The organism is Pseudoalteromonas agarivorans (assembly GCF_024518735.1).
Taxonomy (GTDB): domain Bacteria; phylum Pseudomonadota; class Gammaproteobacteria; order Enterobacterales; family Alteromonadaceae; genus Pseudoalteromonas; species Pseudoalteromonas atlantica.
This window is the reverse complement of the sequence record NZ_JANIGJ010000002.1, coordinates 1-115,343: the sequence shown is the minus strand read 5'-3', so window position 1 is coordinate 115,343 and position 115,343 is coordinate 1. Positions and strand designations below refer to the sequence as shown.

Annotated in this window: 98 protein-coding genes, 15 tRNA genes and 1 pseudogene (1 of these 114 running past the window's edge); 65 read left to right on the top strand and 49 right to left on the bottom strand. The window is 40.9% G+C overall.

Annotated elements, in window-relative coordinates; translation table 11 throughout:
- The 4 genes from NQT65_RS04865 to NQT65_RS04850 all read left to right on the top strand — a co-directional run.
- On the top strand, positions 1-643 hold the 3' portion of the coding sequence (locus NQT65_RS04865; RefSeq protein ID WP_256850630.1) for an anti-sigma factor family protein. 98 nt of this gene lie to the left of the window's left edge; 643 of the gene's 741 nt are visible here — the last part of the coding sequence; its start codon lies beyond the left edge, outside the window; the stop codon is at positions 641-643.
- A gap of 25 nt (positions 644-668) precedes the next feature.
- Positions 669-1,181, top strand: coding sequence for a CC0125/CC1285 family lipoprotein (locus NQT65_RS04860; RefSeq protein ID WP_138684581.1), 513 nt, complete (start codon positions 669-671; stop codon positions 1,179-1,181).
- 502 nt (positions 1,182-1,683) lie between these two features.
- Positions 1,684-4,038 carry a TonB-dependent receptor gene (locus tag NQT65_RS04855; protein ID WP_164521611.1) on the top strand — a complete coding sequence of 785 codons (2,355 nt, stop codon included), beginning with the start codon at positions 1,684-1,686 and terminating at the stop codon, positions 4,036-4,038.
- A 350-nt stretch (positions 4,039-4,388) separates the two neighbouring features.
- Complete coding sequence (locus NQT65_RS04850) at positions 4,389-6,791, top strand: TonB-dependent receptor (protein WP_096041992.1); 2,403 nt, start codon at positions 4,389-4,391, stop codon at positions 6,789-6,791.
- 523 nt (positions 6,792-7,314) lie between these two features.
- Here NQT65_RS04850 and NQT65_RS04845 read toward each other — a convergent pair.
- From NQT65_RS04845 to NQT65_RS04830, 4 genes are read right to left on the bottom strand one after another with little or no spacing between them, the layout of a single operon-like run.
- Positions 7,315-8,169, bottom strand: coding sequence for a nuclear transport factor 2 family protein (locus tag NQT65_RS04845; RefSeq protein WP_256850629.1), 855 nt, complete (start codon positions 8,167-8,169; stop codon positions 7,315-7,317).
- Positions 8,166-9,269, bottom strand: a complete 1,104-nt coding sequence (locus NQT65_RS04840) for an ester cyclase (protein WP_256850628.1) — start codon at positions 9,267-9,269, stop codon at positions 8,166-8,168. The genes NQT65_RS04845 and NQT65_RS04840 overlap by 4 nt, the downstream gene beginning before the upstream one ends.
- Positions 9,270-9,278: 9 nt before the next feature.
- On the bottom strand, positions 9,279-10,244 hold the full coding sequence (locus NQT65_RS04835) for a nuclear transport factor 2 family protein (RefSeq protein WP_054982244.1): 966 nt from the start codon (positions 10,242-10,244) through the stop codon (positions 9,279-9,281).
- Between the two features lie 10 nt (positions 10,245-10,254).
- Positions 10,255-11,865 (bottom strand): sodium:solute symporter family transporter, encoded by a 1,611-nt coding sequence (locus NQT65_RS04830; protein ID WP_024033725.1) that lies wholly within the window; start codon positions 11,863-11,865, stop codon positions 10,255-10,257.
- Between the two features lie 238 nt (positions 11,866-12,103).
- On the opposite strand from NQT65_RS04830, the gene NQT65_RS04825 reads away from it, so the two are divergent.
- Complete coding sequence (locus tag NQT65_RS04825) at positions 12,104-13,117, top strand: nuclear transport factor 2 family protein (RefSeq protein WP_055255210.1); 1,014 nt, start codon at positions 12,104-12,106, stop codon at positions 13,115-13,117.
- Between the two features lie 55 nt (positions 13,118-13,172).
- On the opposite strand, the gene NQT65_RS04820 is transcribed toward NQT65_RS04825, so the two are convergent.
- Genes NQT65_RS04820 through hisD form a run of 5 tightly spaced genes read right to left on the bottom strand, consistent with a single transcriptional unit; the run spans position 13,173 to position 17,956 of the window.
- Positions 13,173-14,195 carry an ester cyclase gene (locus NQT65_RS04820; protein WP_138684582.1) on the bottom strand — a complete coding sequence of 341 codons (1,023 nt, stop codon included), beginning with the start codon at positions 14,193-14,195 and terminating at the stop codon, positions 13,173-13,175.
- Positions 14,182-14,961: an HpcH/HpaI aldolase family protein gene (locus NQT65_RS04815; RefSeq protein WP_256850627.1), complete on the bottom strand. Its 780-nt coding sequence runs from the start codon at positions 14,959-14,961 to the stop codon at positions 14,182-14,184. The genes NQT65_RS04820 and NQT65_RS04815 overlap by 14 nt, the downstream gene beginning before the upstream one ends.
- Positions 14,958-15,659: an alpha/beta fold hydrolase gene (locus NQT65_RS04810; protein WP_256850626.1), complete on the bottom strand. Its 702-nt coding sequence runs from the start codon at positions 15,657-15,659 to the stop codon at positions 14,958-14,960. The genes NQT65_RS04815 and NQT65_RS04810 overlap by 4 nt, the downstream gene beginning before the upstream one ends.
- A gap of 14 nt (positions 15,660-15,673) precedes the next feature.
- Entirely contained in the window at positions 15,674-16,681 is a 1,008-nt protein-coding gene (locus tag NQT65_RS04805) for a LacI family DNA-binding transcriptional regulator (protein ID WP_029772146.1), read from the bottom strand.
- Positions 16,682-17,956 carry a histidinol dehydrogenase gene (gene hisD / locus NQT65_RS04800; protein ID WP_024033719.1) on the bottom strand — a complete coding sequence of 425 codons (1,275 nt, stop codon included), beginning with the start codon at positions 17,954-17,956 and terminating at the stop codon, positions 16,682-16,684. It abuts the gene before it with no gap.
- Between the two features lie 129 nt (positions 17,957-18,085).
- Here hisD and NQT65_RS04795 point away from each other — a divergent pair, with 129 nt between their 5' ends.
- Complete coding sequence (locus tag NQT65_RS04795) at positions 18,086-18,826, top strand: SDR family NAD(P)-dependent oxidoreductase (RefSeq protein ID WP_054982250.1); 741 nt, start codon at positions 18,086-18,088, stop codon at positions 18,824-18,826.
- Between the two features lie 18 nt (positions 18,827-18,844).
- Entirely contained in the window at positions 18,845-19,843 is a 999-nt protein-coding gene (locus NQT65_RS04790; protein ID WP_256850625.1) for a cupin domain-containing protein, read from the top strand.
- 29 nt (positions 19,844-19,872) lie between these two features.
- Here the strand turns inward: NQT65_RS04790 and NQT65_RS04785 are convergent, their stop codons facing one another.
- Positions 19,873-20,757, bottom strand: coding sequence for a DMT family transporter (locus NQT65_RS04785; RefSeq protein WP_256850624.1), 885 nt, complete (start codon positions 20,755-20,757; stop codon positions 19,873-19,875).
- 105 nt (positions 20,758-20,862) lie between these two features.
- Between NQT65_RS04785 and NQT65_RS04780 the strand changes: the two genes are divergently transcribed.
- Positions 20,863-21,387, top strand: a complete 525-nt coding sequence (locus NQT65_RS04780) for a sel1 repeat family protein (RefSeq protein ID WP_256850623.1) — start codon at positions 20,863-20,865, stop codon at positions 21,385-21,387.
- A 2-nt stretch (positions 21,388-21,389) separates the two neighbouring features.
- Here the strand turns inward: NQT65_RS04780 and rsmS are convergent, their stop codons facing one another.
- From rsmS to dinG, 6 genes are read right to left on the bottom strand one after another with little or no spacing between them, the layout of a single operon-like run.
- Positions 21,390-21,542, bottom strand: a complete 153-nt coding sequence (rsmS, locus tag NQT65_RS04775; protein ID WP_024033713.1) for a pleiotropic regulatory protein RsmS — start codon at positions 21,540-21,542, stop codon at positions 21,390-21,392.
- The gene (locus NQT65_RS04770; RefSeq protein WP_004585951.1) at positions 21,526-21,807 is read right to left on the bottom strand and encodes a late competence development ComFB family protein; all 282 of its coding nucleotides are present in this window, start codon (positions 21,805-21,807) and stop codon (positions 21,526-21,528) included. Before NQT65_RS04770 ends, rsmS begins: the two co-directional genes overlap by 17 nt.
- A gap of 49 nt (positions 21,808-21,856) precedes the next feature.
- A complete protein-coding gene (locus NQT65_RS04765) occupies positions 21,857-22,753 on the bottom strand; it encodes a histone deacetylase family protein (RefSeq protein ID WP_256850622.1) in 897 nt (298 codons plus the stop codon).
- Complete coding sequence (locus tag NQT65_RS04760; protein ID WP_024033711.1) at positions 22,753-23,361, bottom strand: primosomal replication protein; 609 nt, start codon at positions 23,359-23,361, stop codon at positions 22,753-22,755. Before NQT65_RS04760 ends, NQT65_RS04765 begins: the two co-directional genes overlap by 1 nt.
- A complete protein-coding gene (locus NQT65_RS04755; protein WP_138684588.1) occupies positions 23,362-24,138 on the bottom strand; it encodes a TSUP family transporter in 777 nt (258 codons plus the stop codon).
- Positions 24,138-26,213 (bottom strand): ATP-dependent DNA helicase DinG, encoded by a 2,076-nt coding sequence (gene dinG, locus NQT65_RS04750; RefSeq protein ID WP_256850621.1) that lies wholly within the window; start codon positions 26,211-26,213, stop codon positions 24,138-24,140. Before dinG ends, NQT65_RS04755 begins: the two co-directional genes overlap by 1 nt.
- A gap of 232 nt (positions 26,214-26,445) precedes the next feature.
- Between dinG and NQT65_RS04745 the strand changes: the two genes are divergently transcribed.
- The 8 genes from NQT65_RS04745 to radD all read left to right on the top strand — a co-directional run bounded on the left by NQT65_RS04745 (position 26,446) and on the right by radD (position 40,478).
- Complete coding sequence (locus NQT65_RS04745) at positions 26,446-28,788, top strand: DNA polymerase II (protein ID WP_256850620.1); 2,343 nt, start codon at positions 26,446-26,448, stop codon at positions 28,786-28,788.
- Between the two features lie 245 nt (positions 28,789-29,033).
- Positions 29,034-31,655 carry a TonB-dependent receptor domain-containing protein gene (locus NQT65_RS04740; RefSeq protein WP_256850619.1) on the top strand — a complete coding sequence of 874 codons (2,622 nt, stop codon included), beginning with the start codon at positions 29,034-29,036 and terminating at the stop codon, positions 31,653-31,655.
- Between the two features lie 67 nt (positions 31,656-31,722).
- Entirely contained in the window at positions 31,723-32,592 is an 870-nt protein-coding gene (locus NQT65_RS04735) for a class I SAM-dependent methyltransferase (protein WP_256850618.1), read from the top strand.
- Between the two features lie 454 nt (positions 32,593-33,046).
- Positions 33,047-35,884 (top strand): TonB-dependent receptor, encoded by a 2,838-nt coding sequence (locus tag NQT65_RS04730; protein ID WP_138684593.1) that lies wholly within the window; start codon positions 33,047-33,049, stop codon positions 35,882-35,884.
- A gap of 60 nt (positions 35,885-35,944) precedes the next feature.
- A complete protein-coding gene (locus NQT65_RS04725) occupies positions 35,945-37,768 on the top strand; it encodes a putative 2OG-Fe(II) oxygenase (protein WP_256850617.1) in 1,824 nt (607 codons plus the stop codon).
- A 14-nt stretch (positions 37,769-37,782) separates the two neighbouring features.
- Positions 37,783-38,013: a hypothetical protein gene (locus tag NQT65_RS04720; RefSeq protein ID WP_256850616.1), complete on the top strand. Its 231-nt coding sequence runs from the start codon at positions 37,783-37,785 to the stop codon at positions 38,011-38,013.
- 233 nt (positions 38,014-38,246) lie between these two features.
- Complete coding sequence (locus tag NQT65_RS04715; protein WP_138684596.1) at positions 38,247-38,549, top strand: H-NS histone family protein; 303 nt, start codon at positions 38,247-38,249, stop codon at positions 38,547-38,549.
- A gap of 177 nt (positions 38,550-38,726) precedes the next feature.
- Positions 38,727-40,478 (top strand): DNA repair helicase RadD, encoded by a 1,752-nt coding sequence (gene radD, locus NQT65_RS04710; protein WP_256850615.1) that lies wholly within the window; start codon positions 38,727-38,729, stop codon positions 40,476-40,478.
- 16 nt (positions 40,479-40,494) lie between these two features.
- Here radD and NQT65_RS04705 read toward each other — a convergent pair whose 3' ends face one another.
- Positions 40,495-40,830: a ribonuclease E inhibitor RraB gene (locus NQT65_RS04705; protein ID WP_024033700.1), complete on the bottom strand. Its 336-nt coding sequence runs from the start codon at positions 40,828-40,830 to the stop codon at positions 40,495-40,497.
- A 237-nt stretch (positions 40,831-41,067) separates the two neighbouring features.
- On the opposite strand from NQT65_RS04705, the gene NQT65_RS04700 reads away from it, so the two are divergent.
- The 3 genes and pseudogenes from NQT65_RS04700 (at position 41,068) to NQT65_RS04690 (ending at position 47,356) form a co-directional block, all read left to right on the top strand.
- On the top strand, positions 41,068-42,771 hold the full coding sequence (locus NQT65_RS04700) for an autotransporter assembly complex protein TamA (RefSeq protein ID WP_408003090.1): 1,704 nt from the start codon (positions 41,068-41,070) through the stop codon (positions 42,769-42,771).
- Complete coding sequence (gene tamB, locus NQT65_RS04695) at positions 42,771-46,454, top strand: autotransporter assembly complex protein TamB (RefSeq protein ID WP_256850614.1); 3,684 nt, start codon at positions 42,771-42,773, stop codon at positions 46,452-46,454. Before NQT65_RS04700 ends, tamB begins: the two co-directional genes overlap by 1 nt.
- 20 nt (positions 46,455-46,474) lie before the next feature.
- Positions 46,475-47,356 (top strand): annotated as a pseudogene (locus NQT65_RS04690) (peptidylprolyl isomerase).
- Positions 47,357-47,421: 65 nt separating this feature from the next.
- Here NQT65_RS04690 and queF read toward each other — a convergent pair.
- A complete protein-coding gene (gene queF, locus NQT65_RS04685; protein WP_054982267.1) occupies positions 47,422-48,267 on the bottom strand; it encodes an NADPH-dependent 7-cyano-7-deazaguanine reductase QueF in 846 nt (281 codons plus the stop codon).
- A gap of 59 nt (positions 48,268-48,326) precedes the next feature.
- Between queF and syd the strand changes: the two genes are divergently transcribed.
- A complete protein-coding gene (gene syd / locus NQT65_RS04680) occupies positions 48,327-48,866 on the top strand; it encodes a SecY-interacting protein (RefSeq protein WP_138684600.1) in 540 nt (179 codons plus the stop codon).
- A gap of 226 nt (positions 48,867-49,092) precedes the next feature.
- Here the strand turns inward: syd and NQT65_RS04675 are convergent, their stop codons facing one another.
- The 3 genes from NQT65_RS04675 to NQT65_RS04665 all read right to left on the bottom strand — a co-directional run bounded on the left by NQT65_RS04675 (position 49,093) and on the right by NQT65_RS04665 (position 50,652).
- Positions 49,093-49,866 (bottom strand): Zn-ribbon-containing protein, encoded by a 774-nt coding sequence (locus tag NQT65_RS04675; protein WP_256850613.1) that lies wholly within the window; start codon positions 49,864-49,866, stop codon positions 49,093-49,095.
- A 13-nt stretch (positions 49,867-49,879) separates the two neighbouring features.
- Complete coding sequence (locus NQT65_RS04670; RefSeq protein ID WP_004585969.1) at positions 49,880-50,143, bottom strand: hypothetical protein; 264 nt, start codon at positions 50,141-50,143, stop codon at positions 49,880-49,882.
- Between the two features lie 269 nt (positions 50,144-50,412).
- Positions 50,413-50,652, bottom strand: coding sequence for a DUF2789 domain-containing protein (locus NQT65_RS04665; protein WP_004585970.1), 240 nt, complete (start codon positions 50,650-50,652; stop codon positions 50,413-50,415).
- Between the two features lie 204 nt (positions 50,653-50,856).
- On the opposite strand from NQT65_RS04665, the gene NQT65_RS04660 reads away from it, so the two are divergent.
- A complete protein-coding gene (locus NQT65_RS04660; protein ID WP_024033694.1) occupies positions 50,857-51,501 on the top strand; it encodes a GNAT family N-acetyltransferase in 645 nt (214 codons plus the stop codon).
- Between the two features lie 741 nt (positions 51,502-52,242).
- Here the strand turns inward: NQT65_RS04660 and NQT65_RS04655 are convergent.
- Together NQT65_RS04655 and NQT65_RS04650 are read right to left on the bottom strand one after the other, a co-directional pair.
- Positions 52,243-52,542, bottom strand: coding sequence for a DUF3301 domain-containing protein (locus NQT65_RS04655; RefSeq protein ID WP_004585972.1), 300 nt, complete (start codon positions 52,540-52,542; stop codon positions 52,243-52,245).
- Positions 52,542-53,570, bottom strand: coding sequence for a DUF3549 family protein (locus NQT65_RS04650; RefSeq protein ID WP_256850612.1), 1,029 nt, complete (start codon positions 53,568-53,570; stop codon positions 52,542-52,544). The genes NQT65_RS04655 and NQT65_RS04650 overlap by 1 nt, the downstream gene beginning before the upstream one ends.
- A gap of 105 nt (positions 53,571-53,675) precedes the next feature.
- On the opposite strand from NQT65_RS04650, the gene NQT65_RS04645 reads away from it, so the two are divergent.
- The 3 genes from NQT65_RS04645 to NQT65_RS04635 are packed head-to-tail and all read left to right on the top strand — an operon-like array spanning position 53,676 to position 55,202.
- Complete coding sequence (locus tag NQT65_RS04645) at positions 53,676-53,996, top strand: YqcC family protein (protein WP_256845504.1); 321 nt, start codon at positions 53,676-53,678, stop codon at positions 53,994-53,996.
- Positions 53,989-54,753, top strand: coding sequence for a tRNA pseudouridine(65) synthase TruC (gene truC, locus NQT65_RS04640; RefSeq protein ID WP_064386733.1), 765 nt, complete (start codon positions 53,989-53,991; stop codon positions 54,751-54,753). The genes NQT65_RS04645 and truC overlap by 8 nt, the downstream gene beginning before the upstream one ends.
- Positions 54,753-55,202: a flavodoxin gene (locus tag NQT65_RS04635; RefSeq protein ID WP_024033689.1), complete on the top strand. Its 450-nt coding sequence runs from the start codon at positions 54,753-54,755 to the stop codon at positions 55,200-55,202. The genes truC and NQT65_RS04635 overlap by 1 nt, the downstream gene beginning before the upstream one ends.
- A gap of 274 nt (positions 55,203-55,476) precedes the next feature.
- On the opposite strand, the gene NQT65_RS04630 is transcribed toward NQT65_RS04635, so the two are convergent.
- Together NQT65_RS04630 and gloB are read right to left on the bottom strand one after the other, a co-directional pair.
- Complete coding sequence (locus NQT65_RS04630) at positions 55,477-57,054, bottom strand: LysM peptidoglycan-binding domain-containing protein (RefSeq protein WP_256850611.1); 1,578 nt, start codon at positions 57,052-57,054, stop codon at positions 55,477-55,479.
- 185 nt (positions 57,055-57,239) lie between these two features.
- Positions 57,240-58,013, bottom strand: coding sequence for a hydroxyacylglutathione hydrolase (gloB, locus tag NQT65_RS04625; RefSeq protein ID WP_256850610.1), 774 nt, complete (start codon positions 58,011-58,013; stop codon positions 57,240-57,242).
- 53 nt (positions 58,014-58,066) lie between these two features.
- On the opposite strand from gloB, the gene NQT65_RS04620 reads away from it, so the two are divergent.
- Positions 58,067-58,843, top strand: coding sequence for a class I SAM-dependent methyltransferase (locus NQT65_RS04620; protein WP_138685595.1), 777 nt, complete (start codon positions 58,067-58,069; stop codon positions 58,841-58,843).
- Between the two features lie 78 nt (positions 58,844-58,921).
- Here NQT65_RS04620 and rnhA read toward each other — a convergent pair whose 3' ends face one another.
- On the bottom strand, positions 58,922-59,386 hold the full coding sequence (rnhA, locus tag NQT65_RS04615; RefSeq protein WP_004585980.1) for a ribonuclease HI: 465 nt from the start codon (positions 59,384-59,386) through the stop codon (positions 58,922-58,924).
- A 68-nt stretch (positions 59,387-59,454) separates the two neighbouring features.
- Between rnhA and dnaQ the strand changes: the two genes are divergently transcribed.
- The 11 genes from dnaQ to NQT65_RS04560 all read left to right on the top strand — a co-directional run bounded on the left by dnaQ (position 59,455) and on the right by NQT65_RS04560 (position 64,587).
- Positions 59,455-60,168, top strand: a complete 714-nt coding sequence (gene dnaQ, locus NQT65_RS04610) for a DNA polymerase III subunit epsilon (protein WP_138685594.1) — start codon at positions 59,455-59,457, stop codon at positions 60,166-60,168.
- Positions 60,169-60,176: 8 nt separating this feature from the next.
- Positions 60,177-61,547 (top strand): TIGR03503 family protein, encoded by a 1,371-nt coding sequence (locus tag NQT65_RS04605; RefSeq protein WP_004585982.1) that lies wholly within the window; start codon positions 60,177-60,179, stop codon positions 61,545-61,547.
- 98 nt (positions 61,548-61,645) lie between these two features.
- Positions 61,646-61,722 (top strand) — tRNA-Asp (locus NQT65_RS04600).
- Positions 61,723-61,749: 27 nt separating this feature from the next.
- Positions 61,750-61,826, top strand: a tRNA-Asp gene (locus tag NQT65_RS04595).
- A gap of 41 nt (positions 61,827-61,867) precedes the next feature.
- A tRNA-Asp gene (locus NQT65_RS04590) sits at positions 61,868-61,944 on the top strand.
- 31 nt (positions 61,945-61,975) lie between these two features.
- A tRNA-Asp gene (locus NQT65_RS04585) sits at positions 61,976-62,052 on the top strand.
- Positions 62,053-62,089: 37 nt separating this feature from the next.
- Positions 62,090-62,166: transfer RNA gene (locus tag NQT65_RS04580), tRNA-Asp, on the top strand.
- A 37-nt stretch (positions 62,167-62,203) separates the two neighbouring features.
- Positions 62,204-62,280 (top strand) — tRNA-Asp (locus tag NQT65_RS04575).
- 53 nt (positions 62,281-62,333) lie between these two features.
- Positions 62,334-62,410: transfer RNA gene (locus NQT65_RS04570), tRNA-Asp, on the top strand.
- A gap of 477 nt (positions 62,411-62,887) precedes the next feature.
- A complete protein-coding gene (locus NQT65_RS04565) occupies positions 62,888-63,478 on the top strand; it encodes an ABC transporter ATP-binding protein (RefSeq protein WP_138686112.1) in 591 nt (196 codons plus the stop codon).
- Positions 63,475-64,587, top strand: coding sequence for a DUF6136 family protein (locus NQT65_RS04560; RefSeq protein WP_154945932.1), 1,113 nt, complete (start codon positions 63,475-63,477; stop codon positions 64,585-64,587). The genes NQT65_RS04565 and NQT65_RS04560 overlap by 4 nt, the downstream gene beginning before the upstream one ends.
- Before the next feature lie 4 nt (positions 64,588-64,591).
- Here the strand turns inward: NQT65_RS04560 and fadE are convergent, their stop codons facing one another.
- A complete protein-coding gene (gene fadE, locus NQT65_RS04555; protein ID WP_004589028.1) occupies positions 64,592-67,048 on the bottom strand; it encodes an acyl-CoA dehydrogenase FadE in 2,457 nt (818 codons plus the stop codon).
- A 297-nt stretch (positions 67,049-67,345) separates the two neighbouring features.
- Here fadE and NQT65_RS04550 point away from each other — a divergent pair, with 297 nt between their 5' ends.
- On the top strand, positions 67,346-68,110 hold the full coding sequence (locus NQT65_RS04550; RefSeq protein ID WP_004587229.1) for a class II glutamine amidotransferase: 765 nt from the start codon (positions 67,346-67,348) through the stop codon (positions 68,108-68,110).
- 71 nt (positions 68,111-68,181) lie between these two features.
- Here NQT65_RS04550 and NQT65_RS04545 read toward each other — a convergent pair whose 3' ends face one another.
- The 5 genes from NQT65_RS04545 to cmoA form a co-directional block, all read right to left on the bottom strand.
- The gene (locus NQT65_RS04545) at positions 68,182-68,919 is read right to left on the bottom strand and encodes a DUF3108 domain-containing protein (protein WP_029772580.1); all 738 of its coding nucleotides are present in this window, start codon (positions 68,917-68,919) and stop codon (positions 68,182-68,184) included.
- A 16-nt stretch (positions 68,920-68,935) separates the two neighbouring features.
- A complete protein-coding gene (purN, locus tag NQT65_RS04540) occupies positions 68,936-69,583 on the bottom strand; it encodes a phosphoribosylglycinamide formyltransferase (protein WP_004588939.1) in 648 nt (215 codons plus the stop codon).
- On the bottom strand, positions 69,583-70,635 hold the full coding sequence (gene purM / locus NQT65_RS04535; RefSeq protein ID WP_029772582.1) for a phosphoribosylformylglycinamidine cyclo-ligase: 1,053 nt from the start codon (positions 70,633-70,635) through the stop codon (positions 69,583-69,585). The genes purN and purM overlap by 1 nt, the downstream gene beginning before the upstream one ends.
- A gap of 180 nt (positions 70,636-70,815) precedes the next feature.
- Positions 70,816-71,784: a tRNA 5-methoxyuridine(34)/uridine 5-oxyacetic acid(34) synthase CmoB gene (gene cmoB / locus NQT65_RS04530; RefSeq protein ID WP_054982276.1), complete on the bottom strand. Its 969-nt coding sequence runs from the start codon at positions 71,782-71,784 to the stop codon at positions 70,816-70,818.
- Positions 71,785-71,796: 12 nt separating this feature from the next.
- Entirely contained in the window at positions 71,797-72,522 is a 726-nt protein-coding gene (gene cmoA / locus NQT65_RS04525) for a carboxy-S-adenosyl-L-methionine synthase CmoA (protein ID WP_004588942.1), read from the bottom strand.
- A gap of 116 nt (positions 72,523-72,638) precedes the next feature.
- On the opposite strand from cmoA, the gene NQT65_RS04520 reads away from it, so the two are divergent.
- Positions 72,639-73,328 carry a DUF3334 family protein gene (locus NQT65_RS04520; RefSeq protein ID WP_004588943.1) on the top strand — a complete coding sequence of 230 codons (690 nt, stop codon included), beginning with the start codon at positions 72,639-72,641 and terminating at the stop codon, positions 73,326-73,328.
- Positions 73,329-73,463: 135 nt separating this feature from the next.
- Here NQT65_RS04520 and NQT65_RS04515 read toward each other — a convergent pair whose 3' ends face one another.
- The 6 genes from NQT65_RS04515 to NQT65_RS04490 form a co-directional block, all read right to left on the bottom strand.
- Positions 73,464-74,141, bottom strand: a complete 678-nt coding sequence (locus NQT65_RS04515) for a response regulator (RefSeq protein WP_256850609.1) — start codon at positions 74,139-74,141, stop codon at positions 73,464-73,466.
- 4 nt (positions 74,142-74,145) lie between these two features.
- Positions 74,146-75,504, bottom strand: a complete 1,359-nt coding sequence (locus NQT65_RS04510; RefSeq protein WP_256850608.1) for an ATP-binding protein — start codon at positions 75,502-75,504, stop codon at positions 74,146-74,148.
- Positions 75,505-75,727: 223 nt separating this feature from the next.
- Positions 75,728-76,234, bottom strand: coding sequence for a hypothetical protein (locus NQT65_RS04505; RefSeq protein ID WP_256850607.1), 507 nt, complete (start codon positions 76,232-76,234; stop codon positions 75,728-75,730).
- A 37-nt stretch (positions 76,235-76,271) separates the two neighbouring features.
- On the bottom strand, positions 76,272-78,455 hold the full coding sequence (locus NQT65_RS04500) for a YbhB/YbcL family Raf kinase inhibitor-like protein (RefSeq protein WP_256850606.1): 2,184 nt from the start codon (positions 78,453-78,455) through the stop codon (positions 76,272-76,274).
- A 218-nt stretch (positions 78,456-78,673) separates the two neighbouring features.
- Entirely contained in the window at positions 78,674-79,174 is a 501-nt protein-coding gene (locus tag NQT65_RS04495) for a M48 metallopeptidase family protein (RefSeq protein ID WP_256850605.1), read from the bottom strand.
- Between the two features lie 13 nt (positions 79,175-79,187).
- Positions 79,188-80,036, bottom strand: a complete 849-nt coding sequence (locus tag NQT65_RS04490) for a DUF72 domain-containing protein (RefSeq protein WP_256850604.1) — start codon at positions 80,034-80,036, stop codon at positions 79,188-79,190.
- Between the two features lie 562 nt (positions 80,037-80,598).
- Here NQT65_RS04490 and aspS point away from each other — a divergent pair.
- The 3 genes from aspS to NQT65_RS04475 all read left to right on the top strand — a co-directional run bounded on the left by aspS (position 80,599) and on the right by NQT65_RS04475 (position 83,422).
- Complete coding sequence (gene aspS, locus NQT65_RS04485) at positions 80,599-82,377, top strand: aspartate--tRNA ligase (protein WP_029772588.1); 1,779 nt, start codon at positions 80,599-80,601, stop codon at positions 82,375-82,377.
- 188 nt (positions 82,378-82,565) lie between these two features.
- Positions 82,566-82,796, top strand: coding sequence for a hypothetical protein (locus NQT65_RS04480; RefSeq protein WP_024033669.1), 231 nt, complete (start codon positions 82,566-82,568; stop codon positions 82,794-82,796).
- Between the two features lie 29 nt (positions 82,797-82,825).
- Positions 82,826-83,422: a pentapeptide repeat-containing protein gene (locus tag NQT65_RS04475; protein WP_256850603.1), complete on the top strand. Its 597-nt coding sequence runs from the start codon at positions 82,826-82,828 to the stop codon at positions 83,420-83,422.
- Between the two features lie 90 nt (positions 83,423-83,512).
- Here the strand turns inward: NQT65_RS04475 and NQT65_RS04470 are convergent, their stop codons facing one another.
- A complete protein-coding gene (locus NQT65_RS04470) occupies positions 83,513-83,836 on the bottom strand; it encodes a hypothetical protein (RefSeq protein ID WP_004588950.1) in 324 nt (107 codons plus the stop codon).
- A 125-nt stretch (positions 83,837-83,961) separates the two neighbouring features.
- On the opposite strand from NQT65_RS04470, the gene NQT65_RS04465 reads away from it, so the two are divergent.
- Complete coding sequence (locus NQT65_RS04465; RefSeq protein WP_256850602.1) at positions 83,962-84,705, top strand: alpha/beta hydrolase; 744 nt, start codon at positions 83,962-83,964, stop codon at positions 84,703-84,705.
- A gap of 105 nt (positions 84,706-84,810) precedes the next feature.
- Here NQT65_RS04465 and NQT65_RS04460 read toward each other — a convergent pair whose 3' ends face one another.
- Both NQT65_RS04460 and NQT65_RS04455 read right to left on the bottom strand, forming a co-directional pair.
- Complete coding sequence (locus NQT65_RS04460) at positions 84,811-85,383, bottom strand: hypothetical protein (RefSeq protein ID WP_256850601.1); 573 nt, start codon at positions 85,381-85,383, stop codon at positions 84,811-84,813.
- A gap of 216 nt (positions 85,384-85,599) precedes the next feature.
- Positions 85,600-86,802 carry a bifunctional alpha/beta hydrolase/OsmC family protein gene (locus tag NQT65_RS04455; RefSeq protein WP_064386443.1) on the bottom strand — a complete coding sequence of 401 codons (1,203 nt, stop codon included), beginning with the start codon at positions 86,800-86,802 and terminating at the stop codon, positions 85,600-85,602.
- Between the two features lie 267 nt (positions 86,803-87,069).
- On the opposite strand from NQT65_RS04455, the gene NQT65_RS04450 reads away from it, so the two are divergent.
- Positions 87,070-87,909, top strand: a complete 840-nt coding sequence (locus NQT65_RS04450) for an isopenicillin N synthase family dioxygenase (protein ID WP_004589526.1) — start codon at positions 87,070-87,072, stop codon at positions 87,907-87,909.
- 278 nt (positions 87,910-88,187) lie between these two features.
- Here NQT65_RS04450 and NQT65_RS04445 read toward each other — a convergent pair whose 3' ends face one another.
- Positions 88,188-88,610 (bottom strand): DUF1801 domain-containing protein, encoded by a 423-nt coding sequence (locus NQT65_RS04445; protein WP_024033661.1) that lies wholly within the window; start codon positions 88,608-88,610, stop codon positions 88,188-88,190.
- A gap of 136 nt (positions 88,611-88,746) precedes the next feature.
- Between NQT65_RS04445 and NQT65_RS04440 the strand changes: the two genes are divergently transcribed.
- Complete coding sequence (locus NQT65_RS04440; protein WP_004589525.1) at positions 88,747-90,138, top strand: DEAD/DEAH box helicase; 1,392 nt, start codon at positions 88,747-88,749, stop codon at positions 90,136-90,138.
- Between the two features lie 102 nt (positions 90,139-90,240).
- Here the strand turns inward: NQT65_RS04440 and NQT65_RS04435 are convergent, their stop codons facing one another.
- A complete protein-coding gene (locus NQT65_RS04435; protein ID WP_248534349.1) occupies positions 90,241-90,984 on the bottom strand; it encodes a DUF3307 domain-containing protein in 744 nt (247 codons plus the stop codon).
- Entirely contained in the window at positions 90,984-91,607 is a 624-nt protein-coding gene (locus tag NQT65_RS04430) for a hypothetical protein (RefSeq protein ID WP_064386445.1), read from the bottom strand. The genes NQT65_RS04435 and NQT65_RS04430 overlap by 1 nt, the downstream gene beginning before the upstream one ends.
- 166 nt (positions 91,608-91,773) lie before the next feature.
- On the opposite strand from NQT65_RS04430, the gene NQT65_RS04425 reads away from it, so the two are divergent.
- The 8 genes from NQT65_RS04425 to NQT65_RS04390 all read left to right on the top strand — a co-directional run bounded on the left by NQT65_RS04425 (position 91,774) and on the right by NQT65_RS04390 (position 99,090).
- Positions 91,774-92,277: a LabA-like NYN domain-containing protein gene (locus tag NQT65_RS04425; protein WP_004589523.1), complete on the top strand. Its 504-nt coding sequence runs from the start codon at positions 91,774-91,776 to the stop codon at positions 92,275-92,277.
- A gap of 152 nt (positions 92,278-92,429) precedes the next feature.
- Positions 92,430-93,353: an NAD(+) diphosphatase gene (gene nudC, locus NQT65_RS04420; protein WP_029771750.1), complete on the top strand. Its 924-nt coding sequence runs from the start codon at positions 92,430-92,432 to the stop codon at positions 93,351-93,353.
- 9 nt (positions 93,354-93,362) lie between these two features.
- Positions 93,363-94,544 carry a cystathionine beta-lyase gene (locus NQT65_RS04415; RefSeq protein WP_054983889.1) on the top strand — a complete coding sequence of 394 codons (1,182 nt, stop codon included), beginning with the start codon at positions 93,363-93,365 and terminating at the stop codon, positions 94,542-94,544.
- A 164-nt stretch (positions 94,545-94,708) separates the two neighbouring features.
- Positions 94,709-95,536, top strand: coding sequence for an ABC transporter permease (locus NQT65_RS04410; protein WP_256850600.1), 828 nt, complete (start codon positions 94,709-94,711; stop codon positions 95,534-95,536).
- Complete coding sequence (locus NQT65_RS04405; protein ID WP_024033654.1) at positions 95,533-96,441, top strand: ABC transporter ATP-binding protein; 909 nt, start codon at positions 95,533-95,535, stop codon at positions 96,439-96,441. The genes NQT65_RS04410 and NQT65_RS04405 overlap by 4 nt, the downstream gene beginning before the upstream one ends.
- On the top strand, positions 96,441-96,815 hold the full coding sequence (locus tag NQT65_RS04400) for a PH domain-containing protein (protein ID WP_256845482.1): 375 nt from the start codon (positions 96,441-96,443) through the stop codon (positions 96,813-96,815). The genes NQT65_RS04405 and NQT65_RS04400 overlap by 1 nt, the downstream gene beginning before the upstream one ends.
- A gap of 199 nt (positions 96,816-97,014) precedes the next feature.
- Positions 97,015-97,809, top strand: a complete 795-nt coding sequence (locus NQT65_RS04395; RefSeq protein ID WP_004589517.1) for a putative porin — start codon at positions 97,015-97,017, stop codon at positions 97,807-97,809.
- Positions 97,810-98,286: 477 nt separating this feature from the next.
- Positions 98,287-99,090 carry a putative porin gene (locus tag NQT65_RS04390; protein WP_256850599.1) on the top strand — a complete coding sequence of 268 codons (804 nt, stop codon included), beginning with the start codon at positions 98,287-98,289 and terminating at the stop codon, positions 99,088-99,090.
- 87 nt (positions 99,091-99,177) lie between these two features.
- Here the strand turns inward: NQT65_RS04390 and NQT65_RS04385 are convergent, their stop codons facing one another.
- Positions 99,178-101,025 carry a M2 family metallopeptidase gene (locus NQT65_RS04385; protein WP_256850598.1) on the bottom strand — a complete coding sequence of 616 codons (1,848 nt, stop codon included), beginning with the start codon at positions 101,023-101,025 and terminating at the stop codon, positions 99,178-99,180.
- A 167-nt stretch (positions 101,026-101,192) separates the two neighbouring features.
- Between NQT65_RS04385 and NQT65_RS04380 the strand changes: the two genes are divergently transcribed.
- Entirely contained in the window at positions 101,193-103,469 is a 2,277-nt protein-coding gene (locus tag NQT65_RS04380) for an acyl-CoA dehydrogenase (protein WP_256850597.1), read from the top strand.
- Between the two features lie 66 nt (positions 103,470-103,535).
- Here NQT65_RS04380 and NQT65_RS04375 read toward each other — a convergent pair whose 3' ends face one another.
- Both NQT65_RS04375 and cysK read right to left on the bottom strand, forming a co-directional pair.
- Positions 103,536-103,970 (bottom strand): hypothetical protein, encoded by a 435-nt coding sequence (locus NQT65_RS04375; protein ID WP_138684423.1) that lies wholly within the window; start codon positions 103,968-103,970, stop codon positions 103,536-103,538.
- Positions 103,971-104,116: 146 nt separating this feature from the next.
- Positions 104,117-105,085, bottom strand: a complete 969-nt coding sequence (gene cysK / locus NQT65_RS04370; protein WP_138684424.1) for a cysteine synthase A — start codon at positions 105,083-105,085, stop codon at positions 104,117-104,119.
- 366 nt (positions 105,086-105,451) lie between these two features.
- Here cysK and NQT65_RS04365 point away from each other — a divergent pair, with 366 nt between their 5' ends.
- From NQT65_RS04365 to NQT65_RS04310, 12 genes are all read left to right on the top strand, one after another.
- Positions 105,452-106,603 (top strand): dicarboxylate/amino acid:cation symporter, encoded by a 1,152-nt coding sequence (locus tag NQT65_RS04365; RefSeq protein WP_024033649.1) that lies wholly within the window; start codon positions 105,452-105,454, stop codon positions 106,601-106,603.
- Positions 106,604-106,761: 158 nt separating this feature from the next.
- The gene (gene uvrY, locus NQT65_RS04360; protein ID WP_256850596.1) at positions 106,762-107,412 is read left to right on the top strand and encodes a UvrY/SirA/GacA family response regulator transcription factor; all 651 of its coding nucleotides are present in this window, start codon (positions 106,762-106,764) and stop codon (positions 107,410-107,412) included.
- 11 nt (positions 107,413-107,423) lie between these two features.
- Positions 107,424-109,247, top strand: a complete 1,824-nt coding sequence (uvrC, locus tag NQT65_RS04355) for an excinuclease ABC subunit UvrC (protein ID WP_256850595.1) — start codon at positions 107,424-107,426, stop codon at positions 109,245-109,247.
- A 42-nt stretch (positions 109,248-109,289) separates the two neighbouring features.
- Complete coding sequence (pgsA, locus tag NQT65_RS04350; protein ID WP_024033647.1) at positions 109,290-109,835, top strand: CDP-diacylglycerol--glycerol-3-phosphate 3-phosphatidyltransferase; 546 nt, start codon at positions 109,290-109,292, stop codon at positions 109,833-109,835.
- A gap of 208 nt (positions 109,836-110,043) precedes the next feature.
- Positions 110,044-110,119, top strand: a tRNA-Gly gene (locus tag NQT65_RS04345).
- A 27-nt stretch (positions 110,120-110,146) separates the two neighbouring features.
- A tRNA-Cys gene (locus tag NQT65_RS04340) sits at positions 110,147-110,220 on the top strand.
- 36 nt (positions 110,221-110,256) lie between these two features.
- Positions 110,257-110,343: transfer RNA gene (locus NQT65_RS04335), tRNA-Leu, on the top strand.
- Between the two features lie 90 nt (positions 110,344-110,433).
- Positions 110,434-110,509 (top strand) — tRNA-Gly (locus NQT65_RS04330).
- Between the two features lie 39 nt (positions 110,510-110,548).
- Positions 110,549-110,635 (top strand) — tRNA-Leu (locus tag NQT65_RS04325).
- Between the two features lie 60 nt (positions 110,636-110,695).
- Positions 110,696-110,771: transfer RNA gene (locus NQT65_RS04320), tRNA-Gly, on the top strand.
- Positions 110,772-110,790: 19 nt separating this feature from the next.
- Positions 110,791-110,864 (top strand) — tRNA-Cys (locus NQT65_RS04315).
- A gap of 37 nt (positions 110,865-110,901) precedes the next feature.
- Positions 110,902-110,988, top strand: a tRNA-Leu gene (locus NQT65_RS04310).
- A gap of 504 nt (positions 110,989-111,492) precedes the next feature.
- Here NQT65_RS04310 and NQT65_RS04305 read toward each other — a convergent pair.
- On the bottom strand, positions 111,493-113,088 hold the full coding sequence (locus tag NQT65_RS04305) for a BCCT family transporter (RefSeq protein ID WP_029773123.1): 1,596 nt from the start codon (positions 113,086-113,088) through the stop codon (positions 111,493-111,495).
- Positions 113,089-113,271: 183 nt separating this feature from the next.
- The gene (locus tag NQT65_RS04300) at positions 113,272-114,687 is read right to left on the bottom strand and encodes an alanine/glycine:cation symporter family protein (protein ID WP_256850594.1); all 1,416 of its coding nucleotides are present in this window, start codon (positions 114,685-114,687) and stop codon (positions 113,272-113,274) included.
- Positions 114,688-115,343: the final 656 nt, after the last annotated feature.

The window sequence follows — 115,343 nt, the reverse complement described above, 5'->3', positions numbered from 1 at the left end:
GCTAGTAATGCGACTTGCAGAGCTAAGCGAAGTAGACATGTTAGTAAAAGAGCACGCAGCAAGTATTGACGACGCACCACTTAGTGACTCATTAGCTAAAACGGTTGCAAAGCTTGATACAACAACGACAAAAAACACGTTAAATAGCAATGTAGTGGCGTTAACGCCTTGGCAAAGGGTTAAGCAGTCGGCTAATAAAAGCTTAGCAATCGCTGCAAGCATTGCCGTGGTATTTGGTATTGCAATGACTAGTTATTTACAACCCAATGAGTCGCAAAATTTAGTAGCTAGTAACATAGCATCAGCACTTAATACACAGCTAAGTAGTGGTGAGTATAAGCAAAGTGATGGCTCAGTATTTAGCGCGCAGCTTAGCTTTAAAAATCAGCAAGGTGAGCTTTGTAGGCAGTATGCGCTAAGCTCAAACAATACCACGCAAACAAGCATTGCTTGTAAAACGCAAAGCGGCTGGCAAATAAAAGCGCAAACAGCCGCGCAGCAAAGTGATTATGGCGCGCAATATCAAACGGCGTCTAATAACAGTGAGTTAGATGCTGTTATAGATAGCATGATCAGCGGCGCACCACTAGATAGAGCGCAAGAGCAGCAAGCAATTAGTGCAAAGTGGCAGTTAAACCAATAATAGTTTTTATAAAACGAGGTGAATAATGAAAACATTTATTTTAATTATCAGTATTTTACTTATGGCGGGTTGCGCATCTAAACCCGACTACCGCCCAGCTAATAATGGCTCACAAGGTTATAGCGAGCAAAAAATTAGTGACGATCAATACCGCGTCGAGTTTAAAAGTGTGTCAAACAACGTAGCCGATGCCGGTGACTATGCATTGTTACGCGCGGCTGAACTTACCCAAGCGCAGGGCTACGACTGGTTTGTTGTAACAAATAAAGAAACCTTTGTTGAGTCTAAATCGCAAGCGCCCGCGTCATCTATTAGTGCATCACACAGCCAGCAATATGAGCGAAACTGCGGTTTATTAACCTGCGAAACACGCGTACGCCCGAGCAATAGCGTAGGCGTACAAGTGAGCAACAATGATAAACGAAAAGAAGTACACACCCTGATTGACATTAAAATGGGCAAAGGTATTAAACCCAGCGACAACAGCTATAGCGCACAAGACTTAATTGAAAACTTAAGCAAAAAGACACAAAACTAATTATGAGAATAGTTATTAGCTGTTGTTATTCTACATGTGATTATATGTCAGCTACACACTTACGGTCTAACCTTTAGAGACAGTGGGCACTTAATTATTAGTCGGTTAGGTGCCTACTTTAAATGTGATTACACACCCCCTTGGACTTCGGAGTCTTTTAATCTGTATTTTCTCTACCATACTTCTTTCTTTGGTTGTTATTGTTAAATTAAACAGATCAAACCAGTGCTTTAAAGAATAAACTTGTAAATTAACTTTATAATTTTAAAGGGATTATTTTTATTTAAATACGCTGCTTCGTTTTTAGTGTTATGAACATGTAAAACTTTTACATAATCTTTATTGCATTCGAATGCAAAAAGCGATAGTTTTTATAAGTCGAAAAAATAGGCATTTAAATCGCGCTTTAAATCATTATAAATACTTAAAATTCGGTTACGGGTTATTTAGCCCTTAAATGCTTAATAAAATAACTTATATCAACAGGTGGAGAATTAATCTCATGGCCGCACATATTTTACGTAAAACACTTATTTTTGCTGCAGTAAACACGGCGATATTGGGCTCAGCCTCGGTATACTCGCAAGAGGCAAAGTTAAACCCTAACAAAGAGTTGGAGGTTATTTCGGTTACCTCTACTAAGCGTGTTAAAAGTATTCAATCAGTGCCGTTGGCTGTGACCGCTGTATCTGCTAAAGATTTACTAGAAAATGGCGTTACTGATATCTTAAACCTTGATAGCTTAGCGCCAGGGTTAAAGTCGGGTGTGTCGGGCAGTGATGCTCGCCCAGCTATGCGCGGTGCTAGAACAGAGCAAGTAGAGGCTAACGATGTTGCCATCGCGTTTTATTCTAACGGTGTTTATCGTCCTCGTCACGGGCAGGCGCTTGCTGGGTTTGTTGATTTAGAGCGTGTTGAAGTATTGCGCGGGCCACAAGGTACATTGTTTGGTCGTAACTCATTTGGTGGTGCGATTGATGTTATAGCTAAAAAACCAGAGCTAGATATTACCGAAGGCGGTATGGCCGTTACATTTGGTAATTATGGTCATTTACGTGGTGAGGGCTTTTTTAATGCAGCGCTTACTGATGATACCGCGGTGCGATTTACTGGCGTTCGAGAAATAAGAGATCCCTACGTTGAAAATACATTTAATGAAGATGCAGGCTTAAAAGATGCTGATATGTATTTTTTACGTGGCCAAGTTTTTACTGAAATTAACGACGATATAAATTTAAATGTAAAAGTAGAAACGTGGCAGGATGAATCAAATGGCGGCGGTGCTTTTGGCTACCATATTTTAGGCGTTCCTATAAATCCTGCAACGGGTAAAACAAGTTTGTCGGCACCATTAACTGAGCGAATTGGTCGTGACGATGTGTGTGGCAGTAATTGTGGCCGCTTTGGCGCAGGTTTAGATAACGCTGCAACACCTGGGCTTGATACCGCACAGGCGGTATCGTCAGACCCATTTACTCAGCAGTTTGACTATAAACCATCGCGTGATGTAAGTGATGTAAGCATTAGTGCAGAGCTTAACTGGTCATTAGAGTCGGTAGATTTGAAAGTGATTGCAGCCTCAATGGATTACGAAGAAACGCGCCTTACTGATGGTGATTTTTCGACTTATGCAACCACGGTTGATGGCAATGCGATTGAATCAAAAACAAACTCGTTAGAAGTGCAGGTTAGCTCAACGTATGAAAGCGACTTTGAATGGGTAGCGGGTATTTATTTGCTCTCAGAAGATTTAGACAACGCATTTTTAAATGGCAGCTATGGGGCTGTGGTTGATAATGTGCCAGATACAACGCAACCCCAAGAATTTCAGTACGCGTCGTGGTTAAATCAAATTCAGTTAGAAACAAGATCAGCTGCCGCCTACTTTCAAGGTAATTACACATTTAATGATGATACACGCGGTATAGCCGGCATTAGGTATACAAATGACAGCCGTGAGTGGGATATTTACGGCCAAAACCCAGATAACTTAAGCACGCTCGATTTTTCTGTACTTGAGGTTGATAACGCAGACGATGATTGGAGTAAAGTAACCTGGAAGCTAGGTCTTGAGCACGATTTAGCAAGTTCTCAACTGCTTTATGCTACAGTTTCTACAGGCTTTTTAGCGGGTAACGCACAGGGCGCTTTTAATGGCGAAGATAGCTACGATGAGCAAACAGTAACAGCTTACGAGCTTGGCTTTAAAAGCATGCTGCTTGATAATTCATTAAGATTTAACGCTTCTTTATATTACAACCAGTACGAGGACCTACTTTCTACTCGTTTTCAAAACGTGGGTGGTACGGCGGTGTCGTTTTTTGGTAATGCCGGGGAAATTGATGCTGCAGGTCTTGAGTTAGAAATTGATTGGCAGGCAAGTGATGCATTGCGCCTAGGGGCACGCGCCGCGTTTACAGACTCAACGTATGGCGACTTTGTTACGCCAAATGTATTTGAAGAGGGTGGAGAGACCATTAATGGCGTGGATAACTTACTGCAACTAGATGGTAATGACGTGCAGCTAAGCCCTAAATACAATATTACACTATTGGCCAGTTATGAGTTTGATTTAGGTGATAAAGGCCGCGTTGTGCCTGCTACCAGTATTCAATTATCGGATTCGTATACAACCAACGATTTGCCTTTTTCATTTGGTACTCAAGAAAGTTACCAAAAGTACGATGCTAGCCTTGCATGGTATTCGGCAGATAATGAGTGGTCTGTACGTGCGTATGTTCAAAACGCAGGAGATGAGCTTATACTACTTAGGACAGTCCGCTTTGGTGGTAATGTGGCTGCGGCCGATTATGCTAATCCTCGCACTTATGGTGTAAGGGTAGGCTATAACTTTTAGGCATTTTTCAATAATGTATTTTAAGGTTTAAGTAAAAGTGTAAGTTTGTGCATTTTGCTAAAATATAGCATTGAAATTTTAAATTAAACAATCGCTTACATAGAGCCAGTAATAAATTATTACTGGCTTTTTTGTGTTTCGAAATCACTTTATTTTCATTTTAATATATTGTTTTATTTAGGTTAATTTCTATAAGGTTATTATTCGAGCAAAAAGTTGTTGATCTTTTTGACTTCGAAGTCTATTTTAGAACCATGCATTTTCAATTGATACAACTTGTTTACTGTAATAATTGAAAATGTAGGTTTGGGGAGAACTAAATACGTTTTATACTGGGGAGAATAACTATAATGAAAGCTAAATTTACACGGACTCTCGTTCACTTTGCTGTAACCACCGCTATTGCAGCAACCACAATGAACGCACATGCTGCGCAAGAGCCAGAACAAGCACAAGCACAAGAACAAACCGCAGAGCCCGCGATAGAGCGTATAGCGGTAACGGCAAACCGTCGCTCACAAGACCTACAGGAAGTATCATCATCAATAACAGCATTAGGGGAAGGGGACATTGCCCGCGCTGGTATTATTGATGTTACGGGTCTTGAACAAGTGGTACCAGGCTTACGTATGGGGTCGTCGGGTGGTGAAGTTAGACCCGCTATGCGTGGCGCTCGCACCAACGAAGTAGGTGTAGCAGGCACCGGTATTGCTGAGCAAATTGTAGGTATATTTCAAGATGGTATTTATGTGCCGACTACCTCATCGGGCTTAGGCGCGCTGGTGGATGTTCAACGCATTGAGGTATTACGCGGGCCGCAAGGTACGTTATATGGCCGAAACACGTTTGCGGGCAGTATTAATATTATTACTAATCAACCTGTTTTTGACGATTTACTGGGGAGTATAAAAGTTGAAACAGGCAGTTATAACCGCAGCGCTTACGAAGGAATTATAAATATTCCAGTAAGCGACACCGTGGCAACCCGTTTTGTAGTGGCCTCTGATCGTCACGATGGTTATATCAATAATTTAGTTGTTCCAGGCCCTTCAGATGACTTGCGCGAGAAAAACCAGTTTTATATGCGTAACGTTACTAAGTGGGAGCCAAACGAAAAGTTTAATGCCACAGTGCGCTTTGATTACTCTCGTAAAGACTCAAACTCAGAAGCTATTTGGGGTTACCAACAAATAGCTGGCTACCAAATTGAAGAAACCTCGCCGGGGTCGGGTGTATTTAACACCACGCCTACAATAACCGAGGGGCATATTTATCAGCCAAGTGATGCACAGCACGAAGACCTTGGCCCGTATGATGTATACCGCAATGGTTTTTCACTTGATAAGCAAGAAAGCTTTTCGACCACATTAGCACTTGAATGGTATACCGACTTTGCTGATATTAAATGGACCACCAACTACTCAACGCTTAGTGGTAAGCAATATTACGATAACGACTACAGCGACGGTGGCATTGATTTTGTAGGTGGTTTTGGTCGTGAGGATGACCAAAAAACACTTTCATCTGAGCTACAATTTTCATCTAACGATGAGGGTGATTTTTCGTGGATTGGTGGTCTTTACTACTTTGACCAAGAAGCAGATTGGAGCTGGTTATCGCATGCAGATACCACAGGCGATGGTGTATCAGACTCTGTTGTAGTGCCTTCGTGGGGGAACCCAGATTACGACCCGCATACGGCTAAATCTATTGCGGCGTATGGGCAATTACGCTACCAAGTAACAGAAGATTTGCGCGTAGTAGGTGGGTTGCGTGTAAACCAAGACGACAAAACATTTACCGGCGATACAATACCAGATTGGGATGACTCAGCACTGCTTTATAAAGCGGCTGCCGAGTACGACATTAATAACGATATTATGGTGTATGCAAGTGTAGCGACAGGCTACAGAACCGGTGGCGCAAACGATTCGCGCGTTGTAGCTCGCGGTGCTGACCCACTTTACGATAACGAAGATGTTATCTCTTACGAAATGGGTATGAAAAGCTATTTGCTTGATGGCGCAATGCGTTTAAATCTTTCGGTATTTATGAACGAATACGAAGATGTAAAAGCACAGTTATTTGCAACCTCATGTAACGATACGACCACTGGCGATACTGTTTTAGAGTGTGTTGCAGCAGGTACTGCTACCACCTTTGAATACTACGAAAACGGCGGCGATGTAGAAACTGTGGGCCTAGAAGCTGATATTCAATGGGTGCCAATTGATAACCTAACACTAACCGGTACTTTATCTCTGCTTGATAGCGAATTTGCTGATGGCTATGCAGTAGGTAATGAGCAACTACGCCCATTATTAGCATTAGGTAACTTAGAAGGTCGCCAAGATATAAACGACAGCTCTAGTCAGTTTAGTTTTGAAGGCTGGAGCCCAGCTATGGCACCTGAGTACAGTGTAGGTTTTTCAGCTCGTTATGAGTTTAGCTTAGGGGGGGATTCGTACTTAGTACCGTACATTCAACTAAATTACTTAGACGATTACTACGCGTTTGATACGAACATCCCAGAGGTGCAAGTAGATGCACACTTAATGGCTGATGCACGTTTAACTTGGTACATTAACGACAGTGTGCAAGTAGAAGCGTACGTTAAAAACATTGGTGATAAAGCGATTTTAACCCGTGGTGTAGTGCACTCACAAATCGTTGATGGCTTACCTGCAAACTCAGTACAAGCTAACTGGAACAACCCACGTACGTGGGGCGCAAGCTTAAAATATCAGTTTTAGAATTTCCTAAAATGGCCGCTACGGTCATTACTTTCAGCCAGCTATTTATTAGCTGGCTTTTTTTATTTTAAGCTTGTTAGTTAGCTTCAGTTAGCTTCAGTTAGCTACTATTTAACTTTACTATTGTATTTCCCCCACCTTAGCTGGCATTTATTAAGTGCGCTTTTATTGGCTTTAGATTGTAAGCTTAACCCCTCTTACCTGACCTTAATTTAAGTTTGCTAAATGCATACGTGTATTTAAGCCATAAGTGCGTAACTTACAATGGGGGGCTTGGCTGTTGGTTGGATACTCGGGCTTTAGTAAGGCGAGGCTGATACTTTATTTACTGCCTTTAACTATTTTAAAGCGTTATTTTTTAAATAAGTAATACCCAATCGCTTAATTAAGTGAGCTATTTTGAGTTATAAAAGCGAGTCATTAACAAGGTAAAAATTGCTTAAGTATGATTACAGGTTGCTACAAAGGCCATCTATAAAAAAAGCGCTCAGTGAGCGCTTGAAGGGAAGTGGAAAAGGTGACCTTATAATGCAAACTGCTGGTTAAGTGCCAGCGTGTCGAATTGCATTACTTCGTGGGTTATTTGATTATCGCTGATGCTAATAACGCTAATTATTTGCTGACGTACACGTACGTTTTTAGCATTAAAGCTGCCATCGAGAGTCCAGCATAGGGTGGCTTGGTTTTGCGTACTGTCATACTCAACGGTTTCTAGCTGGGCATAGCGTCTGCTTAGCGATTGCGTAAAATCTAAGTGGCAATCAAGCAGCGCGCTAATAGGTTGTGGCTGTGTGTTACCTGCAAGTACAGCCGTAGCGCTTGGAGTATAAAGGGTTTCAAACTGAGCCAGGTTGTTAGTTTGCCAAATTTGCCACCAGTTATCTAAAGTACGAGCAGTGTGAGAGGGCAGCTCGCAAATAGCGCTGGGGGTTGCATGAAAAGTAGTAGGGTGCAGCTGGTTATCTAAATCGCTAACAATAATCGGGTCACTTTTTGGTAGTTTAGGAATAACCGAGCTGTTATTTACCGTTGTATTTACATACTCGTTATTCGCTAGCGACAACGTATCAACCACACATTTTACTGACTTAATAAAAGTCCCGTTGTGTTTTATTACAAACGTTAAACGCACTGGGTTTTTAAGCTTTTTAGGCTGTAAAACCAGCTGTAGGGTTTCACGTTCTGCGCCTACACTATGAGTGTGCGATACACACTCAGACAGACCATATTGAGCTAAAAAGCTAAGCCACAAAGGCTGCGCCTGCAAAGCACCCATGGCGGTAAAGTGGTGCTGCTGCCAACGGCTACTGCGAAGCAACTTGCTGCTTAGGCCTTCAATGTCGGCTTTAGTGTATAAATCGATAATAGCGTTGATCATGCATTTTCCTCCCACAGTGATTTGTTGACTAATGCATGTGCTTTAAATAAGTTTGCATAAAGTGCTACTTCATCAAAAACGGTGATCTCTTCGATGATTTTTTTGTTTTTAATACGCAAATGCGATGCGCCTAAAATAAAGTAAGGCTGCTGTTTAAGCTCACTTAGCTCGCTATTTTGCGGATTAAAGTGGCCGGCTAGCGACCAGCGTATCGCTACATCTGTTGTGGTTTCGTCAAATGGGGTAATAGCTATATGATCAATCGTTAATTTGGCGTCGGGGCAGGTTGCAAAAAATTGTATAAATATGCCGTTAATTTGTGCAAGTCCGGTGGCCATTCTGCCGCTAGGCCATTGCTGTGTGGCCGTTAAACTGTAAAATTCGTGCACTTTAGCAAACTGTTTTTGATTAAATAGCGTGTCTAACCAAGTATGGGCAAATGCCGCAAGCTCACCCTCTACAATGGGCGTACTTGCAACGCGGTGATCTATGGCAATTACACGGTTAAATTCATCGTTTAGCCACTGCGTGTGTTTTTCTTTACTCGGAATGTTTGCCATGTGTTTGGCTACATTAATAATGTTTAAGCCAAGCTGCTTAACTAAAAAACCGTTGTCGCGCACTAGCCACTCTTTAACTATTTTGTTTTCAAAGCATACGCAGTCGGCAATGGTTGTAACACGCCCTGTTTTATGTGTTGCTGGGCCAAACTCAGAGTTACCTGTGTTGGTCATTACACTACTAATTAAATGTGATGAGTAATAGTGCTCGTTGGCTTCTTCTGAAAACACCACGTTTTCGCCAATTAGGCTTCTGTCGGGGAAGGCGGCAATAGTTTTAAGGGTGCCTTGAATAACATCTTCTATGTTTTCGCCATAGGCGCCAAGGGTAAAAACAGGGCATACATCGGCGTAATAGCGATAGCATAAGCCAATGTTTTTTTGTTCCCAAATACGGTGCGTTATGCGTAAAATGTAATCAACGATATCAACAAATTCGTCATCAAAACCGATTAAAGGCTGTTGTTTGTTACCTTGCGGGTTTAACACGCTCGATAACGGCAGCCAGTAAGGTTGGGTCATATTATTGTGCTTGTTCATGCTCACCTCTTAATTAGCTGCGGCTATTTTGCGTTGCATTTGCTCAAAAATATCAATGCCCATTCCATCTAATAAATGAGGGATATCAATAGCGACCCAGTTTTCTTTTAATATGCCGTTTTCGCAGCGCCAAAAGTCCATGACACGCGGGAACAGCTTATTGCCAGAAGGCGGTAAACCTAACCAGTCTTCACCGGTATGGGTGCCATACATGTGAGGCCAGCCGCCGGTAGCAACAAAGTTATCGTGACTTACTAAACACAGTGTTTTATTAATACCGCGATCAGGAAAGCCTTTTAAAAACGGCCCTTGATGGTGCTCTCTAAAGCCGCTAATTCCGCGGGTTGTACCAATGCCTGCTGGGCCATACCAAATAAAGTCTGGGTGCCAGTATTTTTCTAAATTAATGCTGTATAAGTCTTTACCGTCATAGCGGCCAAGCTCTGTGAGCATATCAACTACAAGTTGCTCGTTGGTTTTGCTAAGCGTTTCGTTTTTATCACCTGTTGGTACGCCATCAAGTGTGGTGGGGGGCATAACTAAACCTGGGTAACCTAAGCTTGGGCGTAATGGGTTTACGCCTACTTGGTTCATTACATCAATTAAATCTAAAAATGTGTAAACATTAACCACTTGGTTGTTTTCTATTTGCGCCATTTCGCTGTAGCGAATAAACACACTTTTGCCGCTGGCAGGAATACCCAATAAAGGCTGTGTAAATGTGCCGGTAAAATACCCTGTTGCACACACCCATTGCTCACCTTTGTAGTCGCCCTGGATAGAGATAAACGGTTTGCGCTCTATGTCAGGTAACGAATGTTTAAGTACGCCAAAGTAGTCATTAATCACATTTTGCTTTGTGCTAATAGGCTCAAAAGGGTGGCTTACCTGCCATTGAACGGAGTCTGCAAGCAATGCTTGATTTGGCAATTCTGCAGCGCTGAAGTTTTCGAAAAGCTGTTCTAAAATATTCATTTATTTCACCTTACACAAAATATTCAAATAACATAAGAGAGGCAAAGCTCAGTACAAAAAAGCCAAGTAACCAGTAATTGATTGAGTCAAACTTACCCGGAATTAAGTACCAGCCGTTTTCTTTTTCTGGACGTTTTTCATCTTTAAATGCTTTTAACTGACCTTTAATGGTGTATTCGTTGTAATCCTCTTGATAGCCATCAAATGCAATACTTAACGCAATGCTAAATACAAGGCAGGTTATTGCCCCTATGGCGCAGTACCATGGCCATGCAATGTCGGTAAACAGTGCGCACACCGCAACGGTAATAAACGACACTAAAGTGCCTATTAATAAGCCTTTTTCGGTGGTGTGCTTAGAGAAAAACCCAAGGGCAAACATGCCAAGCTGAGCACCTACAAAGTACGAGCCTACTTTAGTGAGTATTTCTAAAATTGAGCCTTCGCTGTATAGGTGATACATAATGGCCGGAATAATAATGATCACCGCCCAACCTAGCGTAAATAAGCGAGTAACATTTAAATAGTGAGCGTCGTTTTTTTCAGGCGCAAAGTACTTTTTATAAAAATCGATAGTACTTATGGTTGAAAGTGAGTTAAGTGCTGAGTCGAGGCTCGACATAGATGCTGCCATTACCGCAGCGGCAATAATACCCATTAACCCTGGTAAGCCATAATCAGCTGCAAACTGTAAAATAATTAAGTTGTCGTTTTCAAAAGTGCGCCCGCCGTAGTAGCTATAAAACAGCACGCCCATAAATATAAAAAACAAGTAAATAAAGAACGCGATAAAGCCCATTAGTAAGTAGGATTTTTTAGCATCGCCAATATTTTTAGCGGCAAGGGTGCGTTGCACCATCATTTGGTTAGTGCCATACACCGTAATGTGATACAGCGACATAGCCAGCACGCCAGACCACACGGTAGTTACTTGGGTAAAGTCGAGCGAGAAATTAAGTGGGTCTAATTTACCTTGGCTTTTTAGCTCGCTCAGAGTTGAGCTAAATGAACCATCCATAGAGGTAATAAGGGCATACATAATAATACCAGCCCCTATAAATAAGATGGCTGACTGAATTACATCGGTCCATATAACGGCGGTTATGCCACCTAGCATGGTATAAATAAGGGCGATTATGGTAACTAAAAATATCGCAGTTATAACATTTATATCGATAATAAAGGCCAACACTAAGGAGGTTGCATACAGCACTGCGGCTGAACCCATAGTTTGCGATATTAACCAAATAGTAGAGATAAGTAAGCGGGCCTTTTTACCAAAGCGGCGCTCTTGGTATTCGTAAATAGAGGCCACACCCGCGTTGTAAAAAAACGGAAAAAACAAACACACCACCGCCACAATAACCAGTGGGTAGTTAAGGTGTATGGCAATAACCGAGAGTCCCTCTTTGTAAGACCACGCTGGCGCACCTAAAAAGGTGAGCGCACTTACATAAGTAGCAACAACCGATATACCAATAGCCCACCAAGGTGTTGTTTTTCGACCTATGTAAAAGTCGTTAGCACTACTGATCTTTTTACTAATTACAAACCCAAGTATTAGGTTGGCAATTATGTACCCGATGAGAATGCTCCAATTCAACAATCCAAAATCATTCATAATTAATCCTGTTAGATTAGGTTTTACGGGCTTGAGAGCCTATTTGTATTTTTTATTTTGAATCATCATGAATCACTTTGACTTCGAAGTCAATTCTCATTAGTATTATTTTAAAGCAATTTATAACTTACTATTCACAGGCTTTTAATTACTCTTTAAATGCAATACATTTTGTTAAAGTGTGTTTAACGGCGGTTTGAAGACATTAATTTGACTGCGCAAACAATGAGGAATAATCATGGCAGATATACTTAAAGATAAACAACTAGTTCGTCAATTCCATACTGCACTAGAAAAAGCACAAGGCAATGATTTACAAGCCGTATTTAATGAGTTTATGGCCAGTGAATACAGCTTTAAAGGGGTGCATCCGTTTAATGAGCTTGAGTGCGCTAATGATGTAATTGCCCAAGTTTGGCAGCCATTATTTAGCTCGTTTAGTGCGCTGCAGCGCCGTGAGGATATTTTTATTGCAGGGCAAAGCGAAGCCGACGGTGGCCAGTGGGTGATGAGCATGGGCCATTTTATGGGCTTATTTGATAAAGATTGGCTAGGTATTGCGCCAACCCATAAACTGGCCACTTTGCGCTATGCCGAATTTAACTGTGTTAAAGACGGAAAAATAATTCAGACCGGTTTTTTTGTCGATATTATTGGCCTTATGATGCAAGTAGGTTTAAATCCGCTGCCGCTCTCAACCGGGCAATATTTTACGTATCCTGGGCCGCGTACGCACGATGGTATTCGTTTAGGTAAAAGTAGCGACGAGCAAAGCGAAAAAACAATGGCGCTGGTAAATCAAATGATTGATAACCTAACCGCGCTTAATAAAAGTGGCGTTGATACGTGCCCGCCCGAAGTGCTTGGTAAAACCTGGGATGAAAACATGGTGTGGTATGGCCCAGCAGGCATTGGCGCTACTTACACTATTAAGCGTTATCAGCAGCAGCACATGTATCCGTTTAGAGAAGGGCTAACGGGTAAAGTATTTAACGGCCATATTTGCCGGTTTGCTGAAGATGAGTTTGCCTGCTTTTTTGGCTGGCCTAACTTAACTAACACGGCCATTGGGGGCTTTTTAGGCCTACCGGGTGCTAATACCCCAGCAGATATGCGCGTGGTGGATGTGTATCACCGTGAGGGCGATAAACTGGTAGAAAACTGGGTCATTATTGATATTCCTTATTGGTTAAAACAACAAGGCCTAGATATTTTAAAGCGCACGCAAAGTATTGCGAACCCTGGCGCATAGTCTATTTAAGTAATAAAAAAGCTCTGTTTTACAGAGCTTTTTTTGTTTATACGCCCTAGGGCGCAAAGTTTAAATAGCGCGCTTTGGTAAGCTCTTTCATGCGTGCGAATACATCTACCCCAATTTGATGGTAGACATCAAGAATATCTATTAATACCCAGTTTTCGCGAATTAAGTTATTCTCGGCGCGCCAAAAGTCGAGACTACGCATGGTTATTTGCTGATTTGCGGGCGCAATACCTAACCAACCATCATTACTAATAGTCATGCTCATACCCGGCCATGCGGTAAAGCCAACATAGTTTTCATCGGCAAATAAATAGCCTTTACTTGCATCACCTACTCGGTTTGGGAGGGCATTTAAAAACGGAATTTGATGCCAGTTTCTAAACCCTTTTATACCTCGTGCAGTGCCTATGGTACTTGGCCCATACCAGCTACAGTGCGGGTGCCAAAATTGCTCAAGCTTCATGGCCTCTATACCGCCTTTGGCATAAAAACCAAGGTGCTCACACATGTCGCCCACAAGTTTTAAGCTTTGTGCTGCGTGCTCTTCATTGTATGCGTTTGTGATTAATCCATCTTGCGTTGCAGGGCCTGGTACATGCCACTCTTTCCCTAAGCTTACCGAAAGCGGCCATACTTTAGCTTGCATCATTACTTCGGGAATATCCCAAATAGCTTGTACTTCTACCACTTTGTTATTTTTAATACGGTAAAATTCATGAAAACGCATGCTAACTTGGTGCCCAGTAGGGGGGATATCAAGCCATGGCTTTTCAAACGAACCGGTATAATAACCGCAACAACCTACCCAGTCTGAGTCGTTAATTGAGCTACCTGCCATAACGATTGTATCGCGGCGCTCTAAGCCTACAAATGCCTCGCTAAGCGGTAAATAAACTTGCTCAATAAGTGCATTAGGGTTGGCAAGTGTTTCAAACGGGTAACACAGCTGAATGAGCGCGTCATCGCTAAACACGGTATTAATTTGTGTATGCAAGGCGTTTATATCAAAGTTATACAGAGCCTGTCTAAAGTCGTGTATTAACGCTTTATTTTTATTATGAATGTTCATTGTTTTGGGCTCCTGTTGCTGTTTCAAATTGGTCTCGCAATTGCTTAGCGCCACTTAATAAAAAGCTGTGATCTGAGCCTAATAAATAAAAGCTCACGCCTAATGATTGCCAATGGCTCAGCTCGCTCAAATTACCTACAAACATGCCACAGCATTTATTATATTTAGCCGCTGCCTTGGCTATTTTAGTAACTGCCTCAAGTACAATAGGGGCACTTGGGTTGGTTTCGCCAAGGGAAATCGTTAAATCCATACGGCCTATAAAAATGCAGTCTATTTCATCTATTTGGCACAGTTGCTCTATGTTATCCAGTGCATCGGCATCTTCTATTTGCGCAATAATACAGGTTGATGACTTATTGCTTGCTAGGTTATCGGTTAGGGCATGGGTTGTGTAACCAGCAAAGCGGCTTGAACCGGCATAGCCTCGGCCGTTATTGCCATAAAAGCAGTTTTTAATAATTGCTTTTGCTTGTTCGGGGGTTTTTATATGCGGCAGCACAAGGCCATCTGCGGCTATATCTAAGCTACTTAATAAAGTGGCGTGGTCTGCATTACTAACACGTATAAGCGTGGGCATATTTTTAGTACGTGCTGCCATTATGCAGCTATCTAAATCGCCTCTATCAAATGGCGCATGCTCTGCATCAAGGCACAGAACATCAAGGTTAGTGTGAGCCAATACTTCTGTATTATGATAATGCGTGCTTTTAATAAAAGTACCTAGCAGTAGTTGTTTTGCATTTAACTTTTGCTTTAAATTCATGATAAAGACTCCAACCAGTCTAATAAAATTGCGTTTACCGTATTACTTCGTTCAAGCGGGGCAAAGTGAGCGCAATGACCAAGCAGTACAAGGTCACTATTAGGCGCTGCTTCATGCATACTTTGCTGAACACTTGCCGGGCATAACGGGTCATGCTCGCCCCCAATAATGAGTAGTTTTTTTGTACTTTGCTTTATTACGCTTAACGTATCTTCGCGGGTGGCAAGTGCACTCAGCTGGGCGCTAAAGGCGTTAATACCCAGATCGTTTGCCATGATAAGTACGGTCTCTTCATAGGCTTTACTTGGTTGGTAAAAGTAGTGCGGCAAAAAGTCACGTTTAAGCAGGGCTTCTAAACTGGTGCTTTTGGCGTGTTCAATTTGTTTGAGCCTAATTGCAGGGCGCTCAGGTTTATCGGCTAAATAATTGCTCGACATTAAACACAAGGAGGTAACAAGCTCAGGGTTTGATTTTAACAGGGCAAGCGCAACAATTCCGCCCATGGAAAAACCTATAAATGGGCCCGGCTCTTGTACAATTTTTTTGCAAAGTTCTACCATTTGCAAAATGCTAGATTGCTCGGTGAAGGGTATTACGCTCGGTGTATAACCTGCATTTTGCAGTGCGTTAATTTGCGCTGCAAACATGCGGTGATTACATAGTGTACCAGGTAAAATATAAACAGGATTTTTGGCCACAAAAATTCCTTAATTTAACGTTTTTTAATAGAGTTCCCTTCAATTAATGAACCAGTAAATACCCGAACTTCTGCAGCCGCTTGAGGGTTTTCAATGCGCTCCATTAAAATATCAACAGCGGCTTTAGTAAGCTGTTTCATTGGCTGTTGTACTGTGGTTATTTGATAGTTGTACCACGAAGAGGCATTAATACCATCAAATCCTACAACCGACATGTCGTCGGGCACTTTAATGCAAAAGTTTTCTTTTAGTTCATCAATTACGCCAATTGCCATAGCGTCATTACTGCATATTATGGCATCGGGCTTGGGGTGTTTTTTTAACCATTTTTTAAGTGCGTCGCGTGCCGATTTATACCCATAATCACCATAAATAACCGGCGTGTCTTTAACGCCTAGGGTTTGTAAATAATTTTCGGCTATTTCTCTGCGCTCGTTTGCAACATCTGAGTCGGTAGGGCCGGAGATAATTAAATACGATTTATGGTTAGCTTCGTGTAATAAATCAATTAACTGTTTAATGCCTTTGTCGTGGTTACAGCAAACGGTGTTTGCATTCGACTCAGGCACATGGCGGTTATAAAGCACAATAGGCGTACTGTGTTTAGCAAATAAGTTTAAGCTTTTACTATCAAAGTGAGCAGCTAGGGCAATTACACCATCAACCTGAAAGGTCCATATGTTTTCGAGTAATTCATCTAGCTCTTCTGCGTTATCAAGTGTAAAGAGCAGCACACGTTTATTGTGCAGTGCCAGCTCTCTGTTTAGCTCAGAAAGCACCTCTGGGTAATTCAGGTTTGCTTGCGATGACAATATAACCGCAACCATCCCCGATTGTTTGGTGATCAACATACGGGCAATAGCATTTGGGCGATAGCCCATTTCATTGGCCGTTGCGATTACTTTTTCACGGGTTTTTTTAGACACACTAAAACCGGGTCTAAAAACACGTGATACCGCCGATTGCGATACGCCCGCTACACGGGCAACATCGTATGAGGTGACTCTTTTTTGCTTCAAGATTTACTTCCTATATCGTCTTACACGAATGTCTGCTTGTTCTTTGTGGCCTGCGAACCCTTCTGCAGCACATAATCGTGAACAATACTCACCAACAACCACCGAGGCTTGCTCTGTTACTTGCTGAAAAGTACATGTTTTTATGAATTTACCTACCCATAGTCCGCCAGTATAACGCGCAGCTTTACCTGTGGGTAGTGTATGATTTGTACCAATGCATTTATCACCATACGAAACATTAGTTTGCGGACCTAAAAATAAAGCGCCAAAGTTTTGCATGTTCTCTTTAAAGTAATCGGTATTGCTGGTCATCACTTGCACGTGTTCAAACGCTAAGTCGTTGGCAACTTGCAGCATTTCTTCGTAGGTGTCACATACAATTACCTCACCGTGATCCTCCCATGCTACGCCTGCAATATCGGCGGTAGGTAAAATAGTAAGCTGCCTTTGCACCTCAGCGATTGTATCTTTAGCTAGTTGTTCTGAGTTGGTGAGTAAAATAGCCGGTGAAGTCGGGCCGTGCTCTGCTTGGCCGAGTAAATCTGCCGCACATAGCTCGCCATCTACACTGTCATCGGCAATAACGAGGGTTTCGGTAGGCCCGGCAAATAAATCAATACCAACACGGCCAAATAGCTGACGTTTTGCTTCTGCCACAAACGCGTTACCTGGGCCAACTATCATATCTACCGGCGCAATAGTTTGTGTACCAATTGCCATTGCAGCTACCGCTTGCACGCCGCCTAAACAATAAATTTCATCTGCTCCGGCCATATCCATCGCGACTACAATTTCAGGTGATGGCTTGCCATTAAACGGTGGAGCCATGGCTATTACGCGTTTAACACCCGCTACTTTAGCGGTTAATACGCTCATGTGCGCAGAGGCTAATAGCGGGTATTTACCACCTGGCACATAGCAGCCTACGCTATCCATAGCGATATGTTTATGACCAAGGGTTACGCCCGGAAGAGTTTCTACCTCTACGTCTTTCATTGAGTCACGTTGTATTTGTGCAAAATTACGTACTTGGCTTTGCGCCCACTTAATATCGTTAATTAATTGCTCATCAAGTTGTGTATAGCAGGCTTTAATTTCGTCTTCTGAAAGTTTGAAAGACTCCGGAGTCCAGTTGTCGAACTTTTCAGAGTACTCACGAATGGCTGCGTCACCTTCGGTTTCAACATGCGCTAAAATATTCTCTACAATATCTCTTACTGATTGATTTTGTTTTTGTTTTGAGTCAATTGGTTGACCCTTTTTTAAATGCTTTATCATTGCTAGTGTCCTTAGTGAGTCGTTGTTATATACACATTTGATGAGACGTATTGGTTAAATAATGTCTTGCATCTAACTGCACTCTAATTAATAATGACTTCGAATGCAATATAGAATTTAGGTGAACAAATGGGATTTGATAAAACGCTTTTAGTGGGTAAAACCATTTTAGTGACAGGTGCAGGCAAAGGTATTGGTAAAGCATGCGTAGAAAAATGCGTAGATGCAGGGGCTCAAGTTATTGCAGTAGCACGTACCCTCAGTGATTTACAAACACTGCAGCAATACGCGCCTGAGCAAATAGAAATTTGGCCGCTAGATATAAATAGCGATGCTTTTTTTGAGCGTTTAAAGGCGCTAAAAACACTTGATGGGCTGTTAAATAACGCTGGTATAAATCGGGTTGCGCCCATGCTTGAGCAAACAGATGAAAATATTGATGACGTAATTGCGATGAATATTCGCAGCGTTTACAAAATTAGCCAAGCGGCACTGCCAGCGCTAATAAATTCTGGCGCTGGGGCGGTGGTTAATATGTCGTCGCAAATGGGGTTTGTAGGTTCACCTAAACGTACTTTGTATTGCATGAGCAAACATGCGGTAGAGGGGTTGAGCAAAGCAATGGCGGTTGAACTTGCCGATAAAAATGTGCGCGTGAACACCGTAGCCCCCACCTTTGTAGAAACCCCAATGACCAAACCCATGCTAGAAGATGCGACGTTTAAGCAGTTTGTTTACGACATGATCCCACTGAAAAAAATTGCCCAAACCGATGATATTGCCAATGCTTGTGTGTTTTTACTAAGCGGCCTTTCAGCAATGATCACCGGTACAAGTATTAAAATTGATGGCGGTTGGACCGCACAGTAACCAATTTAGGAGAGAGTAATGAGTGTATTTGCAGATAGGTTAGTACGATACGATGATTTAATTGCGTGTAAAAATGCCTTTATTGATACACGCTCGCCGGGGAGCGATCAAAAAGAAAACTTTACAATTATTGGCCCAGGCGTTGCCGAAAACCCAAATCAACATGTACATATTTCTATTCCTCATGGGTTTAATATTGGTGGTGCGCGCCAACCTGCAGGGTGTTTAAATTCGCAGCATAGCCATTTAACTGAAGAAATTTTTGTAGTACACAGTGGTACGTGGGCTTTTTACACTGGTGTTGACGGTAAAGATGCCAAGGTAATTTTAAATGAAGGCGATATTATTTCGATCCCGATGGATATATTTAGAGGGTTTGAAAATGTTGGCGACGGCGTAGGCTATTTATATGCGGTACTTGGAAGTGATAACCCTGGTAGAGTACTTTGGGCTCCGCAAGTATTTGACATGGCAAAAGAATACGGACTAATTTTGCTAGAAAATGGCAGCTTAGTAGATACCACGTTAAATGAAACCATTCCCGATGGCGTAAAGCCAATGGCAGTGACCAGCCAAGAGCAAATAGCGCAGCACAGAGTAATAACCGATGAAGAGCTGGCACAAACAGTGGTTAAAGCCAGCAACTTTAACTGGAATAAACGCTCGTACCTTAGCCAGTTTGATGGCGTATATGAAGCGCCGTTAGTCGGTAATTTAAACGCCAAAACATGTATTCAAACACAGCTAAACTGGGCTCATGGCTTTAATATTTCTGCGTTAAAGTTACAACCAGATGCACAGGTTGCGCCTCATATTCGTTTTGAAGAAGAGGTTATATTTGTTCATCAAGGAAGCGTAACAATCGACTTAGGTGATGAAGTATTAACGCTTAACCAAGGTGATACTTTTTCAGTGCCTATTGAGCACGTAAGAGCCTATAGCAATAATAGCCAAACCGACTGTGTGCTTTATATAACGCGCCGCCACGACGCGCCAAAAGACCCACAATTTGTTTAAACTTTAATGCTATATAAAATTTAAGGCACTTAGCTTGTTTTAGCTAAGTGCTTTTTTCGTGGTAAAAAACCAGTAACCAGCATAGTACCCACAATAACAAATAATGCGCCGAGTAACGTATTTGGCCCTATTTGCTCATCTAAAATTAAATGCCCCCAAAAAATGCCAAATAGCGGAATTAAAAACGTGACCGTTAAAGCTGAGGTTGGGCCTATATCGTCAATAAGTTTAAAAAATAAAATATAAGCAAGTGCGGTACACACCACGCCAAGTGCTAATACGCTAAGCATAACGTTGGTACTAGGTACTTCGCGCATTGGCATAAAAAGTATAAGGGGCAGTACTATAAAACTGGCTGCCCACATAGAGCCGTGTGCGTTATCGAACGGGGCAAGCTTAGGGGCATTTTTTGTATAATGGGATGCAATGGCATAACACAGGGAGGCGCTTAGCGCTGCTGCAATCGCAATAAGTGACTGACTATTCAATACAAAATGATTTTGCCCAACTAAAATTGCCACGCCTATTAAACCCAACAGCAAACCTAACACCATGCTTTTAGTCGGTTTGGTTTTGCTCCAAATAATGCCCACCACCGCGCCCCATATGGGCGTTGTAGAATTTAAAATAGATAAAGTAGAGGCGCTAATCGTTTGCGCGGCATAAGCAAACAGTAAAAAAGGTAGGGCGGAGTTAAGTGCACCAATTATAAAAAAGTGCTTTGTGTGCGTAGTAAACGCCAAGCGGCGTTTTAAGTACAGCGCCACAATAAAGAGGGTGAGTGCGGCAAAGCCAACTCTAAACTCTATTAACACCGCTGGGCCTAAGCTGTTTGCTGCCATTCGCATAAATAAAAATGACGCGCCCCAAATTGCAGCCAGAAAAAATAACCGAAGTAAACTTGCTAAGCTCATGATAGTATTTTAATTATACAAATTAATTTACAGAGTAACAGGCTTTGCATTAACTGTAAGCCAGATTCGGTACTCGCATATAAAAATAATAAAAAAGGAATAGTCATGAGCCGATATTTACTGATCACAACAATTATGGGAGTGGGTTTATTAAGTGGTTGTGGGTCTACGCCTATTAATTTATACGATGACATAACCATGAAAAAACATGAGTACAATGGCATAAAAGCGTATAAAAAAGGTGATTATAAACAAGCTTTTATGTACCTAAAAGACCCTGCAGCACTTGGCTATAAAAGCGCGCAATACACATTGTCGTTTATGTTTTTAAAAGGGCAGTACTTAACACAATCTACTAACATGGGTATGGGGTGGCTAGGCGTTGCAAAAGAGGCTGGAGTTGAAAGTTGGCAGGCGCAATACAATACCTTTTATAACGCGGCCACTTCGGCGCAACAGCTTAAAATAGACGAAACCGTTGCGTTGTACATAAGCCAATATGGTAGTAAAGCTCAAAAAATGACGTGCCGTCGATCAACAACCCCAAGACGCACGTTTGGCGAGATTAAAATTGATTGTAACAAACACGAGGGCACTGTGACTAAATACGAAGTGCAAACAAAAGAGTAATGCTAAGCGGTGGCTTGTTTTTGTTCAAAGTCACTTTTTACAATTTCGAGCGCTTTTAGTACATCCTCTGGAGCAACCTCGTGCTGCTCCAAAAGCATAATTAAATCCACTGCCAGTTTTACATGTGTAGGGGCGTTATCAAGTGGGCTGGTCATCTAAATCTTTCTTTTTTGAAATTTGGCTAATAGCAACATCAATAGCGGTTTGTACGCGCTCTTCCATGTGAATACGTTCACTTTGTGGTAAATAAAAGGCCATATCTACATCGTATCTAATATAACGTGGCGGCAATTGATTAAGTACCGTGCAACAAAAATCGGCCATTACATCTTCACTGTAAACTTTATCTAGTTTACGTTTAATGATTTCTTCAACTACAATTTTTTCGTAAAAGTTATGTATGTCGTCGTGCAGTCGCATCGTGCTAGCGCCTTTTATAGAGTCCGTTTATTTGAGTGTATACTAAGCACTAAAATAAATCGATAGCAGCTTTAAATAGTTGTTTATGAACATTAATTAACGCATTTAAATTACGTTGATAACCGCCACCTAAAGCGCACATAAGTGGGATGTTATGGGCTTTGCAGTAGTTAACAATAAAATGATCGCGCGCATAAACCCCTTCATGCGATACGTTAAATAACCCTAGCTCGTCTTTTTCGTAAATATCAGCCCCTGCGTTATATAAAATAATGTCGGGGTTATGAAGACGCACGCAAAATTCGAGGGCTTGTTTTAACGTTGTTAAGTACTCGGTATCTGATGTGTTTGCAGGTAGGGCGAAGTCGTAATCGGAGTGTTGCTTTAAGCGCGGAAAATTTTGCTCGCAATGGATAGAGCAAGTAATTATAGCGTTATTATGTTGCGTAATTTGTGCCGTGCCATCGCCTTGGTGTACATCACAATCAAATATTAATACGGTATCGGCTTGGTTTGTATTGATTAAATGCGCGCCAGCCACAGCCAAATCGTTAAAAATACAAAAGCCACTGCCGTAATCGCTATATGCATGATGATAGCCACCACTTAAATTAGCGCAAAAACCATGTTTTAGTGCGTATTCGCTGCCTTGAATACTGGCCCCAACCGAAAGTAGCGTACGCTCTACTAATTTGCGTGAATACGGGAAACCCATTTTTTTAATTGCTTTATTACTGAGCGTGGCGTTTAAAAAATCATTTATGTAGCCTGGGCTATGGCACAGTGCAAGCTGCTCGGGCGTAGCTTTGGTTGGTGTATTAAACTGTGTAGTCCCAAAGCCTAAGCGTTCTATTTCTGCTTTTAGCATTTGGTATTTTTGAATAGGAAAACGGTGGCGCTCAGGAAGCGTTAAATCACTGTAAAGCGGGTGGTAAAAAAGCTGCATTAGCGTAATTGTTGTTTTTCGACTTGTTGAATTTTATCTTCGGTGGCCGAAATAGCTTTACGACAACGGCCTAAACGCGCATGCGTGGTTAAAATTTCCATATTAAGTTTTTGCGCTTGCGCTGGGCTGGCTTTTTCCATTTGTAGTTTACGCTCTTCAATCATTAACACTAAGCGTCGTTCAAACTCATGGTTTTGTTTAAGCTCGTCGTATAGCTCGTGCGACGATTGCATTATTTTTTTTACGGCTTGCTTATAAACCGTATTTTTGGGTCTAGGTTTGTACTGGCTTTTGTTTTCTTTTGCCCAGATGGGGGTCGATTTAATAACACTAAATACAGCTTGTACTTGATTACCTATGCGCTCGAGTGCATAAGCATAAGCATGGCGATGATCACTTGGTGGTAAGCTGGTAATTTCGTCTTCAATTTCTGTTACGTAGTCAGTTAGGTTCATGCTTTTAGTACTAAATACGCCGCGGTCAAATAAACTAGGCTGCGCCTGCATATAGCGGTTTTTAGAAAACAACTTTGCGCTATCAAATTGCTCAGCTTGTTGTTTAAGCGTAGCAACTTGTTGGCGTAATTTATCTAACGCGTGGGTTTGCATTTACAAATAAGCCTCGTAAATCAGTTTTAATGCTAGCAGTATAACCATAGTGTTAAAAACAGGGCGAATAAACTTACCGCCAAAGCGAATGGCTGAGTGAGCGCCAATCCAAGCACCTAACATAATAAAAAAGCCCATGATAAGGCCTAATAAAAAGTTTACATGACCAAGTGCCACAAAGGTAATAAGCGATATAAAATTAGATACAAAGTTCATTGAACGGGCTAAACCACAGTTAAGCAGTAAGCTCATTTTATAAAATAAACTATTAGATGCGGTCCAAAAAGTACCGGCGCCTGGGCCTGCTACGCCATCAAAAAAACCTAACGCTAAGCCCTGTAACCACTGCTTTAGTTTAAGTATTGCTGTTACTTTTGGTAAATCATCGCCCTGTGTGGTGCTTAAACTACCAAACAAGCTATAACAGGCCACCATAATAATAATGATAGGCAAAAGCTTATTTAAAAATTCAATACTTAAGTGATCGACTATTAACGTACCAATCACAGCGCCTATGGCTGTAGCAAAAATGGAATTTGCCCAAAATTTAGGACTAAATAGATTTTTTTTATAATACGTGTAGCTGGCCGTTAATGAGCCAAAGCTTGCCGCAAGCTTGTTGGTGCCAAGCGTTACATGCGGTGGCAAGCCTGCGGTGAGTAGTGCAGGGACTGTTAATAAGCCACCGCCGCCGGCAATTGCGTCAATAAAGCCAGCAGCAAGGGCTGCGGCACATAAAACTGCCAGTGTTGTGGGATCTAAAGCAAGTTCAAACATTAATAATCTATTTGTCTTTTAAAAGGTGGTAAGGTGTCGAGCATGGCTTTGCCGTAGCGCTTGGTAATTAAGCGTCTATCGAGAATGGTTATACGGCCTTCATCGCTCTCTTTTCGCAGCAGTCTACCACAGCTTTGTACCAATTTCTTTGCTGCATCGGGCACCGTAATAGACAAAAATGGATTACCGCCTTTACTTTGTACAAATTCGGCTTGGGCTTCTTCTATTGGTGATGTAGGTACTGCAAACGGTATTTTTGTAATTATTAAGTTTTCTAAATATTTACCAGGTAAATCAAACCCTTCTGAGAGGCTTTGCGTACCAAATAAAATACTACCTTTACCGATATCAATATTTTGGGTGTGTTTTTTTAATAATGCCTCGCGCGACATTTCGCCTTGCACTAATAAGTTAAAACCTTTTGTTCTAAGAAACTTAGCCACATGGTCCATTTGCCAGTACGAGGCAAACAACACCAAATTAGCTTTTTTTGTGTTTAAGTACTCTGGCAATGTTTGCGCTATATGGTCACTAAATGCTTTGTCGGTTGGCTCAATTTTACTTACCGGGATACGCAAAGTGGCTTGTTTAGGGTAATCAAACGGAGAGGGCACTTTAATAAACTTAACGCCTTCTTCTTTTGCTAAGCCGCTTTCATAAGCAAAGTGGTCAAACGAACCGAGGGCACTTAAAGTTGCCGAGCATAGTACCGCCCCTGCGCATTCATTCCATAGCTTGTCTTTTAAGTAGTAGCCAACTTCGATAGGGCAATCACTTAATAGGTGATCGTGATGGTTTTTATATTCTAAACGTTTGATCCACCTTGCGTGAGGTGTGCCTTCGCCTTTATTTGCATAGCTATACCACAGCTTATTTAATTGCTCTAAGCGGTTTATATAGTGCCCGCTTTCGGCCAAAACAGGGTCGGCAACGTAGGGTTTTATATCGCCATCGCTTACATCTTGAGTGAGGGTATCGTGCATTTTATTTAAACAGCGCAGTGCATCTAGTGTGGCGTCACTTATATCTTTAGCTTTGTTGTGCAATGATTTTGGTATTTCGCCATGCTCAAAACGATATGTATCGTCTTTTGAGTATTCAAAGTCGGCATTATCAAGAATATCACGTACCACTTTTAAGTCTTTATTAGCATCGTTAATGCTATCGCACAATTTGAAATTTTGACCAATGGCCTTTTGACCTACTAATACTTTAGACATTTTGCCACTAAATTTAGTGAGCTTATCGAGCCAATCAATGGTGCCTTTAATAGTGGCCGCTGCCGATGAAAAGTCGCGGGTAATATGCGCAAGGTGGTGAGCTTCATCTATGACATAAATGGTGTTATCGGGCTCGGGTAAAATTTTACCGCCCCCTAAATCCAAATCTGCCAGTAGCAGTGAATGGTTAATAACAAGCACATCCATTTGCATAAGCTGATTACGAGCAAGCTGAAACGGGCAGGTTTGATGGGCTTTCATTTGGCGTTGGCAAGCGTGTTTATCGCATGCGATTAAGTTCCACACTCTATCGGGTATGGTGTCGGCCCAACTATCTCTGTCGCCTTGCCATTTTTTATTTACATAGGCATCGTAAAGGCCTTTTAAACATTTAGTTTCCATATCACTTAGCGGCGAGGTAAGTGTGGGCATAAACTCCATTTGCGTTTGGCTATCGCCATTAACAGCGTTATGTAATTTATGGGCACATATATAGCGTTGCCTACCTTTTACTAGGTCAAACTTAAAGTCGAGCCCAGAGTGTTTTTTAAAAAAAGGCAGCTCTTTTGCTATTAATTGTTCTTGTAGGGCCACGGTAGCAGTAGATATAACCAGCTTCTTTTTTTGAGCAAGGGCAAGCGGTAACGCGCCTAAACAATAAGCAAGCGATTTACCAGTCCCTGTGCCAGCCTCAATAACACATATTCGCTGCTTTTTATGGTATTCGCCAGCCAGTGTTTTTGCTATTTCGGCAACAAGGTAGTTTTGGCTACTGCGGGGGCGGTAATCACTAAGGTTACTAGCCACATGCTGGTGTACTTGCCTAATTGTTTTTTTTAGTTGGTCAGAAAGCATGGGGAGATAAACCTAAAATATGTATATAATTACAGTGTATGGATTTTAGAGTTATAACCGTGTAACTACAAGCAAGGATGAAATTAATTTAGTAAATTAATGCGGCAATTTTTTAAGTTTATAAATTACTCCCTATTATGGCCTGTTTATATTTTGAGGTTGAACAATTTTCAATCCTTAACGTTCATGGCTCTAAAGTAGAAAAACAAAATATAAGTAAGGTTTATTGATAGTGTATTTAACATCTGGTTTTGTACTTTCTGCACAAGCGCACGATAGCGCTCAGGGTTTACAATATGAAATTTGGTTTGCTACCGATAATGGACCAATAAAGACAATTTCTGAGAATGAAACTGCACTATTTTTTATAAAAAACGCAGATGAAAAAGCAGCTAAAGCTATTTTATCTGCCGAATCACTAAACTTTTTAATTAAACCTCTTTCACTTAAAAATTTTCAGCAGCAAGATATGTGTGGCTGTTACTTTTACTCACTCAAACACTTTTATAGCGCGAGCAAAGCGTTAAAAAGTCGCGGTATTACACTCTATGAAGATGATATAAGGCCCATTGAGCGCTATTTAATGGAGCGCTTTATTAAAGGCGGGGCGTGGGTCACGGGTAAACGAGTGGATCATGCACATTACACTGAAATTTTAGATGCTAAATTAAAAACCAATGCCGAATATACGCCTGTGCTTTCTAAGTTGTCACTTGATATAGAGTGCAATGAAAGTGGGGTGTTGTTTTCTATTGGCTTGGTAGGCTGTGGTTTAGATTGCGTAATCATGATCGGAGAGCCTGAGCATCACGACCCAGTGATTGGTTATACTATTATATGGTGCGCAGACGAGGTTGCACTATTACAGCAACTTGTAACACTTATTAAGCAGTGCGACCCAGATATTATTATTGGGTGGAATGTTATTGAGTTTGATTTTGCAGTTATTTATGAGCGCTCTGTGGCACTTGGGGTAAAACTATTACTAGGAAGAGGAAACCTTCCTTTATATGTTCGAAAAGGCCATTTTACACGGGTTTCTATTCCCGGGCGCTGTGTAATTGATGGCATTGATACTCTAAAAAATGCCACTTATAGTTTTGAAACTTTTTCACTTGCTAATGTAGCTAAAGAAATTTTAGGCGAGTCTAAATTAATTGAATCTAGTAATAGCTTACAAGAAATTATTCGTCAATTTAATGAAGATAAACTCTCGCTCGCTAACTACAATCGCCAAGACTGCATTCTCGTTAATAAAATATTCGATAAGCTAAAACTTCTCGATTTTGCTGTTATTCGCACACAATTAACAGGCCTTGAGCTGGAAAAGCGCGGCGGCTCAGTGGCGGCTTTTGTAAACATGTATTTGCCTTTATTACATCGCAGCGGTTATGTAGCACCTAATATGGGCGACCATGGGCTGACGTTTGAAAGCCCAGGTGGTTATGTTATGGAGTCGGTACCGGGGCTGTATAAAAATGTCATCGTGCTTGATTTTAAAAGCCTGTACCCCAGTATTATGCAAACCTTTTATATAGACCCGCTTGGACTAATAGAAGGGATTGAAAACCCTGAAAACAGTATTGAAGGGTTTAATAACGCATTGTTTTCAAGAGAGCAGCACCATTTACCAGCGCTTATAAAAAGCCTAGCGCTACAGCGCCAACGGGCAAAAGATAATCACGATTTAATGCTATCTCAAGCGATTAAAATAATAATGAACAGTTTATATGGTGTATTAGGCTCACAAGGCTGTCGTTTTTATGACCCTCGACTCTCAAGCTCTATTACTTTGCGTGGTCATGAGATAATGCTGCAAACTAAAAAGTGGATTGAAGAGCAAGGTTATAGTGTTATTTACGGAGATACAGATTCGACCTTTGTAAAATTAACGGATGATTTAAGTGTTGAGGCGTGTAATAAAATAGGTAAACAGTTAGCTAAACACATAAACACATTGTGGCAGCAAAACATACACGCTAAACATAATTTAACTAGCCATTTAGAAATAGAGTTTGAATCGCTTTACAGCCCATTCTTTTTACCCACCATAAGAGGTAAAAGTGTGGGGTCTAAAAAACGCTATGTAGGGCAGTTAATAAAGCCGGATGAATCAAAATTGGTTTTTAAAGGCTTAGAAACCGTAAGAAGTGACTGGACTAAACTGGCTCAACAGTTTCAATTTGATTTATTTACCCTCCTTTTTGAGAAACCAGAGCAAATAAATGACCTTGTAAACGATTACATTAGTAAACTTTTACACGGTGAGTTTGATCATTTGCTGGTTTTTAAAAAACGTTTAGGTCAAAACTTAACCGACTATCAAAAAAATATCCCTCCACATGTGCAAGCAGTAAAAAAGTTTCAGAAACAAAATAGTGAATTTACGCTAAAAAGAGGTGAATTTGTTACATTTGTTTACACAACCCACGGTGTTGAGCTGTATCAAGGGCTGCATAGCTACGACTACCCATTGTATATAGACAAACAAATTGTACCTCTATTAGAAATGGTTACGCAATTTGTTAACGTTAACGTAAACAGTTTCGAGCTAAAACAGTTCGAATTATTCTAACTTGTACCTATTAATGCAATTTTTGATTACATAATCCACGCTATAGCTTTATTTTTGTACAGCTATTCCTCATCTAAGCTAAAAAACAATAAAAAACCCTTTTTTAATTAATATTTGGTTAACAGTAGTTGGCTTTTAGATATTTTTTGTTTAGTATTTGGTTTAGTCGCTGTTAATAAACTGTGACAACAAAAAATAATTAAATAATAGTCGCTTCTAACAAGTGGTGACCCAGGGAGAATCAAATGTTAAATAATAAAGTTTCAAAGGCAGTTCGCTTAGCGATTGCATTTGGTGCAGTATCAACAGCTGCATTTTCGTCAAGTTCATTTGCTGCAGAAGAAGAGTCTGCAGAGAAAGTAGAACGCATCCAAGTAACTGGTTCACGTATCAAACGTACAGATTTAGAGGGTGCTTCTCCGGTAGTATCTATTACTTCTGCTGATATCAAGCTAGAAGGTGACTACACAGTTGCAGATGCACTACGTTCTAGTTCATTAAACTCATTCGGTTCGTTCTCAGAGCGTTCTGGTAGCTCAGCACAATCTCAAGCAACTATCAATTTACGTGGTGCTGGCTCACGCCGTACTTTAGTACTTTTAAATGGCCGCCGTTTCCCAGGTTCACCAACACTAGGTGGCGCTTCTGCTAACCTTAATGCTATACCAATGGCAGCTGTTGAGCGTATCGATATCATGACTGAAGGTGCATCTTCTATCTATGGTTCTGATGCAATGGCAGGTGTTGTTAACGTAATTATGAAAGAGAATTTTGAAGGTTTAACTTTCAACATTGGCGCGGGTCACCGTGACCAAGATGAAGGCACTACTTCAACTGAATTTTCTGTAGTTGGTGGTGTTTCAAACGATAAAGGTAACATTACATTCTCTTTCGATCACCAATCTCGTAAAGGTATTTCAGATGCTGACCGTGACTACACTAAAGCTCAGCTTGGTGATTTAGACGGTGATGGCGACATTGAAGCTTACACTGCAGATACTGTAGGTTGGTCTTACTACGGCGCTACTGTACTTTCACCTGATTTTGCTACAGCGTCAGCTTCACTTTTATGTGATGATTTAATCTCTGAATACGGTGAAGATACTTTCCGCCGCGTTGATGCAAACGAAAGCTGGGGTCCAGGCTCTGAGTACTGTATGTATGCGTTCGCTAACGTATCTTACAACACAGCTTCAATTGACCGTAACACATTATATGTTAGTGCTAACTACGAGCTAACAGACGACATTGAGTTCTTTGCTCAAACAATGTTTGTACAAAACTCTTCATTTGGTCGTTACGCTCCACCGGCTGCACCATGGGAAAACATGGCAGCTGATAACCCGCACAACCCATACGGTGAAGACGGTGCATATGGTTTATTCCGCTGGGTAGGTATAGGTACACGTGATGGTAACGTAGACGATTACAACCAAGATTTAACAGCTGGTTTACGTGGTGATTTAGATTGGAACAACGCTTCTTGGGAAGTTTACTACCACCACAATAAAGCAGATAACAAATCTGTGGGCGAGTACTACCTTTCTTACAGCGGTTTAGCATACAACGAAGCTAACGATATCGATTTAGGCTCTGATGAAGGCATTGCCAACATGAAATCGACTACGTTACAAAGCTCTGCTTCTACTTTTGACCAATACTTTGCTGGTTTAGGTTTTGACTTATTTGAACTACCAGGGGGCGCTGTTGCTCACTACGTAGGTGTTGAGTACTTTGAACAAACTTACGAAGATATTTACGATGGTCAATCTGAAGCTGGCCTAATCGGTGGCTCTGCTGGTAACTCTTCAATGGGTGACCGTGATGTGACAGCTGTTTTCTTCGAATCAGTACTACCAGTTTCTGATACAGTAGAAGTAAACTTAAAAGCGCGTTACGATGATTACTCTGACTTCGGTGATAACCTTGCTCCTGCAGTATCTGCTCGTTGGCAGGTTGCTGATAACGTAGTGATTCGTGGTTCATACTCTGAGTCGTTCCGCGCGCCAGGCCTAGATTTACTTAACGCAGCACGTACATTCTCAGCTGAATCTGCAATCGATTACTCTGCAGGCTCTACTACATCACGTCAGTACGATACGTACTACACAGCAAACTCAGAGCTTGAAGCGGAAGAGTCAGATTACATCAACTTAGGTGTGGCGTGGGATGTAAACGACAACTTAAGCTTTAAGTTAGATTACTTCCAACTTTCTATTGATAATGTTATTCAGTCTAAATCTCTACAGGGCTTATTATCTGATGAGGCAGCTGGCCTAATCACTGCAGTAAGTGCTGATACAGATACGTCTAACGAAACTTTCTACCTTAAGCGTTCTGCTTCAGGTACGCTACTTGAAGCGGGTACTTCTTACTTTAACGGTGCTGGTTTTGAAATTGAAGGTTTTGATTTCACTATTAATGCAAACATAGAGACTGATTTTGGTGACTTCCGCTTTAACAATGTTAATAGTGTAACACTTTCATACGATTCTGAAGTAGGTGGTGTTGTACAAGATACTGCTGGTTGGTCTGGCCAACCTGATCTTAAGTCAGTAGCAACAATTTCTTGGTCACTTGATGATCATACAGTATCTTGGAACTCTACTTACACAGCAAGCACGTCTGAAACTGAAGTTGATGAAGATGGCGATGGTTTCTACGAGCAATCAGGTGATTTAGATAGCTGGTTAATCCATAACTTAACTTACAGCTACAATGCAGGTCCTTACGGCGCTGTAACATTTACTGTAAGTAACTTAACTGACGAAGACCCGGTTCTTTCTTCAGCTGGTACATGGGATAACCAAGACCTTTACAACAACTTTGGTCGTGATTACCGTGTAAACTACTCAATTAGCTTCTAATATTAATTAGAAACAGGTTGATATATAGGGCTGAATTTATTCAGCCCTTTTTTTATGGGGATTTTTTATGGAAAATTATTGGAGTGAGTATTGGTCTCAAGGGTATTTAACTTCATTTGGGCAGGATATTAAGAAAAACTATACAGGCAAGCTCAAGCAGAGCTGGACAGGTTTTGCTAGTGAGCTTAGTCCACAGTGTAAGATACTAGACATAGGCACAGGCAATGGCGCACTGGTACAGCTTATACACGATAGTAGTAAAGATCAGCTGAGCTTTATTGGTATTGATAAAGCAACAGTGGCAAAGAGCGTTACAGGCGTGCCCGACTCTAGTATTTTATCAAATATAAGTGCAGAGTCCTTACCTTTTGAAAATAATGAATTTGATGCGATAGTGGCTCAATTTGCAATTGAATACAGTGAGCTTTCGAGGAGCATTCCTGAATTATTTAGGGTATTAAAACCGGGTGGGTTATATCAAATTGTTTGCCACGAAATAGATTCAGATATAGTTAAACCAAATGTGCTTATATTGGAGTCTGCTGTACGTGTACGTAGTGACTTGTTAACTCCTTTAAAGCAGCTAATTGATGAGCTGAAAAAAGATGATAATGCTCAGGTCAATAGCTTGATAAAAACAATAAATAACCTTATCCAGCTTGAAAGGCAAGTACACCCTCACGCAGTTAATGGAACACGGTATCCCGACTTTTTTCAGTTTATTTTGAATAATAGAAAAATTGATTTGCAACGCGCTTATCAATTATTTACTCAAGAGCTCGAAGGGCTGATCTTTAGGTTAAGTGACTTAAAGCAAGCGGCGTTAAACTCTCAGGATATTAGCCAGTTGTTATTGTTAGGCGATAAAACATTTAAAGAGGCTTTAGTTGGCTCTAATAATGAATATATCGGAACGCTTTACAAAGGACGCAAATAGCTAGCCCCATCACTCAATTTTGTTCTGTTCTGCGCATTAATAATCTAGCAGCTTTGATGGTATTCCAAAGGTCATACGAGCTGCAGCTCCCGATTCCTCTACTTTTTGGCGACTTGTTAAACATTGTTCTTGGTTACCTTGTCATTTATAAATTTTAAATTACCTTGTTAACACCTTTAAAAATGTAAATAAGTAGAAGTATTTTACGTTTTATTTTCAAAAATGCATTGTGCCGATTATTGGTATATTCATATTTTATTTTTTGTCCCTTTTATCGAAATAAACTAATATTAATTATATTTAAAATGATGTGAATTATTGGTTTTAATATGTTGACTATGTTTATATATTGATACTAACATTCACAAAAGAAGCGATACTTTCACTTCTTAAGCTATTTATTTAATGGCTAAAATAATAAATATATAAATAAAATTATTTCAGGGAGAATCCAATGTTAAATAACCAAGTTTCAAAAGCGGTGCGCTTAGCGATTGCTTTTGGTACGGCATCTACAGCTGTATTTTCAGCAAGTTCAATTGCTGCTGAAGAGGGAGTTGAAAAGGTAGAGCGTATAGAGGTTACCGGTTCACGAATTAAACGTGCAGATCTTGAAAGCGCTTCTCCAGTGAGCATTATTACTACTGAAGATATGAAAGTTCAGGGTATTTCAAATATTTCCGATGCGTTACAAAACCTTACCGCTCAGTCGGGTGGATTAACTGCTGCTGTAAATAATGGCGGTAATGGTAATGCAACTGTTAACTTAAGAGGTATGGGTTCATCACGTACATTGGTACTTGTTAATGGGCGCCGTATGATTGCCTCAGGTACTGGTGCATCTTCTACCGTGGATCTGAATGCCATTCCTTTTAGCGCTGTAAAACGCATAGAAGTTTTAAAAGACGGTGCATCGGCTGTTTACGGCTCTGATGCTCTTGCTGGTGTGGTTAATATTATCATGCGCGATGACTTTGAAGGCTTTGAGCTAGATGCCAGCTATGCAGAGACAGGTGAAGGTGACGGTGAAGAAGCTAGCTTAAGCAGCACCTTTGGTGTGAGCAGTGATAAAGGTAATGTTGTTGTAAACGTTGGTTTTTACGACCGTGGTACTGTACGTGCCAGCGACCGAGATTATTCAGCATGTCCATACGCTGAAAGTGGCGGTGAGCGTTTTTGTGCCGGTTCTGGTAACTCTTTAGGTATGAATGCAATCTTAGATGATGGTAGAAGAGTTCAGTTTGAGCCTGGCGGTAACGGTTCATCAACTGATACTGGCTATCACACATATGTGGGTAGTGGCGAAGGCAACGATACCTATAACTACTCTTCTGCTTCATACTTATCTACGCCTGCAACTCGTTATAATGTGAGCGTGTTAGGTAATTATGAATTAGCAGATAACTTAAACTTTTTTGCAGAAGCGTACTATACAAACCGTACCTCAACGCAACAAATGGCACCAGCACCTATCAACTACACATACAGTGTTGATGGTCGTAGTTGGGTATTAAGTCAAAACCCAGAAGTTTACCCATTCTCAGGCTTGTATGATTTTGCAACTCCTGGCGACAATGTAGACATGTTACCACTGCGTCGTATGTCAGAAATGGGTGGCCGTGTATTTGAGCAAGAAGTAAATACAGCACAATTTACAACTGGTTTAGAGGGCTTTATCGCTGATCAATACGCTTGGAATGTGTTCTATACATATGGTCGAAATAGCGCTATTGACCGTTCTAAAAACTACATCAACGTAGACAAAATGATAGCGTCAGTAAATGAAAACTGTGAAGGTGTCTCGGTTACAGGTTCGCCTAGTGACTACACGGTTACAGGCAACGATGCATCTGCTCCATGTATTAACTACTTCGGTGAAGGCGCGCTTTCACAGTCAGATGCCGATTACTTGCGTTACACCGATCAGGGTACTTCAGGTACAGAAATGCACCACTTAGGCGCTTCAATTTCGGGTGATTTATTTGAAATGCCTTCTGGTGTTGTTGGCTTTGCATTTGGTCTAGAGCACCGTGAAGAATCAGCATTTAATCAACCAGATGCATTCTCTTCATCAGGTATCGGTTCAGGTAATGCTGTACAGCCAACTTCTGGTGGCTATAAAGTTGATGAAGCATATGTAGAGCTTGTTGTTCCACTATTGAATGATTTACCACTGGTTCAGTCTTTAGATTTAGAAGCTGCGCTTCGCTACTTTGACTACGATACATTTGGATCAGATACTACTTATAAGTTAGGTCTAACTTGGCGTATGACAGATGAAGTTATGCTTCGCTCTGTATTATCAACAGCATTTCGCGCACCAAGTGTAAGTGAGCTTTACGGTGGTCAGTCAGATAGCTTCACCAATTATACAGACCCTTGTACTGGTTTTGGTGGTGCTGGCTTTGATTCTAGATACCAAACAGCCTGTGCTTCTGATGCAGCAGCCGGCCTAATTCCTTCAGATGGTACGTTTGCACAAAACAGTGGTCAACTTCGTGCTGTTGTTGGCGGTAACCCAGACCTAGGTCCTGAAACTGCTGATACATTTACAGTTGGTCTTGTTGTTGAGCCTATTGAAGGGCTAAGCTTTACTGTTGATTACTACGATATTGAAGTAGATAACGTAATAAGCTCTGTTGGTATTACGACTAAGCTAGATAAGTGTTATAGCGCGGGTGAAGAAGGTGGACAAGGTGGTTCTTTTGCACTTTGTGAAGGTGTTGTACGTGATGCAACGGGTAACTTTGATGGTACTCCATCACTTGATCAAAACCTTTCTACTTGGAACCTATCGGGCGTAGATTTCAACGCTCAATATAGCTTTGACGCTGCTGGCTTAGCGTGGAGAGCTGATTGGGAAGCTTCTTACATCTCTAAGTGGGAAGTACAAGAGTTTGCTGGTGAGCCTATTCAAGATTACGTAGGTGTTGCATCAAGTGGTTCTGGCTCAATTCCTGAGTGGAAACATAATGTAAGCTTACGTGCAGCCGGTGATGATTGGACTGTTTCATACAAAGTGATGTATGTAGATTCGCTTGTTACAGAATCAGTTGCATTATTTGATGGAGACCCTGCGGATTACTATTCACCAGAAGCTGACTCGTTTGTATCACATACACTAAGTGGTACTTACCAACTTAACGAGCATGTTTCGTTACGTGGTGGTATAGATAACCTAACAGATGAAGAGCCTCCATATTACAGCGATTATGATGATGCCAATACAGATACTACGTTGTATAAGTACATCGGTCGTAACTTCTTTGTAGGTACAACTATTTCATTCTAAGCATAAGCTTTAATGCTAAGGCCGGTATATTATCGGCCTTTTTATTATTTAAGAGAACATATGCAAAGCCAAGGCATGTCATTTCAAGATGTAAGCAACTTAATCCTTAAGGAAATTAATAATAATAATTTCCTTAAGGCATTAAAAATTGCTAATTCGATTAAAAGTAATGAATCGAGTATTGTAGCGCACCTTCATCACTTAAAATCTATAGCATACCAAAAGAAAAAAGATTATATATTATGTTTAGCCGAGATTGAAAAAGGTATTAAACTAAGTCCACGTCATTTTCATTTAAATGTAAATAAAGCAAAATTATATAACTTGTTGGGTGAACCTGATAAGTCAATAAAACAATATTTAAATGTATTGGCTATATATAGTGACGATATAGAAACACTTTATAATATCTCTGTTTTGTACTTTAAAAAGAATGAATTTACTAAAGCAAAAGAATACATTGATAAAGCATTTACACTATCCCCTAAAAATGCAGTTATTCTCAGTGCAAAAATAAAAACAGACTTAAAGCTTGAGAAGTTTACTGAGGTCGATAGGCTCACAGATGATTATATTCGCAATTTTGGTGCTGATGCTAGTATTCTCAATAGTAAAGGGTTGGCTTTAAAAGCTTTATGCTTTTGGGATAAAGCAATTATAACTTTTGAGCAAGGCTTAAAATTAAGCCCAGGTTTAGTTGAAGCTAAAAAAAATATAGCCAGTTGCTATCACTTAGCCGGTAAGTTTAAAAAAGCCAAAGCAATATATACAGAACTAACAACTATCAACCCGCTAGATTTAGACAGTCATCATTGGCTGAACCAAATGCTATGGGAAACTGCAGACTCTGGTTTTTTATCCTCATATAACCATGCTTTAAAAATAACAGGAAAAAATACCGCACTGGAAGCTGAGCTTGCACAAAAGCTTTATACATCGGGTAAGCAAACTGAGGCTTACAAAATAGCAAAGCAAATACTCTCTCAAAGCAATTGCCCACAAAAAGCGTTTTCTATAGTGGGTGATTACGAACGTGAAAACAGCTTATTTGATGAATCTTTAAAGACCCATTTAGCTGCCAGTAATAGGTTTAAGAATAATCACGCGTACATAGAATTAGCCAAAAGCTATATTGCGATAGATAAACCAGATCACGCATTGAACATTATAAATAAGTTATTAAATCAAGACGAATATAACCAAGAGTACTTGTGTATTAAAAATACAGCACTGAGATTACTAAAAAGCGAGCTGTACTCATATTACTGCAATTATGATTTATTTGTTATGCAGGAGAAAATAGCAACACCTTCTGGCTTTGCTTCTATAGATGATTTTTTAACTGAGCTTAAAGATACGTTAAAACAGTATCATTATTATCAAAACCATCCTTTAGAGCAATCTTTAGTGAATGGTTCTCAAACCGCAGAAAAGTTATTTGATTATCAACTGCCGATACTAAAAATGCTTAAGCAGGAGCTATACGAGTTAACGTCATGCTTTTTATCAAGGCTTCCAAAAGATAATCAACACCCTTTTTTAAAAAGAAATGTTGGTGATTTTAAAGTAACTGATTCATGGTCGGTAATTCTGAAAGGTAAAGGTTTTCATAAAAATCATTATCACAGCCAAGGTTGGATGAGTTCACCATTTTATGTATCTATACCCACGCTGATATCTGAATCAACCAACCAAGAAGGGTGGTTAAAGCTAGGTGAGCCAGGATTTAATATGCACACTAAGCTTTTACCTGAGACAACATTAAAACCAGAGGAAGGCAAACTTATTCAATTTCCATCCTATTTTTGGCATGGGACTAATACCCTAAATAGTGAAATGGAACGAGTAACAATTGCTTATGACATACTCCCTCAACACACTTAAATTAAGGATAAACAATGAAACATCTTTGTACCATATTATTAGTAATTTTAGCTTCAGGTTGCACTAGTGCAGCAGCACTTAACGCCAGTGAAAGCGATGGCAAAATATGTAAACTCGAAAAAACCACAGGTAGCAACATTGCAACAAGAGTGTGTAGAACACCTGAACAAATTGCTTACCAAGAAGAATTAAGCCAAGAGGCAATGAGAGAGATGACCCGTGGTAGTGTAAAAATTGATAAATAGACTTTAACTTTATAAGTTTATTAACCTCTATTAAAAAATTAATAGAGGTTAAATATTTTTTATTTGATATTAAAGTCCATTACTATACTTATTCTATGCTGATTTCTCATGCTAAAGTATTTGCTTTTATACCTTTTGCTATGGAGTAAAATTGCTCATGGTAAAAATATATTGTTGGGTTTATACTTGCTTTGAAACTAAAAAGTTAACTCCAACAAGCAAGAGAGATATAAATGAAAGAAGTTCGATCTTTTATTAAAACAGCATCATTAACTGAGCTAGAAAAAGCACAACAATTAATCACTGATGCGATTGCAAAATATACTGAGCAGCTACAAGCTAAACAGGAAGTGTTGGATCTTTTAAAAGAAAAAGGACTTACGTTAGAAGATTTACAAGACGGTACTGCAGATAAACGTACTAAAGTAAGAGCTAAGTATCGTATTGAAGTAGATGGCGAAGTGATTGAATGGACCGGTCGTGGTCGTCGCCCTAAAGCGTTTGAAGGTGTTGATTTACAAAAGCACCTAGCTTAATAAAGTAACAGAGAAGCTACGGCTTCTCTTTTTAATGGCGTATAACTTAATAACTAAACTTAGGCTAAGGCTTACGCTTTGTACGCTAGATTTAATTGGCCAAAACTTACCTTAAACTCCCCGCAGTCGCTTAGTATTTGTTAAACTGCATTTCTGGTTATTCTATTTACTATTTTCATGAGCTATAAATTAAGGCCGTATCAGCAAGAGGCCGTAGAGCGCACCGTTTTACATTTTCGAAAAACAAATGATCCTGCCGTGATTGTACTGCCTACCGGTGCGGGTAAAAGCCTGGTTATTGCAGAGCTTGCGCGAATTGCTAAGCAAAAAATTTTGGTGCTTGCACATGTTAAAGAGTTGGTAGAGCAAAACGCACAAAAATATAAAAGTTTTGGTTTAGAAGCGAGTATATTTTCAGCAGGGTTAAAAGAAAAATCACTCAGCCACCAAGTTACTTTTGCCAGTGTTCAGTCTTTATCGCGTAATTTAAATAAATTAAATGAGCATTATTCTTTGCTTATTATTGATGAGTGCCACAGAGTAAATGGTGATAAAAAAAGTCAATATGGAAAGGTTATAAATACGCTCAAAGAATATAATCCTCAGTTAAAAGTATTGGGTCTAACGGCCACACCTTATAGATTAGGAATGGGGTGGATATACCATCATCATTACCATGGTTTTGTAAAAGGTAATAAAGAAAGTCCATTTAAAAACTGTATATTTGAATTACCGCTCAGGTATATGATCAAACATAATTACTTAACGCCGCCAAATGAAGTGGACGCGGCAATTAGTCATTATGATTTTTCGTCCTTGGCTACTAATGCGTTTGGTCAATATACGACTGATGACATGAATGCGCTTGTAAAAAATAGTGAGCGCGCAACGCAAGCTATACTGAAGCAGGTAATACAATACAGTGAAACCCGCCAAGGCGTGATGATATTTGCGGCAACGGTGATGCACGCGCAAGAAATTTTAACTTATTTACCCGCAGAGCAAAGTGCCCTTATAACTGGCGATACCCCAAATGTAGAGCGCGATAAATTAATAAATCAATTTAAACAAAAAAACATAAAATACCTCGTTAATATTTCTGTTTTAACCACCGGATTTGATGCGCCGCATGTCGATTTTATCGCTATTTTACGTCCCACCGAATCGGTTAGCTTATACCAACAAATTGTTGGCCGTGGGCTTAGGCTAAATGAAGGAAAAACAGACTGCTTAGTTATAGATTACGCAGGCAACGGCTTTGATTTATTTCACCCTGAGGTGGGCGATAAAAAAGGTGATAGCGATAATGAGCCCGTTCAAGTGCTTTGCCCTGGGTGTGGGTTTGCAAATATTTTTTGGGGAAAAACCGATGCTGATGGCAAAGTAGTTGAGCATTTTGGCAGGCGCTGCCAAGGTTTATTAAAAGATGACGAAGGCCATAAAGAGCAATGCGATTATCGGTTTAGGTTTAAAGAGTGCGAACAATGTGGCGCTCAAAACGATATAGCAGCTCGTAAATGCCATGATTGTGGCGCAGTAATGGCCGACCCCGACGACAAGCTACGTAACGCCCTTAATTTGAAAGATGCGTTAGTACTGCGCTGTAGTGGGTTATCAGTGGTAAAACTTAAAGATGATTTAATTAAAATAACCTACTTTGATGAAGATGGTGCAAGTTGCGATGAGGTATATAACCTTGCCAGTAAAGGCGGGCAGTATATTTTTAATAAACAGTTTGGTAAACGTCTAGGGCAGGGGCAAGCGCCTGTCGAATTTAAAAGTGCTGAGCAGGTAATTAAGGCACAGTTCGATTTAGTGCACCCCGATTTTGTTATCGCGCGTAAAAGTAAAAAGTATGGCTGGAAGGTATCTGATAAATTATTTGATTACACTGGCAACTTTAGAAAAGCTAATCAGTTAAGCGGTTAAGCTTAACTGATTTTTGTTAAGCGGCGTCTTCGTCCATTAAACCCCAGCCATCGCCATAGCCATTGTAACTGTTAGCAATACTTTCAAGGTATTGCTCTGCTTGGCCAAGCAATGTGTGCTCTGGCACCATTTGTACATGAGTAATCACTTCCCACACGCCAGTGTCTTTACATTTTTCAACGTTTGCGCTTTGTACTAATGCATCAGAGATTATTTCTTTGGCAAATTTTTCAGCATCAGCTTGTTGTTCAAATAAAATGAAAAAATCGATTTGGTGCATTTTGCTTAAATCAACGCCAGCAGCGGCTATTTCGGCTAAAAGTTGGCCGTTATCATCATCAGGGAATTGCATTAAAAACTCATTTAAAATTAATTTTGTATTCGTAGCCACTATTGTAACCAAAATATTGCTTTAAAGCGTATTAATTTTGACTTTATAGGCATTAAAGGGGAGTGAAATTTGGTGCAAGATTACCATTAAGTTAATGTGTTGCTCATTATGGCTATGGTAGTATGTAACTCATTGGTGGTTAAATTTTAAAGAATAAAAAGTAAGGATATTTACTTGTTCAAACAGTTATTACGTTTTGTGTTTTTTTTAGCTTTTTTTATAAGCACTCAAGCCAGCGCTGAGCAAAGGGTAATTGAAGATTACGAAATTAAAGGGATTAGTGGCGAGTTAGAAAGTAACGTTGAGCTATATTTAAAACAACTGGTTGGCGAAAAACCCACCAGAACCTTGCGTCGCTATGCTAAAAAGCAAGTGCAAAGCAGTATTAAAGCGCTGGGGTATTACAACCCAACGGTAGACATTGAGTTTGATAAAGACGACAAAGAGCTTATCGTTAAAGTAGAGCGCGGCCCTGCAACGCGCATAGAAGCTATCAATATAACGCTTAATGGTGAGGGTAAAAACGACTCGCAATTACAAAACGTTATTAAAAACTTAAATTTAACCCAGGGCGATGTTCTTAATCATGGCAGGTACGACTCAGCTCATAAAAAAATAGAGTCAATGCTATTAGAGCTAGGCTATTTTGATGCTAAATGGCCAGCCCGAAAGCTTGCGGTATCAGTGCAAAAAAACAGTGCCGTTATTACATTTAATATAGATACCGGCGTGCGCTACACGTATGGCAATATAATCATTGCCAGCGAAACCCCCGCAGAAAAATACATTCGTTCACTTGCACCTTTTACCCAAGGGCAAGCTTATAAAGCCACACAAATTGCCGATTATAACCTTGAGCTCTCAAGCACACCGTATTTTGCAAGCGTGCGTATTTATGCCGATATACCAGCCAGAGCTAACGGACAAGTGCCTATAAATATTGATGTGCTACACAAACCTGCTAATAGCTACGAAGTAGGCGGTGGCTTTAATACCGAGCTGGGCCCGAAAGTGCGTTTTAAATGGAGTAAACCCTGGATCACAGAAGATGGGCATTATCTGGAAAGCAATTTAAATGTAGCTGAGAAACAGCAAGATATTTCTATGGCATACACCATTCCGGTAGATGACCCTAACGACGATTTATGGCGTTTATCAGTGGGTTACAAGTTAGAAGATGAACTTGCCGATGACATATACAGTGAAATACTGACCGGCCAACTGCAACGCCAATGGTTAACTGAAGATAAATGGGTACGCACGGCCTTTTTACGTCGTGACCAAGAAACATACCGCATTGGTGATGAACCAGAAGAAAGCACCGAAATGCTTATGCCCGGTATTAGCTATGCCCGCAAAAAGTCAAAAGGAGGCACAACGCCTTATTGGGGTGAGCAGTGGCTAATTTCGGCCGAGTTTGGTTTAGATGATGTACTTTCAACCACAAACTTAGTGCGGGTGCAGCTGCAGCATGCGTGGCTGCGAACCTATTTAGATAAACACTTAGTTTTTTTAAAAGCAAACGTGGGCGCCATGCTGGTCGATAATATTGAAAACGTCCCTTACTCGCTGCGCTTTTATGCCGGTGGTGACCAAAGTGTACGTGGCTTTGCTTATCAGTCTATTTCACCTGAAGATGAAGACGGTGATTTAATTGGTGGTAAATACTTACTAACCAGTACTATTGAATACAATTACCAATTTGCACAAAATTGGCGCGCCGCTTTATTTGTTGATGGCGGTACCGCCACAAATGATTTTTCGGACGACTTTGAAGTGGGCGCAGGCTTTGGCTTTCGTTATTTAACACCCATTGGCCCCGTAAAAGTAGACCATGCATGGGGGCTTACTAAAGAAAGTAAAAGCACACGTTTAAGCATTACCATAGGGCCAGAAATTTAATGTCAGTATTTAAAAAAATATCCGCCGCCGTCATCGGCGTTTTAATCACGCTTGCCGTTATTATATTTTGCTTGTTATTTACTGCGCCCGGTAATCAATTTATTGCTTATAGTGCCAATAAAATGGTGGACGGCTTACATATTGAGATTAAAAAAGGGCGCTTTTTATATAACAACCCGTTTAATGTGAGTTTTAAAAACCAAAGTACAGATTTTAAAGCGCAGCAGCTTAAAATAGATTTATTTTGGTGGCAGTGCGATGGCCTATGTATTGAAAATGTAAGCGCGCGGTCAATAAAACTAGCCCTTGGCAATGCACCCGAAGCCACACAACAGAGCACCTCAGAGCCATTAGCTAAAATTACGTTTCCCTTTAATATTGCCGTTAAAAATGTAGCAATAAACGAATTTGTATTAAATCATCCCAGTGCTGATGTAACCGTAAATAACTTTACCCTTGCAGCGAAAGCTGAAGATGCAACCTTAGCACTAAAAAGCCTAACTATTAGTGATGTATTGGTAAAGCTTAAAGAGCAACCCGCCTCATCTAATCAAGCAACGGCTAATCAAGGCCAAGCGCTAACAGCGCTACCTGCGTTACCAGATATAGAATTTACATCGCCCCTTAATTTACGGGTAGAGCAGTTTGACGTTAAAAAGGTGGATATTGAGCAAGGTGAGCAAACTCACACAATCGAAAATATAGCGCTTGTATTAAATGTAGAAGATGAAAAAGTTAACTTACAAACGCTTAGCGCGCAGTATCAACAATGGCAATTAAATACAGAGTTAACGAGTGAGCTTGCAGGTAACTTACCATTAAACGCTAAAGTAGCGCTAAACAGCGACTTGCACCAAGCGAATTTAGCGTTAAGTGGTGATCTATCTGATTTAAATATAAATTTACAAACGACTGGTCAGTACCCATTAAATTTAACGGCAACGGCTAATTTAAAACAAAAAAATTATCCGTTTGAACTTACTGGTAAAGTTGAGCAATGGTTGATTGACGCTCAAAGTAACGAGCTAAAAGTAAATAATGTTGATTTATCAGCTTCGGGTAATGCGGATGATTACACACTAAGTTTAAAAGCGCATAGCCAATTAGGTGCCTATCCAGCTGTAGTATTAAACACGCAATTAAACGGCTCGCTTAGCCAAGCGCAGTTAAGTACCTTAAGCCTAAAAGCAAACGACAGTAGTGCAATATTTAAAGGTAATGTTAATTGGCAAAAGGGCATACAAGCCGATTTCACCGGTTCGTTAAATAGCTTAAAAGTACAATACTTAACAGATGCGCTTACAAGTAATATTTCTGGCCAGCTAGAAGGGCGCTTTAACAGCGAAGGGCAAAACTGGCACTTGCAAATGGATAATACACAACTTGCAGGTACACTGAACCAAACACCGCTTGAATTTGCCTCAAACTTTACACTTAACAATACGCTAAAAGCCAACATAGACAGCCTGTATTTAAGTAGCGGTGCCAATAAATTAACCTTGAGCGGGCAAGTTGACGACACCTGGCAGGTTGACGGAAAAGTAACACTGACAGGAAATGAGCAAACTAATCTGCCATTCGTTGCAAACGGTAAGGCCGATTTAAAAGTTAGAGGGCCCCGTTTAACCCCCGCCGTTGATTTATCGTTATTACTCGATAACTTTATGTATAACGACATAAACGTTAACAAACTCGCCCTTAACGGTCAGCTCGATACAGCCGCAGATTGGCAAACCGATGTGAGCTTAAACGTAGGCTCAGCAATGGTTGCTGATCAGGTAATTAATAGTGTTGAGCTAACTGCCACTGGCGATAAAACCGACCATCAGCTGGTTGCCGCCATAGATGCAGAGCAAGGCGCTGCTGAACTTGAAGTAACCGGTAAGCTCAATAATGACGTATGGAATGGCTCGCTGAGTAACATAACGCTAAGTGACAAAAAGCTCAGCTTTAGTAATAGTAAAAAAATTGCGGTGATGTTTAATACCCAAACCAGCGATTTTGATGTGAGTGCGCATTGCTGGCGCTCAAACAATAGTGAGCTATGTATTAACACCCTAGCGCAAACTAAAAACTTGGGTCAATTTAATGCTACGTTGAGCAATTTAGCGCTTGAAGAGCTTAAACACTTTTTACCAGATAACATGCGTACGCGTGGCGATATAAGCGGCGACTTTGCTGCAAATTGGAACGAGGGCGCATTAAAAACACTTCGCGCTAATTTAAATGCGGATGACCTTGTTGCTGTTCTTACCTCAGAGGAAGACCGGTTTAAATTGCCCATCGAGACGCTAAAAGTTAGTGCCTACACTGACTCTCAAACGGGTAAGCTAGAGGCCGATTTACGCTCAAGTGTGCTTGGTAAAATAGCCACCGAAATTAATATTGATGATATTCAAAATCAGCAAACATTAAACGGTCACCTTAATATAGATAAAATATTGCTATCAGACTTACATCCATTTCTCGAAACCCTTGAGCAATTAAAAGGCGATATAACAGGTAACGTGGCAGTTGCCGGCACTTTGCAAGACCCTTTATTAAATGGTGAGCTAAATGTCAGTGATATCAATTTAGAAGGTGAGCAGTTGCCGGTGGTGTTGCAAAAATCTAATGTAAACATTTTATTTGATAAAACCACCGCCACAATTAAAGGTAATTTAAACGACACCCAAGGCGGTAAAATCAACCTAACCGGCGACGTAGATTGGCAAGGTGCACAGCCTGAGGTAAATGTAAGCGTTAACGGCGAGCAGTTTTTTGTTCGCGCGCAGCAAGGCGTGACGTTTAAAGTCTCGCCTGATTTAACCATTGGACTTGCAAATAATGCATTAAAGCTGACTGGCGAAGTGATTGTGCCTTATGGCAGGGTAATGATTGAAGAGCTGCCAGAGGGCGCCGTTCAAGTGAGTGACGATGAGATTATTGTTGATCAACAAACTGAAACGGCAGAAAACGTGCCGTTTGATTACGATGTAAATTTAAAAGTGATTGTTAAAAACGATGTAAAAATAGAATCGTTTGGTCTTGAGTCGAAAATAGCGGGCGATTTAGCCATCAAAATGAGCCAGGGCGCCCCTATAATTGCCACCGGCGAGCTAAATTTAATCGATGGTACGTATTTAGCTTTTGGCCAAGATTTAATTATTAGTACTGGGCAAATAGGGTTTAGTGGCTCGATTGAGCAACCGTTTTTAAATATTAAAGCCATACGTAATCCAGACACCACAGCAAACGATGTTGTGGCAGGTGTTACGCTTACTGGTAACGTTGAGCAACCTACCTTAAAAGTATTTTCTGAGCCGGCAATGGATCAAGCACAAGCGCTGGCCTATTTACTCAATGGGCAGCCGCTAGGCGAGGGCGACAGTTCAAGCGATGCCATGCTTACTCAGTTATTGCTCTCACAAGGGGTGAGCCGCAGTGAAGGCGTTGTATCTAAAGTTGGCGAAACCATTGGTTTATCTGATGTAAGCTTAAGTTCAACGGGCTCTGGCGATAACACTAAGCTTGAAATATCGGGCTATGTAGCGCCTAGCTTACAAGTTAAATACAGCGTTGGGGTATTTGACTCGCTCAGCGAGGTCGCTATTCGCTATCAGCTGCTTTCGCAATTTTATGTAGAGATCACCAGTGGTTTAAATCAAAATGTTGATTTACTCTATAAGTTTGATTGGGACTAAATAGGCAGTATAAGGATTATATGAAAGGACTATATTTAGCAGCACTAATAACAGGATTAACTGGGTGCGCCCAATACACAAAGCAACACGCGGGCACTTAACAAACCCCAATCCGTAGCGCAAGCGAGGTAATAAAGCACGCTAAAGCGCACGAATGGCGAAATGTAGACAGGCAAAATGTTTTAAAAATTACGCTGCCTACAGGGGAGGCTTATGTTGAGCTTAACCCACAGCTTGCAGCTAAACATACTGCGCACATAAAACAACTTGCACGAGAAGGCTTTTATAAAAATACCCGTGTTTATCGTTTTGTTGAAGGGTTTGTAGCACAAGGTGGCGACAGCTCAGGCAATAAAGCAATTAAAACGGCTAATAAAACTGTGCCTGCAGAGTTTTACCATAGCACCGCACAGCCGCTTAAAATTACAGAGCTACAAGGCGATGGTTACGCGCCTGTAACGGGGTTTTTAAACGGTTTTGCTGTCGCACAAAACGCCTCTAATACACAAACTTGGCAGGTACATTGCCACGGTGTGTTTGCCATGGCGCGTGGCAATGAGATAAACAGTGCAAGCACTGAATTTTTTGTCACCATTGGCCAAGGTCCGCGCTACCTTGATAAAAATATTACCGTATTTGGAAGAGTGCTTGAAGGTATGCAGCACTTTAATCGTTTACAGCGTAAGCCTGTTGCTAATACGCCATTTAACCCAATTACAAACATTGAGGTGTTAGCCGATATTAAGCGTGATAAAAGTACCTTTAATGTTATGAAAACAGACTCGCAATCATTTAGAGAATTGATTGAGGCGCGAAAAAATCGTACCGAACCTTGGTTTGTATACGCCCATAATTATGTTGATGTGTGCGCAATGCCTATTCCGACTAAGCGCATTGACTAGCTTATAGCGGGTATAAAAAAGGAGCTTAAGCTCCTTTTTTATGGTGATATTTAAGTCGATTGGTATTACTGGCGATTAATTTTTACCGCAAAAGGCGTATCGTTATAGTGCGTTGAACGATAAGGATTTATATCCAGCCCACCGCGGCGTGTATAACGCGCATAGACTTCAAGCTCTTTAATGTTTAGCTGCGTGGTCAAATCACTATAAATACGCTCTACACATTGCTCATGAAACTCATTGTGGGTTCTAAATGAAATTAAATAACGCAAGAGTGCCTCATGGCATATTTGCTCACCAGTGTAACGAATAATTATACTGGCCCAATCTGGTTGCGAGGTAATTAAGCAGTTAGATTTAAGCAAATGGCTATGCAGGGTCTCAGTAACCAGGGTGTCACTTTTTGATTTAAGTGAGTAGGCGTCAATATCGTAGTTATCTATTTCAATATCTAAATCGTCAATACATTGCCCAGGTAATGGCGTGCAAGGTAAGCAGTTATAGTCATCAGGTGCGTATAACGTTACCGCTACATCGCTATTTACCGCATTTGATAAGTCTTCAATTAAATGCTGTCTTACCACCTCAGTACTTTCAAAGCGGGTTTGATTAAAGCTATTTAAGTAAAGTTTAAACGACTTAGACTCAATAATATGGCTGCTTTGGCACGCAAAAGTAAACAGCGCCACGGCAACCTGCGGTTTACCTTTAGCGTTTAACCACGAAAGCTCATAACCTGTCCAAATATCTTGGCCTTTAAAGGGCAACTCGGCTTCGTCAATATTTAAAGCATCACGATTTAACTTGCGGGCAATAGGAAAAAGCAAGCTAGGCGAATATACATCTACATATTCAGTAGATTGTCCTAACACACTACCTTTAAGGTCTGGAGAATTGCTGTAATCTGTCATGTTTGCTCTTAAATAGTTACAATAGGGACATTATATCTAATTTAAATGAGTTTCGCAGTATGTCTGTTGCAATGCAAATGGCCCAACTTCACACGCAATTTTGTGAAAAAACCGTTAAAAACACCGCTAAATATCCGCTTATGGCACACGATGAACAATGGCCTAGCCCTTGCGAGTTTGGCGAGGTAGACGCACAAGGCAATATTCAATGGAAAAGTGCTTTGCAAACCCCCGCAGGTTCATTATCAGATTTAGCTAGCGCGCTTGAGCTGAGCTTCCCAGCAGGGGTTGATGAGTTTTATGGGCACATGTATGGCGGTAGCATTTTAGCCAGCATAGATGGTCACCGTGTGGAGTTATTACAAGCTTGGAATAAAGATGATTTTGAGCTGCTGCAACAAAATATTACCGGTCATGTATTAATGAAACGAAAATTAAAACAGCCAGAAACCCTATTTATAGGTTTAACTGAGCAAGATGACTTACTGGTTACCGTGCAGGTAAATACCGGTGAGGTATGTTTAGAGTACGTAGGTAAAAAGCCGCATCATGTACTTGCACCCAATATAGAATCTTTTTTAAAAGCGCTTGAGGTTTAGATTAATTAAACTAATGTGCAGTAATCGTTAATTTTTGTGCAGGATAACCCCTGTGCAAGACGCGTTAAAGGTTGCTTAGTTATTACAGAAAAAAGTAACGATATTGTAGCCTTACTCGCGGCCTTTACTTAATTTAATTGAGCATTAAAAAATCAGCTTAGTGCAATGCATTAAGCTGATTTTTTATAAGGTGTGTAACTTTATTTTGCAAAGTGCAGGCTTTTAGTTACTGAAAATCCCACGAAACATTAGATACTAACCCACATGGCTCACACCTAAAATCAAATAACCCAAACCACGGCTCTGGCAATTTCCACTCACTATTGCAGCTAGGGCATTTACGCTCAAGTTCTGAGGCTTTATCTACACCGCCTACACGGTATAAATAATAATAAACCGGTTTTTGAGTTAAAAAGCGGATACGTTTAGCAATGTCTTTACCGCGGCGATATAAGTCACTTTGTGTGCTTGATATTTCTTCAAGGGCTGGAAATTCACACCGAATAGCGCCGTTAATTTGTATTTGATCGCAGGCTTGCCAATCTTCTTGCCATTTTATGAGTGTTTTATAATCACCATTTGCAATGGCCGGAATAGTAAATAATGGCACGGGTAAAAAGTCATCACCACAATACAGTGGGCTACAGGTATGCACATAGGTTGTGTATAAAATATAGCTTGAAGGCGATTTACAAGTATCGGCACCGTTTGAGTGAATGTCTTGGCCAATAACTTTTATTTTAGGAGCAAGTAAACCTGCACTGTGCAGCTTCTCAATACTGTGTTTTACAAAAGGGCTATTATTTAATGGGTGCATGGCGTCTTCGGTTGGGCACATTACACGGGTAATAAAATAGCCATCTTTTAGTACAGTTGGGAATTCTTCACCCATAATTTGGCCATTAAAACGCAGTGCATTAACTAATCGGTTAATGGCTTGCTCAGCGTGCTCTAGGGTGGTGTCTTGGTAGCAGTCAAACGTTAAATCAACAACGAACATTTATAGTCTCAAATTATTTTTGCTCTAACAGGGCTAGCAACCTATCGAGTTTTTTCTCAATGCGATCGAGTTGAGATGTTTTAGGCTCAACGATGCTCTGCTCAGGGTTTTTCATTAAATTATGGATTGAATCAGGGTTATTTTTATATTGGCTTACTGCGGCAATAATAACCGGCATAGGCACAGGTTGTGCTAAACGGCTTTTAGTTAGGGCAACAGTAGGGGTTTTGCCTTCATCAAGAAGGACTTTAATTGCATCAAATACAACTGCATTCATTAGATTTGTAACTCTTTAATATATAAGCGCAGCAAGTGTTTGCTGCGCGGGTGCTATAGTAGCAACAATACCAAGGCGCATAAAGCCTTGGTATAAGCAGAGGGGGGATTATACCAATTCCCAATAATACTTAATCATTTTGCGGGGCTAAACGTGTCGCTACTTGCGTTAAAAATTTTTCATTTAGAACAGCAAATAGTGAGTTCTTGCTTAGCTATAAACACGTTTATCGAACCTCAAAATAGGTCGCATAATTAAGCAAACTAGTATTACTTACCTTCTTGGCGAAGCCTCACATCAAGTTCATCAATTACTTCGCTCCACGCGCCATCTTCTGCTAGCGATTCTGCTAAAAAATGCTGCTGTGATTCATCCCAAAAAGGAGCTTGTTGTAAAAGCGTTGTGTCTTCTAGTGAGTGAGAAGCAATAAAATCGTCAATCTGTTGTTCTGAGCTAGGTAAACCCAATTGTGCAAACAACGTTTTCATATCGTGTTTTGTCGTATCCATATTATTACTCCATCTGATTAAATTAAACCAAGCTTAGAGCCAGACTATAGGCTTTGCTAGTTAAACTCTCGCTGAATTGACGGTATTTTTGCTTTAGGTATATAGTTAACTTGCAGTATAGATAAAAATTTTCGCCATACAATTACTTTATATACGGTAAATAGTTTGGCAACGTTGAGGGTAGTAAAGCAAAAAGGATACACAATGACAGTCACCTCTAATGAGCACACATTAAGCGTACAATACCTTGCCCCTGAAGATATAAGCACTGCAGGGAGTTTAATCTATCAGGCCTATCATGATGATCCGCTACTTCAAAATTTATTAGGTTATGATCAACATAATATGGCTGCCTACGAGAAAAAATTACGCTCAGTGATACGCGAAGAACTCAGTGCTTTTTGGCAAGAAAAACTGCCATTAATAGGGTTGTACCGCGATGATAAATTAAAAGCGGTGGCGTGTGTATTTGAGTCAAGCAGCCAATTACAACCAGAGCGTTATTGGCATTGGCGCTTAAAGCTAATGCTCAGCGCAGGGTATTTGCAAACCAACCAACTAATAGAAAAAGAGCAAACAATACGCACTGCGCTTAATGAGATTGGCGATTACTACTATTTAGCGTTTATTGCGGTAGACCCGCACGTGCAAGGCCACGGGCTTGGGCGCTACCTGTTACGAGGCTTAGATGATTTAGCAACTAAAAATACAGGGGCTAAAGGGCTTGCCGTTTTTGTTACACGCCAAGAGCATAATACGTTTTTTAAATCAGAAGGATTTAGCACTTATAAAGCACTTGCCTTTAATAAAGTATCCGGAGAGCTTCTTTTTAAACCATATGCAAAGTAAGTCTGTAAGGGATAAGCGCCATTACGGACATATGCCCGTGAGATATATCTTACATTGACGTGCGCATTATCAGTTACGTTCGTTCATAAATGCAGCTTTAAAAGGGTAAGTTTTTGTTTAATATAGGGTTTTATATTTTTTCATATATATTACGAAAAATTAATTTTGTTTACCTAGTAGGATGAAACCTAAACTCGCGTAGTATTTAACTTGTCAAGACGACATAGCTTAATGACTAAGCTACTGCCAAGGATACGGAATAGGCAACATAGCAGATGCTAGCAGGAAGCATAAAGGACAAGTTAAAAAGGACGCAAGGACGAACTAGGAAGTGCATGAAGCGCTTAGTAGTTGGAACTACTTAAGGATATTTACGGATGAGGCTACAGGAAGTAGCAGGAGCGTTAGTTTACGCAGGATGGCCAAGGCGGCAAGTGGAAAATGCAGGATGCATTTAAAGTGGCAGGAGCTACTTAAAAGGATGACCAAGGATGATGCTACAGCAAGTAGCCAAGCGTTAGTTTACGTGGGTTAGCCAGGGTGGTTATGGATTTTGCAGGATGCAATGTTGAGGGTAAATAGGGTTGTTTACTCGTTCAGGGGATGATAATACGGATTTTGGGTCAAGGATAACAAGCAGGATGCTGTAAGAGTGGGGCGTAACTTTTGTTACGCCTTAGTTTTATGTATTAACTTATTTTAGTGGTTTCACTTTAACCCCACCGGTTTTAACGATTAGAGTTAAATTTTGTGTGGCGGCACAACAACGCTTTTTAGCATTTCATTTTCCATAATTAAAATACCTTGATAGGCATTTTCGCCATCACTTGAAAACTCAAACATAAATTCGCTTTTGATCCCCGGTTTGCCATTTTTTAAAATGCCAAAGCGGCGTTTTGTGCACGCTACGCTCATTAACTGAACCTGTAATTGCTCAGCTTGGCGCGCGGCATGACTGTTAGCAGCTTCTGCTACTTTTCGGTTTAGCCAAAACAAGTAAATTACAGCGCCAATGGCGATAAACGTCCACAAAGTAGCCATTAAGAGAACAACCTTCCAATTGCGCGAGCGAGCGTTTCGCTGCGATTTTCTTTACGTAATAAGCCTAGTAAGTGTGGGCGTATAGTGGGTATTGCAACTAAATCAGCAAAGATACTGGGAAATAGCTCGGCAATTTGCTGGTGGTGCGCACAATTATCCATAAAAATATGTAAGCGCTCAGGCTCTTCTAGTTGAGAAAAGCATCGCCCTGCAATCGTTAAAAGTACATCTGAATCAGTGCCAACAGATGAGCTTAATACAGCATCTACTAGTTGTGTACACAGTCCTTGCGCTTGGCCTTTTGAAAGTGAGCGCAGTGCGGCAGTTAGTGCAATTGTATCGTTATTTTCAATGGCAGTGTGGCCATAGGCGACTAAAAGCTCACTGAGTGATGGCGGTATTTCTACATGTTCAAGCATGGCGCTCAAAGGCTGCAATACCTCTAGTGGTAAATGCGGCCAAGCTTTTTGCAAGTTTGCTAAGTTGTTGTCGTTATTTAGGCGCAGTGCAAAATCAGCAATCCCTTGTAGCGCAACGTTTTGCCAATCATCAAAACCTAAAGTGCCACTAAAGTACAGCTGCGTGTGCTCGTAATATTTAGAGGCTGGTTGCTTTAACAATACTTTAAGTTGGGCGTTAAAAGCCGCTAATTTATTTGCATTAGGGGTAAACACATAAGGGTTATTATCTAGCTTACCATCGGCTTGCTCACCGGTAATTTCGCTGCCTAGAGCCTCAATTACCATATTAGCGAAATGATCGCGGCTCGCGCTCACTAATTTACTTTGCTCATCAAGTGGAAACTTTAAAAACCATACATAAGGTTCTTTACTTGCTTTGCTATCCCAAAATTGAATAGCCAGCCATGCATGCCCCGCAAGCGGATAAGGATAAGGAACTTGCGCTTGCTCAATAGCTAAAAACTGTTTTTTATCAAGCTTAGTAATATGCCTGCCAATATCAAAAGCACGCCATTGTGTACCGGCGCCATCTAAAAGTTGGCCAAGTGTCGCTATGTGTTCGCTCATCGTTATCTCAATTGTTTTTACTGCAAAATTACCTTAATTATACGCCATAGCAGGCATTGAGGGAACAGGGTATAATTGCCCTATAACGTAAAAAGAAGAGTGGTTATGTATCAGCAAACTCAGGCTTATTTAAACCAATTAAGCACACTTTTAAAAAAACATAAGCTGTGGCAAAGCACGCCAATAGAGGCGCATAAATTACAATCTCAAGTGCCTTTTTGTCACGATACCATGGCATTTGAGCAATGGTTACAGTTTGTATTTATTGAAAAAATGCAGCAATTAATAACGCTCAGCCAACCATTGCCGCAAAATTTTGCCATTGCGCCAATGGCAGAAATGGCGTTAGTGGGTAAAACCGGCAGCGGCGAAATTATAACGCTACTTAGTGAACTTGATGCTTTTTTAGGTAAACCCCATGACTGAAAAGGGAGAACCTGTAGAGTACGGCGAGCTTAATATTCTTTACCAAGACGAATACTTTGTTGCCATAGATAAGCCCGCAGGCTTATTGGTTCATCGCTCTTTTTTAGATAAACACGAAACTCAGTTTGCAATGCAGATGCTGCGCGACCAATTAGGGCAACATGTATTTCCGGTGCATAGGCTAGATAGACCAACATCAGGTGTGCTGCTATTTGCTTTAAGTTCAGAATCTGCCCGAGACATGAACAAGCTATTTATTGAAGGCACTATTACAAAACGTTATTTAGCGCTTGTACGTGGTTTTGCGCCTGAATCGGTGTTTTTAGATAAACCGTTAAAAGAAGAGCTTGATAAAATAGCTGACAAATTTGCCACGCAAGATAAAGCGCCACAAGCGGCGCAAACACAATTTAATTGTCTGCATCAAGCCACGCTACCAATTCCTATTGGTAAATACCCCACGGTGCGTTACTCGCTCGTAGAGTGTTTTCCAAAAACAGGGCGAAAGCATCAAATTAGGCGCCACCTTAATCATTTATCAATACCTATTATTGGTGATGTAAATCATGGTGATAATCAGCATAATCAATTTTTTAGGGAGCATTTTGCACTGCGGCGGTTAATGCTATTTGCAACACAGCTTAGTTTTGTGCACCCTTACACGCATAAACCCATCGTAATTAAAGCGCCACTAGGTGAAGACATGCTTAGTATATGTAAGCAACTAGGTTGGCCACAGCAAGAAAAGGATTATTAATGGCACATATTAGTATTTTTGTAGGCAGCGTTAACGGCGGAGCAGAACGTTTAAGCTACGACGTTGCAAATACAATTGAAAAAGCGGGGCACACTGCGAGCGTTATTAGTGAAGCCTCACTTGATGATATTAAAAACGCCTCACATATATTAGTTGTTACCTCTACCACAGGACAAGGCGATGTACCTAGCAATTTAGCAGGGCTCTACTTTGCTATGAACAGCACATTTCCGATGCTAACTGATAAGCCATTTGGTGTTATAGCCATGGGCGATAGATGCTACGGCGATACGTTTTGCGGTGCAGGGCGCAGCTTTGATGAGCTACTACGTGACTTGCAAGCTAAGCCTGTAGGAAACCGTTTAGAAATAGATGCCTGCGAAGACTTTGAGCCATGGCCTGTAGCAGAGCCGTGGTTAAAAGCATGGCTTGAAAAATTACCAGCTTAGTAACACTAATGCGCAATAATACTTAATCATTTTGCGGGGTTAAATGTGTCGCTACCTTCGTTAAAAAATGCTCATTTACGACCGCATGGATGCAGAAGGCAGAGCCATGCAGGAGCAATTGGCGAGAACAACTAAATAGCGAATTTATTGCCTAGCTATTAACACGTTTTTCCGGCCTCAAAATAGAGCATTTAATTAAGCGAATTGGTATTAACTGCTTATATGTACAAAAAAAGGAGCGCATGCGCTCCTTTTTTAATTATTAAACCGTTGGTTAACTACTTCTTACATCAACCTTAAGCTTTAACTTTTGGCCAGGCTGTAAATACTTTTGGCCGGCTAAGTTATTCCACTTAATAATTTCGTTTACGGTTAAATTAAATTTAGACGCAATACGAGCAAGCGAGTCACCACGGCGTACTTTGTACGTAATGGTGCGATTAGTACTTGCAGTTGCTTGTGGTTTACTCGCTGATTTATAAACAGTGAGCTTTTGATTTAAGCGCAATACTGAGTTTTTCTTCAGTTTATTCCACGAGGCCAGCTCATCCATGGTGACATCGTATTCGCGACTAATGTCCCACAGGGTGTCGCCACTTTTAACCGTGTGCGACAGCTTAGTACGGGTGGCTTTATTAGCAGCTAAACGCATTTGCTTAGGTAAATGTTCGCTATTAATTGCGCCATCGGTTAAGGGTACTAATAACTGTTGGCCAATACGTATGGTGTTTGACTTTAATTTATTAAGCGAGCGAATAGCACTGGTGCTGGTGGTAAACTTTTTAGCAATAACCGATAGGCTATCTCCGCGCGCCACAGTGTATTGCTGCCAGCGTAAGCGGTCTTTAACATCGGTTTGCGCCAGCTTTTGGCTGAATTTTTCCGCTTTATCGGTGGGTAATAGTAAAAAATGCGGACCGTTAGGGTCGGTCGCCCAGCGGTTAAAGCCTGGGTTTAACCTGTATAGCTCAGTAAGAGTCATATCGGCCATATCTGCCGCCAGTGCTAAGTCAATCTGCGTGCCTACATCAACCACTTCTACAACTTGCGCGTTGATAACCGGTTTCCACTTTACATTAAACTCATCAGCGCGTTTTAATAAATCGGCAAGGGCTAAAAGCTTTGGTACATACGCGGTGGTTTCGCTTGGTAAGTCGAGAGACCAAAAGTCTGTTGGTAAATGCTTTTTACGATTTTTCTTAATCGCACGCATTAGACGCCCTTCGCCTGAATTATAAGCGGCAATGGCGTTTAACCAATCGCCTTCAAGGGTTTTGTGTAAATACGATAAGTAATCAAGGGCAGCACGCGTAGATTGCACTATGTCGCGTCGGCCGTCGTACCACCAGTTTTGTTTTAAATCAAAACGCTCGCCAGTGGCTGGCATAAATTGCCAAATACCCGAAGCACTGCGATTAGAGTAGCCAAATGGGTCAAACGCGCTTTCTACAATAGGTAAAAGGGCAATTTCGATAGGCATTTCGCGCTTTTCTACTTCTTCAACAATAAAGTGTAAGTAAGGTTCTGCGCGTTTTGAAATGCGGTCCAAATAAGCTTGATGACGCGCATAGTAATTACGCTCGGTAACAACAGGGCGGTTTTGCGGTACATCAATAGACAGTTGGTAGCGAATGCGCTCCCACACATCATCAAAAACGGGGGCGTCTTCGCTCTGCTCAACGTGTTGATATTGGGCGTTTACCATCAATGCATTGTTAATATCGTTAGGGCTTGCGCCTTCTAAGCGCTTATTTGCTTGGGTCGCAGCTTGTGCGTCTGAATCTACGGTTGTTAATGTTTGACAACCACTTAGCGCAAGCGCCAAGGCAATTAATAGAGGAGATTTATTCATATATACCAATACATCAGGTAAAAAAACTCGGCGAATACTACCCGTTATGAGTCAACATTGCCACTTAACGACCAACTTTAACATGTTGATAAAACCATTCGCTATTTTTTAAACCAATGGTTTTACCTAGGATATTCCTAACCACGATGCTGCAAAATTAATTACAACAGGTCAACATATCTTAACTAAAAGTTGTCTTTGAATCGTCTCAGACTTGCAAAGTTTTCCCATGGTTCATTGTTTTTTGTAACCAACACAAATTCTTTTGGAATTAACTCTGTAATAGTAGGTAGGTCGCTGCGCATAAACGGATTAACTTTAAGCTCTTGGCCTATTGTACTTGGCAGTGTAATTTCGCCCTTAGCACGCTGTGCATCAACTTTATCGCTGTATTGGAGTAGCTCAGGGTTACGCGGCTCTACGGCTTTTGCAAATGCTAAATTGGCTTGTGTATATTCATGCGTGCAATACACTTTGCAGCTTTTAGGTAGCTCACGCAGCTTATTAAACGACTCCCACATTTGCTCAGGCGTCCCTTCAAATAATCGCCCACAGCCCCCACTAAAAAGGGTATCGCCTGTAAAAGCCAACTCTTCATGAATATAACAAATGTGATCAAGGGTATGGCCAGGGGTGGTAATAATGTTAAAACGCGTACCCAATACCTCAATACTATCGCCATCAACCAGTGTATTGGTGATCCCCGCAAACGGACTGTTTATAGGACCGTACACTGCAATGTTTGAAAACTGTTTTACAAGCTCGGCTACGCCACCGGTATGATCGCTGTGATGATGGGTAATTAAAATGCCACCAAGCTGTAAGTTATGCTCTGCTAAATGCGCCATAACGGGCTGTGCGTCGCCTGGGTCAACCACCCACGCTAGGTTGCTATTATGGGTAGTTAAACACCAAATATAATTGTCTGAAAATGCTTTAATTGCTTTAACTTGCACCATATTAATTTGCTCTATAAAGTGACGGGTAACACCTAGTATAACGAGCTATAAAAATGAAACCAGCCCTTAGTTTTCAAGAAGGACCCAAACCGCTGTCATGGCAGCAGTTCCCTCATGGGGATTATTTACGTGCTGACATTGAACAAAAAATGGATCAATGGCTGCCGCGTATGTTTGGTTACCATATGCTTAAATTAGGTAATTTAAGTGGCGAGCTTAATACCAGCGTAAGCACTATAAAACACCAAGTATGTGTTGCCGAAGAGGGGCCTTACACAGGTGTAATAGCCGATATAGACGAACTGCCTTTTTATGAGCACAGTGTTGATGCGTGTATTTTAAGCCACTGCTTAGAGTATCACTCAGACCCACATCACATATTACGCGAGGCGCATCGCACACTTATACCCGGTGGTTACATTGTTATTACCGGATTTAATCCGTTTAGTTTATGTGGATTGGCGCAAATGTTGCCTTTTAGCGGCCAAAAGCTGCCATGGACGGGGCGTTTTTTTACGCCTGCGCGGGTAAAAGATTGGCTTAATTTATTGGGGTTTGAAATTATTAGTGATGAGCGCTTTATTTACTCCTCTCTTGCGCGTGGTAACAGGCTTTCACGGTTTGTATTTTGGCGCAGTTTTGCCAAACAGTATTTAAAACCTATGGGGAGTGTGTATATGCTGGTGGCGCGAAAACGCGTGGCTCCGCTTACGCCTATAAAACCTAAGTGGCATGCAAGGCCGCAGTTTTCACCTGTAAAAGGGGCAGGGCTTAGACAAACATCAAAGCAGCACTTTAAACAGTGTGAGCAAAAAAATAATAATAGTTAAATAATGTAAGTACGCACTTTTTAACCCAGCCATGAGCTTTACATTCATGGCATTAAAAAGTGCGAAAGCTTTAACGGGTTAAGGCTGATACCCTACATCATCAAGTAGGTTGCTACTGCCTGCAGCGTCACGTGCCAAATCGTCAACTATTTCGTTATATTTATGCCCGCTATGTCCCTTTACCCATTTCCATGTAACCGTGTGCTCGCTACAAGCGCTATCAAGTCGCTTCCATAAATCAACATTTTTAACCGGCTTTTTTGCCGATGTTTGCCAGCCCCGTTTTTTCCAATTTGCAATCCACGACTCAATACCCTGCTTAACATACTGGCTATCTGTGGTGAGGTTAACGGTGCAAGGGCGGGTAAGTGATTCAAGGGCAACAATGGCAGCGAGCATTTCCATACGGTTGTTTGTGGTGAGCTTATACCCTTGGCTTAATTTTTTTTCGTGGCCGTTATAAATCATAAAAATACCATAACCACCAGGGCCCGGATTACCTAAACATGAGCCATCGGTGTAAATCTCTACGGTTTTTTGCACTGTTTTACCTTGATATTATGTACAATAAAGTGATTATAGAAAGATACCAGAGTCAGGCTAAATTCGATATGGCACGTAGACAAATAGTTTTAGATACAGAAACCACCGGCATCGACCCCAAACAGGGGCACCGGATTATAGAAATTGGGTGTGTAGAATTAATAAACCGACGTTTAACCGGTAATAATTTTCATGTTTACATTAACCCACAACGCAGCATTGAAGAAGAAGCAATAGATGTTCACGGTATTACCAACGAGTTTTTACGTGATAAACCACTTTATCGCGATATAGCGCAAGAGTTTTTTGACTACATTAAAGGTGCAGAGCTTGTAATACATAACGCCCCGTTCGATGTGGGCCATATGGATAACGAGTTTGCGCTGCTTAACCAAGGCTACCCAAATACGCACGAGTACTGCCAAGTTCTCGACACCCTTAAAATGGCGCGTGACTTGCATCCTGGTCAAAAGAACAACCTAGATGCTTTGTGCCGCCGTTACGATATAGACAACGCAAAACGAACATTACACGGCGCATTACTGGATTCTGAAATTTTAGCCGATGTTTACCTTGCCATGACGGGCGGGCAAACCAAGCTAAACTTAAACCAAAATAAAGATGACGGCAGTGAGCAACAGACTGGTGGCATAAGACGCTTAAGTAGTGACCGAGCACCTTTAGTTGTATTGCGGGCAAGCGACGCTGAGCAAAGCGCACATGAAGCACGACTCGATCTTGTAGACAAAGAAGGCGGCCACTGTTTATGGCGCGCTGAATAAGGCCAACTATGAAAACGATGTATTTTATAACTGTACTGTGCGCCACCTCGCTGTTTAGCGCCAGTGCGTTTGCCGTTAAGCAAGTAGAGCTACTTAAACGCGACGGCGAACAAAATGAAATACCGCTGCTAGATAACCGTTTTCGTATAGACAGCCAATTAGACGAAATAACCTTACTATTTTTTAGAAAGCCAGGTTCGCCCGCGGTTATTTTAGTCAGGCCCGATGGCAGTAAGTACTTTGCCACTAACGCCGTTAAAGATCCCAACCTCGATTGGTTTGATGAGCTTAGTTACGACTTAATCACCATAAAAAAACCGATGGCTGGCCCATGGCAAGTTATTGGCCGCATTTTGCCCGACAGCCGCATTGTGGTGTTAGGGGAAGTGTCTTTAAAAGCACAGCCACTACCTCCTATGTTGTTTAGAGGCGAGACAATAAAAATAACGGGCGAAATTTTAAATGATGATGAGCCTATCGATGCTAACTTATTCACAGATGTAGTAAGCCTAAACGTTGACTTTGTAAGTACCAACGATGAAAGCTATGCAAACTTTGGTGCAGGCACTCAAGAAGTTGCCGAATTTAAAGACGATGGCCGCGGCTTTGATGAACGCCCTAACGATGGAGTGTTTACTGGCGAATTTAAATTAGATTTTCCTGCAGGGCAGTGGACACCAGAACTCTATATAGCGACCCCCTTATTACAGCGACGGATTGTGCAAGACCCTATCATTGTGCATGAACCGCCATTTAAATCTGAGGTCGCACTGGCAGAGCTTGATACTGACGATCACCAGCTAACTATTAATATAGATAGCAACATAGTTAAACCCGAAACCGTTATTGTGCAGGGAAAAATTTATTACCCTAACAATGAAGAGCAAATGTTTACAATTGACGCGCAAGCGGGTGATACACGCCAACTAGCAATTAAAAACTATGATTGGGGAAGATACAGCGTTGAACTGTCTGTTTTTGGCACTAATATAAACGGTCGTGAGTTCATGGCGACAATACCAACATACAAATTTGAGATAGAAAGGCCAATAGAAGCAGTGCCCGAAATAGACCCTGCTACGCTTATTGATCAAAATCTGGCCTTGGAAGCTGAACCCGTTGAAGAAAAAATGGCCACTTCTACATTAGTGACTTTAATCGTGGGCTGTAATTTGCTCATTTTATTGTTAGGGTGGTTAGCAATTCGTATTTTTGTACAGAAAAAGCCAATCAAATTTAACTTTAAACTGCCTTTTTTAAACAAAAAGAAAGTAAACGATGAGAGCAACGCCGATGCAGAAAAAAATCAAGTCGGCAAAAATGGCTCAAAAAGTGACAAATCAGGTGAAATTTTAAACCTTTCGATGTCAGATGACTAAAAAACCTGTAAAAAAACAAAAAAGCCCTTGACGAAGTAGGGGCTGATTCGTATTATTCACGCCGCTGCAAAGGGAGACCTAAGCAGAAACGAAAATGCGGAGTGGTAGTTCAGTTGGTTAGAATACCGGCCTGTCACGCCGGGGGTCGCGGGTTCGAGTCCCGTCCACTCCGCCAATTTTCGACAATTTGTAAGTAGACGCTGGAGTGGTAGTTCAGTTGGTTAGAATACCGGCCTGTCACGCCGGGGGTCGCGGGTTCGAGTCCCGTCCACTCCGCCAACACTTACACAACATATGGTTGTAAAAAATATTCTTATTATGGAGTGGTAGTTCAGTTGGTTAGAATACCGGCCTGTCACGCCGGGGGTCGCGGGTTCGAGTCCCGTCCACTCCGCCAACAAGAAAAAATAACAGTTTAAATACGCGCTGGAGTGGTAGTTCAGTTGGTTAGAATACCGGCCTGTCACGCCGGGGGTCGCGGGTTCGAGTCCCGTCCACTCCGCCACTATTTAAACACTGTTATGTTACAAAATTTGTATGCTGGAGTGGTAGTTCAGTTGGTTAGAATACCGGCCTGTCACGCCGGGGGTCGCGGGTTCGAGTCCCGTCCACTCCGCCAACAAATTTAGTAATGACAAGTAATATGATATCTCTGCGGAGTGGTAGTTCAGTTGGTTAGAATACCGGCCTGTCACGCCGGGGGTCGCGGGTTCGAGTCCCGTCCACTCCGCCATTTGATATCGTAACAAAATTAGTAAGTGCATTACCCCATGCACATACCACTGCGGAGTGGTAGTTCAGTTGGTTAGAATACCGGCCTGTCACGCCGGGGGTCGCGGGTTCGAGTCCCGTCCACTCCGCCACTTGTTATTTCCTCAATAGCAAGCAATAAATAATTTCCTTATTAACTAATCCAAATATAATTTTTATCAGCTATCAGCTATCAGCTATCAGCTATCAGCTATCAGCTATCAGTCATAATTTACACGTAAACCGTAGTAGATTTGAATTAAAAACTCATAGCTTAATTTTTAGTTTAGTTCATAGCTTTACGTGTTATCAGAATTCAAATTGTCCTTTAAAGTAGTTTATATGGCTTGAGGCTAAGTCATAGCGCCGCAGATGTAAAAAGCTTATCTTTATAGTGAAGTGTTAGAGAGGAACGCTGTTGATGTCACAAGCTTTTTCAGAGCTTCTGATACTGTTTCACTTTGCTAAAAGATTTATCGCTATTAGAAAGCGACGTTACTTTCCCGTTAGTGTTGTTTTAAAGCTGTTGATGGGTTTTGTTTCTCATAAAAGTTTATTTATAATATCACGCTTACTTATAGGGATATTTTATGATTGAAGTGATTGGCTTAAATAAGCAGTTTGTTACCAACGTGGTTTATCGTGATTACAATAAAGTGTTTAGCAGCCAAAAAGTGTGCATCGAAGCACCTAATGGCCAAGGGAAAACAACTCTATTGATGATATTAGCGGGGCTTGAAACTTACGAAAGTGGTGAGCTTTTGTTTTCTGGAAACGCATTAACCGAACCACATAAGCAAGTTGCTATAGCCTCTGACAGTATTGCTTTACCCGACTTTTTAACAGCAAAGCAAATAATTAACTTATCCTCAAATACATTTGGCTGTTGTTGGCCAACAGCTATAGTCGATGGGTTTAATTTTAATGAATTTCTAAATACACGCTTTGACGCTCTATCATCAGGGAACCAAAAGAAGTGTCAGTTAATTTTAGCGCTTATGCGTGATGCACCGTATTTACTGTTAGATGAACCCAGTGCAGCGCTTGATCAAGCGAGTATTGAGTATTTACTAATTTTACTTGATGAATATTTAGTAAATAAGCCACAAGGTCAAATAATTATCACCTGTCACGAGCCCGAGCCTTTTTTACTGCATGGCTTTGAGTGTACGCCTTTATGATTGCAAATTTAAAACAATCAATTGGCCAATACCGCTCTTTTATGGATTATCGTTTTCTGGCATACAAGACTGAACTTACACAATTATTATTACAACTGAAAAGCTTTGGGGTGTTATTTTTAGTGGTGTTAGGCTCGTCAGTGTTGGGTTTGATATTGCTACTTTTTTTAGGGCTTGGAAAAATTATTGATAGTAGTGATGCACCTCAATATGGTGCGAAAATGGCTTGGCTGTATTTGTTGCTACAAAGTGTAATGTTAAGCGCAATGAAGTCTGCAATAAAAAACTCAGCCCAACGAGCGTTTCAACAGACATTGGTTAAGCGGTATTGGCTTGGTTTGGTGGATATAAAGCTTTTGCTGTTAAGTAATGGCTGGTTGATTGCAAGCCTTGTTATCGCGATTGACCTGAGCATAAACCAGTGGCTTAGGGTGCCGCATTTTTTGGTGTTTTTACTATTACAATTTACGCTCGGCATTTTATGCTTATACAAGCCAATTGCGCTTGTTTATGGATTTTTGTTATCTGCAATGTGGCTAATGTTACCGTTTGATTTAAGTCCACTGATTTATCAGTGTGGCTTTGTGCTGTTATTTGCCTTAAGCACCTTAATGGTACCTTTTAATTTTGCAGCTAAGTTAGAGCTAAGCTCACTTACAGGCTTTTGGCTAATGTTTTTTATACACAACAGCTGGACTTTGATTTGGCGAGGTGCTTTATTGTTGTGCGTATTTATGGCATTTGAGGTACTACTACAAGAGCGCGCTAATTTAGCTGATATATTTAGTATTTTGTCACTAGCTTTTGTGGTGTTGTTTAGTAGTTCATTACAATTTGATTGTAGTCATCTACATCAACAATATAGTGTGTTTTTTAAAATGCAGAATAAGCAAACAGCATTTTTTATTGGCCAATTTGTTCCTAGTTTAATTGTGCTCTTACTTTCGCTTATTGTTTTTTTTGCTTTATTCAACCAAGCAAGTGGCTTGTTGCTATTAACTGGCATTATTTGGTGCGCACTCCAACAAGCTATCGTGCAAAAAAAACCAGCGCATTACGCGCTGGTTTGGATGATCACAACAGGCGGACTGTTGGCTGCGTTAACCTAACGGGTTAAGCTGCATCTGCTTTGCTGTCTTCACTTTTACGTGCGGCTTTGCCTGCTAATAAATCAGCTGGGTCAAAGTCATCAACGTTAATCACATCTAAGCGGGCTTTTTCAACAGCGGCTAATTTATCAGCTTCTGCTTGGCTTAATATGCCAGCTTCAAGGCCCATTTGCGCTACTTTATCAAGTTGGAAGAATGGCAGTTTAAGGCCTTTTTCTTTACATACTCGTTCAAATAACGGCTCTACAGCCAGTACGTCTTTAAGTGTTTGCTCTTGACGGCCAACTAGGTTTAGTGGCTCATCTTTTAAGTAAACATAGCTTGCTAAACGGTTACGCGTTTCGCTAGGTACTTGAAGTAGTTGTGCTAGTTTATGCTCAAGTTTGTCGGTAGGTTTACGAACCGGGCGACCAAACGGGAATAACAATACTTTTAATACACCACGTAATGGGGCAGACGGCATGTTATTAATTAAATCAGCAAGGGCACGTTGGCAGTGGTAAAGATGATCCTGACAGCTCCATTTTACTAGGGCTAAATCTTCTTGTTTACGGCCTTCGTCGTTATAGCGTTTAAGCGTTGCAGACACTAAATATAAGTAACTTAGTAAGTCACCTAAACGTGCTGAAATACGTTCTTTACGTTTAAGCGAGCCACCAAATACCGCCATGCTAATGTCAGACATAAGCGCAAGCGATGCACTAAAGCGTGATGCTATACGGTAAAACTCTGCGGTGTCGTCTTTGTACGGTACGCTAGTAAAACGTGCACCGGTAAGCGCAAGCCACTTAGTACGTACAAGGTTCGACATTGTAAAGCCAATGTGGCCCATTAGCGCTTTATCAAATACGTTAAGCGCTTCTTCGCGGTCTTCAATTTCACAAGCACCAAGCTCGGTTAGTACAAATGGATGACAGCGAATTGCACCTTGACCATAAATAATCATATTACGGGTCAAGATGTTGGCACCTTCTACTGTTATAGCAATAGGGGCACCTTGATAGCCACGACCTAAATAGTTATTTGGACCAAGCATAATCCCTTTACCGCCAAGTACGTCCATTGCATGAATGGTCGACTCGCGCATTTGCTCGGTAAGGTGGTATTTAATAATAGCTGAAACAACCGATGGCTTTTCACCTAAATCTACCGCACCCGTTGACATACTAACCGCTGCATCTGAGCTGTATGCGTAACCTGCAAGTTTAGCCAGTGACTCTTCAACACCTTCCATTTTACCAATTGGTAAACGGAACTGACGACGAATACGGCTATATGCACCTGTTGCTACGGCAATTGTTTTAATGCCACCGGCAGAGTTTGACGGCAATGTAATTGCACGGCCAACCGATAAACATTCAACCAGCATGCGCCAGCCTTGGCCAGCCATTTCTGGGCCACCAATAATGTAATCAAGGGGTACAAAAATATCTTTACCGCGAGTGGGGCCATTTTGAAATGGTACGTTAAGCGGGAAGTGGCGACGACCAATTTCAACACCTGGCGTGTTAGTTGGAATAAGTGCACAGGTTATGCCTGGCTCTTTGTTGTCGCTTAGTAAACCATCTGGATCTTGTAGTTTAAAGGCAAGACCAAGTACTGTAGCCACTGGTGCAAGAGTAATGTAACGCTTGTTCCAAGTAAGGCTAATACCTACTACTTCTTCACCGTTCCATTGCCCTTTACACACTACACCGTAATCAGGAATTGAGCTTGCGTCAGAGCCTGCTTCTGGCGAGGTTAATGCAAAACATGGAATTTCTTGGCCTTGGGCTAAGCGCGGTAAATAATGATTTTTTTGATCCTCAGTACCGTAGTGCTGTAATAACTCACCTGGGCCTAACGAGTTAGGTACACCTACAATTGACGATAGCAAGGTCGATTTACTGGTTAACTTTTGCAGAACACATGATTGTGCAAACGCAGAAAACTCTAAACCGCCATATTCTTTTTTGATGATCATGGCAAAAAATTTATTATCTTTTAGATATTGCCATACATCTTGCGGTAAATCGGTAAGCTCGTGTGTTGCTTCCCAATCGTCTAGCATGCTACAAACTACTTCTACAGGGCCATCAATAAAGGCTTGCTCTTCAATAGTCAGCTTTGGTACTGGGTATTGGTGTAGCTTTTTCCAATCTGGGTTACCACAAAATAAATCAGCTTCCCACCACGTAGTACCGGCATCGATTGCTGACTTTTCAGTGTCAGACATGCTTGGCGTTACTTTTTTAAAGGTAGTAAAAATCGGCTTGATTATATATTGCTGACGAATGCCAGTAACAGAAAGAGGAACTGCGATGATCAAAAAGATCAACCAGCTAATTAAACCAAAAGCACCTGCAAAGGTACCAATTAATAATGTTGCGGCAGAAACACCAAGTGCTGTGTTCCAACTCGCTCTGTGGTAAACCGCGATGCTGAGCAGTGCGATTAAACCGAGTGTAAATATGAGTGTCATTGCTTATTCCTTAATAGAGGTCAGACCACCTCGGTTAGAGTAGCGCTAGTGAGCGTAAGTTTCAAGTACATTACAGCGTTAAATTAACGACAAACTAGCCATTATGCTTATCATTATTCCCTTTATAAGGAACAAGCATGCACCACTGCTGTGTTTAATTCAATCACAGCGATTATTTAAGCGCTAAAAATCAGTAAATCAGCTAGCCAAAAAAGTTTTTTTAAGTAAGTATGTCTGTTGTAGCGCATAGCAAAGTACAGCGCTATTTATACGTATTTTTTAAGGGTTAGTTTATTAATGTGTGAATTACTTGGCATGTCAGCCAACGTACCTACGGATATTTGTTTTAGTTTTTCAGGTCTATTAGAGCGCGGTGGTAATACCGGCCCGCATAAAGATGGCTGGGGTATTACGTTTTACGAGGGTAAAGGGTGTAGAACCTTTAAAGATCCTGAGCCAAGCTATCAATCAGAAATCGCCAAGCTAGTAAAAGCCTACCCCATTAAAAGTGTGTCGGTAATTAGCCATATTCGCCAAGGCAACCGTGGCCGAGTGTGCCTTGAAAATACCCATCCGTTTACCCGTGAGCTTTGGGGACGCGAAATTACCTATGCACATAATGGCCAGTTATCTAACTATCACGATTTAAAACCACAATATTATCGCCCTGTGGGCAACACCGACAGTGAGCTGGCGTTTTGTTGGTTGCTAGATAAAATTCGTGAAAAATACCCAAAACGTCCCTCTAATATGGCCTCTGTATTTAGATATGCGGCTAAGCTTTCGCATACGCTACGTGAAAAGGGCGTATTTAATATGTTATTGACCGATGGCGTATTTGTATTGGCGTACTGCACTAATAACTTACACTACATAACGCGCCGTGCGCCATTTGGTAAAGCAACGTTAATTGATGCCGATATGGTGGTTGATTTTAACGAAGAAACCACCCCAAACGATGTAGTAACAGTAATAGCTACACGCCCATTAACCAACGACGAACGCTGGCAAAAAATGCAGCCAGGGGAGTTTGCGTTATTTAAAATGGGCGAACTAATTTAGTTAAATAGCCTAAAAGCAAACACAAAAAACGCGATATAAAATCGCGTTTTTTGTGTTTGCTATCACCGTGTTTACGGCGCTTCTGATCTTACTTCGCTGCTCTCACTTACTGGAGTAGAAACAGGCTGGGTAACGGTAAATGAATTCATTTGTACTTCAAACTGCTCCATGCCTTTTTCGCCTTTCCACATACGTACTAGCATGTAGTCCATTTCTGGTGCAAACCAGGCAAGGGCTTGGCGTTTATCGTTATCGTATAAACGTTTTACTTTTATAGCTTCTACGTTACCAATTGGCAGCGAAATCATTTCTTTGCCAACCACTTCAAAGTTGTAGTCGCGGCGATTGCCTTTTTTATCAATAAGCGGAAACGAAAAATAAGTTTCGCCTTTTTTTAAGCCTTCGCGTACTTGTACTTGATACGAAATAGCATCTTGAAATTCGTCAGTCCATTCGCACTTTAGTGGGTATTCGCTAGTGCTGCTGGTGACCACTTTATTTTGTGTATCAAAGTCTATTTTATAATCTTTATCTGGGCCGGTGCCGGTACGCACCATATTGTAATGATGAGGAGTGACTTTGTTATCTAAAAAAGTAAATACAGAGGTTTCTTCTCGCTTGTCAGAGAAAATCATCCACTCAATATTGCTGTGGTAAGTAAGTTGATACGTTTGCTCGCCAACTTTTTTAAGTTCGCGTACTGCCTCGCCATGATTCTTACCTTTGCGTAAAATATCGTAGCTGGCTTGATACTCTGTTAGTTCGCCTGCAATTAGGCTAGTAGGAAGTAAAGCGCCCACACATAACAGCAGGGCACTTATTTTTTTATTGTGGGTAGTGCGCGCCGTGTGCAGGAAGTTGTTTTTCGTCAAGAACTGCATAATCTGCTTCCATAGTAAGTCTGTGTTCACTGAACCATTTGACCACCAAAGGATAAATTATATGCTCTTGTTCGTGCACGCGTTTAGCTAATGTTTCTGCTGTATCATCCTTGAGTACAGGTATTTGCGCTTGAAGAATAACGGGACCGCCGTCTAACTCTTCAGTTACAAAATGAACACTTACGCCATGAACATCGTCTTTTGCATCAATTGCTCTTTGGTGGGTATTCAGCCCCTGATACTTAGGCAACAAAGATGGATGAATGTTCAACATTTTTCCAACATATTTTTGCACTAAGCTAGGAGTAAGAATACGCATAAACCCAGCTAATACAACTAGATTTGGCATAAAAGAGTCAATAACGTTCATTAATTGCGCATCATAGGCCTCGCGCGAGTCAAAATCTTTGTGACTGAGCACTTTTGTAGCAATACCTGCTTGTTTTGCACGCTCAAGGCCGTAAGCGTCTGCTTTGTTACTTATAACAGCCGCTATGTGTCCGTTTATTTCGCCGCGCTCGCAGGCATCAATAATGGCTTGTAAATTAGAACCACTACCCGATATTAATACCACTAAGCGAATGGGTGCCATTACTTAGCACCACCTACAATTTCTACTTGCTCTTCGCCGGCAACAGCATCTTGAATTTCACCAAGGTGCCATGCGTTTTCGCCAAGCTCTTTTAAAATGCTTAAGCTTTGCTCTAGCGCATCGCCTGGTACTACTAATACCATGCCTACGCCACAGTTAAATGTACGGTACATTTCGTGCGTAGTAATATTGCCGTTTTCTTGTAACCAGTTAAAAACGGTTGGCCACTGCCAGCTATCGCCTTTAACTACTGCTTTTGCAGAATCAGGTAATACACGCGGAATGTTTTCCCAAAAGCCGCCGCCAGTAATATGCGATAGGGCATGCACGTCTACTTGCTTAAATAGCTCAAGTAAAGGTTTAACGTAAATACGAGTTGGCTCTAGTAAGTGCTCGCCTAGTGTTTTGCCGTCAATAACTTGGTTCGTATCGGCGTTTGATACTTCAAGCACTTTACGAATTAAAGAAAAGCCGTTTGAGTGCGGACCGCTAGAGGCAAGGGCAATAAGTTGATCGCCGGCTGCTACTTTTGTGCCATCAATAATTTTAGATTTTTCTACTACACCGGTACAAAAACCGGCCATGTCGTAGTCTTCACCATCGTACATACCTGGCATTTCAGCTGTTTCGCCGCCAATCAGGGCACAGCCAGAAATCTCACAGCCTTTACCAATACCGGTTACTACATCGGCCGCTGTGTCTACATCTAGTTTACCTGTTGCATAGTAATCTAGAAAAAACAGGGGTTCAGCGCCTTGTACTATTAAATCGTTTACACACATTGCAACTAAATCAATACCTACAGTGTCGTGTTTTTTTAAGTCGATAGCTAAACGTAGTTTAGTACCTACACCGTCAGTACCTGCTACTAGTACTGGCTGTTTGTAACCTTCTGGAATTTCGCAAAGAGCGCCAAAACCACCAATTCCGCCCATTACTTCTGGACGACGCGTTTTTTTAACTACGCCTTTAATACGCTCAACAAGTGCATTACCAGCGTCGATATCTACGCCCGCGTCTTTATAGCTTAATGACTGTTTTTGTTCGCTCACAGGTTTTCCTCAAATAATTGCTTGGGGTTGCTTTTCGATAGCTTAGAAACGCGCGTATTTTACAACAATTGCAACTGCGCGGCTAGCTCAAATATAGTTTTGAAATAATTAACAAGGACACTTGTCCGCTATTAGTTTGTTAATTGCACAAAAAAAGCACTCTAGGTGCTTTTAAGTTATTTATGCTTTGGCAGTTAGTATTGCTCTAAGTGGAGCAGGGTAACCTTCAATGGTTTTACTGGTATCGTTTGGGTCTAAAAAATCAACTAACGATTCGTTTTCCATCCAGTCGGTCCTGCGTTGCTCATCAAGCGTGGTAATTGCGCAATCTTTTATTTGCACATCTTTAAAGCCAACGCGCTCCATCCACAGTTTTAGTGCAGCAGTACTTGGAATAAACCAAACGTTGCGCATTTTTGCGTAGCGGTCGGTAGGTACCAGTACGGTGTTTTCATCGCCTTCAATTACTAACGTTTCTAGCACGAGTTCGCCACCTGGACGAAGCTGCGCTTTTAACTGCGCTAAAAAATCGATAGGCGAGCGGCGGTGATACAGCACCCCCATAGAAAACACCGTATCAAACGCTTTAAGCTCGGGTAGTGCCTCTACACCTAATGGTAATAAATGCACGTTTTCATCTGGGTTGTAATGTTTAATGGCCTGAAACTGACACAAAAATAAATCAGAAGGGTCAATACCTACTACAAATTCAGCGCCTTCACCGCGCATACGCCACAAATGATAGCCAGAGCCACAGCCTATATCTAATACTGTGCGGCCTTTTAAAGGCTCAATATGAGGAAGCAGGCGATCCCACTTCCAATCGCTGCGCCACTCAGTGTTTATTTCAATACCGTGTACAGTAAAGGGGCCTTTGCGCCATGGCATCATGCGTTTTAATAAATGCGTGGCTTGTTTTTGCTCGCCTTCGCTCATCTCCCCCGGTGCGCCAATTTCTACTTTAGTGGCGATATCAACGTGGGTTGTTTTTACTTCTGGCAGATTTTTAAGTACTTTTTGCCATTTTGGTAAATCGCCATGGCTTGCCTCGTTTTGCCAATGCTTTAATTGAGCGGGCAGGGTTTCTAGCCAGTGGCTAAGCGGGCTTTGTGCAATTGCTGCGTAAAATTGGTTAAACCATTGAGACATAAGTCACTCTCTTTATTTAATTGCTACCATTGAGCAAAAATTAAAACATTGATACCACACCTGCGTTTGGCTAAAACCAATGTCGCTTAAACGATTAAAGTGAGTGCTTAGCGTATCGGGGCGCATCACGTTTTCAATGGCAGTACGTTTTTGGCTTATTTCAAGCTCTGAGTAGCCATTGTGGCGTTTAAAGTCGTGGTGCAAATCAATTAATAAATTATCGCACTGCTCGTTTTCGGCTTTAATTTTTTCGCTAAGGAGCAGTACGCCACCGGGTTTTAAGTTAGCGTAAATTTTTTCAAGCACGGCTTGGCGCTGTAATGGCGGAATAAATTGCAAGGTAAAATTCATGGCCACTACCGACGCATTTTGAATCTCAAGCTCGTTAATATCGCCTAAAGTTACTGTAACAGGCACGTCTGACTTAAAGCCTTGTAAATGAACCTTACAACGCTCAACCATAGCTTGTGAGTTATCTACAGCAATAATGTGGCAGTTATCGGTGCGAATATTACGGCGCATACTTAGGGTAACCGCACCAAGCGAGCAGCCTAAATCGTAAAGGTTTGAATTACTTTGCGCATATTCACCAGCCAATTTACCCATAGTGCTTACAATGGTGGCATACCCAGGCACAGAGCGCTGGATCATATCCGGAAAAACCTCAACCACATTTTGGTCAAAGCTAAAATCTTTTACTTGTTGCTCAGAGGCGTAAATACTGTCTTTTATACTCACTAAGGCAGTCTCTTTAAAAATAATGGCACTATTTTAACATTTTATACTGGATAGTCAGTGATAAATTCAGTAGCTTGGCTAGAATTATGAATAATAAGTATAAAAGAGAACGTTAAATGAGCAAAAGTAAGGTAATTAGCACAGACGATATTTTAGCAACCCTATGTCATTCAGTGACGGGTGTTCTGTCATCAGCCAGTGGTAACGAAATTAGCTACTCGGCTATGGTGCAAAAAATAACGCGCACCTGTATGCGTCCAGACATTGGCTGTTTTGTATTATTTGATGGTGGCTTTACAGGGCTGGTAGTCACTAATTTTACAGCGCAAGCGGCAATGGAAATTTACGGCGATTACATGCGCAATATGGGCATGCCTGAAGAAGAAATTGCCCACAGTCATTTATCGGATGACGTTTCAAATGTAATGGGCGAGCTGATGAACCAAATTGTTGGTGACTTCACTTCTAAAGTGCGTGAGCAGTTACATACCTCTATTACGCAAAACCAGCCAAAAATGATGGCAATTAATAAACAAGTGCAAATATCGGTTGATACCACTATGGATCGTCCACAAGCACGCCGCGTAACCTTTACTACGCGCAACCAAAATATCTTTTACCTAGAGCTGGCAATGGATAAAACAGAGTTTATTAAACTACATGACTTTGACATTGTAGAAGCGATAGACCCTGATGACATTATCGAAAACGAAGCTAAGCAAAAAGCCGAAAAAGCAAAAGCTAAGTCAAAAGAAGCAGAGCAAGATGATGCCGATGATGACTTTATGGCTGAGCTAGGGCTGTAATGTAGGTTGGGTTGAGCGAAGCGAAACCCAACGTGCTTTTGAGATGTCAGTTTTAAGCTATCAGCAAAAAATTAGTTAAAAGCGCGACTAATAGCGCGCTTTTTCGTCATGTTAGATTTACTTTAATCAGTAAACCTACTCTTTAAACTTATAACCAACACTATAAACCGCAGCTATTGGGTTTAGCCCTGCTTGAACGTTGTTAATCTTTTTTCGTATATTTTTAATGTGTGTATCAATGTTGCGATCGGATATGTCGGTAGTGTCGCTGTATACGTTATTAATAATATCTTCGCGGGTGAAAACACGACCTACGTGGCTTATAAATAATAAAAATATTTTAAACTCGACGGCGGTAAAGCCAATGCTTTCTCCGTTTAAGCGCGCTTCGTAATCGTCTTTGTATAATTGAAAATTATTATGATTAATAATATTTATTTTAGGCTGGCTGGTTCTTCTTAGTACGGCTTTTATGCGTGCTATAACTTCTTTGGGGCTGAAAGGTTTGCATATGTAGTCATCGGCGCCGATCTCTAAACCCAGTAAGCGGTCTATTTCTTCACTTTTTGCGGTAAGCATAATAATTGGTACACTTGAAAAGGCTCTAATTTGCTTACATAGCTCAATGCCATCAACATCTGGCAGCATTAAATCAAGAAGAATTAAATCTACTGCGTTTTGTTTTACAAAACTAACCACACCTTTGCCACTATTAAAGTGCTCAGTTACGTAATCTTGTTGCTTAGCATAGGCAATAAGTACCTCTGCAATGTTTTCTTCGTCTTCAACAATAAGTATTTTTTGTGATGTCATTATTTTAACCTAAAAGTCTCAGCGTTATTTTTACCTCTAACCCACCAAGTGGCGAGTTGTGCAACGATATTTGACCGCCATGTGCCTCTACTATTTGTTTGCAAAGCGCAAGTCCTAAGCCCGAGCCGCCGTGCTCTCGGCTTCGAGATTTTTCAACCCGATAAAAACGCTCAAACAACTTTTGTAAGTCGTTTGGTAAAACACCTGGGGCTGAGTCTTGTAAAATAAGCTCAATGTTATTAGGAGTTTTGTTGGCAAGTATTATTACTTGCCCACCTTTATGCGTGTATCTACAGGTATTTTCTAATAGGTTTGAAAATAATTGTACAAGGCGTTCTTTATCGCCATTTATTATACATTTGCCGGCTTTGGTTAAGCTTTTGCTGTCTACATTTAATTCACGCTCTTTAAAGCGAGCGGTGTAGTTTTCAATTGATTGCTCAAAAATGTTTATCAAATCAATATGTGCATTGTTATAGGTTAAATTAACGCTATCTGTTTGTGCTAGTTGAGCTAGGTCGTCAACAATGTGACTTAAGTTATCTACTTGGTTTATGAGTAAATTAATACGCTTTGTGTCGGCTGTAAATACGCCATCTTGTATGGCTAGTAAATGCGAGCGTAGTACGGTAAGTGGGGTTCTTAATTCATGGGATGTGTCTGACACCCATTGAAATCGCATTTGTTGGTTTTGCTCAAGCGTGTGGGCTAAGGTGTTAAAGTTGTTGGATAGGGTACCTAGCTCATCTTTACTAGAGGGGATGATTCTGCTGGCAAAATTTCCTTTTGTTAACTCATCGGTGCCAGTCACTATTTTTTTTATTGGTTTTATTAAATGGCGAGATAACACAATAGCCATAATAAATGCGAGCGTAATAACGAGTAATGTGATCATAAAGTAGTTATGAAATTGCGTTGCTAAAAACGCTTTTGCTGGGCTACTTTGCACAAGTTTTGAAGGTACTAAACCTATCCAGCCTATAACGTTATTGTTTAATAAAATAGGCTCTATATGTGGGTGGTCGTTTAAATTAGCTCTGCCAACAACAACCTTTTTATTTTGATCATATAAACTTATACGTTGTCCTGTTTTAAGGGAGCCTGCAGGTAAGTGTATCCACAATAAAGAGGGAGTTGCTTTACTGCTATTTGGTTTGGGTGGGGAGCTTGTGTGTTTATTAGTTTTAGGCTCGCCTGGCTTTTTTTGCGGCTCTACAATAGAGCGCCATAATTGCGTGTTTTGCTTAATGGCTTGCCAACTGCCTAATTCGTTATATAAATTAACAAGTTGATGCTTAACCATTGCTACATGCTTTGTTTCTTCTTGTTCAACAAATTTGTTAAACCCTGACGAAAAGGTCATGTATATAAACACAAACATGAGCCCAACAAGGGCGATATTAGTGATAAAAAAAGCTAAAAAGAATTTATGTATTAATTTCACTGATTTGCAAATAGTAAAGATCATCACATTAACGTACTGAGCAGTATTGCATATTGATTATGTGCCTACAATTAGCGTATTTTGGGAGTTGCTTACTAAAATCCTTTTTAAGTAAGCTTTTTAGGTATGTTGATTTTATGGATTAGAGCTTTATTTTTGCGGTATCGCCAGCACTCAGTAACTTATATTGTGGTTTTACAAAGCTTGCGTGTACTGCGCCTAAACTTTTAGGGAACGATATAGCAAGCTCATCCACTGTTGAAAACGTGTGTTTCGCTTGAAAAACAATTTCTAGGTCGTGCGCTTCGTTGCTGCTGGTGGTAAAAGCGACGCGTTCAAACACGATAACTTGCTGATTTACACGTAAGCTCGTTTTTTGTTTAAGTGCATTTTTTACAAACTCTTCTTGTTGCTCTGTACTTAAATTTGTAGGCATAAGCTTATCAATATCGCCCATAAGCCATGCTTGCTCGCTTTGCAGCATTGAAATTAAATGCTCAGCATTAGTTAATACTTTAACCTCAACTTGCCCGTCTCTCAAAATTACTTGGGCTGTTGTGTTTTTCAATACATGGGCGCTCACTTGAGCGATCGTACTTGTTAAAATACACGCTAGCATTAGCCATTTAAATTTTTTTAAAAAATACATAATTACTGCCTTTTATTGAAGCGGTTGACCTTTTTGTTTATTGAGGTTGCTCAATTGTTGCTTTGCAAATAAGGGTGTTGTCGGTTTCTAAGTCTTCGCCCCATATGAATTTTGCGTTTTCATCCCAGTTAATATCGTCGTAACCGTCTTTTGGCCCTACATCGGCAAAGTTGTGCTCTACTGCATTAGCCCAATGCGTATCGTCAAAGTTACTTTGCAGCCAGTTAGTGGGCGCTTCTTTTGACATAAATGTACAAGCGCCTTCGCCCGCAACTGGGGTTGTTTCGCTTTCGCATGATTTGTTAAGCGGCGCTTTGTGAAGTATTTCGCATTTAAAGCTTTTACTGCTTACCGCAACTACTTTATTTGTATCGGTGTCGGTAAGTTGCATAATAAAACCGCCATCACCCATTTGCTGATTTTTAGCACCGATGTATTCAAGCCCAGTGTCGTTTTGCTTAAAGTCTTTAATTATTAAATTAAGCTCAATAGGGTAGTTTGCAGAAAACGTAATGCTTTCGGCATTAAATGAACGCTCTGTGGTTATGGGCACAGAATCTTCAACAAGTAACTGCTCGCCTATGTAAGCTGTAAACCAGTTATCAGCCCATGCTTCTAGCTTTAAGTTATGCTTGCCTGTAATGGCAGGATTTGTATTTTGCTTAGTGACTGAAGGAGTAAGGTGATTTGGTTGCGGGCCTCTACAAAATGTACCTGTTTGAACCTTGCCACGATTACTGATAGTTTTTTGTTTAAAGCTATAGCAGTCTTTTCCCTGTGATGCAGGGCTGTAGGTTGTAAAGTAGTTTTCACCTTTGTATGAATAGCTCATTGTACGACTGCCGTTTTCAGAGATTGAGTGCGTTAGATTTTCAACGCCTCCTTGTGGCGGGCGCAGGTCGGCTCTTATGCCTTGAGTATCGCCACTAAGTGGTGACACTCTTGGTAATTTAGCTGTATCTACTTCACCTACTAAGCACTGAATAATATATGGCGGCGTAGCTGAAGTTTGATAGCGATAGCCAAATGTGTCGTCGGTTTGTCCGTTACATACATCAAGGTCACCTTTGGCAATTGAACTGCCATCTGGATTTTTACTGCCATACAGCGGGTAACCATCATAAGCCCAGCCAATAATGGCATCGCTTGATTGGTTTTTCATTGTGTCAATCATACACGTTGGCGATACATGATAATGGTAGTCATCACCCCGTCCTGCGTGTCCGCCACATATATCTAACTGTCCGAGTGCTAACGTGTCGTGTTTTTCATCGTAGCTATTTACGTCCAGTTCACCTTGCGAAGAATAGTCGTATATTGGTACGCCATTAACAGCAACACCTACGGCTGCATCAATTGTTGTTATTGTCTTTGCTTTTTTTGGGTTTAGCTTTATAGGTGCAGCGTAGCCTTTAGCTGGAACGGGTATTTGCTCGTTAGTACCTGTAATACCAGTCATTACTTCATGATCAGGATAAGTAGATGAGGCAATATAAGCATATTGTTCATCGCACGTAACAGATACGCTTTTATCAAACCCTGCATTACTTACTGATTGTGTAACAGCATCGCAACGAGGTGATTTTACGTTAGCGGTTAAATATGATTTATCAGGCTTTGGCTGCTCATTTGGTTTTGGTCTTGCATTAGGTTTGCGCTCGGCGCTATTAGCACTTCGCGAGTATTTAACCGTCATACTTGCAGTATCGAGCGTAATATTTTTTACAGCAGCGAGTAATGCTGAGCGGTCTACCTTTGTATCGCTATTAAAGGAAACCGGTGCAGATAACGCGTAAACAGTATAAGTATAGCTTTTTTCACCTGGGCCTTTAGAGCAAGGCGGCGCGTATTGGTTTAAATCGTTTACGCTATTAGAGCCTACTTCACCGAGGGTTTCGCCCGCTTTAATTTGCGTTTTATCAGCGGCAATATTGTACATAATCCAATACCAATGCATTCCTTCAGGCGCTTTATGATCCATAATTAACGCATAATATTTGGTTGCGTTAGGTGCACCACTCCAGTTAAGAGGGGGGCTAATACTTTGCCCATCGCATGTATAAGTAATAGGTAAGCTACCGCCATCACTTACTTTTGAGCTGGTTAGAGTAAAATCATTGAGGTTTGATTGCTCAAGCGATTGGCTGTTTTGCTTGTTGCAGGCACTTAAGGTTAAGCAGCACAGTGCACTGAGGAAAAAGGCATGGGTATTTTTTATCATTTAAAAACTCCAAAGATTAAATTAACTCTTAGGAGTGTAGTTCTCAAATGTAGGGCAATTATGTAGTTTTAAATGTTTTTGTTTTTATTGAGCCAAAAGGCGTTAAGTTGTCAACTGCTTACGGGGATAAAAGAATGGGTATGGGTGCTTGGTTATGGAAGGATATAATAACTTAAGCATGGGCGTTATTTTCACTCAGTTAAACAACGGTAAAACCCCTATTTTAAATAAGGATTCTCTCCCATCGCCACCACCACACAAAAAATCCGTAAATCTAACTCTAACTGATGGTATTGCGGCTCCATGTGGCAGCACAGTTTATAAAAGCTTTTGTTGTGATCTTTTTCTTTAAAGTGGGCGAGTTCGTGTACGACTAGCGCTTTTAACAGTGGCTCGGGTGCGCGCAGTAAGTCACTGTTTATGGCTAAATCGTGCTTACGGGTTTTACCCTGCATGCGGTAGGTGTGAGTACCGAGTGCGTTGGTGACCATATCACCTTGTTTTTTAAATGCAGCGCGGCCAAACGGTGGGGCGTTTTTTAAATACTGCTTTTTTAAATCAGTGGCGTAGCTGTAAAGTAGTTTGTCGGTGGTGATGGTGTGCGCATGTGGGTATTTTTTAAGTAAGTAGTCACATACCTTATTGTTATTTATAAGGCTTAATACTTGCTCAACAATGTTAGCTGGGTAGCCGGTAAAGTAACGTGCGTATTCACTCATTTTTATTCTCTATTTAAAAAAGCGTTGGCTGGTGGGCTTCTTTTTCGCCGCTGAATGGGTTTAACACTGGGTGATTATACCCTAGGTCTTCACAAAACTGCCTAGCAAGGTGTGGAGATTCTCGGTTATCGGCAGTATGAAAAAAAACATACGGGGATTTCCCCTCATCAAGCCATTGTTTTACTTTATTGAGCCACGGTTTATAAAAGGGTTTATAGTCGTTTTGTAAATCGGCTATTACAAAGCGCGCCATCGGCTGTGAGCCAGTAGCTATTGCATGTACCGGTAAGTGGGGCTTTTTTTGTTGTGCATCTATTAAAGCCTCGGTGGTGGGCTTTACTGCAAAAAGCGCACGGGTATCCATAGAAATACGGTTTATATTATTTGCCATTAATAGCTGATTAAGGGCAATTTCGGCCTCACCTTTTTTAAAAAAATCACTATGTCGTACTTCTACGCCGTAATTTAGCTCTTTGGGGAGCAAGCTAATAAATTGCGTTAATTTAGGTAAATCGCTTGGACCAAACGCTTTGGGTAATTGCAGCATTATTTGCCCTGTTTTTTCAAGTATTGGGGCAAATAACGTAAGCCAGTCATTAAGCTCTGCCTGAACATTACTAAGCGCAAGCTCGTGGCTAAAGCGACGATGAAACTTAAACGTAAATTTAAAGTCCTCGGGTACGCTTTGAGCCCAGCGTAAAACAGTGCTTGGCGCCGGGTCTGCGTAAAAGCTGGTATTGCCTTCAACTGAATTAAAATGCTGGGCATATTGGCTTAGCATATCGGCATTTTTACATTGGCGGGTAAATAAGTTGCCTTTCCAGGCGCTGCTCGACCACTGAGGGCATCCAATATATAACATAAAAAGGGTGGCTTAATGACTTCGTGGCGTAAGTGTACCAAATACATACGGTGCTTGCTGCAAATTAACATTACAAAGCTAAACACACGCTCTAGGGCGTGTTGATCTTTGTAGATTGAAATTTGTTCAATTTAGGGGCGATTAATTCGCGGTGCGAGGTTTGTAACCTAGTGGGCTAAGTAAAAATCGAGCAAAGCTTCCGCGTCCTGCTCACGCCCCTTACCTACATCCATGTAGGCAACAAAGAGTTAATCGTCCCTAGAAAGAACCCAAAGGGCAGCGCATGTTTGGCATTTATGCTGCGTTATCGCCTTTTTATGGGGAATAACCACACTATATAGACTCTGCCTTGCCTAAAAGCCAAACATACTGCTGCAAATTCAACCACCAACGTTCAACACGCCCTAGCATCTTGATACTACTTGGGTATAATGCAGGGCTTAATTTGATTATTTTTAGATTGCTAGCGGCTTTATTTGTATTGTGGTGACCAGTTTTTTAAATCACACGCCTTAAAACAAATAAATTTAACCGTTTAAGCCTTTTATCTGACAGGAAAACTATGCGCTCTATATATTGCGGACAGCTAAATAAAACTCACGTAGATCAAGAAGTTGAACTATGTGGCTGGATCAACAAACGACGTGACCTTGGTGGACTTATCTTTGTCGATTTACGCGATAGAGAAGGGTTAGTACAAGTTGTATTCGATCCAGAGGTTGAAGGACTAATGGATAACGCTAACAAACTTCGCCAAGAGTTTTGTGTGCAGTTAAAAGGGGTTGTACGTGCGCGCCCAGAAAGCCAAGTAAATAAAGACATGGCAACAGGCGAAGTAGAAATTTTAGGTACTGAGCTAACTATTATTAACCGCTCTGAGCCGCTTCCGCTTGATTTTAATCAAACCAATTCTGAAGAGCGCCGCTTAAAGTACCGCTACTTAGATTTACGTCGCCTTGAAATGAGCGACCGTATTAAGCTGCGCGCTAAAGCAAGCAGCTTTGTTCGTCGCTTTTTAGATGACAATGGCTTTTTAGACATTGAAACACCTGTACTTACAAAAGCAACACCAGAAGGTGCACGCGATTACTTAGTACCAAGCCGTGTTCATAAAGGCAGCTTTTACGCATTACCACAGTCGCCACAGCTGTTTAAGCAATTGTTGATGATGTCGGGTTTTGACCGTTACTACCAAATTGTTAAATGTTTCCGTGACGAAGATTTACGTGCCGATCGCCAACCTGAATTTACCCAAATAGATTTAGAAACCTCGTTCATGAGCTCTGATCAAGTACGTGGTATGACTGAAAAAATGATCCGTGAAATGTGGCAATCATTATTAAACGTTGATTTAGGCGATTTCCCAATTATGCCTTACAGCGAAGCAATGAGCCTTTACGGTTCTGATAAACCAGATTTACGTAACCCAATGAAGCTTGTTGATGTAGCTGATTTAGTAAAAGACGTAGAGTTTAACGTATTTTCAGGCCCAGCTAACGACGAAAAAGGCCGCGTTGCTGTATTAACAGTACCGGGTGGCGCTAAGCTTTCGCGTAAGCAACTTGACGATTACACTAAGTTTATTGGCATTTACGGCGCTAAAGGTATGGCGTGGATGAAAGTAAACGACCGCGATGCAGGCGCGGAAGGCGTTCAATCTCCAGTGGCTAAGTTTTTAAACGAAGAGGTAATTACCCAGTTACTTGAGCGTACTAACGCACAAACGGGCGACATTATTTTATTTGGTGCCGATAAACGCAACGTTGTAAACGAAGCAATGGGCGCGCTTCGCTTGAAGATTGGTGTTGATTTAGAAATCACTAACCTTGATAGCTGGGCGCCACTTTGGGTTGTTGACTTCCCAATGTTTGAAGAAGATGACGAAGGCACGTTACATGCTGTGCATCACCCATTCACAGCACCAAAAGATATTAGCGCAGAAGAGCTTGAAGCAAACCCTGCCGCGGCTATTTCAGATGCTTACGACATGGTATTAAACGGCTACGAAGTAGGTGGCGGTTCGGTACGTATTCATAATGCTGATATGCAAGAAGCAGCATTTAGAATTTTAGGTATTGATGCGCAAGAGCAACAAGACAAGTTTGGCTTCTTACTTGATGCCCTTAAATACGGCACACCACCACATGCTGGTTTAGCCTTTGGTCTTGACCGTTTAGTTATGCTTTTATGTGGTACCGATAACATTCGTGACGTTATTGCGTTCCCTAAAACCACTCAAGCATCGTGCTTATTAACCGATGCACCTAGCAAAGCTAATAGCGACTCGTTAACTGAGCTTGCAATCAGTGTGGTAGAAAAAGCAATTCCTAGCGAAGAGTAATACCGCGCGCAACAAATGCGCTTAGCTAGATTTAAAAACCCTTAGGAGTATGCCTAGGGGTTTTTTATGGTTAAATTTAAACCAGTTCATACCAATTGTGTTAAGTTATTAGTCTATTTAGCACGCTAGAATAGTTAAATATTTAAGTTGCTTGGTATCAAATATTATTCAATAGAGAGGGAGTTCTTATGTCGTTTAATCTCACATTATTTGGTGAATTTTTAGCTTTTTTTATTTTGTTTTGCATTCCAATTTTTGCGCTGATTAGCTATAAAATAGGTAAACGCAAAAGCACCATGCCGGGCGTTTTGGCTTTTGTAGGCGGGTGTTTAGCGGTATTTCCGCTCTTTGGCTTAATTTTTATCGCCTTATTAGCGCTTAAACAAGACTTGCCAAAAACCAGCCCTTATGCCCATTAAACAACCCTAAATACGGACACGTAGTTACAGTGCCAATTTCTAATAATAGCTATTATTGCGATCAGCAATTTAGTGCCTTACAGCTAGCAAAACACACACTCGAAAATACAGAATTTGAAGCGTGTACGTTTATAGATTGCGACTTATCTCAGGGGCAATTTAAAACGTGTCGATTTATAGAGTGCAGCTTTGAGCATTGCAATTTATCGAGCATTGAATGGGGATACAGCTCGCTTGAAAATGTAAGCTTTAGCCATTGTAAGTTAAACAGCGTGCAATGGGGCGATGCAGATTGGGGAGCGCTAAGTATTGATGCGCCGGTGAGCTTTAATAGTTGTGAGCTTAGTAACAGCTCTTTTTATGAATTAACTTTAAAATCACTAAAATTAATACACTGCTTTGCAAAAAATGTTGATTTTAGACATGCCAATTTAAAGCAAAGTACATTTACAGGAAGTAATTTTCGCGATAGTGAGTTTTTTCAAACCACTTTAACTGAGTGTGACTTTGTAGGGGCTACAGAATTTAATATAGATTTAAACAGTAATACGTTAGCGGGTGCTAAGTTTGAGCGCTTTGAAGCCCTTAATTTACTTACAAGCCTTAATATTGAGCTTTGCGATTAATATGTGAGGAGCGTTTAGAAGCTGCATATTGCAAGCCTCTAAACAATGAATAACCTTTAATAAGGTTAAACAGTGGCCTGTAGCTTGGTATTAACAGCTAGGGCCATTTTTATTACGAGCGTTCGCCAATGTGCGGGCAATCTCAAGCAGTGCAGGGGTGATGTCATCAGCGCCGTCTTTGATTAATTTGGTTACATCACCTGATGAATATAAGCTATCGCGCGGCGACTTAATACCAAGTTCGCGCACAAAGTCTTTTGTTTTACCTGTGCTGCCTGTTTCAATAAATTTAAAAATAATACGCTCGTTGTTACTTTTTGGCTCGGCCTGTAACACGGCAATTTCTTCTTTATAGGCTTCTATTCGACTTTGCAAAATGTCGATACGTTGTTCAATAGTGCTGTATGATTTCATGGGGTACTTTTCTAAATTAACTAAAAATAATACCCGTATTATCGCATACATTAGCAATGGCGCGCGCTAACCTTTATAGTAAAAGTTATTTTTATTTAAAAACAATAATTTATATAAGTTACAACATGCATAAAACAATAAAAAAGTTACTAACATTAAGTGCATTTAGCCTAACCGCGAGTTTAATATCACCATTAAGCTTTGCTGATGATGTAATAGTGGATCAAAGCCGCAATCGCACCATCCCTATAAATATCACATACCCTAATGAGCGTAATCAATGCAGCGTACATGCAAAGTGCCCTGTAGCATTTGTAAATGCAGGCTACGGTATTAGCCACAATGACTACACGTTTGCGAGTAAGCTATTTAATGCACAGGGTTATTTAAGCATTGCAGTCGCGCATGAGCTAAAAACCGACCCTGCGCTTAATCACATACAGCCTTATTTAACCACCCGCATGGAAAACTGGCACCGCGGTGTGGTTACCCTTAAATTTTTAGTTAATCAGCTAAGTGCTCAATACCCTGAGTATAACTTTTCTCAGCTTACGTTATTAGGCCACTCTAACGGCGGCGATATATCTGCTTTATATGCTTCAATTTACCCAAATGAAGTAAGTCAAATAATTACCCTCGATCACCGCCGCATGCTGATCCCACGTAATAAAAACATACGCGTGCTTACACTGCGTGGTAGTGATTACCCAGCCGATGCGAATGTTTTATTAAATGAAACAGAGCTAAAAAACTTCCCTGTTAGCCAAGTAATAATTGAAAAATCGCGCCATAACGATATGTACGACGGCGGACCAAAATGGCTGGTACAGAGAATGAGTAAAGAAGTAGGGGCGTTTTTAGATAATTAGCCAAGATATATAATCAAGCCAACTTTAAACTGGCTTGATATATAAAGGTTTAAGCTGACGCAGAATTTTGAGTGGCATTAAACAAAGTATGTATATTATTGCAGGTTACCCTTGCGGCGTAGCAAACTGTTTTATTGGCCGTTCCTTTATTTCCATATCTTTTGTAGGAATAGCTAGGAGTGAATATTTCGTTCTTATGGTAATGATATCAACAAACTTACCGTTAATGTACAAGTTGACGAACGGTGTAATTGTACTCACTAAGTATTTTTTTTCGGGGTCCAAAGCAAATTTTTCTTCCATGCCTTTTAGCTCAATAAACTTTACTTCAAGCGGTTCGAACTCTATCGAGGATAATTTTTTGTGTGCACGCCGGCGCCCTTGTATAGGTTGTTCAGGGACCTTTGCATTGGGGTTTTCTGCTCTTATTGAGAAGTATTCATCCACTTCATATATGAACATTGAGTTTAAGTCGATACCTTGTCCATTGAAAGCGAGAGAGCTTAATTTAACTTGATAAGGCGAAGTATTTGCCAACCTTATACTAGTTATACATTTAGTATCTATATGACAAAATGTATAAGAAGATGCAGCAATAGGACCTTCGATAACTTCTTCAGAGTTGGCAAAAGTAGAGTAACTAATTAAAAGAAATATAATATTGATCAAAGTTTTCATTGGGCTGTTCGCACTGCATTTTCAAAAAGATATGCCGAATATAGCAATATTCATACTATTCATACTATTCATACCTATCCTTGGTTGTATAATTTTTACTAACAAACTACTAGAATTGTACCTATTATTCAACCTCTATATTTTATCTCAGATTGTGAGATTGCTTTATTGAACATCTAAAATAGCGCAGCCACAGCTGCGCTATTTTTGTTTTAGTTACTCAACTAATTCACTTACTACAATTGGGCTGTTATGCAGGGTTTTATGCACTGGGCATTTGTCGGCTATTTCGAGCAGACGTTGGCGCTGTGCTTCGGTTAAGTCGCCGCGTAGGGTAATTTTACGGGTAATGGCCTCTAGGTTTTGGGTGCATTCGCCGTTGTCGCAATCTTTGTAATAGTCGCGGGTGTGTTCAAGCTCTACTTTTATATGATCAAGCGGCAGCTTTTTTAAGGTTGCATACATACGCAGTGTCATTGAGGTACACGCGCCTAGGCCTGCGAGTATATGGTCGTAAGGATCGGGGCCTAAATTACTGCCACCTACTTTTAATGGCTCATCGGCAAGCCATGTATGATCTTTAGTACTTACGTGCTGAGTAAATATATGATCTTTTTCTTCAACCAGTACTTTGCCGTTTTCTAATTTTGCGCTGTAGTTGCTTTGCTCATATTTAACGTAGCGGTTTGCCCAATTAGCAATAAGCGTAGCAGCGTACTCGGCATCGTTTTTATTACTTAGTAAGTGGTCGGCGTTATCGAGGCTAATAAAGCTTTTTGGGTGTTTGGCTGATGCGTAAATTTTCTCGGCTTCTGAAATATTAACCGTGGCATCAACAGGGGAGTGCATAACTAAAAGTGCGCGCTTTAATTTGCCTATATGGCTTCGGTCGTACTTTGCTATGTCCTCTACAAATTGTTTTTTTATGGTAAATTCGCGCCCAGCTAAGCTAACTTTAGCTTCACCTGCGGCGTTTATTTCGTCTAAATGGGCTTCAAAGTTATGTGCAACGTGTTGTGCATCTGAAGGAGCGCCAATTGTTGTAATAGCCGATACCTCAGGAATATGCTCTGCAGCAGCCAGTACGGCAGCGCCGCCTAAGCTGTGGCCAATTAATAACTGCGGCGCATCAAAGTAAGTACGCAGGTGATCGGCTGCGGCCACTAAATCTTGAATATTTGATGAGAAGTTACTGTTTGCAAAGTCGCCGTCGCTATTGCCAAGGCCGGTAAAGTCAAAGCGCAGTACGGCAATACCCTGTTGGGTAAGGGCGCGGCTTATGCGCGTAGCGGCAGCAATATCTTTACCACAGGTAAAGCAGTGTGCAAATAAAGCATAAAACTTTACATCGCCGGCTGGGCGTTCAAGCTGGCCTGCAAGTTCTAAATCGCCGCTTTTAAAAGATACTTTTTGTCGCATAGAAGAGCCTTAGTGTTTCATTAAAATACGTTACAATAATAGATAAGATATAAGCACTAATTAGTGCAATTTCAATGTTTATTATGCTTTGATCTTGATCAAGCAAGCTGTTTACTATTTCATCGTGAGGACATTTGTCCTTATGTTTTTTGGGTGGTTTGTCTATCCTCGCACAGCGCTATAATGAAGGTTTTGCTACTTTATATTGGCTAATTAGCTATATTTTAAAGCAGCTCACTTCTAACAACCTATTCACTGGAACGTACAATGCAATTACCTACTGTTGATTATAAAGCTCCCGATGCGGCTGCTCACTTTGTTGAATCGTTAAGAAACACCGGTTTTGGTGTATTAAAAAATCACCCAATCCCGCAATCTTTAGTTGAGTCTATTTACGAAAAATGGCAAGACTTTTTTAATTCAGAGCAAAAGCACGACTTTTTATTTTCTAAAGAAACGCAAGACGGTTATTTCCCGCCTTCTGTATCTGAGGTAGCTAAAGGCTTTACAGTAAAAGACATTAAAGAGTACTTTCATGTTTACCCTAAAGGTCGCGTGCCTGCTGAGCTTGAAGCCGACGTACGTGAGTACTACCGCTTAGCTAACGAATTTGCAGCAACGCTTTTAAGCTGGGTTCAAGCAGAGGCACCAGCCGATGTACGTGCTAAGTTTTCTATCGATTTAAAAGACATGATTGCTGATTCTGAGCAAACATTGTTACGTATTTTACATTACCCGCCAATGACAGGTGATGAAGAGCCAGGTGCAATTCGCGCTGCAGCACATGGTGACATTAACTTATTAACTGTGTTACCTGCATCGAATGAGCCGGGCCTGCAAGTTCAAAAAACTGATGGCGGTTGGTTAGATGTGCCATGTGACTTTGGTAGCTTAATTATTAATATTGGTGACATGTTACAAGAAGCGTCGGGCGGGTACTTCCCATCGACTATTCACCGTGTAATTAACCCAACGGGTAAAGCGTCGACTAAGTCGCGTATTTCTTTACCGCTGTTTTTACACCCACGTCCTGATGTTGTGCTTTCTGAGCGTTACACAGCAGACAGCTACCTACAAGAGCGATTACGCGAGCTAGGTGTTAAATAACGTTATATTTATTGAGTTAAATATAAACCAAAAGCGGCTTTAGCCGCTTTTGTTGTTTTTAAGCAAGGTTATACCAATCCGCAATAATGTTGAATCATTTTTAGGGGCTAAACGTGTCGCTATCTGCGTTAAAAAATTCTCATTTATGACTATATGGATGCAGAAGGTAGAGCAATGCAGGAGCAATTGCCGAGAACAACTAAATAACGAATTTATTGTCTAGCTATCAACACGTTTATCTATTCTCAAAATAGATCACTTAATTAAGCGGATTGGTATTAATTTTTTGGGTAAGTTTGTTTCATTATTAAAACCGACTCAGCAATTATTTGCTCAAGTATAGCTAAATCGATATTTTCCAATTTTGTCACGTACAAACAGCTTTTACCTAGGCTATGTTTACCAAGCTTATTTAATAATGCCGCTATTTTAGGGTGATCAAAGCCAGGCATAATATAAATAGAAAGCTTAGTTTTGCGTGGTGAAAACCCTGTGATTGGCCATTCACCTGTGCGGCCGGAGTCGTACCTATAGCTGTATTGGTCAAACCCTATAATATCTTTACCCCATACAACAGGCTTTGCCCCTGTGACTTTTTCAAACAGGGTTAGTAAGGTTTGTGTGTCTTCAATACGCTTTGAATCTATACTTTCTAGGCATTGCTTAAGTGTTATTTGGTTTGCTTTAGTTTTTAATGTCATAGCGTTGATTTGTATTGTTATTAGCTACTCTAAGGTTAGCACTTAATTTGCTAAGTGAATATTTCCATGCATTTCTAAGTTAGTTGCGTATAATGCGCCCTTGGCCGGTTTGGCCTTTATTTTATTGAGAGATTTTATGAGTTTTGATGGTTTAGGTTTATCACAGTCTTTAGTTAACGCGGTTTTAGAAAAGGGCTATGAAACGCCAACGCCTATTCAGGCTCAAGCAATTCCTGCAATTATTGAACGTCGCGATGTGATGGCGGCTGCACAAACAGGCACAGGTAAAACCGCTGGTTTTACGTTACCGCTAATTGAGCTGTTATCTAAAGGCAGTAAAGCAAAAAGTAACCACGTACGTGCCCTTATTTTAGCGCCTACGCGTGAGCTGGCTTTGCAGGTAAGCGAAAACGTTGAAGAATACGCTAAGCACTCTGATGTAAGTTCGTTTGTAGTGTACGGCGGCGTAAAAATAAACCCACAAATGCAGCGCCTTCGTAAAGGGGTTGATATTTTAGTGGCCACGCCTGGGCGTTTAATCGATTTACATAATCAAAACGCGGTTAAGTTTGATAATGTTGAAGTGCTGGTACTTGATGAAGCCGACCGCATGCTTGATATGGGCTTTATTCACGACATTAAACGCCTGATTGCTAAAATGCCGCCTAAACGCCAAAACTTAATGTTTTCGGCAACGTTTTCAGATGATATTCGAGCATTAGCAAAAGGGTTAATTAACGACCCTGTTGAAATATCAGTTGCGGCAAAAAACACCACTGCTAAAAGCGTAACGCAAAGCGTTTACGCTGTTGATAAATCGCGTAAAACCGCATTACTTAGCCATTTAATTCGTAGCAACGATTGGCAACAAGTATTAGTGTTTAGCCGTACCAAGCACGGTGCAAACCGTTTAGTTAAACAGCTTGAGCGCGACGACATAGTAGGCGCCGCTATTCATGGTAATAAATCACAAGGCGCTCGTGTTAAAGCATTAGATGGCTTTAAAAGCGGTGAAGTACGCGTACTTGTAGCCACTGATATTGTGGCACGTGGCCTTGATATTGTTGAGCTTCCGCATGTGGTTAACTACGACTTACCAAACGTATACGAAGATTACGTTCACCGTATTGGCCGTACAGGCCGTGCTGGTGCATCAGGGCATGCTATTTCGTTTGTAACAGCCGATGACGCCGCTGATTTATACGGTATTGAACGTTTTATTGGTGAGCTAATCCCTCGCGCTGAAGAGCCTGGATTTGAACCAACTAGCCCAGTACCTGAGCGCGCATTAGATGCTCGCCCAATTAAACCTAAAAAGCCTAAAAAAGCAAAGCAGCCGTTTAACAAGCCTAAGTCTGATAAGCCGAACAGCAAAAAACCAAACAATGGGGGAAGCGGTACAGGCCCTCGTCGTGGTGGTTCTAAAAAACCAGCAGCCAAAACCGATGACAACGCACAAAGCCCATGGGCAAAGCGCCAATCGGTAGGTGGTAATGGCCAGCGCCGTCGTCGCCCAAATAATGATTAATCATTATTAAAGATTGTATTGGCCTTTAATTAAATGCCAATACAAAAAACGCGCTACCTTTTTAATAGAAGTAGCGCGTTTTTTATTTTCTGTAATTTATACTTACCTGATCAACGAATTAACGCCTAATCCTACAAACAAGGTGACGCTAACGCTTAGTAAGGTGCCTAGCATAACGTACTCGGTGAGCTTTTTATCTTTACTGGCACTTAAATCGCCAAACCTAAATACCGACTTGGCAGCTAGCAAAAAGCCAAGCCCAGCAAATTGATCAAGTAATATAAAGCTCAGCATAAGTACTCGCTCTATCATGCCAATGCTTTGTCCGGCCAACGGTAAGCTGCCCTCACTTGAAAAGTTAGCGGTGAGCCTTTCAAGCATCATTCTTATAAATACGGCACTTGGGCTTAATATAATTAAATATCCGCATACAACCCAGAGTACTTTAGGGTTTATGGCAAGTGCGCTTACGTACGCGATTAAACTTTGGTTATCAGTTATATAAATACACAGCGCTATTATTACGGCTATATGCGCTATCTGGTCGAGTAAAAAGGGCACAACCCCTTTGTTAGAATACGACTTAGCAATATCTATTAGGTAGTGGCTAAGCATAATTGCAGCTGTTGAAAGTAACACGGTGCTTAGTTGTTGCCAGCCATAGCTATATTCCCAAAGCGCTAAAATAACGGCGCTAACCACACCGTGTACTAATACATGCAGGTAGAGCTTTTTAGCTTTAAAGTGGTGGGTGTTTCTATCGTTTACCCAGCTCATTGGTTGTAAAAAAAAGTCACTGACTAGGTGGCCTATAATTAATGTCACTAATAATAACGAAAACCCCATTACTCACTTCCTTTTGCAATCGTTGTTATGACCTGTTTAGCGTGTACTATAAATCGCTCTATTAGCTGATAATTTGCTAAGTTAAGCAATTTAGTGACATTTTCGCGACTGGTGTTAAGCTCTTTTGCCAGTGCTGCATGGCTGTTATCGGCCTGGGTTAAATACACGTAAAGCGCATTGGCTTGTTTTTGCGTTATTTTGCTAAGCAAGGTATCAACAAAGGCAAGGTTAAGACTAAAGCCTTCATCTAGGGTGTGCTTTGCTATCTGTAAGGTAAAGCGCTGATTGGCTATTTTATCAAGGCCTTGCCCTGAGAGCACAAAGGCCGAGCCGGTGGCTGTTTTTATATCGCTGCGTGGGTTGTCTACCTCACCTAAGGCCATACTTTGGCGTAGTTCGTAACCTGCCGACTTTAAATGCAAATAAATGATAATAGCGGTTTTAATTAACTGCTCGCTTTGATTTATTTGCAACTGAAAAGCATCACCTCGGTATATGGTCCACAGTGAGGTATTATTACTAATTGCACGCAAACTTTGCTCTAGCTGATAAAGCATGGCATCGTATTGCTGCTTAGGTATTTTTTGCGATTTAATTATATCGCCGCTGATCACACCAATCATAAAAATCCAAAAAGTAACTTAATGCAGTTACATAGAATCAGGTAACCAAATTTGGTTACATTTAGTTAAGTAACCAATTTAGGTTACTTAAAACAAAATTGCAAGGTTCACTCGTTAATGGCGTTTTATTTCAGCTGCGCTGAGCTGTGAGCACTTAAGGAAACAAATGACTTTACAAAACGATCAGCAAATCAGTAAGCCACGTGTCGGTATTTTTGTTGATGTACAAAACATTTATTACACGTGCCGCGAAAGTTACCGTAAAAACTTTGATTACAATGCATTTTGGGCGCACATGAAGCAGCAGTATTCTATAGATTGTGCATTTGCGTATGCCATTCACCGCGGTGATGAAAAACAAAACCAGTTTCAAAATATTTTGCGTGCTATTGGCTTTGAGGTAAAACTAAAGCCGTTTATTCAGCGCCGCGACGGCAGCGCAAAAGGGGATTGGGATGTAGGCATAACGATAGATATGCTAGAGCAAGGCAAAAACCTCGATAAAGTCATTTTGCTCTCTGGTGATGGCGACTTTGCGTTATTGCTAGGGCATTTAAAAAATCAATACAATGTACCGTGCGATGTGTACGGCGCCGATAAGTTAACCGCAGAGGTGCTTAAGCAAAGTGCAGAACAGTTTCATTTAATTGATGATAGCTTGCTACTCTAAAGCATAAAATATAGCGGCTAAGTGCCTGCAACATGAGAGTTTTTAATAAAGAGCCTATATAGCTAATATAGGCTTTTTTTATTGCGGTAATAAATTGGGTTTACTCAGCGGTTATGGTAATTTTACGCCATACCATGTTATTGAGGACTCACATGCTTTATTACAGCGACATGCCATTAGACCGCGGGTCTAATTTTCGTAAAAACGCGGCGTGGTTAAACGCACAAATGTCGGCACAAAGTAAGTGGCTTTTGGTGAATAATAACCACACTTTGTTTTATAAAGACGCAGCTCAAGTGTGCTACTTAACGTATCAGCAAATTGCCCATTTAGATTTATCAAACGCTATTTATTTAGGCTCAAATACTGAGCAACAGGGTGTGTTTGCGTTAGATGTTTCAGCCATACACGATGACGAACTCAAGTGCGTTATAGGCGACGCACAGTTTTTTGATATACGCCAATATGGCCCTCACGTTGATATACAAGATGGCTCTATAGCCGCACTTGCACGTGGTTTATGTTATTGGCATGCAACGCATAGTTTTTGTGGGCGTTGTGGCAGTAAAAATACATTAGTAGAGGCAGGGCATTCACGCCTATGTGAAAACGAGCACTGCAAGCACCCTACATTTCCACGCACTGACCCTGCAGTAATTATGGTGGTTACTAAAGTATTTGAAGATGGAATAGAGCGTTGTTTATTGGGTCGCCAAGCAATATGGCAACAAGGCATGTATTCGTCATTGGCGGGCTTTGTAGATCCAGGTGAAACACTAGAGCAAGCTGTAGCGCGCGAAGTTAAAGAAGAAGCAGGCATTGACGTTGATAATGTACGTTATATTGCCTCGCAACCTTGGCCATTTCCTTCTTCTATTATGTTGGGTTTTATTGCTCAGGCTAAAACTGAGCAAATAAACGTAGATAAAGACGAATTAGACGATGCCAAATGGTTTACGCGCGAAGAAGTTAAGGCGTTTGGCAATATGGGCGATGAAGGCGATCATTATAAACTCCCTCGGGTCGATTCAATTTCGCGTTTTTTAATTGAACAATGGCTTTCTAATAAGGCTTAAGGATTGGTAATGTCGACAAGCAAAAATAAAAATACCCAGTTAGTATCAACGGGGCGTAAAAAAGCCTACACCCATGGTGTGGTAAATCCCGTAGTACAGCGCGCTTCTACAATTGTATTTGACAGCGTGGCCGAATTAAAAGAAGCCGCTAAAACCCGCGGAGATAAAACATTATTTTATGGCCGCCGAGGCACAACTACACATTTTGCACTGCAAGAGGCGATAACCGAGCTTGAAGGCGGCGAAGGCTGCGCACTTTACCCATGCGGCGCTGCGGCAATAAGCCAAGCGTTATTGTCGTTTGTAAAGGCGGGCGATCATATTTTAATGGTTGATAACGTGTATGAACCTACGCGTGATTTTTGCGATAAAATTTTAGCGGGACTAGGTGTTACCACCACTTATTACCCACCCACGATTGGCGCAGGTATTGAGGCGTATATTCAGCCAAACACAAAAGTGCTGTTTTTAGAATCGCCTGGCTCTATAACCATGGAAATACAAGATGTACCTGCCATGGTTAAAGTAGCCAATGAGCATAATATTATGACCATGCTTGATAACACCTACGGCAATGGCTTGCATTACCGCCCACTTGAACACGGTGTAGATATTAGTATTCAAGCAGCAACTAAGTACATTGTTGGCCACTCTGATGTAATGATGGGTGTAGCAGTGGCAAATAAAAAGTACTGGCCAACCCTGCGTGAGCAGTCGTACTTATTGGGGCAATGCACCAGCGCAGATGATGCCTATTTAGCGCTTAGAGGCTTACGCACTATGGCAGTGCGTTTAAATCAGCACGAAAAGGCGGCTATAGAGGTGGCAAAATGGCTTGAGCAACATGAGTTAGTTGATCATATTCGCCATCCTGCATTTGCAAGCTGCCCTGGACATGAATTTTTTAAGCGCGATTTTGATGGCAGCAATGGGTTGTTTTCATTTGTAATGAAAACCGGTAACCAAAAAGCCATTGATGCGTTTTTAGATAGCCTTGAGCACATTAAAATGGGCTTTTCGTGGGGCGGCTTTGAAAGTTTAGTTACCGCCAATTTGACCATGAAAGGTTTACGTTCGAACACTGGTTGGGATTTAGGCCCTGTTATTCGCTTGCATATTGGCCTTGAAGACATTGATGATTTAATTAATGACTTAAGCCAAGCACTTGAGGTATACCAACAGCATTTATAAAAATAGGCTAAATAAACAAAGTTTGGCCTGTTACATTTAAACGGTTTGTTACAAAGCTCACTTATGGTGAGCTTTTTTTTTGCTGGTAATTCAAGGTGTTTACACTTACTGTTGTTACATTACGCTTTATTTTAAAGCATGAGCAACGTCATTAAGGAAAGCCAATGGCAACATCATCATTAGTGAACATAGGGCGGTTAACCCAAATAGCGGGTTTTGAGCTAGTACGTATGTTTTTAACCAAGCGCGGCTTAATTGCAATGGCCGCCTTTGCCCTTGTTTGGTTACTTATTTTACGCTACCCGATAGGCCAAGCCGTCAGCATTATTAGTGCCCCCAATTTTGAACAAATGGCACGCGATATTTCAGGCAGTATTGGTTTAAGTAAGTTGCTTGATTGGCCTGAGGCCGAATTTGCTATGTACTGGCTAGTCGCTTTGTATAGCTTTCCGCTGTTTGCTATTTTTATATCAAGCGATCAAACCGTTAGCGATAGAGAGCGCGGCACATTACGGTTTTTATCATTGCGTTCTACTCGGTTTGAAATTTTATTTGGCCGTTTTTTAGGTCAGCTTGGCGTGTTAGCGTGTTTATTAGCTATTACCCTAGTGGCAACCCTTGGTGTACTTGGTTACAGAGAGCCTAGCCTATTAATGGGTGGGTTAAGCCGTGCGGTTTCTATATTTATAATAATGGTGGTGGTTCTTAGCCCGTTTGTAGCATTAATGAGTTTGATTAACACGTTTGCTCGCTCGTCGCGTTTAGCGATTGTGTTAGCCATTTTATATTTTGCTGGTGGCGGCATTATTGTGGGTATATTGGCGTGGCAAGTACCGGCTTTAAATGCGCTCGATTACCTTTTCCCAGGGGTTAATTCTGAGCTTTTAGCTGGGCAAAACCTACCTTTATTGAGTGCCTTAGGTGTGCCGCTTATTCAAAGTGCTGTATTTATAGCGATTGCGCATCGAATATTTACAAGGAGTTCGCTATGAGCGTATTAATAAAAGCCAGCGGCTTGAGTAAATCGTATGGCGCAAAGCAAGCACTTAACAACGTAAGCTTTGAAATTCAAAAAGGTGCACCGGTGGCGTTAGTGGGCCCAAATGGCGCCGGTAAAACCACATTATTTAGTCTATTGTGCGGCTATATTAACCCAAGCCACGGTGAGCTCAGTATTTTAGGGCATAAGCCTGGTAGTGCCGCGTTATTCAACCAAGTGAGTGCATTACCGCAAGATGCGCAGTTAGATCCGCGTTTTAATATAGATAAGCAACTGGCGTTTTATGGCAAGCTTCAAGGTATGGGCGCTAAACAAAGCCACAATGAAGCGCTGCGCGTACTTGATTTGGTAGGCTTAAAAGAAGTCGCTAAACAGCGTGCGGGCGATTTATCTCACGGTATGCGCAAACGGGTAACGATAGCGCAAGCGCTGATTGGCTCGCCGAAAATAGTGATGCTTGATGAAGCCACAGCAGGGCTTGACCCTATTCATGCCAGAGAGGTGCGAGAGCTGGTATCGAGCTTAAGCGATGAAGCCACCTTTATTTTGAGTTCGCACGATTTAACCGAACTTGAGCGATTATGCTCCCAAGTGCTCCACCTAGATAAGGGCATTTTGAGCGAGCACCAAACAAAAGACAACAATACGCATACTCACTTTTATACCTTAATGCTCAACGAGGCGTATCAAAATGTGGAGCAACAACTGCAGGCATTAGCAGGTGTAAGCCGTGTGTATATGAGCCAACATAAAGAATACGTGATTGAGTACCAGCCAACCGGTGAGCCACTTGATATTGCTTTATTAAACTTTTGCCATCAACAAAACTGGCAATATAGGCAGTTAGTAAATGGTCACACCTTAGAAAATCAAATATTTACACAGGAGAAAGCATAATGGGACTACTCAGTGGTTTAATGGGAAATGCAAGCGAAGTAGATGACTCTGATTTAGAAAAAGTACTTGCCAATACCTTAATAGATGGCGAACAAGTAGAAAAAGCCTATAAGGTGATTCGCGATATGTTTATTTTTACTAATAAGCGTTTAATTTTAATTGATAAGCAAGGTATGACCGGCTCTAAAATGGAAATGATGAGTATTGCTTATTCTAAAATTACTAAGTTTAGTAAAGAAAGTGCAGGGCACTTTGATTTAGATGCCGAGCTTAAAATTTGGATTGGTTCAGACCCAACGCCTATTAGTAAAGAGTTTAAATCGGGCGATAATATTAACGAGGTTTATCGTGTAATAAGTCAGCATGCGCTTTAGTTTGCTGAACATGTTTTAAGTAGTTGTTGACTATATGTTGCAACTACTTTAAATTTACAGTTTCTTACACCTACTTACAATTAACTTAATAAATACAACTGCTTAATTAAGTTTTCATTCAGTTTCTCAGCGTTAGCATGTCCCCACTTTAGTCAATGAGCTAAAGCATAAAAAGCAATGCACAAAGGGAAGTCTTACAATGAAAAAATTAGCAGTTATTATTTCAAGCATTTTATTATCTAGCACTGCGGCTGCTGCAGACAGCTACAATTCAATCAGTAATTTAAGCTACAAAGATAGCGATAACAACGACACCGTTGCTGTAGACTCTATTTATTACCTATCTCCTAAAAAAACATTAGGTCCGTACGATCAGTTTGAGTACATTAATAAACAAACTAACGTTTACGGCGGTTATGCTGATGACGACTTTGGCGATGTTACTAATATTGGTGGCGAATACTTTATTAATGAATTCGTTGTTGGCGCATCTTACGAAAACCTTGACCCAGATTCGGGCTCTAACGGTGAGCTTTACAAGCTAACTGGTGGCTACTTCTTTAACCCTGATTTATTAGCAAAAGTAACGCTTGTTGAAAACAAAGACGGCGATGACTTTGCTTTGTTTGATTTAGCATACAACCACATGCTAAACAGCACAGACTACGTAGGTGTAACACTTACATCTGATGACGACTTTGATTACCGCGCTGTTGCAGCTAAGTACTTTATTGACTTACAGCAAGGTAACTTTTTAACGTTTGAAGGTAAATACGAGAGCATTGAAGATGCAGAAAACCAGTGGGTAGCAGAAACTAACTACTACTTCTCAAAAGCAACCTCGGTATTTGCTAACTACAACAAGCAAGATACATACAGCTTTGGTGCTCAGCACTTCATCAATAAAAACATTGGTCTTAAAGTAGGTTACGAGAACAATGCAGATGACTCTGATAACGATGCATACTTTGCAAACATGCGTTTTCAGTTTTAATTAAGCCCTGTACTTAATTAAAAGCATAAAAAGCCCGCTACTGTAGCGGGCTTTGTTGTTTTTAACTTAAATTAACCGTGGTAAAAGTTTTACCAGGTGCAATTACGGTCTTTGTTTTGCTCATCTAAATAGCTTCTTTTAAATTAAAAATAATAATTTTTTTGAAAAATGAAAAAAATATAATGAAGGATAGTTATATTGGTGAGGTTTATCGTATAGTTAAGTTGTATTCAATTTAGCGACAGTTTGTACCTTATTTGTTACTTTTGAAGTTTAAATGCTGAGATATAATTCTACTGTAGATTTAAGATGTGCTTTATATTTACATTTGTACATAACAGTTAACAATTTAAGTGGTTGATATTGTATTTAATTTGTTCGCGCATTCATTTTTTGTTCATTTTCTGCTGTTAGTATGCGGCCCGACTTTGGCTACACGGCCCAAGCATAGAAAATAACATTTATAGGGAATTTAAAATGAAAAAATTAGCCGTTATCATTTCGAGCATTTTATTATCAAGCGCTGCATCTACTGCAATGGCAGCCGATACTTACCAATCTATCAGCCATGTAGGATACATGGACATTGATGGAGATGACACGGTAAGTGTTGACTCAACTTATTACTTTTCTCCAAAAGCGACGTTAGGTCCTTATGATCAATTTGAGTACATCAATAAGCAAACAAATGTTTATGGTGCATACAGTGATAATGATTTTTTAGATATTACTAGCGTTGGCGGTGAGTATTTTGTACAAGATTTCGTATTAGGTGCGCAGTACAATAATTTCGACAGTGATTTTGGCTCAAGCACGGATGTAATTGAACTTTCAGCAGGCTACTTCTTTAATCCAAACCTTGTATTAAAAGCAACGTTTGTTGATGTTGAAGATGCTGACAATCAGTTTGTGTTTGACTTAGCATATAACCACGAATTAAACAGCACTGATTATATCGGCTTTACTGTAACAGCAGATGACGAGTTTGATTACCGTGCAGTAGCAGCTAAGTACTTTGTTGATTTACAGCAAGGTAACTACTTAACTGTTGAAGGTAAATTTGAAGATGTTGATGGCGGTTCTAATAGCTGGGAATTAGCATCTAACTACTACTTCAGTAAAGCAACATCGGTGTTTGTTACAGTCAACAAGAACGATGACTACGCTTTTGGTGCTCAACACTTTTTCAATAACAATGTTGGTTTAGAAGCAGGTTACGGTAATAACTGGGATGATTCTGATTACGATGCTTACTTTGCAAATGTAAGCTTACAGTTCTAATTTAACTAAAAGTTAGTTACTGAACGAAAAGCCCGCTACTGTAGCGGGCTTTGTTGTTTTTAACTTAAATTAACTGTGGTAAAAGTTTTACCAGCCGCATTTACGGTCTTTGTTTTGCTCATCTAAATAGCGTTTCAGCGGTGCAAAGTAATCAAGCATAGCGGTTGCATCCATTTGCGGCTTGCCAGTGATGGTTTCAAGGGCTTCTTGCCATGGACGAGAAGAGCCCATTTCTAGCATTGCGTTTAGCTTATCCCCTGCTTCTTTTGAATTATAAATAGAGCAGCGGTGAATGGCTTTATCGTTACCGGCTATTTCACATAAGCTACGGTGAAATTCAAACTGTAAAATATGCGCTAAAAAGTAACGTGTATAAGGAGTGTTGCCTGGTACGTGGTATTTAGCACCTGGATCAAAGTCATCTTCGCTACGTGCAATAGGCGCTTTAACACCTTGGTATTTTTCACGTAGCTCCCACCACGCTTTATTATAATCTTGTGGCTTTACTTGGCCCGAAAATACCTGCCAGCGCCATTGATCAACCATTAAGCTAAAGGGCACAAAGGCAACTTTATCTAGCGCCATTTTCATTAGTAAGCCAATGTCTTTTGACTCATCAGGTACTTGCTCAAGTAAACCAATTTCTTTTAAGTAACCGGGTGTAACCGATAAAGCAATGGTGTCGCCAATGGCTTCGTGAAAACCATCGTTGGCACTTTCTTGATAAAATAAAGGTTGTTTATTATAAGCGCGCTGATAAAAGTTGTGGCCTAGCTCATGGTGAATAACAGAAAATTCTTCGCCGGTGCGTTGAATACACATTTTAATGCGTAAGTCGTCTTTGCTATCTATATTCCAAGCAGAGGCATGACACTGTACGTCTCTGTCTTTTGGTTTTACAAATAACGATCGCTCGTAAAAAGTCTCTGGCAGTGGCTCAAACCCCATTGAGGTAAAAAAGGTTTCAGCACCTTTAACCATTTTTAGCTCGTCGTAATTATTTTTAGCTAAAAGCTCGGTAACATCGTAACCCGGATCGGCGTTTTCTGGCGCGACCACATCGTAAATGTTACCCCACGCTTGTGCCCACATGTTTCCTAATAAGTGCGCAGGAATAGGCTCATCTTGGGCTACTTTGTCGGTGCCGTATTTTTCGCCTAATTTAGCGCGTACATGGCAATGCAGTGAGTTATAAAGTGGTTTTACTTGCCCCCAAATGCGGTCAAGCTCGGTTGTAAAGTCATCGGCTGGCATATCGTACTTACTACGCCACATTGCGCCGGTATCAGCATAACCTAGCTCTTTAGCCCCTTCATTTGTTAGGGTTACTTGCTGCTCGTAAAGTGGGCGCATTGGCTTTGAAATTTGACGCCACCCTTGCCATAAATCAAGTAGCTCGTTGTAATCACGGCTGGTGGCCATCTTTGCGGTCATATCACCTAGGCTTAAACAGCTGCCATCGTCTTTACAGTATTTACCTTTACCATATAAACCACCTAGCTCTGCCACAATAGTGGAAAGTTGGGCTGTTTTTTCAGCGTCCTGAGGAGCTGGTAAAGTAAGCGCAAGTTTAAGTTTATTAAGCTTGCGGCGTGCATCGTAATCAAGCTTTAAGTCGTCAAATTGTGCTGCCTGATTGGCTAAACGTACGACCGACTCGGTCATTTTACGATTAACTTCGGCAGATAACGCCGAGGTGTCGTGTGTTATAAAGTTTGCGTAAATCCACTCAGCGCGGCTCGTCTCTAGGTAAAGCTCGCTTAGCTCTTGCTCGGCTTTGGCTATAAATGCATTGGCATCTTGTTTTGTAAGAGGGAGCTCAGTCTGTGCTGAATCGGTAGTGTCTATGGCTATTTCTGCTTCGCAGGCGGTTAGCGCTAATGTACTTGCGACTATGAGGGCGCTCATACTTAATTTAAAGCGTGGCGTGTTCATTGTATTCCTTTGGTTTATTGTTATTAAGAAAGTGATAATAGCAGCGATGTTTAAAACAATAAAATTAATACGTTAAGGCGTGTGGTGCATCGCGCAATGATTGTATTTAAACTAAGATGGGTCATAATTAAATTACTATTTTCATTCAATGTAAAAGGAATGTGCTCATGTCAGTATTTATAATATTGCTGGTCGTGGTGGTGGTTATTTTTGCAGTCAAAGATATTCGCCTTAACCTGATCAGCCGTCCTACGTTTAAAATGTTTAAAAAGGTACTTCCGCCGCTCTCGCAAACTGAGCGAGAGGCAATGGAAGCCGGCGATGTATGGTGGGATGGTGAGCTATTTAGTGGTAATCCAGATTGGCAAAAACTGCATAACTTTCCAAGGCCTGAGCTTAGCGATAAAGAAAATGACTTTATGGATAATCAGGTGAACACGCTACTGGCGATGCTAGATGATTACCAAATTGTACAAAAAGACAAAGACCTACCAAAAGAAGTCTGGGATTACTTAAAAACAGAGGGCTTTTTTGCGCTGATCATTCCTGAAAAATTTGGTGGACGTGAGTTCTCTGCCATTGCTAATTCAACCATAGTGTCAAAAATTGCCACAAAAAGCTTAACTGCGGCGGTTACTGTTATGGTGCCTAATAGCTTAGGCCCAGGCGAGCTGTTACTGCACTATGGCACAAAAGAGCAACAAGACCGTTGGCTACCAAGCCTTGCAAGTGGTAAAGATGTGCCGTGTTTTGCACTTACCGGCCCAGAAGCTGGCTCTGATGCGGGCAGTATTCCCGACTCAGGCGTAGTGTGTAAAGGGCAGCATAATGGTGAAGAAGTTATAGGCCTGCGTTTAAATTGGTCTAAGCGTTATATTACGCTTGCGCCGGTGGCAACCGTACTTGGCCTTGCCTTTAAAATGTATGACCCAGATGGGTTATTAGGCGATGAAAAAGAGCTAGGTATTACCTGTGCGCTAATTCCTACTGATCATGAAGGGGTAGAAACGGGTGAGCGCCATTATCCATTAAACATGGCATTTATGAACGGAACTACCTACGGTAAAGATGTTTTTATTCCGCTAGATTGGATTATTGGCGGTGAGCAAGGCGCAGGACGAGGCTGGCGCATGTTGGTTGAGTGTTTAAGTGCTGGGCGCGGTATTTCTTTACCTGCACTAAGCACCGCAACAGGGCATTTAGCCTCTAAAATGACCTCTGCTTACTCTGTGGTACGCCAACAATTTGGTGTATCAATTGGCCAATTTGAAGGTGTACAAGAAGCCTTAGCACGTATTGGCGGGTTAACGTATACGTTAGAGTCTGCGCGTTTAATGACCGCAGGCGCAATAGATTTAAAACTTAGCCCATCGGTTGTTACCGCCATTGCAAAATACCATATGACCGAAATGGGGCGTACGGTAATGAACGATGCAATGGACATTCACTCTGGTAAAGGTATTCAAGTTGGGCCTAATAACTATTTAGCCCATGGTTATATGGGGATCCCGGTATCGATTACCGTTGAAGGGGCAAACATTTTAACCCGCAACTTAATGATTTTTGGCCAAGGTGCCACCCGTTGTCATCCGTTTGTGTTAAAGGAAATGGAAGCTGCCGCAATGGAAGACGATGATGCAGCACTTGATCAATTTGATAGTTTATTGATGAAGCACATTTTATTTGCTGTCAGTAATGCCGGCATGGCTTTTGTGCATGGTCTTACGCGAAGCTGTTTGGCAAAAGCGCCCGTGTGCGGTGCAACCGCTGTGTATTACAAACAGCTAAGCAGAATGAGCCGAGGGCTTGCTTTTACCACAGATGTAGCCATGTTGGTACTTGGTGGTGAGCTAAAGCGTAAAGAGATGATTTCGGCGCGTTTAGGCGATGTACTTAGCCACTTATATTTAGCCTCTACGGTATTAAAACGCTTTGAAGATGAAGGGCGCCAACAGGCTGATTTACCTTTTGTGGAATACGCTATTGAAAATTCTCTTTATGAGATAGGCCAAGCGTTTGATGGTTTTTTCAAAAACTTTTCAAATCCGGTGGTTAACTTTTTACTTAAACGCATTGTGTTTCCGCTGGGGAATCACTACCACAAGCCAAGTGATGAAACAGCCCAAAGTATTTGCGAGCATATGACGCAACCTGGGGTGTTTAGAAACCGTTTAACGCACTTATGTTATGTAGATGAAAATGCGGGCACGGGCGTGATGGAAAATGCATTTTTAGCTATGCACGATATGCAAACACAGTTTAAAGAATTAAAACACTGGCAACGCAGTGGTAAGGTCCCTGCAACACTCGACATAGAAGGTGCAATAAATTACGCACTAGAGAATGAGCTCCTTGCGCAAGCAGATGCAGATGCAATGCACCATACTAATAAACTAAGAAAACAAGCAATTGCCGTTGATAACTTTAAACCCGGTGAATTATAACGCTTAAGATAAGCGCTAAACGCAAAAAGGCCTTACATGTGTAAGGCCTTATATGTGGTCTATAAGTTAGCGTGCGTAAGGGTCTGCAACTATTTTATCTATATACCATTTCCCTTTTTTACGAAGCATTTTAACGCTGCGCATATCATCGACTTTATCGCCATTAAAGTAGCCTGTAAAAATGAGGTTTATTTTGGCGTTATCGCCATATTGTTCGCGTACACTCATGTTGGTCATATCGACTTCTATTACTACTTCATCGTATTGCAGGTTTACTAAGTTGCGGGCAAATTGCTTAGCGGTGCCATAGGATTTCATAATTCGGCTGAGGTTAGGGGTGGCCATTGTGCTGGCTTTTTGTAAATCTTTTTGATTATACAATGCATCAAAGTAAGCGGTGGCTGTATCGCCCGGTGAGTCGCCCAGCGTTTGTACGCTATCGCCACAGGCGGCTAAAAATAAGCATACGATAAAACTTAAATAAGCTGTTGTTTTTTTCATGTTGAATGTTTTTAATTAGTTTTTTTAAAGTGTGTGGTTAATTAAACAAGATGTAAAGCAGCACTGGGGAATAAATAGAAAATTGAATCATAAATAATAAAAAAGGATGCCATAAGCATCCTTTTAAGTATCTCAAGGAGAGAAGTTTACTGTACTAATTCTTGCTCGCTAAATTCTTCAGCAAACATTGGGCTAGACAGGTAACGCTCTGTGGCACTTGGTAAAATCACCACAATATTTTTATCAGCGTTTTCTGGCTTTTCAGCAAGGCGTTTAGCGGCAACAACAGCTGCGCCTGATGAAATACCCACTAAAATACCTTCTTTTTTCATTAGCTCATGAGCCATTGCAATAGCATCTTCGTTTGATACTTGCTCAGCACCATCAATCACACTTAAATCAAGGTTACCAGGAATAAACCCTGCGCCAATACCTTGAATTTTATGTGGTCCTGGTTTTACTTCTTCGCCTGCAAGCGTTTGGCTAATGACAGGTGAGTTAGTTGGCTCAACTGCAATCGCTTTGACATCTAGGCCTTTTTCGTTTTTAAGGTAACGGCTAACACCTGTAATAGTACCGCCAGTGCCTACACCTGCTACAAAAAAGTCTACTTTACCATCAAGCGCTTCAAAAATTTCTGGGCCGGTTGTTTCAAAGTGAATTTTTGGGTTAGCTGGGTTTTCGAACTGTTGTAATAAAATGTATTTTTCTGGATCTGTTGCTTGAATTTCTTTTGCTTTTTCAATTGCGCCATTCATACCTTTAGCGCCATCTGTAAGCACTAAGTTAGCGCCTAATGCTTTTAATAGTTTGCGGCGCTCTAGGCTCATTGTATTTGGCATGGTGAGTGTTAATTTGTAACCACGTGCTGCTGCAACAAATGCAAGGGCAATACCTGTATTACCCGATGTAGGTTCAATTAGCTCTTTACCTTTAACAAGCTGACCTGATTTTTCAGCTTCCCAAATCATTGATGCACCAATACGACATTTAATACTAAAGCTAGGATTACGCGATTCTACTTTAGCGTAAACGTTTCCGCCTGTTACGCGATTAAGTTTTACCAGTGGTGTATTACCAATGCTTAGTGAGTTATCTTCAAAAATAGTAGACATAATGTTCCTTTGGATACAATCTGATCAATGTGTTAATAGCCTTTGCTATTAACTATATAAATACACTTTACTGCGAGTTTAAAAAAACTAAAGTAAAGTTTGGCTATAACATATATCTAATGGGCTTATAACCAGCCGAAATAAAAATTAGTTATTATTGTTGCTTTAGTTATTAAAGATGCGGGCTCATTTTTAAATTTAAAGAGTAAATTTCGCCACGTAGTTAAAAAATGCTCAGATTAGGCTAATTATTGCGATGTTTTTGTGTGTTATTTGCGCACATGAATATAACTTGAATACTTTTATCACACAATGCGCCTAAAACATGTTAAAAACACTCTATCTATATTCAACTAAGCAATCACAATGAAGTTAATCTTAAAATTAATTGCCGGTATTGTGGCCGGTATTTTGGTCGGGCTTTATGTGCCTCTCACAGGTGTTGAGCTTTTATTTACTGTTAAAGAACTTATTGGCCAACTTATTTCTTTTACCATCCCATTAATTATTTTATTTTTTATTGCTTCGGGCATTGCGGGCTTGCCTAAAGGGTCTGGCCATTTATTAGGTAAAACCGTTGGCTTTGCTTATAGCTCTACAGTAATTGCAGGTACGCTTGCCTTTTTATTAGTGAGTGCGGTTATTCCACTGCTAAGTGGCAATATTACGTTTGAAGCCGAAGTTGCCACTGAAATTGGTAGTTTTATTGATTTAGAAATTCCACCGCTGATGGGTGTAATGACAGCGCTTGTGACTGCATTTGTGTTTGGTATTGGCATGAGCCAACTTGAATTAGAAACACTTAAAAAAGTGTCTGATCAGGGTCGCGATGTCATCGATGCTTTATTATCTAAAGTAATTATTCCGGCATTACCATTTTACATTGCAGGTGTATTTGCAGAAATGACCGTAGCAGGGACCGTGGTAGATACACTGCAAACCTTTGGTGTTGTGCTTATTGCAGCACTTGTTATGCATTGGCTGTGGCTAACCGTATTATATGTTTCTACGGGGATATTACTTAAACGTAACCCGTTGGAGCTCGTTAAAAATATGCTTCCTGCTTACTTTACAGCGCTGGGGACAATGTCGAGCGCGGCAACCATTCCGGTGTCTTTGCAATCAAGCAAAGCAAATAACGTAAAAGAAGATGTAGCAAACTTTACAGTGCCACTGTGCGCTACTATTCATTTATCGGGTTCTACCATTACGATTGTGACGTGTGCAATGGCCGTTATGTTTTTATCGCCAAGCATGGAAGTACCTTCTTTAATGGGGATGCTGCCGTTTATTATGATGTTAGGGGTAGTAATGATTGCAGCGCCAGGTGCACCTGGTGGAGCAGTAATGTCGGCGCTCGGTTTATTAACCAGTATGCTTGGCTTTAACGAAGGCGCTGTTGCACTTATGATTGCACTTTACCTTGCGCAAGATAGCTTTGGTACAGCGTGTAATGTAACAGGCGATGGTATTATTGCCCTATGGGTAGACCGTTTTAGCGAAAAAGCAGCGTCATAAAAAACTAAAGTACTGGTTTTTAGCAGTAGTAAAATAATGCTAAAAGATGAGTACACCTAAAGCGAAGCAATAATATTAGTTATTGTTTCGCTTTAACTGTGGTAATGTGGCAAATTAGATTGTTTGTTGCGTATTGTTAGGTTAATGAGGGTATTACATTGATTAATGTGCTTTTAGTTGATGACCATGAGCTGGTACGAACTGGTATAAAACGTATATTAGATGATGTACGTGGTTTTAAAGTGGTAGGCGAAGCTAAAGATGGAGAGGCTGCGGTACAGTTTTGTCGCCAGCACGTACCTAATATTGTATTAATGGATATGAACATGCCTGGCATGGGTGGCTTAGAGGCCACAAAAAAGATTTGTCGCTATTGCCCAGATGTAAAAATTATTGTGCTTACGGTTAATTGCGAAGACCCGTTTCCATCAAAAGTGATGCAAATTGGCGCGCATGGCTTTTTAACCAAAGGTGCAGGCTCTGATGAAATGGTTCGTGCTATACGGTCTGTTCATGCAGGCCAGCGTTATATCGCCCCAGAAATTGCACAACAAATTGCCCTTGCACAAGTAACAGGGCGTACCGATGAAAACCCTTTTCAAAGCTTATCTGAGCGCGAGCTACAAATTATGCTAATGATCACCAAAGGTGAAAAAGCACAAGATATTGCCGAGCGCTTAAATTTAAGTTCAAAAACAGTGAACAGCTACCGTTACCGTATGTTTGAAAAATTAAACGTAGGGGGCGACGTTGAGCTTACTCATTTGGCTATTCGCCATAAAATGATTGATATAGACGTATCTCATTAATTTTTTAATTTATGTCTGAATTCGATCACGCCCAATTTTTAAAAACGCTATCAAGTGAACCGGGTGTATACCGTATGCTTGATAGTGAACAACAAGTTATTTATGTCGGTAAAGCTAAAAACTTAAAAAAACGGGTAAGTAGCTACTTTAGATCTAATCTAACCGACAGCAAAACCCGTGTGCTAGTGAGTAATATTTGCGATATTGAAGTTACGCTCACAAACACCGAAACCGAAGCCCTGCTGCTTGAAAACAACCTTATAAAAAAATATCAGCCGCGTTATAACATTTTATTACGTGATGATAAGTCATACCCCTATATATTACTTACCAGTCATAAACATCCGCGTTTAGCCTTTCATAGAGGCAGCCGCAAGGTAAAAGGCGAGTACTTTGGGCCTTTCCCAAGTGCTGGCGCAGTGTCGGAAAGTTTGCGTTTAATGCAAAAAATATTTCCTGTACGTCAGTGCGAAGATGCCTATTACCGTGCTAGAAGCCGCCCGTGTTTACAGTATCAGCTAAAGCGCTGCTCAGCACCGTGTGTTAATAAAGTGACAGAGCAAGAGTACGGCGAACAAGTTGATTATGTACGTAAGTTTTTAACAGGTAAGTCGCACGAAGTAATAGCCGATTTAATAAAAAAAATGGAAGCGGCGAGTAAAGACCTTAACTTTGAGCTCGCAGCTAAAGTGCGCGACCAAATTATGCTACTGCGCAAAATGCAGGAGCAGCAGTCTATTTCAGGTAATTTTGCTGAAATGGATGTGGTAGGTTTTGCGCACTTAAATGGATTAACTGGGATTCATTTATTAATGATCCGTGATCATAAAGTGCTAGGCAGTAAAACCTATTTTCCAAAAGTGCCTAAAGATTCGGGGCAAGAGGAAATACTCACTTCGTTTTTAGGGCAATATTATTTAGCGCCTGGTGCGACAGGGCGCATAGCAAAAGAAATTATTTTACCGTTCGAGATTGAAGAAAGTAGCGCATTGAGTGAAGCTCTTACGCAAATTAGTGAGCGCAAAGTATCGCTTAAAGTGGTTACCCGCGGAGAGAGAGCACAATATCTTCAGCTTGCTAATAAAAACGCATTAAACAGCATTACCGTTAAACAAAGTACGCAAGACTCTATAAACAAACGTTATGCACAATTAAAAGCGACCCTAGGCTTAGATGATATAAACAGAATGGAATGTTTTGATATCAGCCATACCATGGGGGAGAACACAGTAGCCAGTTGTGTAGTATTTGATTCACAAGGGCCAAATAACAAAGAGTACAGGCGCTACAACGTAACGGGTATAACCGGCGGTGATGATTACGCGGCAATGGAGTTTGCACTGAACAAACGCTACAACAAAGTGGTAGATGAAGACAAAATTCCTGACGTTATATTCATTGACGGTGGTAAAGGGCAACTAGGCCGTGCAGAGCAGTATTTTGCCACGTGGCCACATGCTAAAATGCCGCTGTTAGTAGGTGTAGCAAAAGGCACAAGCAGAAAGCCAGGCCTTGAAACCTTATTAATTGATGGCGGGCGAAAAACGATTCCTATGGATTCGGATGCGCCAGCACTTCATTTAATCCAGCATATTCGCGATGAGTCGCACCGATTTGCCATTGCAGGGCACCGTAATAAGCGCCAAAAACAGCGCACGCAATCATTATTAGAAGAGATCAATGGAGTAGGTTCTAAGCGCCGCCAAACATTATTAAAATATTTAGGGGGCATGCAAGGGGTAAAAGCTGCTAATATAGAGCAGTTAAAGAAAGTTCCTGGGATCAGTCCTGACATGGCTGAGAAGATATTTAACCATTTGCATGACAAGGGCTAGCCCTTCATGCGAATATAGAAAAAAAGACATATCCAAGTAGTTATGTGGAATATTCCAAACACACTCACAACCTTTAGACTTTTTCTTATCCCCATATTTTTGGTGATATTTTACTTGCCTTATAGCTGGGCGTTTTTTGCTGCCGCTTTTATTTTTTGGCTTGCATCAATCACCGATATACTTGATGGCTATTTAGCACGAAAGTTAGAGCAATCTACGCCTTTTGGTGCGTTTTTAGACCCTGTAGCCGATAAGGTTATGGTGTGTGCTGCACTTGTTGCGCTCTCTGATCATTATCAGTCTATGTATATGACGATTCCGGCCCTTATTATTATTAGCCGTGAAATAGTGATATCTGCATTACGTGAGTGGATGGCCGAACAAGGCAAACGTGGAAACGTTGCAGTATCAAATATGGGCAAAATAAAAACCGCGGCGCAAATGCTGGCGATTATTGGCCTAATTTGGCAATACGATACGTGGATGATCTATTTAAGTTTTGCTTTATTGTATATAGCCACCTATTTAACACTGAGCTCTATGGTGCAATATTTAATGGCTGCATGGAGTGAATTGACCAAAAATTGATTGTAAATGTCTAATAACGCACCGTTTTAGATAAAAAATAATCAAACAGTTCAAAAGTGGCATTTTTTGTGTTGACGCGTTTAATAATCTCTGTAGAATGCGTCCGTGTTGAGAGGGCATAGCCCCTAAGATAAAGAAAACCAAAGTTACTTAGTTAGCAGCGTAAACATCGCAAGATGTTGAATAACGCAGATAATTAAATAATAATGCGACACTAGCTCAGTTGGTAGAGCGCGACCTTGCCAAGGTCGAGGTCACGAGTTCGAGCCTCGTGTGCCGCTCCAAGTTTTCATTAGGTTGTCCAACGGTTTGGCGGAATGGCAGAGTGGCCATGCAGCGGATTGCAAATCCGTCCACCTCGGTTCGACTCCGGGTTCCGCCTCCATTCAACACTCCACATGCTTTAAATAGCAAACTCGATGCCCGAGTGGTGGAATTGGTAGACACAAGGGATTTAAAATCCCTCGACTAACAAGTCGTGCCGGTTCAAGTCCGGCCTCGGGCACCACTTTGTGGTTTAATTACATCGCCAAGTGTAATTTATAAAAACAATGTTACATAAATTAGTTTGTGTAATTAAATTTAGAATTAATATGATGCGGCACTAGCTCAGTTGGTAGAGCGCGACCTTGCCAAGGTCGAGGTCACGAGTTCGAGCCTCGTGTGCCGCTCCATATTAGTTTTATCCACTTGCTTTAAATAGCAAACTCGATGCCCGAGTGGTGGAATTGGTAGACACAAGGGATTTAAAATCCCTCGACTAACAAGTCGTGCCGGTTCAAGTCCGGCCTCGGGCACCACTTTTAATTATTCTACCAAAATAATTAAAAGTTAGATAAAATATTAATGAAAAGTTTAATGCGGCACTAGCTCAGTTGGTAGAGCGCGACCTTGCCAAGGTCGAGGTCACGAGTTCGAGCCTCGTGTGCCGCTCCAAATTATTTGGAAGCGTTAAGGCGGAATGGCAGAGTGGCCATGCAGCGGATTGCAAATCCGTCCACCTCGGTTCGACTCCGGGTTCCGCCTCCATTTAATTACTCCACATGCTTTAAATAGCAAACTCGATGCCCGAGTGGTGGAATTGGTAGACACAAGGGATTTAAAATCCCTCGACTAACAAGTCGTGCCGGTTCAAGTCCGGCCTCGGGCACCACTTTTACTAAAGTCCTTTTAGTAAATTAAATACTCCCTATTTTAAATAAATACCCATTTTTTATATAACAATCACTTTGTTTATGTTTTTCTATTCTTTAAAGATTAATAGCAATTGGCTTAAAACAAGACAATCGTGCTTAAAGCAAAGCATACGTATTGTTACACGTTAGCGTTAGTTGTTTAAACCTACATTACTTTTCCTATATCGCTTTGCTGCTGCCGTCTAAATCCAATTCAGTTCATCAAAGCAATTTACATACATGCGCGACTACCGGATGATATAAACTTGAAAGCTAAAGGTGCAACTAATAGCGCTTGGTTATTATGCGCTGATATGTGCGTTCTATTTATTTAAATCAACGTGTTTTAGAGGTGTATAGCCAAAGCTAAACAGTTTAATAATTAAATACGTTCGTTAATGTATTAACTGAAGTTGTAGGTAAGGGAGGAAATAAAGTGCAAAGCAAAGCGACACAAGGCCGCTTTGCTAAAGTAAATAATGCTATAACTTTGTTTGTGCCTTATAAATAGGGTATTCGCTCATTAAACCTTGAATAAGCGCCACGCACATTAAAATAAGCACAATTGAGAAAGGTAACGCAGTGGTTACTACTCCCGATTGCAAGGCCTGCAAGGCTTGAGAGCCACCTACCCACAGTAATACGGCGGCTATTGCCCCTTCAATCGATGCCCAAAATATACGTTGTGGTACCGGCGCATCAATTTTTCCGCCTGCGGTTATGCCATCTATTACAAGTGAGCCAGAATCAGAAGAGGTAATAAAAAATACTAAAACAAGCACAATTGAGATCACACTAATAAGGCCACTAAGCGGAAGCTGCTCATAAACCTGAAATAGCGTTACAGAGATATCGGTTAACCCGTTTTGCCCAAGTGGGCCTACTTTATCAATAATTTGTGAAATCGCTAAATTACCAAATACCCCCATCCACACTAAGCTTAACAGTGTTGGCAGGCCAATGACGACTAATAAAAATTCTCGCACGGTACGGCCTCTAGAAACGCGGGCAATAAACATTCCTACAAACGGCGACCACGATATCCACCATGCCCAATAAAATACTGTCCAGGCATGCATCCAGTCTTCATCTTCACGGCCAAACGGATTACTAAGCGGAACCATATGTTCTACATATGCACCAAAGGTAAACCATATTGCTGTAATTGAGTCACTAAAAGTAAGCGATATTATGGCTACAAGTAAAATAAATGCACATATAAGATTGATGTTACTAAGTACTTTCACACCCCCTTCAATGCCTTTAATAACAGAAACAATAGCAATACAGGTAACGAGTGCTATAACTGTAATTTGAAAAGCGGTACCGTAGTCTGTGCCCATTAAATAATTAATACCACTTGTTGCTTGCTGTGCCCCTAAACCAAGAGACGTTGCTAAACCAAAAAGCGTAGAGAGTACAGCAAGTATATCAATAACATGGCCAAGCCAACCCCAAGCACGATCGCCAAATAAGGGATAAAACACGGAGCGTATAGATAAAGGAAGGCCTTTATTGTAAGCAAAAAACGCTAAGCTAAGTGCAACAATGGCGTAAATTGCCCAACCATGTAAGCCCCAGTGATACATGGTAGCACCCATGGCTAAAGAGTGAGCTTCTGGGGTATTTGGCTCTGCGTTCATTGGCATTAAGTACCAATCAGTAAAATAGGCTGCGGGCTCTGCTACACCCCAAAACAGTAAACCTATCCCCATTCCTGCGGCAAATAACATTGCCAGCCATGAGAGATAACCATGTTCAGGTTTTGCATCAACACCCCCTAAGCGAATTTTACCAAGAGGGGAGAGCGCAAGTGCAAAGCAGAATAATACGAAACCATTAGCAATCAACATGAAGTAGCTATCAAATTTATTGATAATGGCATCTTTAGTTGAGGTAAGTGCTTCCCTGACCACTTCAGGGTCAAGCAATAAGGTAAGGGCAACAAATAGTATGACTAAAAATGCGCTTATTCCAAACACTGGATTATGAACATCAAACCCCCATTTTTGTACGTTATCTTGACCTACCTGATAATCGGTAGTGTCAATACTGTATTTGTTCAATTGGTCATCCATCATGACTCCTTTATATTATAGATAACAAACTTCAATTTTATAGTACGTAAGTAAATCAAAAAGCGCCTATTACTGATATTTAATTATGGTATATATCTCTGAAATACATTAATAAATTTTTATGTAGTTTGAAAGGCAAAAAAAAGCGAGCTAATGCTCGCTTAATAATTTTTTAATTTAGCGTTACTTCCACGCGTTAGGATCAACCTCTTTGGCAAGCTTAGGGTGCTTGTCTTTGTCAAACGTAGGTAATACACCTTGCTTGTTTTGCGCGTTGTAATCTTTTGATAACCACACAACAACGCCTGAAAGCATAAACAGTGCAACTACATTTACAATAGCCATAAGGCCCATAGAAATGTCAGCAAGTGTCCAAATAATACCTAGTTCACCAATGGCACCAAACATAACCATACCTAATACAAGTAATCTAAATATAAACATTCCTTTAGTAGAGTTGTGCTCTAAAAACATTAGGTTTGTCTCGGCATATGAGTAATTCGCGACAATAGAGGTAAATGCAAAAAACAAAATGGCAATGGCAATAAAGTAAGTACCCCAGTCACCTACGTGCTCTTGTAGTGCAGCTTGCGTTAACTCTATTCCTAATACACCCGATTCAGGCACAAGTTGATTAGACAGTAAGATTAATGAGGCAGTGGCTGTACAGATCACAATAGTATCTATAAATACACCTAGCATTTGCACATACCCTTGCGAGGCTGGGTGCGGTGGATAAGGTGTTGCCGTTGCTGCGGCATTGGCTGCGCTACCCATACCGGCTTCGTTCGAAAACAAACCGCGCTTAATACCTTGGATCATAGCTTGCGTTACACCATAGCCAATTGCACCGGCGCCTGCTTGCTCTAAACCAAAAGCACTTTTTATTATAAGTACAATAACATCAGGTAGGGCAGTAAAGTTAATCGCACATACATATATAGCAACTAGCAAATAGGCAAGCGCCATAAATGGAACAACCATTTCGGCAAAACGTGATATTGTTTTTAATCCACCAAAAATAATGATGCCAGAGCCAATTACAAGTGCAATGCCTACTATATACTTAGGTACATCAAACGCTACTTCAAATGCGGCAGCAATAGAGTTTGACTGTACAGCATTAAATACCAGGCCAAAGGCTAAAATTAAGCACAATGAAAACAACACACCCATCCAGCGTTTGCCTAAACCACGCTCCATATAATAAGCGGGGCCGCCTCTAAAGTTGCCATCAGCGTCTTTAGTTTTATAAGCTTGCGCTAACGTACTTTCTGCAAAGCTAGTTGCCATACCTATTAAAGCAATCAACCACATCCAAAATATAGCCCCAGGGCCACCTAAATAAAGTGCCACGGCAACACCGGCCATATTACCTGTTCCAACACGCGCCGCTAAAGAAGTACAAAAAGCCTGAAAAGAAGAAATCTCATCTCCACCACATTTACGTGAGCCAAACATAACTTTAAACATATGTGGGAATTGTAAAAATTGAATAAAGCCTAACCGAATGGTAAAAAAGACACCTGCTGCTATTAATAAGTAGACGAGAACTTGGCCCCAAAGTAAGGCACTTATACTATTTATTATATCTGTCATGAATACTACCTAAGTACATGAGTTGTAAAAGTGCTGGCAACTTACCATAACAAATCAAAAGAGTTTAGTTTTAAAAGCAAAAAAGCGGTCTTATCCACAGGCTTTTGTGGGTAACATGTGTTTTTAATGTGAGGTTTTTATGGGTATAAATTAAATGCAATTTTATTCAATAAAACGCTTGCGTATAAAACGTTTCTCCCTATAATGCGACCCCACTGAGACGGCAGAGCGCAACGCATAGCGAGGCACGAGCTACTCAGTGAGTCGAGTAAAACTTAGTTTTAAAAACTTTCAAGTTTAACAAAATTAAGTGTTGACAAAAAAATAGGAAAGCGTAAGATGCGCAGCCCTAGCGGGATAAAGTTTAACGCTTTAATCGCAACGTTCTTTAACAATATAAAGCAATCATCTGTGTGGGCACTCGTACAGATTGAGTTCTAACAGCCAAGCTACTTAGGTAGTGAGGCAAACAAATTTAGAGTCTCAATTGAAACTGAGTGACCAACAGCAATAACTTACTTAGGTTTTTCTTAAGAAAAGAATTGCAGCACAGTCAATTCAATATCGAAAGATATTAAATAAATTCAGAATTCATTGAGCTGTCGAAAGACACAAAACTTTTTAATTGAAGAGTTTGATCATGGCTCAGATTGAAC

Bases quoted from the DNA above. Each gene is read 5' to 3' on its own strand.
- NQT65_RS04400 (WP_256845482.1), top strand. From the start codon at position 96,441: ATGGGACTACTCAGTGGTTTAATGGGAAATGCAAGCGAAGTAGATGAC.
- radD (WP_256850615.1), top strand. From the start codon at position 38,727: ATGAGCTATAAATTAAGGCCGTATCAGCAAGAGGCCGTAGAGCGCACC.
- NQT65_RS04830 (WP_024033725.1), bottom strand. From the start codon at position 11,865: ATGAATGATTTTGGATTGTTGAATTGGAGCATTCTCATCGGGTACATA.
- NQT65_RS04605 (WP_004585982.1), top strand. From the start codon at position 60,177: ATGAAAACGATGTATTTTATAACTGTACTGTGCGCCACCTCGCTGTTT.
- NQT65_RS04860 (WP_138684581.1), top strand. From the start codon at position 669: ATGAAAACATTTATTTTAATTATCAGTATTTTACTTATGGCGGGTTGC.
- dnaQ (WP_138685594.1), top strand. From the start codon at position 59,455: ATGGCACGTAGACAAATAGTTTTAGATACAGAAACCACCGGCATCGAC.
- tamB (WP_256850614.1), top strand. From the start codon at position 42,771: ATGTCAGTATTTAAAAAAATATCCGCCGCCGTCATCGGCGTTTTAATC.
- cmoB (WP_054982276.1), bottom strand. From the start codon at position 71,784: ATGTCTCAATGGTTTAACCAATTTTACGCAGCAATTGCACAAAGCCCG.
- NQT65_RS04445 (WP_024033661.1), bottom strand. From the start codon at position 88,610: ATGACATTAAAAACTAAAGCAAACCAAATAACACTTAAGCAATGCCTA.
- nudC (WP_029771750.1), top strand. From the start codon at position 92,430: ATGCTTTATTACAGCGACATGCCATTAGACCGCGGGTCTAATTTTCGT.
- rsmS (WP_024033713.1), bottom strand. From the start codon at position 21,542: ATGACCAGCCCACTTGATAACGCCCCTACACATGTAAAACTGGCAGTG.
- NQT65_RS04855 (WP_164521611.1), top strand. From the start codon at position 1,684: ATGGCCGCACATATTTTACGTAAAACACTTATTTTTGCTGCAGTAAAC.
- NQT65_RS04755 (WP_138684588.1), bottom strand. From the start codon at position 24,138: ATGTTTGAACTTGCTTTAGATCCCACAACACTGGCAGTTTTATGTGCC.
- NQT65_RS04405 (WP_024033654.1), top strand. From the start codon at position 95,533: ATGAGCGTATTAATAAAAGCCAGCGGCTTGAGTAAATCGTATGGCGCA.
- NQT65_RS04450 (WP_004589526.1), top strand. From the start codon at position 87,070: ATGCAATTACCTACTGTTGATTATAAAGCTCCCGATGCGGCTGCTCAC.
- syd (WP_138684600.1), top strand. From the start codon at position 48,327: ATGTCTGTTGCAATGCAAATGGCCCAACTTCACACGCAATTTTGTGAA.
- cysK (WP_138684424.1), bottom strand. From the start codon at position 105,085: ATGTCTACTATTTTTGAAGATAACTCACTAAGCATTGGTAATACACCA.
- dinG (WP_256850621.1), bottom strand. From the start codon at position 26,213: ATGCTTTCTGACCAACTAAAAAAAACAATTAGGCAAGTACACCAGCAT.
- NQT65_RS04815 (WP_256850627.1), bottom strand. From the start codon at position 14,961: ATGAATTTAAAGCAAAAGTTAAATGCAAAACAACTACTGCTAGGTACT.
- NQT65_RS04675 (WP_256850613.1), bottom strand. From the start codon at position 49,866: ATGTTCGTTGTTGATTTAACGTTTGACTGCTACCAAGACACCACCCTA.
- NQT65_RS04440 (WP_004589525.1), top strand. From the start codon at position 88,747: ATGAGTTTTGATGGTTTAGGTTTATCACAGTCTTTAGTTAACGCGGTT.
- hisD (WP_024033719.1), bottom strand. From the start codon at position 17,956: ATGATAAAGCATTTAAAAAAGGGTCAACCAATTGACTCAAAACAAAAA.
- NQT65_RS04725 (WP_256850617.1), top strand. From the start codon at position 35,945: ATGCAAAGCCAAGGCATGTCATTTCAAGATGTAAGCAACTTAATCCTT.
- NQT65_RS04465 (WP_256850602.1), top strand. From the start codon at position 83,962: ATGCATAAAACAATAAAAAAGTTACTAACATTAAGTGCATTTAGCCTA.
- truC (WP_064386733.1), top strand. From the start codon at position 53,989: ATGACTGAAAAGGGAGAACCTGTAGAGTACGGCGAGCTTAATATTCTT.
- NQT65_RS04665 (WP_004585970.1), bottom strand. From the start codon at position 50,652: ATGGATACGACAAAACACGATATGAAAACGTTGTTTGCACAATTGGGT.
- NQT65_RS04765 (WP_256850622.1), bottom strand. From the start codon at position 22,753: ATGCAGCTTTTTTACCACCCGCTTTACAGTGATTTAACGCTTCCTGAG.
- NQT65_RS04375 (WP_138684423.1), bottom strand. From the start codon at position 103,970: ATGAAAAAAACAACAGCTTATTTAAGTTTTATCGTATGCTTATTTTTA.
- NQT65_RS04410 (WP_256850600.1), top strand. From the start codon at position 94,709: ATGGCAACATCATCATTAGTGAACATAGGGCGGTTAACCCAAATAGCG.
- NQT65_RS04430 (WP_064386445.1), bottom strand. From the start codon at position 91,607: ATGATTGGTGTGATCAGCGGCGATATAATTAAATCGCAAAAAATACCT.
- NQT65_RS04495 (WP_256850605.1), bottom strand. From the start codon at position 79,174: ATGAGTGAATACGCACGTTACTTTACCGGCTACCCAGCTAACATTGTT.
- NQT65_RS04515 (WP_256850609.1), bottom strand. From the start codon at position 74,141: ATGACATCACAAAAAATACTTATTGTTGAAGACGAAGAAAACATTGCA.
- NQT65_RS04670 (WP_004585969.1), bottom strand. From the start codon at position 50,143: ATGAATGCAGTTGTATTTGATGCAATTAAAGTCCTTCTTGATGAAGGC.
- gloB (WP_256850610.1), bottom strand. From the start codon at position 58,013: ATGGTGCAAGTTAAAGCAATTAAAGCATTTTCAGACAATTATATTTGG.
- NQT65_RS04790 (WP_256850625.1), top strand. From the start codon at position 18,845: ATGAGTGTATTTGCAGATAGGTTAGTACGATACGATGATTTAATTGCG.
- NQT65_RS04300 (WP_256850594.1), bottom strand. From the start codon at position 114,687: ATGACAGATATAATAAATAGTATAAGTGCCTTACTTTGGGGCCAAGTT.
- NQT65_RS04490 (WP_256850604.1), bottom strand. From the start codon at position 80,036: ATGTTATATATTGGATGCCCTCAGTGGTCGAGCAGCGCCTGGAAAGGC.
- NQT65_RS04390 (WP_256850599.1), top strand. From the start codon at position 98,287: ATGAAAAAATTAGCCGTTATCATTTCGAGCATTTTATTATCAAGCGCT.
- NQT65_RS04560 (WP_154945932.1), top strand. From the start codon at position 63,475: ATGATTGCAAATTTAAAACAATCAATTGGCCAATACCGCTCTTTTATG.
- NQT65_RS04760 (WP_024033711.1), bottom strand. From the start codon at position 23,361: ATGCAAACCCACGCGTTAGATAAATTACGCCAACAAGTTGCTACGCTT.
- NQT65_RS04715 (WP_138684596.1), top strand. From the start codon at position 38,247: ATGAAAGAAGTTCGATCTTTTATTAAAACAGCATCATTAACTGAGCTA.
- NQT65_RS04425 (WP_004589523.1), top strand. From the start codon at position 91,774: ATGACTTTACAAAACGATCAGCAAATCAGTAAGCCACGTGTCGGTATT.
- NQT65_RS04795 (WP_054982250.1), top strand. From the start codon at position 18,086: ATGGGATTTGATAAAACGCTTTTAGTGGGTAAAACCATTTTAGTGACA.
- NQT65_RS04510 (WP_256850608.1), bottom strand. From the start codon at position 75,504: ATGACCTTTTCGTCAGGGTTTAACAAATTTGTTGAACAAGAAGAAACA.
- NQT65_RS04500 (WP_256850606.1), bottom strand. From the start codon at position 78,455: ATGATAAAAAATACCCATGCCTTTTTCCTCAGTGCACTGTGCTGCTTA.
- NQT65_RS04645 (WP_256845504.1), top strand. From the start codon at position 53,676: ATGTATCAGCAAACTCAGGCTTATTTAAACCAATTAAGCACACTTTTA.
- NQT65_RS04455 (WP_064386443.1), bottom strand. From the start codon at position 86,802: ATGCGACAAAAAGTATCTTTTAAAAGCGGCGATTTAGAACTTGCAGGC.
- NQT65_RS04655 (WP_004585972.1), bottom strand. From the start codon at position 52,542: ATGGCTACTTTGTGGACGTTTATCGCCATTGGCGCTGTAATTTACTTG.
- NQT65_RS04770 (WP_004585951.1), bottom strand. From the start codon at position 21,807: ATGCGACTGCACGACGACATACATAACTTTTACGAAAAAATTGTAGTT.
- NQT65_RS04635 (WP_024033689.1), top strand. From the start codon at position 54,753: ATGGCACATATTAGTATTTTTGTAGGCAGCGTTAACGGCGGAGCAGAA.
- NQT65_RS04305 (WP_029773123.1), bottom strand. From the start codon at position 113,088: ATGGATGACCAATTGAACAAATACAGTATTGACACTACCGATTATCAG.
- NQT65_RS04550 (WP_004587229.1), top strand. From the start codon at position 67,346: ATGTGTGAATTACTTGGCATGTCAGCCAACGTACCTACGGATATTTGT.
- NQT65_RS04380 (WP_256850597.1), top strand. From the start codon at position 101,193: ATGTCAGTATTTATAATATTGCTGGTCGTGGTGGTGGTTATTTTTGCA.
- NQT65_RS04730 (WP_138684593.1), top strand. From the start codon at position 33,047: ATGTTAAATAACCAAGTTTCAAAAGCGGTGCGCTTAGCGATTGCTTTT.
- NQT65_RS04520 (WP_004588943.1), top strand. From the start codon at position 72,639: ATGAGCAAAAGTAAGGTAATTAGCACAGACGATATTTTAGCAACCCTA.
- NQT65_RS04735 (WP_256850618.1), top strand. From the start codon at position 31,723: ATGGAAAATTATTGGAGTGAGTATTGGTCTCAAGGGTATTTAACTTCA.
- aspS (WP_029772588.1), top strand. From the start codon at position 80,599: ATGCGCTCTATATATTGCGGACAGCTAAATAAAACTCACGTAGATCAA.
- NQT65_RS04705 (WP_024033700.1), bottom strand. From the start codon at position 40,830: ATGCAATTCCCTGATGATGATAACGGCCAACTTTTAGCCGAAATAGCC.
- purN (WP_004588939.1), bottom strand. From the start codon at position 69,583: ATGGCACCCATTCGCTTAGTGGTATTAATATCGGGTAGTGGTTCTAAT.
- NQT65_RS04825 (WP_055255210.1), top strand. From the start codon at position 12,104: ATGGCAGATATACTTAAAGATAAACAACTAGTTCGTCAATTCCATACT.
- NQT65_RS04845 (WP_256850629.1), bottom strand. From the start codon at position 8,169: ATGATCAACGCTATTATCGATTTATACACTAAAGCCGACATTGAAGGC.
- NQT65_RS04850 (WP_096041992.1), top strand. From the start codon at position 4,389: ATGAAAGCTAAATTTACACGGACTCTCGTTCACTTTGCTGTAACCACC.
- NQT65_RS04650 (WP_256850612.1), bottom strand. From the start codon at position 53,570: ATGAGCGAACACATAGCGACACTTGGCCAACTTTTAGATGGCGCCGGT.
- NQT65_RS04660 (WP_024033694.1), top strand. From the start codon at position 50,857: ATGACAGTCACCTCTAATGAGCACACATTAAGCGTACAATACCTTGCC.
- NQT65_RS04365 (WP_024033649.1), top strand. From the start codon at position 105,452: ATGAAGTTAATCTTAAAATTAATTGCCGGTATTGTGGCCGGTATTTTG.
- NQT65_RS04835 (WP_054982244.1), bottom strand. From the start codon at position 10,244: ATGAATATTTTAGAACAGCTTTTCGAAAACTTCAGCGCTGCAGAATTG.
- fadE (WP_004589028.1), bottom strand. From the start codon at position 67,048: ATGACACTCATATTTACACTCGGTTTAATCGCACTGCTCAGCATCGCG.
- NQT65_RS04780 (WP_256850623.1), top strand. From the start codon at position 20,863: ATGAGCCGATATTTACTGATCACAACAATTATGGGAGTGGGTTTATTA.
- queF (WP_054982267.1), bottom strand. From the start codon at position 48,267: ATGACAGATTACAGCAATTCTCCAGACCTTAAAGGTAGTGTGTTAGGA.
- NQT65_RS04720 (WP_256850616.1), top strand. From the start codon at position 37,783: ATGAAACATCTTTGTACCATATTATTAGTAATTTTAGCTTCAGGTTGC.
- NQT65_RS04460 (WP_256850601.1), bottom strand. From the start codon at position 85,383: ATGAAAACTTTGATCAATATTATATTTCTTTTAATTAGTTACTCTACT.
- NQT65_RS04620 (WP_138685595.1), top strand. From the start codon at position 58,067: ATGAAACCAGCCCTTAGTTTTCAAGAAGGACCCAAACCGCTGTCATGG.
- NQT65_RS04630 (WP_256850611.1), bottom strand. From the start codon at position 57,054: ATGAATAAATCTCCTCTATTAATTGCCTTGGCGCTTGCGCTAAGTGGT.
- NQT65_RS04740 (WP_256850619.1), top strand. From the start codon at position 29,034: ATGTTAAATAATAAAGTTTCAAAGGCAGTTCGCTTAGCGATTGCATTT.
- NQT65_RS04785 (WP_256850624.1), bottom strand. From the start codon at position 20,757: ATGAGCTTAGCAAGTTTACTTCGGTTATTTTTTCTGGCTGCAATTTGG.
- NQT65_RS04435 (WP_248534349.1), bottom strand. From the start codon at position 90,984: ATGGGGTTTTCGTTATTATTAGTGACATTAATTATAGGCCACCTAGTC.
- NQT65_RS04820 (WP_138684582.1), bottom strand. From the start codon at position 14,195: ATGAACATTCATAATAAAAATAAAGCGTTAATACACGACTTTAGACAG.
- NQT65_RS04480 (WP_024033669.1), top strand. From the start codon at position 82,566: ATGTCGTTTAATCTCACATTATTTGGTGAATTTTTAGCTTTTTTTATT.
- uvrC (WP_256850595.1), top strand. From the start codon at position 107,424: ATGTCTGAATTCGATCACGCCCAATTTTTAAAAACGCTATCAAGTGAA.
- NQT65_RS04565 (WP_138686112.1), top strand. From the start codon at position 62,888: ATGATTGAAGTGATTGGCTTAAATAAGCAGTTTGTTACCAACGTGGTT.
- NQT65_RS04470 (WP_004588950.1), bottom strand. From the start codon at position 83,836: ATGAAATCATACAGCACTATTGAACAACGTATCGACATTTTGCAAAGT.
- NQT65_RS04385 (WP_256850598.1), bottom strand. From the start codon at position 101,025: ATGAACACGCCACGCTTTAAATTAAGTATGAGCGCCCTCATAGTCGCA.
- pgsA (WP_024033647.1), top strand. From the start codon at position 109,290: ATGTGGAATATTCCAAACACACTCACAACCTTTAGACTTTTTCTTATC.
- NQT65_RS04415 (WP_054983889.1), top strand. From the start codon at position 93,363: ATGTCGACAAGCAAAAATAAAAATACCCAGTTAGTATCAACGGGGCGT.
- NQT65_RS04505 (WP_256850607.1), bottom strand. From the start codon at position 76,234: ATGTATTTTTTAAAAAAATTTAAATGGCTAATGCTAGCGTGTATTTTA.
- NQT65_RS04840 (WP_256850628.1), bottom strand. From the start codon at position 9,269: ATGAACAAGCACAATAATATGACCCAACCTTACTGGCTGCCGTTATCG.
- NQT65_RS04395 (WP_004589517.1), top strand. From the start codon at position 97,015: ATGAAAAAATTAGCAGTTATTATTTCAAGCATTTTATTATCTAGCACT.